General features: G+C 45.2%; 99 protein-coding genes, 1 tRNA gene and 1 other RNA gene (1 of these 101 running past the window's edge). 38 read left to right on the forward strand and 63 right to left on the reverse strand.

Annotated features, from left to right (window positions below; all coding sequences use genetic code 11):
* Window positions 1-68 precede the first annotated feature (68 nt).
* The 17 genes from secA to rsmI form a co-directional block, all read right to left on the reverse strand.
* Entirely contained in the window at window positions 69-2,798 is a 2,730-nt protein-coding gene (secA, locus tag VHA02S_RS03005) for a preprotein translocase subunit SecA (RefSeq protein WP_009697611.1), read from the reverse strand.
* A gap of 781 nt (window positions 2,799-3,579) precedes the next feature.
* On the reverse strand, window positions 3,580-4,497 hold the full coding sequence (gene lpxC / locus VHA02S_RS03010; protein WP_005447804.1) for a UDP-3-O-acyl-N-acetylglucosamine deacetylase: 918 nt from the start codon (window positions 4,495-4,497) through the stop codon (window positions 3,580-3,582).
* A gap of 101 nt (window positions 4,498-4,598) precedes the next feature.
* Window positions 4,599-5,843 carry a cell division protein FtsZ gene (gene ftsZ / locus VHA02S_RS03015; protein WP_009697610.1) on the reverse strand — a complete coding sequence of 415 codons (1,245 nt, stop codon included), beginning with the start codon at window positions 5,841-5,843 and terminating at the stop codon, window positions 4,599-4,601.
* 30 nt (window positions 5,844-5,873) lie between these two features.
* A complete protein-coding gene (gene ftsA / locus VHA02S_RS03020; protein WP_005447800.1) occupies window positions 5,874-7,136 on the reverse strand; it encodes a cell division protein FtsA in 1,263 nt (420 codons plus the stop codon).
* Window positions 7,129-7,914 (reverse strand): cell division protein FtsQ/DivIB, encoded by a 786-nt coding sequence (locus VHA02S_RS03025; protein ID WP_009697609.1) that lies wholly within the window; start codon window positions 7,912-7,914, stop codon window positions 7,129-7,131. The genes ftsA and VHA02S_RS03025 overlap by 8 nt, the downstream gene beginning before the upstream one ends.
* A gap of 191 nt (window positions 7,915-8,105) precedes the next feature.
* Window positions 8,106-9,563 (reverse strand): UDP-N-acetylmuramate--L-alanine ligase, encoded by a 1,458-nt coding sequence (gene murC / locus VHA02S_RS03030; protein ID WP_005447797.1) that lies wholly within the window; start codon window positions 9,561-9,563, stop codon window positions 8,106-8,108.
* A gap of 22 nt (window positions 9,564-9,585) precedes the next feature.
* Window positions 9,586-10,653: an undecaprenyldiphospho-muramoylpentapeptide beta-N-acetylglucosaminyltransferase gene (gene murG, locus VHA02S_RS03035; RefSeq protein ID WP_038897796.1), complete on the reverse strand. Its 1,068-nt coding sequence runs from the start codon at window positions 10,651-10,653 to the stop codon at window positions 9,586-9,588.
* Entirely contained in the window at window positions 10,640-11,836 is a 1,197-nt protein-coding gene (ftsW, locus tag VHA02S_RS03040) for a cell division protein FtsW (protein WP_009697607.1), read from the reverse strand. Before ftsW ends, murG begins: the two co-directional genes overlap by 14 nt.
* 18 nt (window positions 11,837-11,854) lie before the next feature.
* A complete protein-coding gene (gene murD, locus VHA02S_RS03045) occupies window positions 11,855-13,168 on the reverse strand; it encodes a UDP-N-acetylmuramoyl-L-alanine--D-glutamate ligase (protein WP_038897795.1) in 1,314 nt (437 codons plus the stop codon).
* 39 nt (window positions 13,169-13,207) lie between these two features.
* The gene (gene mraY / locus VHA02S_RS03050) at window positions 13,208-14,290 is read right to left on the reverse strand and encodes a phospho-N-acetylmuramoyl-pentapeptide-transferase (protein WP_005447790.1); all 1,083 of its coding nucleotides are present in this window, start codon (window positions 14,288-14,290) and stop codon (window positions 13,208-13,210) included.
* Window positions 14,290-15,654: a UDP-N-acetylmuramoyl-tripeptide--D-alanyl-D-alanine ligase gene (locus VHA02S_RS03055; protein WP_038897794.1), complete on the reverse strand. Its 1,365-nt coding sequence runs from the start codon at window positions 15,652-15,654 to the stop codon at window positions 14,290-14,292. The genes mraY and VHA02S_RS03055 overlap by 1 nt, the downstream gene beginning before the upstream one ends.
* A 2-nt stretch (window positions 15,655-15,656) precedes the next feature.
* Window positions 15,657-17,132, reverse strand: a complete 1,476-nt coding sequence (gene murE / locus VHA02S_RS03060) for a UDP-N-acetylmuramoyl-L-alanyl-D-glutamate--2,6-diaminopimelate ligase (protein WP_038897792.1) — start codon at window positions 17,130-17,132, stop codon at window positions 15,657-15,659.
* 62 nt (window positions 17,133-17,194) lie between these two features.
* On the reverse strand, window positions 17,195-19,000 hold the full coding sequence (locus VHA02S_RS03065) for a peptidoglycan glycosyltransferase FtsI (protein WP_005447785.1): 1,806 nt from the start codon (window positions 18,998-19,000) through the stop codon (window positions 17,195-17,197).
* Window positions 18,997-19,314, reverse strand: coding sequence for a cell division protein FtsL (gene ftsL / locus VHA02S_RS03070; protein ID WP_005428577.1), 318 nt, complete (start codon window positions 19,312-19,314; stop codon window positions 18,997-18,999). The genes VHA02S_RS03065 and ftsL overlap by 4 nt, the downstream gene beginning before the upstream one ends.
* 5 nt (window positions 19,315-19,319) lie before the next feature.
* Window positions 19,320-20,270, reverse strand: a complete 951-nt coding sequence (rsmH, locus tag VHA02S_RS03075) for a 16S rRNA (cytosine(1402)-N(4))-methyltransferase RsmH (protein ID WP_005447784.1) — start codon at window positions 20,268-20,270, stop codon at window positions 19,320-19,322.
* A 176-nt stretch (window positions 20,271-20,446) separates the two neighbouring features.
* Window positions 20,447-20,900: RNase P RNA component class A (rnpB, locus tag VHA02S_RS03080), an RNA gene on the reverse strand.
* 356 nt (window positions 20,901-21,256) lie between these two features.
* Entirely contained in the window at window positions 21,257-22,120 is an 864-nt protein-coding gene (rsmI, locus tag VHA02S_RS03085) for a 16S rRNA (cytidine(1402)-2'-O)-methyltransferase (protein WP_005447783.1), read from the reverse strand.
* Between the two features lie 68 nt (window positions 22,121-22,188).
* Between rsmI and VHA02S_RS03090 the strand changes: the two genes are divergently transcribed.
* Genes VHA02S_RS03090 through VHA02S_RS03105 form a run of 4 tightly spaced genes read left to right on the forward strand, consistent with a single transcriptional unit; the run spans window position 22,189 to window position 25,613 of the window.
* Entirely contained in the window at window positions 22,189-24,000 is a 1,812-nt protein-coding gene (locus tag VHA02S_RS03090; protein ID WP_009697603.1) for a penicillin-binding protein activator, read from the forward strand.
* Window positions 23,987-24,355 carry a YraN family protein gene (locus VHA02S_RS03095; protein WP_038897790.1) on the forward strand — a complete coding sequence of 123 codons (369 nt, stop codon included), beginning with the start codon at window positions 23,987-23,989 and terminating at the stop codon, window positions 24,353-24,355. Before VHA02S_RS03090 ends, VHA02S_RS03095 begins: the two co-directional genes overlap by 14 nt.
* Window positions 24,356-24,358: 3 nt before the next feature.
* Window positions 24,359-24,949, forward strand: a complete 591-nt coding sequence (locus VHA02S_RS03100) for a phosphoheptose isomerase (RefSeq protein ID WP_005447772.1) — start codon at window positions 24,359-24,361, stop codon at window positions 24,947-24,949.
* Between the two features lie 22 nt (window positions 24,950-24,971).
* A complete protein-coding gene (locus VHA02S_RS03105) occupies window positions 24,972-25,613 on the forward strand; it encodes a BON domain-containing protein (RefSeq protein ID WP_005447770.1) in 642 nt (213 codons plus the stop codon).
* 64 nt (window positions 25,614-25,677) lie between these two features.
* Here the strand turns inward: VHA02S_RS03105 and sspB are convergent, their stop codons facing one another.
* The 8 genes from sspB to zapE all read right to left on the reverse strand — a co-directional run bounded on the left by sspB (window position 25,678) and on the right by zapE (window position 32,240).
* Window positions 25,678-26,157 (reverse strand): ClpXP protease specificity-enhancing factor, encoded by a 480-nt coding sequence (gene sspB, locus VHA02S_RS03110; RefSeq protein ID WP_005447768.1) that lies wholly within the window; start codon window positions 26,155-26,157, stop codon window positions 25,678-25,680.
* 19 nt (window positions 26,158-26,176) lie between these two features.
* The gene (sspA, locus tag VHA02S_RS03115; protein ID WP_005436105.1) at window positions 26,177-26,812 is read right to left on the reverse strand and encodes a stringent starvation protein SspA; all 636 of its coding nucleotides are present in this window, start codon (window positions 26,810-26,812) and stop codon (window positions 26,177-26,179) included.
* Window positions 26,813-26,908: 96 nt separating this feature from the next.
* Window positions 26,909-27,646 carry a cytochrome c1 gene (locus VHA02S_RS03120; protein ID WP_038897789.1) on the reverse strand — a complete coding sequence of 246 codons (738 nt, stop codon included), beginning with the start codon at window positions 27,644-27,646 and terminating at the stop codon, window positions 26,909-26,911.
* Window positions 27,643-28,908 carry a cytochrome b gene (locus tag VHA02S_RS03125; RefSeq protein WP_005447764.1) on the reverse strand — a complete coding sequence of 422 codons (1,266 nt, stop codon included), beginning with the start codon at window positions 28,906-28,908 and terminating at the stop codon, window positions 27,643-27,645. The genes VHA02S_RS03120 and VHA02S_RS03125 overlap by 4 nt, the downstream gene beginning before the upstream one ends.
* Complete coding sequence (petA, locus tag VHA02S_RS03130) at window positions 28,908-29,498, reverse strand: ubiquinol-cytochrome c reductase iron-sulfur subunit (protein WP_005436095.1); 591 nt, start codon at window positions 29,496-29,498, stop codon at window positions 28,908-28,910. The genes VHA02S_RS03125 and petA overlap by 1 nt, the downstream gene beginning before the upstream one ends.
* 547 nt (window positions 29,499-30,045) lie before the next feature.
* Window positions 30,046-30,438, reverse strand: coding sequence for a 30S ribosomal protein S9 (rpsI, locus tag VHA02S_RS03135; protein WP_005436094.1), 393 nt, complete (start codon window positions 30,436-30,438; stop codon window positions 30,046-30,048).
* Between the two features lie 15 nt (window positions 30,439-30,453).
* On the reverse strand, window positions 30,454-30,882 hold the full coding sequence (gene rplM / locus VHA02S_RS03140; protein ID WP_005372872.1) for a 50S ribosomal protein L13: 429 nt from the start codon (window positions 30,880-30,882) through the stop codon (window positions 30,454-30,456).
* A 254-nt stretch (window positions 30,883-31,136) separates the two neighbouring features.
* The gene (gene zapE / locus VHA02S_RS03145; protein WP_005447762.1) at window positions 31,137-32,240 is read right to left on the reverse strand and encodes a cell division protein ZapE; all 1,104 of its coding nucleotides are present in this window, start codon (window positions 32,238-32,240) and stop codon (window positions 31,137-31,139) included.
* A 196-nt stretch (window positions 32,241-32,436) separates the two neighbouring features.
* Here zapE and zapG point away from each other — a divergent pair, with 196 nt between their 5' ends.
* The 3 genes from zapG (at window position 32,437) to degS (ending at window position 35,740) form a co-directional block, all read left to right on the forward strand.
* A complete protein-coding gene (zapG, locus tag VHA02S_RS03150) occupies window positions 32,437-32,880 on the forward strand; it encodes a Z-ring associated protein ZapG (RefSeq protein ID WP_005447760.1) in 444 nt (147 codons plus the stop codon).
* Window positions 32,881-33,098: 218 nt separating this feature from the next.
* On the forward strand, window positions 33,099-34,466 hold the full coding sequence (locus tag VHA02S_RS03160) for a Do family serine endopeptidase (protein ID WP_005447751.1): 1,368 nt from the start codon (window positions 33,099-33,101) through the stop codon (window positions 34,464-34,466).
* 206 nt (window positions 34,467-34,672) lie between these two features.
* Window positions 34,673-35,740, forward strand: a complete 1,068-nt coding sequence (degS, locus tag VHA02S_RS03165; RefSeq protein ID WP_038897787.1) for an outer membrane-stress sensor serine endopeptidase DegS — start codon at window positions 34,673-34,675, stop codon at window positions 35,738-35,740.
* Window positions 35,741-35,778: 38 nt separating this feature from the next.
* Here degS and parC read toward each other — a convergent pair whose 3' ends face one another.
* The 6 genes from parC to nudF form a co-directional block, all read right to left on the reverse strand.
* Window positions 35,779-38,067: a DNA topoisomerase IV subunit A gene (gene parC, locus VHA02S_RS03170; RefSeq protein ID WP_005447746.1), complete on the reverse strand. Its 2,289-nt coding sequence runs from the start codon at window positions 38,065-38,067 to the stop codon at window positions 35,779-35,781.
* Between the two features lie 3 nt (window positions 38,068-38,070).
* Complete coding sequence (gene parE / locus VHA02S_RS03175) at window positions 38,071-39,951, reverse strand: DNA topoisomerase IV subunit B (RefSeq protein WP_005447744.1); 1,881 nt, start codon at window positions 39,949-39,951, stop codon at window positions 38,071-38,073.
* A 254-nt stretch (window positions 39,952-40,205) separates the two neighbouring features.
* On the reverse strand, window positions 40,206-40,790 hold the full coding sequence (gene yqiA, locus VHA02S_RS03180; RefSeq protein ID WP_038897786.1) for an esterase YqiA: 585 nt from the start codon (window positions 40,788-40,790) through the stop codon (window positions 40,206-40,208).
* A 54-nt stretch (window positions 40,791-40,844) separates the two neighbouring features.
* Window positions 40,845-41,651 (reverse strand): 3',5'-cyclic-AMP phosphodiesterase, encoded by an 807-nt coding sequence (gene cpdA / locus VHA02S_RS03185; RefSeq protein ID WP_009697596.1) that lies wholly within the window; start codon window positions 41,649-41,651, stop codon window positions 40,845-40,847.
* A gap of 61 nt (window positions 41,652-41,712) precedes the next feature.
* Window positions 41,713-42,156 carry a DUF1249 family protein gene (locus tag VHA02S_RS03190; protein WP_005395930.1) on the reverse strand — a complete coding sequence of 148 codons (444 nt, stop codon included), beginning with the start codon at window positions 42,154-42,156 and terminating at the stop codon, window positions 41,713-41,715.
* Window positions 42,156-42,806, reverse strand: coding sequence for an ADP-ribose diphosphatase (nudF, locus tag VHA02S_RS03195; protein WP_005450390.1), 651 nt, complete (start codon window positions 42,804-42,806; stop codon window positions 42,156-42,158). The genes VHA02S_RS03190 and nudF overlap by 1 nt, the downstream gene beginning before the upstream one ends.
* Before the next feature lie 229 nt (window positions 42,807-43,035).
* Here nudF and tolC point away from each other — a divergent pair, with 229 nt between their 5' ends.
* Window positions 43,036-44,358, forward strand: coding sequence for an outer membrane channel protein TolC (gene tolC, locus VHA02S_RS03200; RefSeq protein WP_005450392.1), 1,323 nt, complete (start codon window positions 43,036-43,038; stop codon window positions 44,356-44,358).
* 206 nt (window positions 44,359-44,564) lie between these two features.
* Here the strand turns inward: tolC and hldE are convergent, their stop codons facing one another.
* From hldE to VHA02S_RS03215, 3 genes are all read right to left on the reverse strand, one after another.
* Window positions 44,565-45,995, reverse strand: a complete 1,431-nt coding sequence (hldE, locus tag VHA02S_RS03205; protein WP_005450394.1) for a bifunctional D-glycero-beta-D-manno-heptose-7-phosphate kinase/D-glycero-beta-D-manno-heptose 1-phosphate adenylyltransferase HldE — start codon at window positions 45,993-45,995, stop codon at window positions 44,565-44,567.
* Between the two features lie 77 nt (window positions 45,996-46,072).
* Window positions 46,073-48,916 (reverse strand): bifunctional [glutamate--ammonia ligase]-adenylyl-L-tyrosine phosphorylase/[glutamate--ammonia-ligase] adenylyltransferase, encoded by a 2,844-nt coding sequence (gene glnE / locus VHA02S_RS03210; RefSeq protein WP_038897785.1) that lies wholly within the window; start codon window positions 48,914-48,916, stop codon window positions 46,073-46,075.
* Between the two features lie 120 nt (window positions 48,917-49,036).
* Window positions 49,037-50,293, reverse strand: a complete 1,257-nt coding sequence (locus VHA02S_RS03215; RefSeq protein WP_038897784.1) for a methyl-accepting chemotaxis protein — start codon at window positions 50,291-50,293, stop codon at window positions 49,037-49,039.
* A 48-nt stretch (window positions 50,294-50,341) separates the two neighbouring features.
* Between VHA02S_RS03215 and VHA02S_RS03220 the strand changes: the two genes are divergently transcribed.
* On the forward strand, window positions 50,342-51,160 hold the full coding sequence (locus VHA02S_RS03220; protein WP_038897783.1) for an ion transporter: 819 nt from the start codon (window positions 50,342-50,344) through the stop codon (window positions 51,158-51,160).
* Between the two features lie 25 nt (window positions 51,161-51,185).
* On the opposite strand, the gene VHA02S_RS03225 is transcribed toward VHA02S_RS03220, so the two are convergent.
* Entirely contained in the window at window positions 51,186-52,718 is a 1,533-nt protein-coding gene (locus VHA02S_RS03225) for a CYTH and CHAD domain-containing protein (RefSeq protein ID WP_009697592.1), read from the reverse strand.
* Between the two features lie 205 nt (window positions 52,719-52,923).
* Between VHA02S_RS03225 and VHA02S_RS03230 the strand changes: the two genes are divergently transcribed.
* The 3 genes from VHA02S_RS03230 to VHA02S_RS03240 all read left to right on the forward strand — a co-directional run bounded on the left by VHA02S_RS03230 (window position 52,924) and on the right by VHA02S_RS03240 (window position 55,800).
* Complete coding sequence (locus VHA02S_RS03230) at window positions 52,924-53,604, forward strand: TIGR00153 family protein (RefSeq protein ID WP_005450406.1); 681 nt, start codon at window positions 52,924-52,926, stop codon at window positions 53,602-53,604.
* A 130-nt stretch (window positions 53,605-53,734) separates the two neighbouring features.
* The gene (locus tag VHA02S_RS03235; RefSeq protein ID WP_038897782.1) at window positions 53,735-54,994 is read left to right on the forward strand and encodes an inorganic phosphate transporter; all 1,260 of its coding nucleotides are present in this window, start codon (window positions 53,735-53,737) and stop codon (window positions 54,992-54,994) included.
* Between the two features lie 194 nt (window positions 54,995-55,188).
* A complete protein-coding gene (locus VHA02S_RS03240; RefSeq protein ID WP_005450408.1) occupies window positions 55,189-55,800 on the forward strand; it encodes a TIGR04211 family SH3 domain-containing protein in 612 nt (203 codons plus the stop codon).
* A gap of 107 nt (window positions 55,801-55,907) precedes the next feature.
* On the opposite strand, the gene VHA02S_RS03245 is transcribed toward VHA02S_RS03240, so the two are convergent.
* Together VHA02S_RS03245 and VHA02S_RS03250 are read right to left on the reverse strand one after the other, a co-directional pair.
* Window positions 55,908-56,633 carry a general secretion pathway protein GspB gene (locus VHA02S_RS03245; protein WP_009697591.1) on the reverse strand — a complete coding sequence of 242 codons (726 nt, stop codon included), beginning with the start codon at window positions 56,631-56,633 and terminating at the stop codon, window positions 55,908-55,910.
* Window positions 56,633-58,261, reverse strand: a complete 1,629-nt coding sequence (locus tag VHA02S_RS03250; protein ID WP_038897781.1) for an ExeA family protein — start codon at window positions 58,259-58,261, stop codon at window positions 56,633-56,635. The genes VHA02S_RS03245 and VHA02S_RS03250 overlap by 1 nt, the downstream gene beginning before the upstream one ends.
* A gap of 148 nt (window positions 58,262-58,409) precedes the next feature.
* Here VHA02S_RS03250 and VHA02S_RS03255 point away from each other — a divergent pair, with 148 nt between their 5' ends.
* Complete coding sequence (locus tag VHA02S_RS03255; RefSeq protein ID WP_009697589.1) at window positions 58,410-59,630, forward strand: multifunctional CCA addition/repair protein; 1,221 nt, start codon at window positions 58,410-58,412, stop codon at window positions 59,628-59,630.
* A gap of 78 nt (window positions 59,631-59,708) precedes the next feature.
* On the opposite strand, the gene VHA02S_RS03260 is transcribed toward VHA02S_RS03255, so the two are convergent.
* From VHA02S_RS03260 to folB, 3 genes are read right to left on the reverse strand one after another with little or no spacing between them, the layout of a single operon-like run.
* Window positions 59,709-60,512, reverse strand: a complete 804-nt coding sequence (locus VHA02S_RS03260) for an undecaprenyl-diphosphate phosphatase (RefSeq protein WP_009697588.1) — start codon at window positions 60,510-60,512, stop codon at window positions 59,709-59,711.
* Between the two features lie 15 nt (window positions 60,513-60,527).
* Window positions 60,528-61,010, reverse strand: a complete 483-nt coding sequence (folK, locus tag VHA02S_RS03265; RefSeq protein WP_005450416.1) for a 2-amino-4-hydroxy-6-hydroxymethyldihydropteridine diphosphokinase — start codon at window positions 61,008-61,010, stop codon at window positions 60,528-60,530.
* Window positions 61,007-61,366: a bifunctional dihydroneopterin aldolase/7,8-dihydroneopterin epimerase gene (gene folB, locus VHA02S_RS03270; RefSeq protein ID WP_005436044.1), complete on the reverse strand. Its 360-nt coding sequence runs from the start codon at window positions 61,364-61,366 to the stop codon at window positions 61,007-61,009. The genes folK and folB overlap by 4 nt, the downstream gene beginning before the upstream one ends.
* 265 nt (window positions 61,367-61,631) lie before the next feature.
* On the opposite strand from folB, the gene plsY reads away from it, so the two are divergent.
* A complete protein-coding gene (plsY, locus tag VHA02S_RS03275) occupies window positions 61,632-62,243 on the forward strand; it encodes a glycerol-3-phosphate 1-O-acyltransferase PlsY (protein WP_005450419.1) in 612 nt (203 codons plus the stop codon).
* Between the two features lie 39 nt (window positions 62,244-62,282).
* On the opposite strand, the gene VHA02S_RS03280 is transcribed toward plsY, so the two are convergent.
* Both VHA02S_RS03280 and tsaD read right to left on the reverse strand, forming a co-directional pair.
* The gene (locus VHA02S_RS03280; RefSeq protein ID WP_038897780.1) at window positions 62,283-63,101 is read right to left on the reverse strand and encodes an alpha/beta fold hydrolase; all 819 of its coding nucleotides are present in this window, start codon (window positions 63,099-63,101) and stop codon (window positions 62,283-62,285) included.
* 187 nt (window positions 63,102-63,288) lie between these two features.
* Window positions 63,289-64,305 (reverse strand): tRNA (adenosine(37)-N6)-threonylcarbamoyltransferase complex transferase subunit TsaD, encoded by a 1,017-nt coding sequence (tsaD, locus tag VHA02S_RS03285; RefSeq protein WP_005450422.1) that lies wholly within the window; start codon window positions 64,303-64,305, stop codon window positions 63,289-63,291.
* Between the two features lie 230 nt (window positions 64,306-64,535).
* Between tsaD and rpsU the strand changes: the two genes are divergently transcribed.
* From rpsU to VHA02S_RS03310, 5 genes are all read left to right on the forward strand, one after another.
* Complete coding sequence (gene rpsU / locus VHA02S_RS03290) at window positions 64,536-64,751, forward strand: 30S ribosomal protein S21 (RefSeq protein WP_001145625.1); 216 nt, start codon at window positions 64,536-64,538, stop codon at window positions 64,749-64,751.
* Between the two features lie 28 nt (window positions 64,752-64,779).
* Entirely contained in the window at window positions 64,780-65,223 is a 444-nt protein-coding gene (locus VHA02S_RS03295) for a GatB/YqeY domain-containing protein (RefSeq protein WP_005450424.1), read from the forward strand.
* A 148-nt stretch (window positions 65,224-65,371) separates the two neighbouring features.
* Complete coding sequence (gene dnaG / locus VHA02S_RS03300) at window positions 65,372-67,129, forward strand: DNA primase (RefSeq protein WP_009697586.1); 1,758 nt, start codon at window positions 65,372-65,374, stop codon at window positions 67,127-67,129.
* A gap of 99 nt (window positions 67,130-67,228) precedes the next feature.
* Entirely contained in the window at window positions 67,229-69,091 is a 1,863-nt protein-coding gene (gene rpoD / locus VHA02S_RS03305) for an RNA polymerase sigma factor RpoD (RefSeq protein ID WP_005450428.1), read from the forward strand.
* 145 nt (window positions 69,092-69,236) lie between these two features.
* Window positions 69,237-69,312 (forward strand) — tRNA-Ile (locus tag VHA02S_RS03310).
* 112 nt (window positions 69,313-69,424) lie between these two features.
* Here VHA02S_RS03310 and VHA02S_RS03315 read toward each other — a convergent pair.
* Window positions 69,425-69,697 (reverse strand): hypothetical protein, encoded by a 273-nt coding sequence (locus tag VHA02S_RS03315; protein WP_038897779.1) that lies wholly within the window; start codon window positions 69,695-69,697, stop codon window positions 69,425-69,427.
* A gap of 229 nt (window positions 69,698-69,926) precedes the next feature.
* Window positions 69,927-70,646: an SIMPL domain-containing protein gene (locus tag VHA02S_RS03320; protein WP_005450432.1), complete on the reverse strand. Its 720-nt coding sequence runs from the start codon at window positions 70,644-70,646 to the stop codon at window positions 69,927-69,929.
* Window positions 70,647-70,809: 163 nt separating this feature from the next.
* Here VHA02S_RS03320 and VHA02S_RS03325 point away from each other — a divergent pair, with 163 nt between their 5' ends.
* The 6 genes from VHA02S_RS03325 to VHA02S_RS03350 all read left to right on the forward strand — a co-directional run bounded on the left by VHA02S_RS03325 (window position 70,810) and on the right by VHA02S_RS03350 (window position 78,175).
* Window positions 70,810-71,103: a hypothetical protein gene (locus VHA02S_RS03325; protein ID WP_038897778.1), complete on the forward strand. Its 294-nt coding sequence runs from the start codon at window positions 70,810-70,812 to the stop codon at window positions 71,101-71,103.
* 143 nt (window positions 71,104-71,246) lie between these two features.
* A complete protein-coding gene (locus VHA02S_RS03330; protein ID WP_038897777.1) occupies window positions 71,247-72,995 on the forward strand; it encodes a bifunctional lysophospholipid acyltransferase family protein/GNAT family N-acetyltransferase in 1,749 nt (582 codons plus the stop codon).
* A 600-nt stretch (window positions 72,996-73,595) separates the two neighbouring features.
* Window positions 73,596-75,548, forward strand: coding sequence for a PTS mannitol transporter subunit IICBA (locus VHA02S_RS03335; protein WP_038897775.1), 1,953 nt, complete (start codon window positions 73,596-73,598; stop codon window positions 75,546-75,548).
* A gap of 114 nt (window positions 75,549-75,662) precedes the next feature.
* Window positions 75,663-76,811, forward strand: a complete 1,149-nt coding sequence (locus tag VHA02S_RS03340; RefSeq protein ID WP_005450436.1) for a mannitol-1-phosphate 5-dehydrogenase — start codon at window positions 75,663-75,665, stop codon at window positions 76,809-76,811.
* An 86-nt stretch (window positions 76,812-76,897) separates the two neighbouring features.
* Window positions 76,898-77,428, forward strand: coding sequence for an MltR family transcriptional regulator (locus tag VHA02S_RS03345; protein ID WP_005450437.1), 531 nt, complete (start codon window positions 76,898-76,900; stop codon window positions 77,426-77,428).
* A 102-nt stretch (window positions 77,429-77,530) separates the two neighbouring features.
* A complete protein-coding gene (locus VHA02S_RS03350) occupies window positions 77,531-78,175 on the forward strand; it encodes an HAD family hydrolase (protein ID WP_009698836.1) in 645 nt (214 codons plus the stop codon).
* Here VHA02S_RS03350 and VHA02S_RS03355 read toward each other — a convergent pair.
* The 6 genes from VHA02S_RS03355 to VHA02S_RS03380 all read right to left on the reverse strand — a co-directional run bounded on the left by VHA02S_RS03355 (window position 78,129) and on the right by VHA02S_RS03380 (window position 84,832).
* The gene (locus VHA02S_RS03355; RefSeq protein ID WP_038897774.1) at window positions 78,129-79,523 is read right to left on the reverse strand and encodes a heavy metal sensor histidine kinase; all 1,395 of its coding nucleotides are present in this window, start codon (window positions 79,521-79,523) and stop codon (window positions 78,129-78,131) included. The two genes, VHA02S_RS03350 and VHA02S_RS03355, sit on opposite strands and share 47 nt — an antisense overlap.
* Window positions 79,516-80,205, reverse strand: a complete 690-nt coding sequence (locus VHA02S_RS03360; RefSeq protein WP_038897773.1) for a heavy metal response regulator transcription factor — start codon at window positions 80,203-80,205, stop codon at window positions 79,516-79,518. Before VHA02S_RS03360 ends, VHA02S_RS03355 begins: the two co-directional genes overlap by 8 nt.
* 73 nt (window positions 80,206-80,278) lie before the next feature.
* Complete coding sequence (locus VHA02S_RS03365; protein WP_009698839.1) at window positions 80,279-80,656, reverse strand: DUF3316 domain-containing protein; 378 nt, start codon at window positions 80,654-80,656, stop codon at window positions 80,279-80,281.
* A 131-nt stretch (window positions 80,657-80,787) separates the two neighbouring features.
* Window positions 80,788-81,900, reverse strand: coding sequence for a DUF481 domain-containing protein (locus VHA02S_RS03370; protein WP_038897772.1), 1,113 nt, complete (start codon window positions 81,898-81,900; stop codon window positions 80,788-80,790).
* A 222-nt stretch (window positions 81,901-82,122) separates the two neighbouring features.
* The gene (glmS, locus tag VHA02S_RS03375) at window positions 82,123-83,955 is read right to left on the reverse strand and encodes a glutamine--fructose-6-phosphate transaminase (isomerizing) (RefSeq protein ID WP_005450449.1); all 1,833 of its coding nucleotides are present in this window, start codon (window positions 83,953-83,955) and stop codon (window positions 82,123-82,125) included.
* A 115-nt stretch (window positions 83,956-84,070) separates the two neighbouring features.
* On the reverse strand, window positions 84,071-84,832 hold the full coding sequence (locus VHA02S_RS03380; protein ID WP_005450450.1) for a DeoR/GlpR family DNA-binding transcription regulator: 762 nt from the start codon (window positions 84,830-84,832) through the stop codon (window positions 84,071-84,073).
* A 432-nt stretch (window positions 84,833-85,264) separates the two neighbouring features.
* Here VHA02S_RS03380 and pykF point away from each other — a divergent pair, with 432 nt between their 5' ends.
* Both pykF and VHA02S_RS03390 read left to right on the forward strand, forming a co-directional pair.
* The gene (gene pykF / locus VHA02S_RS03385; protein WP_005450451.1) at window positions 85,265-86,677 is read left to right on the forward strand and encodes a pyruvate kinase PykF; all 1,413 of its coding nucleotides are present in this window, start codon (window positions 85,265-85,267) and stop codon (window positions 86,675-86,677) included.
* Window positions 86,678-86,828: 151 nt separating this feature from the next.
* Window positions 86,829-87,506, forward strand: coding sequence for a GntR family transcriptional regulator (locus tag VHA02S_RS03390; RefSeq protein ID WP_017190055.1), 678 nt, complete (start codon window positions 86,829-86,831; stop codon window positions 87,504-87,506).
* Window positions 87,507-87,598: 92 nt separating this feature from the next.
* On the opposite strand, the gene VHA02S_RS03395 is transcribed toward VHA02S_RS03390, so the two are convergent.
* The 8 genes from VHA02S_RS03395 to VHA02S_RS03430 all read right to left on the reverse strand — a co-directional run bounded on the left by VHA02S_RS03395 (window position 87,599) and on the right by VHA02S_RS03430 (window position 98,465).
* On the reverse strand, window positions 87,599-89,479 hold the full coding sequence (locus VHA02S_RS03395; RefSeq protein ID WP_038897771.1) for a sensor domain-containing diguanylate cyclase: 1,881 nt from the start codon (window positions 89,477-89,479) through the stop codon (window positions 87,599-87,601).
* A gap of 112 nt (window positions 89,480-89,591) precedes the next feature.
* Window positions 89,592-90,086, reverse strand: coding sequence for an acetolactate synthase small subunit (ilvN, locus tag VHA02S_RS03400; RefSeq protein ID WP_005450454.1), 495 nt, complete (start codon window positions 90,084-90,086; stop codon window positions 89,592-89,594).
* Window position 90,087: 1 nt separating this feature from the next.
* Window positions 90,088-91,812, reverse strand: a complete 1,725-nt coding sequence (locus VHA02S_RS03405) for an acetolactate synthase 3 large subunit (protein WP_038897770.1) — start codon at window positions 91,810-91,812, stop codon at window positions 90,088-90,090.
* A gap of 449 nt (window positions 91,813-92,261) precedes the next feature.
* A complete protein-coding gene (locus VHA02S_RS03410; protein WP_038897768.1) occupies window positions 92,262-94,070 on the reverse strand; it encodes an AMP-dependent synthetase/ligase in 1,809 nt (602 codons plus the stop codon).
* A 299-nt stretch (window positions 94,071-94,369) separates the two neighbouring features.
* Complete coding sequence (gene calR, locus VHA02S_RS03415) at window positions 94,370-95,329, reverse strand: LysR family transcriptional regulator CalR (RefSeq protein WP_005430441.1); 960 nt, start codon at window positions 95,327-95,329, stop codon at window positions 94,370-94,372.
* 532 nt (window positions 95,330-95,861) lie between these two features.
* A complete protein-coding gene (locus VHA02S_RS03420) occupies window positions 95,862-96,908 on the reverse strand; it encodes an MJ1255/VC2487 family glycosyltransferase (RefSeq protein ID WP_009698845.1) in 1,047 nt (348 codons plus the stop codon).
* Between the two features lie 3 nt (window positions 96,909-96,911).
* On the reverse strand, window positions 96,912-97,460 hold the full coding sequence (locus VHA02S_RS03425) for a phosphatase PAP2 family protein (RefSeq protein WP_038897767.1): 549 nt from the start codon (window positions 97,458-97,460) through the stop codon (window positions 96,912-96,914).
* Window positions 97,461-97,676: 216 nt separating this feature from the next.
* Window positions 97,677-98,465 carry an SH3 domain-containing protein gene (locus VHA02S_RS03430; RefSeq protein WP_038897765.1) on the reverse strand — a complete coding sequence of 263 codons (789 nt, stop codon included), beginning with the start codon at window positions 98,463-98,465 and terminating at the stop codon, window positions 97,677-97,679.
* Between the two features lie 534 nt (window positions 98,466-98,999).
* On the opposite strand from VHA02S_RS03430, the gene leuA reads away from it, so the two are divergent.
* From leuA to VHA02S_RS03455, 5 genes are all read left to right on the forward strand, one after another.
* Window positions 99,000-100,547: a 2-isopropylmalate synthase gene (leuA, locus tag VHA02S_RS03435; RefSeq protein ID WP_005450461.1), complete on the forward strand. Its 1,548-nt coding sequence runs from the start codon at window positions 99,000-99,002 to the stop codon at window positions 100,545-100,547.
* An 89-nt stretch (window positions 100,548-100,636) separates the two neighbouring features.
* Window positions 100,637-101,728 (forward strand): 3-isopropylmalate dehydrogenase, encoded by a 1,092-nt coding sequence (gene leuB, locus VHA02S_RS03440; RefSeq protein ID WP_005450462.1) that lies wholly within the window; start codon window positions 100,637-100,639, stop codon window positions 101,726-101,728.
* Between the two features lie 111 nt (window positions 101,729-101,839).
* Window positions 101,840-103,258: a 3-isopropylmalate dehydratase large subunit gene (leuC, locus tag VHA02S_RS03445; protein ID WP_005450463.1), complete on the forward strand. Its 1,419-nt coding sequence runs from the start codon at window positions 101,840-101,842 to the stop codon at window positions 103,256-103,258.
* 10 nt (window positions 103,259-103,268) lie between these two features.
* A complete protein-coding gene (gene leuD / locus VHA02S_RS03450; RefSeq protein ID WP_005450464.1) occupies window positions 103,269-103,871 on the forward strand; it encodes a 3-isopropylmalate dehydratase small subunit in 603 nt (200 codons plus the stop codon).
* A gap of 133 nt (window positions 103,872-104,004) precedes the next feature.
* A complete protein-coding gene (locus VHA02S_RS03455; protein ID WP_009698849.1) occupies window positions 104,005-104,787 on the forward strand; it encodes a DUF547 domain-containing protein in 783 nt (260 codons plus the stop codon).
* 136 nt (window positions 104,788-104,923) lie between these two features.
* Here the strand turns inward: VHA02S_RS03455 and djlA are convergent, their stop codons facing one another.
* Entirely contained in the window at window positions 104,924-105,784 is an 861-nt protein-coding gene (gene djlA / locus VHA02S_RS03460) for a co-chaperone DjlA (RefSeq protein WP_009698850.1), read from the reverse strand.
* 269 nt (window positions 105,785-106,053) lie between these two features.
* Here djlA and lptD point away from each other — a divergent pair, with 269 nt between their 5' ends.
* From lptD to apaH, 6 genes are all read left to right on the forward strand, one after another.
* A complete protein-coding gene (lptD, locus tag VHA02S_RS03465) occupies window positions 106,054-108,399 on the forward strand; it encodes an LPS assembly protein LptD (protein WP_038897764.1) in 2,346 nt (781 codons plus the stop codon).
* Window positions 108,400-108,460: 61 nt separating this feature from the next.
* On the forward strand, window positions 108,461-109,744 hold the full coding sequence (surA, locus tag VHA02S_RS03470; RefSeq protein WP_005450468.1) for a peptidylprolyl isomerase SurA: 1,284 nt from the start codon (window positions 108,461-108,463) through the stop codon (window positions 109,742-109,744).
* Entirely contained in the window at window positions 109,734-110,732 is a 999-nt protein-coding gene (gene pdxA / locus VHA02S_RS03475) for a 4-hydroxythreonine-4-phosphate dehydrogenase PdxA (protein ID WP_005450469.1), read from the forward strand. The genes surA and pdxA overlap by 11 nt, the downstream gene beginning before the upstream one ends.
* Complete coding sequence (gene rsmA, locus VHA02S_RS03480; RefSeq protein WP_005450470.1) at window positions 110,729-111,538, forward strand: 16S rRNA (adenine(1518)-N(6)/adenine(1519)-N(6))-dimethyltransferase RsmA; 810 nt, start codon at window positions 110,729-110,731, stop codon at window positions 111,536-111,538. The genes pdxA and rsmA overlap by 4 nt, the downstream gene beginning before the upstream one ends.
* Window positions 111,539-111,613: 75 nt before the next feature.
* Window positions 111,614-111,994, forward strand: coding sequence for a Co2+/Mg2+ efflux facilitator ApaG/CorD (gene apaG / locus VHA02S_RS03485; protein ID WP_005450471.1), 381 nt, complete (start codon window positions 111,614-111,616; stop codon window positions 111,992-111,994).
* Between the two features lie 12 nt (window positions 111,995-112,006).
* Window positions 112,007-112,813, forward strand: a complete 807-nt coding sequence (gene apaH, locus VHA02S_RS03490) for a bis(5'-nucleosyl)-tetraphosphatase (symmetrical) ApaH (RefSeq protein WP_005450472.1) — start codon at window positions 112,007-112,009, stop codon at window positions 112,811-112,813.
* 67 nt (window positions 112,814-112,880) lie between these two features.
* Here apaH and folA read toward each other — a convergent pair whose 3' ends face one another.
* From folA to cgtA, 4 genes are all read right to left on the reverse strand, one after another.
* Entirely contained in the window at window positions 112,881-113,360 is a 480-nt protein-coding gene (gene folA / locus VHA02S_RS03495; protein ID WP_029788826.1) for a type 3 dihydrofolate reductase, read from the reverse strand.
* Between the two features lie 9 nt (window positions 113,361-113,369).
* Window positions 113,370-113,843: a threonine/serine exporter family protein gene (locus VHA02S_RS03500; protein ID WP_009698851.1), complete on the reverse strand. Its 474-nt coding sequence runs from the start codon at window positions 113,841-113,843 to the stop codon at window positions 113,370-113,372.
* Window positions 113,843-114,643 (reverse strand): threonine/serine exporter family protein, encoded by an 801-nt coding sequence (locus VHA02S_RS03505; protein ID WP_038897763.1) that lies wholly within the window; start codon window positions 114,641-114,643, stop codon window positions 113,843-113,845. Before VHA02S_RS03505 ends, VHA02S_RS03500 begins: the two co-directional genes overlap by 1 nt.
* 303 nt (window positions 114,644-114,946) lie before the next feature.
* A protein-coding gene (cgtA, locus tag VHA02S_RS03510; protein WP_005450476.1) for an Obg family GTPase CgtA crosses the window boundary here: on the reverse strand, window positions 114,947-115,343 show its final stretch. The gene runs 776 nt beyond the window's last position; 397 of the gene's 1,173 nt are visible here — the last part of the coding sequence; its start codon lies off the right edge, out of view; the stop codon is at window positions 114,947-114,949.

Genomic DNA, 115,343 nt, shown 5'->3' on the forward strand with positions numbered 1-115,343 from the left:
GGTTACTTGGGTATATCAATACAAAAAGAGCCGCCTAAGCGACTCTTTATCAATATTTTCGGACTGTATTAGTCAATTTTACCGTGGCACTGTTTGTACTTTTTACCGCTGCCACATGGACAAGGCTCATTACGACCCACTTTACGCTCTTCACGAACCATTGGTTGGTTAGACGTTTCTTCAGACTCTTCGCCTTCAGTTAGTGGGTTTTGTGCTGCTGCGTGTTGAGCTTGGGCACGACGAGCTGCTTCTTCAGCTTGCGCGCGACGTTGCTCTTCCATACGCTCAACTTCTTCTTGTTGTTGAACACGTACGCGAGATAGCACGGTAATCACATCCGTCTTAAGCGCTTCTAGTAAACCTTCAAACAGTTCAAACGACTCACGCTTGTACTCTTGTTTCGGGTTCTTCTGCGCATAACCACGTAGGTGAATACCTTGACGTAGGTGATCCATTGCCGCTAGATGCTCTTTCCAAAGCGTGTCTAGCGTTTGAAGCATAACTGACTTCTCGAAGTTGCGAAGTACTTGCGCACCGACTACTTCTTCTTTCGCTTTGTAGACTTCAACTGCTAGGTTGATGATCTTCTCACGCAACGCTTCTTCGTATAGCTTGTCGTCTTCTTCAAGCCATTGCTTAATAGGCGCATCTAGATCGAAGTCCGCTTTCAAACGCTCTTGAAGACCTTCCACATCCCACATATCTTCTAGAGATTGTGGTGGAATGTATTCATCGATGATCGCAGTAACAACATCTTCACGGTTTTGTTCGATCATATCGCTAATGTCGTCAACGCTCATTAGCTCATCACGTAATTCGTAAACTACTTTACGCTGATCATTTGCTACATCATCGTATTCAAGAAGCTGTTTACGGATGTCGAAGTTACGACCTTCCACTTTACGTTGTGCTTTTTCGATTGAACGAGACAACATCTTAGATTCAATCGCCTCACCTTCTTCCATACCGCTTTGGATAAGGCTAGCCATACGATCTGAAGTGAAGATACGTAGTAGTGAATCTTCCATCGATAGGTAGAAACGAGATGAACCTGCGTCACCTTGACGACCTGAACGACCACGTAACTGGTTATCGATACGACGAGATTCGTGACGCTCAGTACCAATGATGTGCAGACCACCTGATTCTAGTACTTGATCGTGAACTTGTTTCCACTCAGCTTTGATAGCATCGATCTGTTCTTTGGTTGGATCTTGAAGCGCTTCGACTTTCGCTTGCCAGCTACCACCCAACACGATATCCGTACCACGACCAGCCATGTTAGTCGCGATCGTTACCGCACCAGGTGTACCCGCTTCTGCAACGATCTCTGCTTCGCGTTCGTGGAACTTAGCGTTCAGTACATTGTGTTTAATCTTAGCTTTCTTAAGTGCGTTAGAGAGTAGCTCTGATTTCTCGATAGAAACCGTACCTACTAGAGATGGTTGACCTTTCTCTACGCGCTCTTTGATGTCTTCGATAATTGCAGCGAATTTCTCAGCTTCAGTACGGTAAACTACGTCTGGCATATCGTTACGGATCATAGGTTTGTTGGTTGGGATAACCACTGTCTCTAGACCGTAAATCGATTGGAATTCGAATGCTTCTGTATCCGCTGTACCTGTCATACCTGACAGTTTTTCGTATAGGCGGAAGTAGTTCTGGAAGGTGATCGATGCCAGCGTTTGGTTTTCGTTTTGAATCTTAACGCCTTCTTTCGCTTCAACCGCTTGATGAAGACCTTCAGACCAACGACGACCCGGCATTGTACGACCGGTATGTTCATCGACGATCACAACTTCGCCGTCATCATTGACGATGTAATCTACATTGCGTTCAAACAATACGTGTGCACGAAGCGCTGCATTAACGTGGTGTAGTAGGCTGATGTTAGTTGGAGAGTAAAGTGTATCGCCCTCTTCCATCAGACCATTTTTCACCATTAGTTCTTCAACGAATTCTTGACCCGTTTCCGTTAAGTGAACTTGTTTAGATTTCTCATCAACCGTGTAGTGACCGTCGCCGCGGTATTCTTCAGAGTCTTCTTTATCTTGCTTTTGAAGATTTGGAATAAGCAGGTTAATACGAGTGTATAGATCCGAGCTATCTTCTGCTGGACCAGAGATGATCAGAGGAGTACGAGCTTCATCGATAAGGATTGAGTCCACTTCATCGACAACTGCGAAAAAGCGTTCACGTTGAACACGGTCTTCATTGCGGAAAGCCATGTTGTCACGTAGGTAGTCAAAGCCAAACTCGTTGTTTGTACCGTAAAGGATATCAGCTTGGTAAGCTTCTTTTTTCGCTTGAGGAGGCATGTTTGGCACGTTCACGCCAACTGTCATACCTAAGAATTCAAATAGTGGACGGTTAGTCTCAGCATCACGTGTTGCTAGGTAGTCGTTCACTGTGACTACGTGTACACCTTTACCTGGAAGTGCGTTTAGGTAAGCAGGAAGGGTTGCAGTTAAAGTTTTACCTTCACCAGTGCGCATTTCCGCAATTTGACCGCCGTTCAGTACCATACCACCGATAAGCTGAACGTCGAAGTGACGCATACCGTAAACACGCTTAGATGCTTCACGAACCGTAGCAAAAGCTTCTGGAAGTAGCTTATCAAGAGTCTCACCTTGCTCTAGGCGCTCACGGAACTCAACAGTTTTCGCTTTTAGCTCTTCATCAGAAAGTGCTTCGAACGTTGGTTCGTAGTTATTAATCTCTTTTACAATTTTTCTAAGGCGGCGCAGTGTTCGGTCGTTGCGACTGCCAATTACTTTTGTCAGTAGCTTAGTTATCATTTTTCGTGAATCTCTCTTTAATCAGACCGTTCCCGATCTACTCGTAATGCCTTCAGTCTCTGCCAGTTTGGAACTAAGAATACTGAGATAAATCATTTATCAAAGATATTGAGTTCAAACATCCATATTTCAAGGCTAAATTTTGAATCAATGTGGCTTAGTGTAAGGATTTTTCGTCGATACAACCATAAATAGACGTATTTGTTTGAAGCACTCGTAAGTTTTTAGACAAACTGATGATGTATTAGCCACTATTACCCCCTCATCAAAGCGCAAAGTCAGTATTTTATAAGCCATTCTTTAGAAGAATCAGCCTCTAGTGGCTAAGTTCAAATCGTCGCTATGAGCTGAAGATAAAGGCAATAATGTAAACCATCGCCCAGTAGAAAGCTGCTTTTGAATACCCATATCTCAACAAAATTAGATTTTACCTATGTAAGATCATAATTTTATCGCCTTCACTTAAAAAGGATCCTAAGTTTGGTGTTCAACGTTAAAAGATCATAATGGTAAGAAAAGGATCGGCAACGCCTTGCCAAGCGGTAAAAAGTGGCAATGTTTCACTATTCGCCATTGCCATTTCTAATAGGCATTTACAGGACATCTGTATTCATTGAAAGTAATATCTTCACAGAAGATCGTTGAACGATCATTTGCAGAACGCTTCACATGCTGCCAAAAGCCTATGTCAAACAAAGCGTACGTCAGAAATATAGACTCAACATTCAGATACTAAAAAGCCAGGCATTGCCTGGCTTTTTTAATCTGTTTGCGCTGTTTATTACGCTAAAACCATGTTTGGTTCTGCAAAAGCAACTGGTGAACCCACTTCTTCTTCGAATGTTGTCCATTCCCATGCTTCTTGATCCGCAAGAACTGCACGTAGAAGTTGGTTGTTTAGACCGTGACCTGATTTGAAAGCACGGAACTCACCGATAATGGCATGACCACACATGTAAAGGTCACCAATAGCATCTAGTACTTTGTGAGTAACAAACTCATTATCAAAGCGTAGACCTTCTTCGTTAAGAATACGGTAATCATCCAGTACAATTGCATTATCGAAACTACCACCAAGAACTAAGTTCTGAGACTGTAAGTATTCAATATCACGCATGAAACCAAACGTACGTGCGCGAGAAATTTCACGAACGAAACCTTGAGATGAGAAATCAAACAGAAGACGTTGCTCGTCTGATTCAATCGCAGGGTGGTTAAAGTCGATTTCGAAGTCCATACGGAAGCCATTAAATGGAACAAACTCTGCCCACTTATCGCCATCTTCAAAACGAACTGGTTTCTTAATACGAATAAAACGCTTAGGTGCATTTTGCGTTTCAACACCAGCTTGCTGTAGCAGGTATACAAACGGGCTTGCACTGCCATCCATAATAGGAATTTCAGGAGCGTCTACTTCGACAATAATATTGTCGATACCCATACCAGCAAGTGCTGCATTCAAGTGTTCTACAGTTGAAATTCGCACGCCTTCATCGTTCACCAATGCTGTACATAGCATAGTGTCACGAACAGACGCTGGGTCAGCTGGAAAATCTACAGGTGGGTTTACATCTGTACGACGGTAAATGATACCTGTGTTTGCAGCAGCTGGGCGCAGAGTAAGTGTGACTTTACGACCAGAGTGGAGACCCACACCAGTTGTTTTCACTATTTCTTTCAGAGTACGTTGTCTGATCATCTGCTTGCCTCTCTAAAATATGCTACAAAACACGGTCGTCTGTAACGTCGACCGTGAATGCTACCATAATCTTGAGCTATGTCAAATTTATGGGTTAAAGATTAATCAGCCTGACGACGCAAAAATGCCGGGATATCTAAATAACCACTTTCCTTCTCTTGCTTAGGAGCGGCAGAACTCTGACCCGCAGAAGCTGGAGAAGAAGAAACTGTGTTTGTCGGCTGAGGAGTTACCTGTGGCTTCTCTTGCACTGGAGTAGTTTGCAAAGTCTGTGCCGGTTTCTCTTCAGCTTGTGGTGCCGCAGCTTGCTGTTGTGGTTGAGCTTGCGGAGTCGCAGTTGGTGCTACTTTCGCTTTGCCACCAGCAACTAGCGTAATGTCTGGTTTTTTCTCGTTGCCGATACCTGTCGCAACAACTGTTACGCGGATTTCATCAGTCATATCTGGGTCTAGAGAAGTACCGATAACTACGGTTGCATTGTCAGAAGCAAATGCTTTCACTGTGTTACCAACAGTCTCAAACTCATCAAGACGCATATCCAGACCAGCAGTGATGTTAACAAGAACACCACGAGCACCAGCTAGATCGATGTCTTCTAGAAGTGGGCTAGAAATTGCCATTTCCGCTGCCTCTTCTGCACGATCTTCGCCTTTCGCGATACCGCTACCCATCATTGCGTGACCCATTTCAGACATCACAGTACGTACGTCTGCAAAGTCGACGTTGATCATGCCAGGGCGAGTAATTAGCTCCGCAATACCTTGAACAGCGTTCTTAAGAACGTCGTTCGCACTTGCGAAAGCTTCTAATAGCGTTACACCACGACCAAGTACTTTAAGTAGCTTTTCGTTTGGAATTGTGATCAAAGAGTCAACATGCTTAGACAGCTCATCGATACCTTGCTCAGCAAATGCCAAACGCTTTTTGCCTTCAAAGCTGAACGGTTTTGTTACGACCGCAACAGTAAGAATGCCAAGCTCTTTAGCTACTTCAGCAATAACAGGTGCTGCACCAGTACCTGTACCGCCACCCATACCTGCTGCGATAAACACCATATCGGCACCAGTTAGGGAATCTTTAATTCTATCTCTGTCTTCGAGAGCTGCCTCACGGCCGACCTGTGGATTCGCACCTGCACCCAGACCTTTAGTGATATCACCACCAATCTGAATGACATTGCCAACGCTTGTCTTACGAAGTGCTTGCGCATCAGTGTTGACGCTGATGAATTCCACACCTTCGATGGATTCACGCACCATGTGTTCAACGGCGTTACCACCGCCGCCACCAACTCCAACGACCTTGATTACTGCATCGTCAGACATTTCCATCATCGGTTCAAACATGTGTTGTCTCCGTTTATCCTGCAACTCAGGTTAAAACTCTTTTTGTATCCAATTACGCAATTTACCGAAAAAGCCAGTAACAGATGAGCGCTTAGGTTCATTATAATCGCTATCGTCGCTAGACTGCATGTCTCTTGCGTAATGAAGTAATCCAACTGCCGTAGAATGGTACGGCTCTTTTACATAGTCAGTTAACCCGCTGACTTCAAGCGGTTTGCCAACCCTTACTTGGTTGCGGAATACGCGTTCCGCACATTCTACCACTCCTTCGATTTGCGCAGCACCGCCGGTAAGAACTACACCCGCAGCGAGATGGTGCTTAATGCCCTCTTCGCGCAATTTCGCTTGTACAGAGTCGATAGTTTGGTTAACCAGTCCCATAAGCTCAGAGTATCGTGGTTCAATCACTTCTGACAACGTCTGACGTTGCAGACTACGTGAAGGTCGACCACCTACGCTAGGAACGTTAACCGTGTCATCCTTACTGACTAGTTCGCTCAAGGCACAGCCATATTTGACTTTTATTTCTTCAGCATCGCTCACTGGCGTACCAAAAGCAAAAGCAATATCGCTAGTTACTGCATTTCCTGCGTAAGAAAATACTTCAGTGTGACGTAACGCACCACCGGTCCAGATAGAAATGTCCATCGTGCCGGCACCGATATCAACCACACAAACCCCAAGCTCTCTTTCATCCTCGGTGATCACTGCATTACTTGCAGCAAGCCCAGAAAACACAAGTTGCTCTACTTTAAGACCACAACGTTCTACAGCCTTAATAATATTGCGTGCCATATCATTATGGCATGAGATCAAATGGACACTGACTTCCATTCTCACTCCTGATAAACCAAGTGGGTTTTTAATGCCCTCTTGGTAGTCGATGGTGAACTCTTGTGGAATCACATGAAGGATTCGCTGTTCATCACCGATTTTAATCGATTTTGCAGTATGGATAGCGCGATCCATATCTTCCTGAGACACTTCCTCATCAGATATGGTGCCCATGCCTTTTTCAATTCGGCTTGCGATATGCTTACCAGACAACGAAATAAATACTCGGCTGATTTGGCATTCCGCCATCAACTCAGCTTGATCAATTGCGCGTTGTACTGATTTTACAACCGACTCCAAATCATTCACGCCGCCTTTATCCATGCCACGTGAAGGGCTGCTACCCGCACCAATAATATTTATTTGGCCATCCGGTAGAATCTCACCCACTAGAGCTGATACGGTTGCAGTGCCTATATCAAGACCAACAATAATGTTGTCATCAGCGGCCTTAGTCATTCGTACTCTCTTGTTCTAACTCATGTTCAGGGAACCAACCAACTGCGGCTCCCGTATCGTACCTAAGATCGATATAACTGATTCTTTGAGTGTCACTGCCGAGCTTGTTATAAAGCAAAAAGAAGCGCTCTATCCGCTCATCCAGAGACTCTTTACCGAGCTCTAGTCGAATACCGTTATCAAGGATGATCTGCCAAGCTCGTCGTTCGTTTAACACTAATGACGAAATAGCCAGCCCCAACGTTTGGAACTTAGGACGGAGATCGCGATAGGTTTGCAAAACTTCCGGTCCAGTCTCATTGGGACCATATAACTTAACTTTTTCTTCCTTTAGCAGGCCAACATCACCATTAAATACTAAGCCATTAGCATCTAACAGCTCATTGCCATTCCAGATGGCAACGGGTTGATGTTCTGTCAAAAATACTTTTACCGTGTCTGGCCATTGCTTACGAATCGCAGCATGCGCGACCCATGGAAGGGCTTCGACACTTTGCTGCAACACATCAATGTCTTGAGACATAAAGGTGCCAATATGATCAATTTGTCCAAACGCTGCTTGCACATCGTCTGCTGTGACATACTCCAGTTTTCCCTGAAGTACAATTTTGGAGAGAGGTAACCTTTGGTCATCCCACATCCAACTGATCGCTGAGTACAAAACAGAACTAATTAAGGTCACCACAACAAAGAAAAATAGCGCACCCAAGATTTTATCTTGACGACCACGGTTATTGTCCGTGTTAAGTCGCTCTTCATTCAGTGCAATATTCAACAACGTCTTCGTTTCCTGACTTTTGTCCTGTACTTTTCACCGTGTTAGTACACATTGGCAAAAGCATTGACTTTAACCTTGGGATTATACTGAGCTCTTGTAAACTATCAAACACTGATAGTGATAAATCACAACGTTCTTGACGCAAAATCGAGATCTAGGTCTTTCTCTGCACTTTGCGCCCGTCCCTATTGTTAGCCAAGCATCTTATTTATATTCAATTCAAGAGCAGCAAGCTGCTTGGCAACTTTACCAACATCACCTGCGCCTTGAGTCAAAATCAGGTCGCCATCTTGTATAACGTTAGCCAAAACTGAAGGTAATTGCTCGATTTCTGGGACAAAAATTGGATCGACCTTTCCGCGACTACGAATAGTGCGGCATAAAGCACGTCCATCCGCGCCGGCAATCGGTTTTTCGCCCGCTGCGTATACATCCAACATGATCAGAACATCCACTTGCTCCAGCACATTCGCAAAGTCATCGTATAAGTCACGGGTACGGCTATAACGATGAGGCTGGAAAATCATGACGAGACGTTTATCCTGCCAGCCACTGCGTGCTGCGTTAATCGTCACGTCCACTTCTGTTGGGTGATGACCATAGTCATCGACAAGCATTGCATGACCATTACCAGTATCGAACTCGCCTAAATGATCAAATCGACGACCTGTACCTTGTGTACCCGCCATTGCTTTTAAGATCGCTTCATCACTGATGTCGTCTTCTGTAGCAACCGCAATCGCTGCAGATGCGTTCAATGCGTTATGGCGACCAGGGATGTTCAGCGTGATATCCAGGTTTGCACGACCTTCGCGAACCACAGTGAACTTGCCCTGTTGACCTTCTTGATGGTAATTCTCTATGCGCACATCAGCGTCTTCAGAGAAGCCGTAAGTTATCACTTGGCGACTAATACGTGGAATAAGCTCACGAATGACTGGATCGTCAATACAGACAATAGCTTGACCATAAAAAGGCAAGTTGTGAAGAAAATCGATGAATGTCTGCTTCAACGTTTCGAAATCGCCACCGTAAGTATCCATGTGGTCAGCTTCGATGTTCGTCACGATGCTTACCATAGGTTGTAGGTGCAAAAATGAAGCATCACTTTCATCTGCTTCTGCAATCAGAATTCGGCTCGAACCTAAGCGTGCATTTGTACCTGCACTCTTAACTAAACCACCGTTAACAAACGTTGGGTCAAGACCTGCTTCAGAATAGATTTGCGTAACTAGAGCAGTCGTCGTCGTTTTACCGTGTGTACCCGCAACAGCAATCCCGTGACGGAAGCGCATTAATTCAGCAAGCATCTCTGCTCGACGCACGATAGGGATACGCAACTCACGTGCTGCCATCACTTCTGGGTTTTCTTCGTTGATCGCGGTTGAAACCACAACAACACTGGCTTTTTCAACATTACTTGCTTGGTGACCGATAAATACCGTCGCACCTTTTGATACTAAACGCTCTGTCACTGGGTTCTCTGATAAATCAGAGCCTGTGATTTGGTAGCCTTCGTTCAACAGCACTTCTGCAATGCCGCTCATGCCCGCACCACCAATACCGATGAAGTGGATGGATTTCACGCGGCGCATCTCTGGCACCATTGCGCGAATCTGAGCTAAGTCTTGTGTATGTTGGATAGTCATCAATTCTATTCTCAATAATTCGTTAACGCTTTTCGGTCAAAGCGACAATGGCTTGTGCGACAACTCGGTCCGCATTCAATTTTGCAGCGCCACGCGCTTGCTCTGCCATTGTAAGTAAAGCATGTCGATCCAATTGTTGGATCTGCTGAGTCAGTGACTCAACGGTTAAATCTGGTTGTTCAATCATTTTCGCTGCACCGCAATCCACTAAGTGATCTGCATTTAATGCTTGCTGACGGTCTTTATGCATAAACGGAACGAAGATAGCACCCACACCAGCAGCAGACACTTCAGATACCGTTAGCGCGCCTGAGCGACAAACCAGTAAGTCTGCCCACGCATAAGCTTGCGCCACATCATCGATAAACTCTGTTACCTCTGCATTCACCACGCCATTGCCTTGGTATGCTGCGTTGACTTCTTCCGCTGCGCCTTTGCCCGCTTGATGGCGAATAATGTAATCTTGACCCAATTTCGCCATCACTTCTGGCAGAGTTTGGTTAAGAATGCGTGCGCCTTGGCTGCCACCCATAACCAGAATGCGAATTGGACCTTGGCGTTCTTGCATGCGTTCGGTTGGCGCGACCAATTGAGTCACGTCTTCACGAACTGGGTTACCAACCACTTCGGCATTTGGAAAAGCGCCCGGGAAAGCTTGAAAAACCTTCTTAGCGATTTTTGATAACCATTGATTCGTTAAACCTGCTACTGCATTTTGCTCGTGCAATACGACAGGGATTCCGCTCACCCAAGCCGCAATACCTCCGGGACCACTGACATAGCCGCCCATGCCCAGCACTGCATCGGGTTGCCAGCGCTTCATATGAGTGCGAGCTTGCATGATGGCATTAATAATCTGAAATGGTGCCGCAAGAAGGCGCTTAACGCCTTGACCTCGTAGACCTTTTACTTTGATAAAGTCGATTTCGATACCGTGTTTTGGCACCAAATCAGCTTCCATTCTATCCGCGGTACCCAACCAGCGAATTTCCCAACCTTGCTCTTGTAGCTGCTTAGCTACCGCTAGACCAGGGAATACGTGACCGCCAGTACCACCAGCCATCACCATCAAACGTTTATTTTTCTTCATCGACTTGTTGTTCTGATTCTTTCTTGCCGTGCTTTAAGCGGCATTCATGATCGATACGCAGCAAGATAGACACCGCCACGGACATAATAATAAGACTCGAACCACCATAACTGATCAGTGGAAGAGTAAGACCTTTGGTTGGAACGATACCGGCAGCAGCGCCGACGTTAACCAACGTCTGGAAGGCAAACCAAATACCAATACCAAATGCGAGGTAACCACCAAACATTTCGCCTTCTTCGAACGCTCGTTTGCCAATGTAAACCGCTTTAAGCACCAAGCTGAAAATCAGCATTAGCACTAACACGACACCAACAAAACCCAGCTCTTCAGCCAGTACCGCAAACACGAAGTCAGTGTGCGCTTCAGGTAGGTATTCAAGTTTTTGGATTGAGTTACCAAGACCTTGACCAAACCACTCACCGCGACCAAATGCCATTAAAGATTGCGTTAGCTGATAACCACTACCGAATGGGTCTTCCCAAGGGTCTAAGAACGAAGTGACACGACGAATACGGTATGGCTCGACCAAAATCAAGCCAACAACAGCCGCAATACCGGCAATCATTAGAGCCAAGAATTGTGTCAGCTTCGCCCCTGCAATGAACAACATGCCAAACAAGGTCACCAACATTACAACCACAGTACCTAAATCGGGCTGCCCCAGGAGCAATACTGCGAAGAAGGCAAATACCATGATTGGCTTCATAAATCCGCCAAAGAAAGTCTGACGGACCTCGTCTTGCTTACGTACTAAATAACCAGACATGAAGACAAATAGCGAGAGCTTGGCGACTTCGGCAGGCTGCAAGTTAAACAGACCGAGAGGTATCCAACGCGATGCACCGTTCACCGACTTACCCGCGAGCAGTACAACAATCAGTAACCCAAAAGAGAGCCAAAGAAGATAATGACTTCTCTTAAACCACTGCTCTAATGGCACTTGCAGAATTACGGAAGAGACACCTATCGCGAGTACAAGAAAGGTTGCATGACGGAACATGAAATGAAATGGCTGATCCGTCAAACGAGAGCTGATTGGAAATGATGCTGATGTCACCATCACCAACCCCGTTAACATCAAACCCAACGCAATCCATACAAGCTGACGATCAAAAAGCGCCTCAGGTGCAGGATGCTTAAGCCAAATACCAATGCTGCGTTTAACGTTACCTAAACCCACGAAGTGTGTGACCTTTAATTATGCGTATTTCTCGGCAAGAGCTGCGAATGCGTCACCTCTTGCCATAAAGTTGTCGAATTGATCAAAGCTAGCACATGCCGGAGACAGCATCACCATATCACCCGTTTTTAACTGCGAAGATATCTGTTGAATCACATCTTCCATGGTGTCGAAACGAGTTGCTGATTCGTGCAGTGGCATAAATTCATCGCCATCAGCGCCAAAACAGCAAAGTTGCAGGTTCAGTGTCGCGAAGATCGGTTTTAGTGGAGTGAAATCCGCACCTTTACCAACACCACCAACGAGCAAGTACAGTTTGCCCGTCGACTCTAAACCAGAAAGCGCTGCCATAGTGCTCGCAATATTGGTCGCTTTTGAGTCATTCACCCATTTTACGCCACGATTATCCGCAACCACTTGGCATCGATGTGTCAAACCCGTGTAAGTTTTAAGTGCATTCAATGATTTGTGATAATCCACACCTGCCGCTTTAAGCAGTGCAAGTACGACTAGAGCATTGGCTAAATTGTGCTTACCAACCAGCTTTAGCTCATCACTAGCAATGACACGCTGACCATGATCGAGCAACCAAGTACGATTGCCATCCAATTCAAGACCGTAAGCTTGCTCATCGTTCCCGAATGTCACTAACGGCATATCAATATCAGGGAAGGTCTCTTGGTCATCTCGATTTACAACTGCCAGTTCTACATGGTTGAAAATACGCAATTTAGCTTGTCGATAATCCGCCATGCCGTCATAACGATCCATGTGATCTTCAGAAAGGTTTAGAAACGCAGCGGCTTTGAGTTTTAAGCTCGACGTAGTTTCTAATTGGAAGCTGGACAATTCAAGGACATACAAATCTGCATCTTGCTCTAGCAAATCAAGAGCAGGAACACCGATATTGCCACCGACACCTACTGTTAGACCTGCGGCTTTCGCCATGACACCAGTTAAGTCCGTTACTGTGCTTTTACCGTTAGAGCCAGTAATCGCAATAACAGGTTTATCGGCAGCCCAAGCGAAGAGTTCAATATCGCCAACAACTGGCGTCCCTTTTGCAAGAATGACTTGAATTTCTGGTGTCGCCAAAGCAATGCCGGGATTAGTCACAACTAAGTCAGCTTCTGCAAGCCACTCAGTATTCCACCCGCCACTGTGCAATTCGACTTGCTCAGGCAAGCGTTCAGCCCCAGGAGGGTTAGTACGCGTATCAATGACTTTGACCGCTAGTTGCGGTTGTGTTTTTGTTAGGTGTTTAACGACAGAGAGCCCGGTAATACCGAGCCCTACAACAACAACCTTATGTATGTTTTGCCAACGTTCCATATTTGCTCACGCAATTTGTCTTATTCTTGGAAAATGCGATTAACGCACTTTCAGTGTCGCTAGACCAATCAGAACAAGAACCATAGAAATAATCCAGAAACGCACGATTACGCGAGGCTCTGGCCAACCTTTCAATTCGTAGTGATGGTGAATCGGTGCCATACGGAAAATACGTTGACCACGTAGCTTGTACGAACCTACCTGTAGGATTACCGACAGTGTTTCCATTACAAACACACCACCCATGATCACCAATACCAACTCTTGACGAACAAGTACTGCGATCGTACCAAGCGCACCACCAAGAGCAAGTGAACCAACATCACCCATAAACACTTGCGCTGGGTATGTGTTGAACCACAAGAAACCAAGACCCGCACCAACAATTGCCGTACATACAACTACCAACTCAGATGCGTGTGGTAGATATGGAATGTGGAGGTATTCTGAGAAGTTAACGTTACCCGTCGCCCACGCAATCACGGCAAAGCCGGCTGCGACTAAAACGGTCGGCATAATTGCCAAGCCATCCAGACCATCGGTTAGGTTTACCGCATTACTGGTACCCACAATCACAAAGTAAGTGAGGATAATGTACATGAAACCAAGTTGCGGCATGATGTCTTTGAAAAATGGCACAACAAGTTGAGTAGCGGCTGTGTCTTTGCCATAAGCGTACAACGCAAACGCCACAACAAATGCAATCAACGACTGCCAGAAGTACTTCCAACGAGCAATCAAACCATCGGTGTTCTTACGAACGACCTTACGATAATCGTCGACAAAGCCAATCGCACCATAACCTAACAACACGGTTAGTACTGCCCATACGTAAGGGTTTGATAAGTCAGTCCACAAAAGAATGGTGATAGAAATAGCTGCCAAAATCATGATACCGCCCATCGTTGGGGTACCACGCTTGCTAAAGTGGGATTCTGGACCTTCGTTACGGACAACCTGACCAATTTGTAGCATCTGTAGACGCTTGATCATGATAGGTCCCATCCATAGGGATAAACCTAAAGCGGTTAATACGCTGAGGATTGCTCGAAAAGAGAGGTATTCAAACAATCGGAAAAAAGATAGGTATGGCTGTAGCAGCTCGGCAAGCCAAATAATCATTAATAATACTCCTTCAAAGCAGCAGCGACTTCAAACATACGTGCACCGTTCGCCCCTTTCACCAACATCGTGTGATGCTCAGGAGCCGCTTGGTCTAGATGCTGCTTGATGTAGTCAATCATCTCTTGATGTGTCTCAAAATGGATGCCGTCGCAGAGTTCGCTAATAACCCTTGCATCTGCACCATACGTGAGAACATGTTCAAATTTTTGTGGGGCAGCATGTTCCCCGACTTGACGATGAAGTGCAAGACTTTCCTCACCCAACTCCGCCATATTGCCTAAAATCAACCAACGTTGTCCTTGAAATGCCGCTAGCAAATCAACAGCAGCCTTCATTGCGGGAACACTTGCGTTGTAGCTGTCGTCAATCAGTTTGATCTTGTCGCTCAGCTCTTCCACTTCGACACGACCTTTAACTTTATTAAGATGCTTAAGACCAGCTCGAACCTCTTCTAAGGTCGCTCCCATTTGCAGTGCAATGATAGAAGCGGCAATTGCGTTAGACACGTTGTGTTGACCAATAATACCCAGAGACAGTTCAATTTCTTGTGAACCTGCGGCGATATGTAAGTCAAAGCTTGCTTCACCTGCGGCGTTCATCACGATATTTGTCGCATAAAAGTCAGCGTTTGTGTTGCTTTGTGAGAAAGTAATCACCTTCTTATCAGCGAGAACCCCCTCCCACTTAGCTTCACCATGACTGTCTAAGTTCACAATCGCGACGCCACCAGCGGAAAGCCCTTGGTAGATCTCTCCTTTTGCTTGCTTCACTCCATCAATCGAACCAAAGCCTTCAAGGTGTGCTGCAGCTACGTTGTTAACAAGGGCCATATCGGGTTTAACTAATTGAGTAGTATAAGCAATCTCACCAATGTGGTTTGCTCCAAGCTCAATCACAGCGTAGTCATCGTTTTTTTGCGAACGTAATAGTGTCAGCGGAACGCCGATGTCATTATTAAAGTTACCCGCAGTAAATAACACCTGACCTTTCAATTGTAAGATACTTGCGACCATCTCTTTTACTGTGGTTTTTCCACAACTTCCGGTGATCGCAACCGTTGGTGTTTGACATGATTGGTGAACCCACGCAGCAACTTCGCCCAATGCTACCTTACTATCAGCAACAACAACTTGAGGCACATTCACATTAAGTGTTTTTTGCACCAATAGTGCCCCAGCACCAGACTCTACGGCTTGTTCACAGAAATCATGAGCATCAAAACGCTCACCGACTAAAGCAACAAACAGTGCCCCTAGGTCGATTGTGCGAGTATCAGTAGAAACAGATTCGATGGCAACGTCATTGCCAACCAATTCACCACCTGTGATTTCAGCAATTTGAGAAAGCGTTACGGTGATCATGATCAAAGCCCCAATAATGTCATGGCTGACTCGCGGTCAGAGTAGTGAATGGTTCCAGAATTTAGAACTTGATAGTCTTCATGACCTTTACCAGCCAGAAGAATAATGTCTTGAGAAGAGGCATTTTCAAGTGCATAAGACAGTGCTTTGAAGCGGTCATGTTGCACAATAGCATCAGCTGGCTTAGTTAACCCTACCAGCATGTCTTTCATGATAAGAGCCGGATCTTCACTGCGTGGATTGTCATCCGTCAGAACCACTTTATCACCCAAACGTTCAGCAATTTCCGCCATCATTGGGCGTTTTCCAGCATCACGATCGCCCCCACAACCGAAGATCGCCCAAAGATTACCTTGGCAATGAACACGAAGCGCTTGCAGCGCTTTTTCCAAAGCATCAGGTGTATGAGCATAATCCACAACCACTTTCGCGCACTCTTCCGCTTGAAACAGTTCCATTCGACCAAGTACAGGCTGCAACTGTGCAGCCGTTGCAAGCAAGCTCTGTTTATCGAAACCTAGGCTAAGCAACGTTGTAAATGCCAACATTAGGTTCGCTGCATTAAACTCTCCGATCAGCGGAGCATGTAATGTGCCCTCACCAAACTTGCCGTTAAACTCAATCGTAATGCCTGATTCTGCATAAGCAATATGATTAGCAAACACTGTATGCGCAAAATCTGTCGTTGGTTTGAGTGATACGGCTAGAGCATTAGGAAGCTGTTTCGCCCAAGTTGCACCGACTACATCGTCTACATTGATGATTGCGTGTTCGCATTGATGGGCTGTAAATAGGGTAAGTTTAGCTTTAGCGTACTCTTCCATAGTGCCGTGGTAGTCTAGATGATCTCGGCTTAGGTTAGTAAATACGCCCGCAGCGAAAGACAGAGCCTTAACACGACCTTGAATCAGACCGTGGGAAGAAACCTCAAGCGCAGTGTATTGCGCTTTTTGCTCAGCGAGGGAAGCAAGTGTCTTTTGGATTTCAACGGCGTTGCCCGTTGTATTTGCAGCTTCTTGCAGGTTATCAAGGAAACCATTACCCGTTGTACCCATAACCGCTGCTTTTGCACCGACTAAATCAATCCACTGAGCAATCAGTTGAGTGATGGTGGTTTTTCCGTTCGTACCTGTGACACCAATCAGCTCCATATTTGGATAGTGGTACAACTGACCCGCAATTTGAGATAAGCATTTGTCTAATGCATCAAGATAAACAACTGGTACGTCGTTAATGATCTCAATCGAGCCATGCGCTTTTACATCACAGGCTTGAGCGATAACCGCGTTCGCTCCTTGTTCAATTGCTGTTGGGATAAACTGACGTCCATCGACAACATGACCGATAATGGCAACAAACGTGGTACCAGATTGAACTCTTCGGCTATCGAGTTCCAATTCAGAGACAAGGATAGAGGACAAGCTAGGGCAATCTACCCAAGCGGAAAGCAGCGTGTCCATACTGATGGCTTTAGTCATATATGTTCTCCGAGCATGCGCTCAGCTTTCTTCATTTTGTTTCTTAGCAGACTTATATAAGCCTACTGTTGGAATTTATTTTCGTCAGGGGCAACATTCAAGATTTGCAGCGCACCTTTCATGATTTCAGAAAAGACAGGAGACGCTACTGAACCACCGTAGTAATCATCACCTTGTGGCTCATTCACAATCACTACCAACGCAATTCGCGGGTCGCTCACAGGCGCAAGACCAGCGGTATACGTAATGTATTCATCACTATAGCCACCTGCTGTCGCTTTACGTGACGTACCGGTTTTTGCCCCGACTCGGTAACCTGGAACAGCCGCTCTTCGAGCTGAACCACCTTTTTGTGTTACCGTCTCTAGCATATCTAACACTTGACGAGCATGCTCTTTGCTCACCACTTGGCGTGACATATCGTTATCGTTACTTTCGATAATATGAATTGGTTCGTATTTTCCTAAGTTGCCTAGCGTCGCGTACGCATGAGCAAGCTGAATTGGCGTGATGGATAAGCCGTAACCAAAAGAAATCGTTGCTCGCTCAATAGGAGACCAACGAGAGCGGCTTGGGAAAATACCGGTCACCTCACCAACCAAGTTCAAGCCGGACAATTCGCCCAAACCAACAGAGCTATACAAACCCAATAACGCTTCCACTGGCATTCGCATCGCAAGCTTGGTCACACCGATGTTACTCGATTTTTTCAAAATCTTGGTCAGGCTTGCTTTACCTACTTTGGACACGTCACGAACACGGCTACCACCGAGTTGAAGAATGCCATTTCCGGTGTCGACGATCGTATCTTTGTCCGCCACACCATTTTCTAAAGCGGCTAAGATCACGAATGGCTTAATCGTCGAACCAGGCTCCATTGAGTCGGTAATAACTCGGTTACGCATCTTGTAGCTTTGCCAGTCGCTGCGGTTATTTGGGTTATAAGATGGCGCATTCACCATCGCCAACACGGCACCTGTTTTTACATCAAGCATTACTGCAGAGCCGGAAGTTGCACGGTGATCGGCTACAGCTTGCTTAATTGCGCGATACGCGATGGCTTGCAGTCTTTGGTCAATGGTCAGTTGCAGCGGCTTACCTTCTTGCTTCTCTTCCAAAGCAATGTTCTCGACGACACGACCATAACGGTCTTTACGAATGGTTTTCTTACCCGCAGCGCCAGTCAGCCATTCATCGTAGCTACGTTCAACACCTTCTAAACCATGTCCATCAATGCCTGTTACACCGACTAAGTGGGCACTAACTTCACCTGCGGGATAGTAACGACGAGATTCGGATTTCAACCCCACACCCGGCAGCTTTAACTCTCGAATGTAGTTCGCCATCGCTGGACTTACTTGACGTTGAAGGTAAATAAAACGGCGGGATTCGTTCTTCTTAATTTTGTTAATCAGACCTTGGCGATCTAAGCCAAGCACGTCGGCAAGTGCGTACCAACTCTTAGTTTGCTGCAGTGCGCCTTCTTTAAAGATGGTTTTCGGGTCTGCCCAAACGGCTTCTACCGGTACGCTCACTGCCAGCGGTTCACCGTTACGGTCAGAGATGATCCCACGCGCGGAAGGAATGGCTTTTACACGGATAGAACGAAGATCACCTTGCTTGATAAGGTTGTCTGGCTCGATGATTTGAATGTAAGCCACGCGCCCAACGAGAAGAGCGAAGGCACAGAAGACAAAAAACAGCAGCAAGTGAAAACGCCAGCGAATCAAAAATGACTCTGGTTCTGCCGTTACTTCTGTTTCTTTTGTTTCTTTGGTGGGTTGCGGTTTTGCTGCAGAAACTTTCTTTTCTTTTGCAGCAGACTTGCGCGTATTTCCTTGTTTAGATTTGGCTTTCTTTCCAATCATTTTAGCGTGATAACCACTTCTTTATCGCCATCTGGTCGTTTCATTTCAAGATCCTTCTTTGCCAAGTCTTGAACGCGACTGTGTTCTGCGAGAGCTGTTTCTTCCAACATTAGGTTGCGCCATTCGCTGTCCAATCGCTCCCGCTCAACCAATGTATGATCTTTTTCAGTGATCGCTTGACGCGCATGGTGGGTTGCAAACACCACTCCCATTGCGGTTGCGAAGATCAAAATCATCAACAACAACGACCAGCGACCGACGGTAATCAAATCCGTCGCTATCAACTTAGCAAGGTTAGGAGTGGTTTTCGTCATAATAATTAAAGCTTTTCTGCAATTCTTAGCACTGAGCTTCGAGAACGCGGGTTCATGTCAATTTCTTGCTTAGTTGGTTTGATTGCTTTACCAACAGGCTTCATGTTTGCACTACCCAGAGCACGAATTTGCTCTTCTGTCATTGGAATACCGTGTGGCACTTCTGGACCTTTACTCTCTTTACGAATAAAGCGTTTTACCATACGGTCCTCTAAAGAGTGGAAACTGATCACTGATAAACGTCCCTCTGGAGCCAAGATGCTCGCAGCGCCTTTTAGTGCTGTATCAATTTCTTCTAATTCACTGTTGATGTAAATACGAAACGCCTGAAAAGCACGAGTCGCTGGGTGTTTTTTCTCTTTGAAACTCTTTGGAGCGGCATCCGAGATCAATTTAGCTAATTGACCAGTACGAACCATAGGCTCGTTTTCTTCATCTTCGCGGTATGCCACGATCGCTTTCGCTATGCGACGTGCGTGTTTGTCTTCACCGAACTCGCGAATGACCCAAGTAATGTCATCCAAATCCGCTTCCATCAACCATTGAGAAACAGGGATACCTGATGTTGGGTCCATACGCATATCTAGTGGACCATCTTTCATAAAGCTAAAGCCACGCTCAGCATCATCTAACTGTGGAGAAGACACGCCAAGATCAAGCAGGACACCGTCAACTTTACCAACTAAACCGTATTCTTCTGCATACTTCGCCATACCAGAAAATGGACCATGAATGATGGTAAAACGAGGGTCGTCGATTTTGCTCGCTTCTGCGATAGCCTGTGGATCACGGTCGATACTGTATAGACGACCATTCTCCCCGAGCTTCGACAAGATAGTTCGGCTGTGACCGCCACGGCCAAATGTTCCATCGATATAGATACCATCGGGTTTGATAGCCAAGCCATCAATGGATTCATTTAATAACACTGAGATATGTTGAAATGTTTCGGTCATAGCTTTCTCGTTGAATGATCTTGAAGCGATTCTTTAGTGTACTGATTTCCCACATCATCGCCACCTCAAGTCTAAAGTTAGACGTGATTCAGCGCCAAGTTTATTGGTAATGACATAGTTTGCGTCAATAAAATGCAAAAAACCCATCACTACCGAAGTAGGGATGGGTCTCGAATAGGTGGAGCCGACACATAAGCCGGGTTCTGTTCCGCTTGCGCGGCGGTAGCCATTCGTCTAGGCCAGCAATCACTCACTGGCTCGAGCAACCTACCCGCCTCCTTACGCGAGCAACGCAATGTGGAGGCCTATTTGGTCTTGCTTCAGGTGGAGTTTACCCTGCTACGAACTATTACTAGTCGTCCGGTGCGCTCTTACCGCACCCTTTCACCCTTACCTGTGCCCTAAGGCCATCGGCGGTCTTCTCTCTGCTGCACTTGTCGTAGGCTTGCGCCCCCCAGGCGTTACCTGGCACCTTGCTCTATGAAGCCCGGACTTTCCTCCCCTTTGTCAGTCTCCCGAAGGACGTCAACGTCAGTCTCCCAAAGGGACTTCGACGTCAGTCTCCCGAAGGGACTTCGACGTCAGTCTCCCGAAGGACATCAACAAAGCAGCGACTACCCAGTCAGCTCCGATGGCGGATTGTATAGAGTTATCCCTTCTGAGTCTAGTGAGATCACAGATATGATGAAATGAGGATGTTAATTGCTCAGAAAACAAACAAGAATACTTAAATTTGGGGAACATTGCGTTGCCGGATTCGAGAACCGGGAGCGCGATACTCCGAAGAGAGAACGTTGTAGGTAAGCTTAGAAAATAAAAAGGAGAACCGAGTTGATGGTTCTCCTTTCAGACAGAAATTCACTTAAGATAAATGAACGTCTTGGGATATATTGATAGCTGAGCGCAGGATTAAGACCGCTATATTCTCGAGTCTCACCTCCAGAAGCGAAGCGTTTCCAAAGTGCCGGCGTTCGTTCTAGAAGCTTTTAACCCAGATTCTCCAAGCCCCACTTATATAAAGCATTCTTCTTCAAACTGTAGATTTCAGCGGCAAGCGCAGCGGCTTTCTTCAATGGTAACTCTTTAGTCAAGATGCCCAATGTACGCGTCGCTTCATCAGGTAGGCTCTCTTCCGTTGAATCTCGGTGACCATGAATCAGCAATACCATCTCACCACGTTGTTGGTTATCGTCACTCTTCACCCACTCAATCAACTCACCAAGAGGCATTCCTTGAATAGTTTCAAAGGTTTTGGTTAGTTCACGAGCCAATACCACTTCACGTTCTGGACCAAGAACGTCTAACATATCTTGTAGAGAGTCTAAAATACGATGCGGAGATTCGTAGAAGATACAAGTACGTTCAACAGAAGCAATCTCCAAGAACTTGTCTTTACGACCTTTACTTTTCGGTGGTAAGAAGCCTTCGAAACTGAATCGGTCAGATGGTAGACCTGAAGCACTTAACGCAGTGATGACCGCACACGCACCAGGAAGAGGCACAACTCTTACGCCCGCTTGACGACATTTTGTCACCAAATGGTATCCTGGATCGCTTATTAGCGGCGTACCAGCGTCAGAAACCAATGCGATAGACTGACCTGACAGTAGCTTTTCAACTAGAACTTGTGCTTTTTGTTGCTCGTTGTGATCATGCAGCGCAAAAGTTTTGGTTTGGATATTGAAGTGAGACAGTAATTTGCCTGTATGTCGAGTATCCTCAGCGGCAATGATGTCCACATTCGACAGAACTTCGATAGCACGTTGAGTGATATCCGCTAAATTTCCGATTGGAGTCGGTACGATGTATAGAGTTGGCCCCTCATTCGGCAACTTATTTTTATCTGTCATTTGTTTACCATCACTTCAACGATTAATATAGAGACAATTTTGTACAAAATTATAGAGAACTCACGGCAATGATGAACCATAAGAGACTCAGTGTACCACGCTTACTCACTCCTGTTGCACTGGCAATTACGCTCGCCGCCTGTTCTTCAGGTCCGCGACAACCAGATAGCGTAGATATTACACTTGAGCCGACACAGTCTGTTCAGAACTACATGATTCAAGCTGATAGCACCGAAGGTAGCCTACAAAACGACTGGTTGATCATGGCAACCAAAGCGGCAATCCAAGCAAATGAGTTAGACCAAGCTGAGCTGTTAATCAAACGTCTTTCTCGTCAGCAACTGAGCGAAGTTCAACAGGCTGAGTGGCAATTGGCTCGTGCGACCTTACAGCAAAAGCAAGGTAAATACTCACAATTGCTGCAAGGGCTGAACTTTAAACCTTGGTGGAAACTGCCAAGCGAACAGTGGAAAGACTACTACGAGTTGCGCGCGGACGCTTACCAAAGCTTAAACCAACCGTTTGAAGCAAACCGCCAATTGGTAGCCGAAGGCCAATACGCGTCATCAGCAGAGCAACGTGAGATCTCTAGCCGTATTTGGATGAACTTCGGCAGTTACTCTGAAAATGAACTGACGGCATTGCAAACTGAACCAAGCGAAGACGTACTAGATGGTTGGCTACAATTAGCGATCTATGCAAAAACGTTATCGAGCAATATTCCTCAGCTTAAAAACACGCTTGAGCACTGGTTAAGTGAAAACCCTTCACATCCAGCAGCGGTTTATACTCCTGCAGAAATTCAAAACATCCTCTCGTTAGAGATTGTGAAACCAAACAACACAGCGCTTCTGTTACCGCTAACGGGTAAATTTGCTCCGCAAGCACAACTGATCCGCGATGGTTTCATCTTTGCGATGATGAACGACCAAGCACGAGATCCAAGTGCGACGCTGACGGTAATTGATACACACGCTTACAGCGCCGATCAAATCAAACAGCGCTTAATCAATGAGAACATCGATTTTGTCGTTGGTCCTCTACAAAAAGAAAACGTAGAGAAGCTACAAGCGACATTAGACGGTTCCGAAACTGGCGTAAAAATTCCAACGTTGGCACTCAACATTCCAGAAGAAGTGCAAGCTGGCACAGACATGTGTTACCTAGCACTTTCTCCAGAGCAAGAAGTTGCACAGGCAGCCAAGTACCTATTCAGTCAAGGCTACCAATTCCCAATGATCTTAGCGCCAAACGGAGCTTATGGTCAGCGTGTTGTTGAAGCGTTTAATGAAGAGTGGAGCAAATACAGCTCAAACAAAGTTGCGACTAGTTACTTTGGTGATAAACGCCAACTGCAAAAGAACATTAATGGTGTATTTGGCTTACAAGAGAGTCAGCAACGCATCGCACAAATGCAGTCTCTGATGCGCATCTCTTTAGAGAGCCAACCTCGTAGTCGCCGTGATGTGGATGCGGTATATATTGTCGCACGCAGTTCCGAACTGACGTTGATCAAGCCATTTATCGAAGTCGCGATTAACCCAGATGCAAAACCACCTAAGTTGTTCTCTAACTCTCGCAGTAACAGTGGTGGCGCAACTTACGAAGATCTATCAGGTGTGGCGTACAGCGACATTCCGATGTTAATCAATCCAGATCCAACCATCGCGACACAAATGAATGAGCTATGGCCAGATCAATCCAATATGGAAAAACGCTTAGAAGCATTAGGTATGGACGCATACAAACTGCTTGGTGAGTTACCGCAAATGAAGTTACTACCGGGCTACTCAGTTGATGGTCAAACAGGTGTATTAAGTATCAACAACAACTGTGTAGTACAACGTGAGTTAGACTGGGCCGAGCGTGGGGCTCTTTAGTAAGCGACAAATCGGCAATCAATACGAAACCCTGGCGAAGCGATATTTGCAGCGTCAGGGTTTGCGCTTTTTAGATCAAAACTTCCTAACGAAAGTCGGCGAAATTGATTTAATTTTCCAACAAGGTGAAACTATCATCTTTGTTGAGGTCAAATATCGTAAGAATGATGCTTTTGGCTCTGCAGCAGAAATGGTCACCTACGCAAAAATGCGTAAACTAGTCAAAACAGCTCAAATTTGGCTAAGCCAGCAAAAATGCTCGGCACACACTATCGATTATCGGTTTGATGTTATTGCCATTCACGACAGTGGTCGAGACATCAACTGGATACAAAATGCAATCTCTGAAGGATAAACGATGCTAGACAGCATTAAAGACAGTTTTACAGAAAGTATTCAAATTCAAATCGCTGCAGCAGAAGCACTACCAGATGCAATTACTCACGCTGCTCAGGCAATGGTTTCAAGCTTGCTCAACGGCAATAAAATCCTATGCTGTGGCAACGGGGGCAGTGCGTCGAATTCACAACAATTTGTCTCTTGTCTTTTGAACCGATTCGAAACAGAGCGCCCTAGCCTACCAGCAATGACGTTGACGGCGGATAACACAACGCTCACTGCCGTTGCCAATGACTACCACTACCAAGAGATCTTCTCCAAGCAAGTACGCGCTTTTGGTCAGCCGGGCGACATCTTGCTCGCAATCTCTACCAGTGGTAACAGCAAAAACATCATCAAAGCAATGGAAGCCGCGGTAACTCGCGATATGACGATCATTGCTCTTACTGGTAAAGATGGCGGTGAAATGGCTGGCTTGCTTGGTGAAAATGATGTGGAGATTCGCATTCCATCACATCGAACAGCACGCATCCATGAAGTACATATGGTCACCCTTCATTGCTTGTGTGACCTCATCGACCAAGTTCTTTTCCCTGCTCACGAAGAATAATTGAAATTGAGAGTTTAGAAATATGATACGTAGTCTTGTCATTTTATTTGCAGCACTCAGCATGAGTGGCTGTGCGGGTTTGTTTATTGCAGGGGCAGCAACTACTGCCAATATCGTTACAGATACACGTACAACCAAAGAAATTTGGCAAGACAACAACATCGAATTTGAAGTTGCAGCGATTGGCAATAAAGCACCATTCAAAGGAAAAGCTCGCGTCGTTGCGAGTTCATACAATGGGACTGTTGTATTAATGGGGCAAGCCCCAACTCGCGAACTGATTAATGAGTTTGAACGTCGAGCTCGTGCTGTAAGTGGTGTGAAAAATATCCATAACCAGATCAAACAAAAAGAACCATTGAGCGTAACTCAAATCAGCAACGATAGCTGGATCACCACCAAGGTTAAATCAGCATTACTGACTGATAGCGAGTTAAATGGCATCAAAGTAAAAGTGATTACTGAAGACAGCGATGTATTCTTGTTTGGTTACGTCACGCCACAACAAAGCGATCGAGCAACAGAGATTGCACGTAATATCTCAGGCGTAAAACAAGTGATTAAAGGCTTCCAATATGGTGATGAAAAGCCATTAAAAGTGGAAGAACCAGAAACAACACAGCCTGAAGCAACAGTCACTGAATTAGGCTCTCAAGTGAACTAGCTAGACAGTTGTTTAATACAACTTAGCAGATAATAAAAAAGCAGCGTGGGCACGCTGCTTTTTTTTATTTGATAACTCGTAAGCTTGGTCTGCCTTTCGGACGAGGAGCTTCTTCCTCTTCAGACTCCGAGTCCATGACTTCTGAATCATCACTCACGGTAGTAAAAGTTGGTGACTGTTCTTCTTCAACAATCCCTTCTTCTTCGATATGAGTGTACGCTTCTTCAGGTTCAAACATGGTGCCAGCACCATTCTCTCGAGCGTAAATCGCTTGTACCGCATAAACCGGTACGATCACTGAATGAGGTCGACCACTAAAACGAGCATGGAAGGTAATCGCATCATTACCCAACTCAAGTTGACCAACAGCACGTGGAGCAATATTCAAGATGATTTGACCATCTTGAATAAACTCAACTGGTACACGCACACCCGGCATCGTTGCATCAACCACCAAGTGAGGAGTTAAGTCGTTGTCTACCAACCAATCGTAAAATGCACGAAGCATATACGGACGGCGAGCAGTCATTTTTGCAATATCCATAACGTGTTATCTAAATCGCTTAGCGAACTAGGCGCATTTCACGTTCAGCTTCAGTTAGAGAAGCAAGGAATGAATCACGCTCAAATACGCGGTTCATGTAAACTTTGATCTCTTTTGAACCAGGACCTACAAGGTCGATACCTAGTTGAGGCAGACGCCACAATAGTGGAGCTAGGTAGCAGTCGATTAGGCTGAACTCTTCGCTCATGAAGTATTCGTATTCAGCAAAGATTGGCGCTAGAGTCAGAAGATCGTTACGTAGTTTAGTACGTGCTTTTTCTGATTCTTCCGCGTTACCCTTAACAACTTTTTCAGCTAGTGAGTACCAGTTGCGTTCAATACGGTACATCATCAAACGGCTGTTACCACGAGCAACTGGGTAAACAGGCATTAGAGGTGGATGAGGGAAACGCTCGTCCAAGTACTCCATGATGATTTTTGAATCGTAAAGAGCTAGCTCACGGTCCACAAGAGTTGGTACTGATTTGTATGGGTTCAGTTCCACAAGCTCAGCAGGAAGGTTAGCTTCATCAACAAGCTCAACTTCAACACTTACGCCTTTTTCAGCTAATACGATGCGAACCTGATGGCTATACAAATCTGATGCACTTGAGAAAAGAGTCATCACAGAACGTTTATTGGCAGCTACAGCCATGGAGCCCTCCAGCACACTTACAAATAAAAATAATGGAGGCTAAGCCTCCATTATTCGTCAATTAAAATTGGGAATTAGCACGGTATGATAGCACAATTAATGCACATCACGCCAATACTCTTTCTTGAGCATCACGACAACAATTGTTAGTAGAACGAGGAAGCCCATCACCCACCAACCAAGCGCATGACGCTCTAGTTGAACTGGGTCGCCTGAGTAAACTAGGAAGTTAACTAGGTCACCAACCGCTTTGTCATATTCGCCAGAGCTTAGCTCACCAGTACCGTCTGTTTCAGTACCTACAACGACCTGAACTTCCTCACCATCAACCACTTTCGTGCCGTAGACTGGAGTAGGAATGCCTTGAAGCTCTTCAAGTACATGTGGCATACCAACGCTTGGGAATACAATGTTGTTCACACCAAACGGACGTGATGGGTCAACATAGAAAGAGCGTAGGTAAGTGTACAGCCAATCTGCACCACGAACTCGAGCAACAAGAGTTAGATCCGGTGGCGGAGCACCAAACCAATCACCAGCTTGCTTTGCAGGCATTGCGTTCACCATAAGGTCACCAATTTTCGCTTCAGGGTCGAAAATCAGGTTTTCCTTCATTAGGTCAACAGGAATATCCAAGTCTGTTGCCACTCGCTCGTAACGCTGGTATTGCGTTGAGTGACAAGCAAAACAGTAGTTCATGAATAGCTTCGCGCCGTTTTGTAGCGAAGCTTTATCCGATAGATCCACGCTCGCTTTGTCTAGCGGTACGTTGGCACCCGCTGCCATCGCAAGAGATGGCAACATAGCAAATAGAATTACAATCCACTTCTTCATTTGAATGTCACCCTCTCTGGTAATGGTTTGGTCGCTTCATTTTTGCTGTAGAAGAACAGCAGGACAAAGAACATGAAGTAACACAAGCTAAAGATCTGAGACAAAAGCGTGTACAGCGGCGTTGCCGGTAGTGCACCCAAAATACCCAGAGCGATAAAGGCGATAGTGAACTGAACAATATTCAATAGGTGAATTTTGCTGCGGTAACGGTAAGAACGAACTTTACAACGATCCAACCAAGGTAGAACAAACAGTACTGCAATTGACGCACCCATTAGGATTACACCCAATAGCTTGTCTGGAACCGCACGTAAGATTGCGTAGAATGGTGTGAAGTACCAAACAGGAGCGATATGCTCAGGTGTCTTCAGTGGGTTTGCAGCTTCAAAGTTAGGTGGCTCAAGGAAGTATCCACCCATTTCTGGGTTGAAGAACAGCACATAACAGAAGAAGAACAAGAAACCAGCCACACCAACTAGGTCCTTAACCGTACCGTATGGATGGAAAGGAATCGAATCGATGATGTCGTATTTCTTCGTGTAGTAATCGTGGAACTTGAACTGTGTTTCGTAATCGTCGCCCATTGAGCCTTTTGGTAGCTTAGTCTCGATACCATCCGGGTTGTTAGAGCCAACTTCGTGTAGTGCCAATACGTGCAGAACAACAAGAAGAAGTAGAACGATAGGCAGCGCAATAACGTGTAGTGCGAAGAAACGGTTTAGCGTTGCACCTGAGATGATGTAGTCACCACGGATCCAAAGCGTTAAGTCATCGCCAATAACAGGAATCGCACCAAATAGAGAAATGATTACCTGAGCACCCCAGTATGACATCTGACCCCATGGTAATAGGTAACCCATGAAAGCTTCAGCCATTAGAACCAAGAAGATCAACATACCGAAGATCCAAAGTAGCTCACGAGGTTTTTGGTATGAACCGTAAATCAGACCACGGAACATGTGCAAGTAAACAACAACGAAAAACGCTGACGCGCCAGTTGAGTGCATGTAACGCAGCAACCAGCCGTAATCAACGTCACGCATGATGTATTCGATAGAAGCAAACGCACCATCACCAGAAGGAACGTAGTTCATTGTTAACCAAATACCGGTTAGGATTTGGTTAACCAGTACCAACATTGCCAGAGAACCGAAAAGGTACCAAAAGTTGAAGTTCTTAGGCATTGGGTATTCAGACAAATGCTTTTTATAAGCATTCATCGCGGGAATTCGTTTTTCAACCCAGTCTAGTAGTGCTTGCATTATGCGTCTCCCTCATCAACACCGATCATGAGCTTCGTATCACTCAAGTACATGTGCTTAGGAACCACAAGGTTCAGAGGTGCAGGAACACCTTGGAACACTCGACCAGCCATATCGAATTTAGAACCGTGACATGGACAGAAGAAGCCAGACTTAACGCCTTGAACTTGCTCAGAGAACGTGTCAGGTAGATAGGTCGGTGAACAACCTAAGTGAGTACAGAAGCCAACTGCCACGAAATACTCAGGCTTGATCGAACGATGCGCGTTCTGAGCATAAACTGGCTGTTGTTCCATTTCTGATTGTGGGTCACGAAGCTGTCCGTCGATGTTCTTTAGGTTATCCACCACTTCTTGAGTGCGACGTACAACCCATACAGGCTTACCTTGCCACTCAACACGAACCATCTGACCAGCTTCGATTTTACTGATATCCACTTCCACCGGTGCACCCGCAGCTTTTGCTTTGGCGCTCGGATTCCATGATTTGATAAAAGGCACGGCGACGGCAGCTGCCCCTAATCCACCAACAACTGCCGTTGTAGCGGTTAGAAAACGCCTGCGACCGTTATTTAAAGGCGCGTTGCTCATCCAAACATTCTCCCATTTGCTCCCTTTGGATCGTTATTATTCCGCTTATAAGAGCATGGCTAACAAATAATGAATTTAGTTCTATTTATTGGGGGGAAATGATAAAGAAAACCCTACTTTTTGACAAGATAAAGCTACCTTTTTGTAACAATTGTGAGGCAAATCGCTCACGCCGTCACAAAAGCGGCAAAATTATAAAAAATAGATGTGATTTGTAACAAGAAAGCGAAACGAAGAATGGCTAAGAATGGGATAAAAAGCCTTGTATTCCGGCTGTTTTCAGTCGATTACATAGAAAGATATGTCAAGAATGTGAAGGGACTCCCCACTTTTGTTATCTCCGTCTTGTAGCACGAATAAATCCAGAAAAAGTGCAGATAAAACATTCAAATGTTGCGAGGATATTAAGTGGCGATGTGAAGTTCGATATGAAATGAAAAAACGCTTTTCCACGCGTTAGAAAAACAAAAAGCTCGGCATATAGCCGAGCTTTGGTACACAGTATCCAGAGAAACTCTGGAACAGCATAATTTCCGATAAAAGGAAATTAACGCTTAGAGAACTGTGGACGACGACGTGCTTTACGTAGACCAACTTTCTTACGTTCAACGCAACGAGCGTCACGAGTAACGTAACCAGCTGCACGTAGAGTAGGACGTAGAGACTCATCGTACTCCATAAGAGCGCGAGTGATACCGTGACGGATAGCACCAGCTTGACCAGAAATACCGCCACCTTTAACAGTAACGTATAGGTCTAGCTTCTCAGTTAGTTCAACTAGCTCAAGAGGTTGTTTAACAACCATGCGAGAAGTTGGACGACCGAAGTACTCATCAAGGCTACGCTTGTTGATTACGATGTTGCCGCTGCCTGGTTTGATGAAAACACGCGCAGCTGAGCTTTTGCGACGGCCAGTGCCGTAGTATTGATTCTCTGCCATTTTCGAAATCCCCAATTAGATGTCTAGTACTTGTGGTTGTTGAGCAACATGGTTGTGCTCAGCGCCCGCGTAAACTTTAAGCTTACGGTACATAGCACGGCCTAGAGGACCACGTGGAAGCATGCCTTTAACTGCAAGCTCAAGAGCCATCTCAGGTTTACGATCGATCAACTTTTCAAAAGTGATAGATTTTAGACCACCTGGGAATTCAGAGTGACGGTAGTACACTTTGTTCTTAGCTTTGTTACCAGTTACAGCAACTTTCTCAGCGTTGATAACGATGATGTAATCACCAGTGTCAACGTGAGGAGTGTATTCAGCTTTGTGTTTGCCACGTAGGCGAGATGCAATTTCACTTGCTAGACGGCCAAGAGTTTTACCCTCTGCGTCTACAACGTACCAGTCGCGTTTTACAGTTTCTGGTTTAGCAACGAAAGTTTTCATGCTAATAATAACCCGTTAATTAAAATTTAAACTTTAAAGGAACACCCAATAGTGCTCCCACACTGTCTAAGAGCCCAGTCATCACCCCTTCGAGTCGTTGGTACTCTCGACCTTCTATGTCGAAATAACTTCGATAATCAGGTCTGCAGTAACGGTGGGTCGCAGGATTATAGAGAAGAGCGAAGAAAAAATCACCTTTTTTTGCGTTAAATCACGAATTTTTTCTTCACTTTTTTAAGATGAGTTGTCGATTTTTACGCCAGATGCTCTCTAGCGAGGTATTCATGGCTTTGCATCTCAGTCAATCGAGACAAACAACGTTTAAATTCGAACTCTAACTGCCCTTGCGTATACAGAGACTCCATCGAGACTTCTGCAGAAATAATCAGTTTCACGTTACGTTCGTAAAATTCATCGACTAAAGCGATAAAACGTCTTGCTGCATCATCAATCTTACGATCCATCTGCTTCACCTCTGCCAACAATACCGTATGGTAAATACGCGACAGTTCAATATAGTCATTCTGACTGCGTGGTGTCTGGCAAAGTTGCTCAAAAGACGCATGTAGCACGCCATCACTTGCTTCAATTACTTTAACTTCACGATGATTTACTTCAATGCTGTGTGCTGCGACCTTTCTTTCGCCAATCAACTGGTGGTAGTACTTATTGAGATTGACGGACGCTTGTTCATCTAGCGGATAATGGTAGATTTCAGCTTGTTGCAGCGTTCTTAGACGGTAATCCACTCCACTGTCGACATTAAGCACGTCACAGCGCTGAATGATCATGTCTATCGCTGGTAAGAAGCGCGCCCGTTGTAAGCCATTACGGTACAAGTTTTCAGGTTCAATGTTGGATGTTGCAACCAAAATCATCTGGCGTTTAAACATCTCTTGCAGCAATGTCGCTAAAATCATCGCATCGGTAATGTCAGAAACAAAAAACTCATCGAAGCAGACCACATCCGCTTCTTTTTTGAATAAGTCAGCGACTTTTGACAGTGGATTTTCAACTTCCCCTAACCGCTTGAGCTCATCATGGACTCGATACATAAAGCGGTGAAAATGCACTCGCATCTTTCGTTCTGTAGGCAACGCGTCAAAAAACGCATCCATAAGATAAGTTTTACCACGCCCAACACCACCCCAAAAGTAGAGCCCTTTCGGCGGTTCTGGTAATTCTGGCTTTTTACCAAGTAATTTCTGCCAAGTGCTAAGCTGAGGAATAGGCGCAGACTGAAACTCTGCAATCGCATGGTAAAGATTGTCTAAAGCAACGACAGCGTTATATTGGGCTTCATCACGCTGGAATCCATGCTCTGCTATGTCTTGTTGGTATCGTTTTAATGGTGTCATGGTATAGAGTCGTATCAGAGGTACAGAAAAAATTGTCACCTCGGGGTCAGCGTTGAGCATAGAGAGAGGTAGATATCAGTCCCCGAAGACTTACCGCTATTTTTCTTTATCGGCTGTTCAAGCCATAGTAACATGGACAAGCACCGCGTGTAACTAAGTAGTAAAAGACTTGTTAAAACAACTATAAGGAGCAGTTATGCCTTGGATTTATGCCATTGTGGGTTTGCTGGTCGGTACAATCGTAGGCGTAGTCATTAGTAGACTAACCACCCCCGAATACAAAAAACAAAAGTCTGTGCAAAAAGAGCTGGAAGCAGCCAAATTTGAACTAGAGCAACAACGTCAAGAGCTCGTCGATCACTTTGCACAAACTGCAGAAATGCTGGACACCTTAGGTAAAGATTATACCAAGCTATACCAGCACATGGCGAAGACGTCTTCTGAACTTCTGCCAAACTTGCCTGAGCAAGACAATCCATTCGATAAGAAGACTGCAATGTCATCTGATAAAGTCGAAGAGGATCAATCAGACGTCAATGAACAACCAAAAGACTATGCCAACGGCGCAACTGGTCTTTTAAAAGATCAGGAAAAAGAAATCATCGACGCACCTGAAGCAGTCACAGCGAAAGCGTCTTAATCCCCTTATCCTGCCTAATTGGGTCAATACATTCACATTTCTTATCAATTTGTATTGACCCTTGTTGAACTTTTCTTAAGCAACTCATCTCTAACAACTTGTGTGCTGCCGCCACGTTTTGATTGTCCGAATTCGTCCCTATATTAATTACTATCAATAAGAGACAAAGCATTCGGATATTTCTTTTTTGGCAGACCCGTTTCAAGAGGAGTTATTGGATGAAAAAACCATTGCTTGCGTTAACCGTTCTATCTTTAAGCTTGGGTTCAATCATCACCCCAGTCACCGCAACAGCGGCGCTTCCACTCAGTGTGGATGGGGAGCAGTTACCTAGTCTTGCCCCAATGCTCGAAAAAGTAACCCCTGCGGTTGTGAGTATTGCGGTCGAAGGCAAACAAGTTCAAACCAGTCGTATTCCAGAGCAGTTTCAGTTCTTCTTTGGTCCTGATTTCCCGACAGAACAAACTCGTGAGCGTCCGTTCCGAGGTTTAGGTTCTGGTGTCATTATTGACGCTAAGAAAGGTCAAATCGTAACGAACTATCACGTTATCAAAGGCGCTGATGACATTCGTGTCCGTCTATATGATGGTAGAGAGTACGATGCAGAACTCGTCGGCGGAGACGAGATGTCAGACATTGCCTTGCTTAAGCTCGAAAAAGCAAAAGACCTGACACAAATTAAAGTCGCGGATTCAGATAAACTACGCGTAGGTGATTTTACCGTAGCCATTGGTAACCCGTTTGGTCTAGGTCAGACAGTGACATCCGGCATCGTTTCTGCACTGGGTCGAAGCGGCTTAAATGTCGAAAACTTTGAAAACTTCATTCAAACCGATGCAGCAATTAACAGTGGTAACTCCGGTGGCGCTTTGGTTAATCTCAATGGTGAACTGATCGGCATCAATACCGCAATTCTTGGTCCAAACGGAGGCAACGTCGGTATTGGCTTTGCGATTCCGTCCAACATGATGAAAAACCTAACTGATCAAATCTTGGAGTTTGGTGAAGTAAAACGCGGCATGCTTGGTGTTCAAGGTGGTGAAGTCACTTCTGAGTTGGCAGAAGCTCTGGGCTATGAATCAAGTAAAGGTGCCTTTGTTAGTCAAGTGGTTCCGGACAGTGCCGCTGACAAGGCTGGTCTAAAAGCTGGTGATGTCATCGTTTCGATTAATGGCAAAGCGATTGATACGTTCGCCGAGCTTCGCGCGAAAGTCGCAACCTTAGGGGCTGGTAAAAAAGTCACGCTTGGCGTTGTCCGAGACGGTAAGAAGAAGAGCTTTGATGTGACCTTGGGAGAATCAACCAATGTCAAAGCGAAGGCTGAGACTCTACATGAAGGGCTCAAAGGCGCTGAACTTAGCAATACGACACCAAGTGATTCTATCCAAGGTGTGAAGGTAACAAGCGTTGCTGAGAACTCGCCAGCAGCACAATATCAGTTGGCAGAAGGCGACATTATTATTGGTGTAAACCGTAAACGCGTGAAGAACTTAGCGGAGTTACGTGCGATTGTAGAGAAGCATCAAGGTGTACTGGCGATCAACGTTCAACGCGGCGATCGAACGGTTTACCTCGTTATCCGCTAATCGTGTTGAGTTAACAGCAATCACGTAGGCTGAAGTAAACGTGCGTTAACCACATCGATATTCGTGATAACGCTCGAACACTTTACCTCGTATGTCATGGTTTTATAAAAGGGTAAGACGATTACGTCTTGCCCTTTTGTTATTTTTCAATGTAATGCTATCCTTCAGTTTTCTATGCCAATTGGGCGCTCAATCATGGAGAGGTTATGCTTAGCTTTTTGTTACGTTCTGTCTTTTTAGGCTTAGCAACTGCCATCATCGTATTACTCGCCGTTCCATCTTTGCGCAGCAATGTTATTCCTACAGCACTCAGCGATCCGCAGCCGAGCAATATCGCCTCGCTCGAAGTCTCTTTTAACCAAGCGGTAAGAAAGGCAGCGCCAGCGGTTGTGAATATCTATAGTCGCAAGTATGTTGAAAACGACCGAAGCAAGCTTTCAACTCAGGGCTTGGGATCTGGTGTGATTGTTAGCGAGAAAGGCTACATCATTACTAACTACCATGTCGTCGCTCAAGCAGACCAAATAGTAGTCGCACTGCAAGATGGTCGTGTTGCTGCAGCTCAGTTGGTCGGTACGGATAAGCGTACAGATATCGCGATTTTACGCGTTGAAGGCTCTAATTTACCTGTCATCCCACTGAATCCTGATTACAAGCCTCAGGTTGGTGACGTGGTACTGGCTATCGGAAACCCATACAACTTAGGTCAAACCACGACGTTTGGCATCATCTCAGCAACAGGACGCTCATCGATCAGCGATGGTCGTCAAGCCTTCATTCAAACCGATGCGGCAATCAACGAAGGTAACTCTGGCGGCGCTTTGGTCAACACTCAAGGTGAACTGGTAGGCATTAATACGGCTTCATTCCAACAGGCTACAGACCTTGAGACCTACGGCATCTCTTTTGCGATTCCGGCTCCTCTGGCGAATAAGATCATGCAAAAGATCATTGCTGATGGTCGCGTGATCCGTGGCTACATTGGTATTGACGGACAGGATATCAATGCGGTTACTGCCCGCTTACTAGGTAACCAGCACATTGGCGGTATTGTCGTCCTAGGCATTGATCCAAATGGACCTGCAAGTGCGGCTGGCTTTGAAAAGCAGGACATCATTATCAGCATTAACGGAACCAAGGTGCAAGGTCGTCAAAGTGTGATGGATATTGTTACTGACTTGCGTCCAGGCACCAACGTTGATGTTGGTATTATCCGCAAGGGTAAAGAAATGAATTTGAAAGTAACCATCGCCGAAGACAAACAAGAAGCATAAAAAAATCCCAGCCATTGGCTGGGATTTTTGTTTGTGCGTTATTCGCTATCGCTCGGCTCTTCTGAAACCTCTGAGCTTCCACCCATTTCAATTTCAATTCGAGTTACGCGCTGCAAACCTCGCGGTAGCAAGCTGCCTCGACGTCCGCGTTCACCACGGAAGTTCTCAAGATCAGCAGGTTTCAAACCTAACTTTCGCTTACCCGCATAAAGTGTAAGAGACGCACCTTGTGGCAGAGCCATCAAGTGAGAAAGCACCTCTTCACGTTCTTTCGCCTTCGCTGCTGGGATGTTGATGATCTTGTTACCCTTACCTTTCGCTAATTGCGGTAGGTCTTTGATTGGGAACAACAGCATACGACCTTGATTCGTAATGGCTAGAATTTCATCTGAATCCAAGTCTGCAATCGTCTTTGGTGTCATCACCTCAGAGTTTGCAGGTAGAGTCACCAATGCTTTACCGCTGCGGTTCTTAGATAGCAAATCTGAGCCTTTACATACAAAGCCGTAACCAGCATCAGAACCCACCAACCATAGCTGATCTTCTTCACCCATGATCACTTGGCGAATATTGCTGCCTGCGGTGATATTCAAACGACCTGTAATTGGCTCGCCTTGACTTCTTGCAGACGGTAATGAATGCGACTCAAGTGAGTAGCTTCGACCATCACTGCCAAAGAACACCGCTTGCTGGTTACTCTTACCACGCGCATGTGCTAAGTATTGGTCACCAGACTTGTAGCTCAAGCCTTCAGCATCCACATCATGACCTTTCGCGTGACGAATCCAACCTTTCTCAGAAAGCACAACCGTGATTGGCTCACTTGGTACTAGGTCACGCTCAGTCAGTGCTTTTGCTTCTGCACGTTCAACCATTGGAGAACGGCGGTCATCACCATATTTCTCTGCGTCTGCTTTGATTTCTTTCTTCAGTAGAGTGTTCAGACGACGCTCAGAGCCTAGTAGCTGTTCTAGCTTCTCACGTTCTTTCTCTAGCTCGTCTTGCTCACCACGGATCTTCATCTCTTCTAGTTTTGCTAGATGACGAAGTTTGGTATCTAGAATTGCATCCGCTTGGATATCGGTAATGCCAAAGCGTTCCATCAGCACTGCTTTTGGATCGTCTTCAGTACGAATGATCTCAATCACTTCATCTAGGTTTAGGTAAGCAACCAACAAACCTTCCAAGATGTGTAGACGAGCCATTACTTTGTCTAGGCGATGTTGTAGACGGCGACGTACAGTCGTACGACGGAACTCGATCCACTCAGACAGAATTTGTACCAGACCTTTAACTTGAGGACGGTTATCCAAACCAATCATGTTCAAGTTAACGCGGTAGCTGCGCTCAAGATCCGTAGAAGCGAACAAGTGGTTCATCAACAGATCGCAATCAACGCGGTTTGACTTCGGAACCACAACGATACGCGTCGGGTTCTCGTGATCCGATTCATCACGAAGATCGTCAACCATTGGCAGCTTCTTAGCACGCATTTGGTTAGCGATTTGCTCAAGCAGTTTCGCACCTGATACTTGGTGTGGCAGAGAAGTGATCACGATATCTGAACCTTCTTTGTGCCATACCGCGCGCATCTTGATGCTGCCACGACCGTTGCGGTAAATCTTCTCAATATCTGCTTGTGGCGAGATGATTTCCGCTTCTGTTGGGTAATCCGGACCTTTAACGAACTGCATCACATCAGGCAGTTCCGCCTTCGGGTTGTCGATCAAATGAATGGTCGCATCCGCCACTTCACGAACGTTGTGAGGTGGAATATCCGTCGCCATACCAACCGCGATACCGGTTACACCGTTTAGCAGAATATGAGGCAGACGTGCTGGCAACATTTGTGGCTCTTTCATCGTGCCATCAAAGTTAGGTTGCCATTCAACTGTACCCTGACCTAATTCGCCTAACAGTACTTCGGCAAACTTAGACAGTTTTGCTTCGGTATAACGCATTGCTGCGAATGATTTCGGGTCATCTGGCGCACCCCAGTTACCTTGACCGTCAACCAATGGGTAACGGTAAGAGAATGGCTGCGCCATCAATACCATCGCTTCGTAACATGCAGAGTCACCGTGCGGGTGGTATTTACCCAACACGTCACCAACGGTACGTGCGGATTTTTTGTATTTTGCTGATGCCGAAAGACCAAGCTCCGACATTGCGTAAATGATGCGTCGTTGAACCGGTTTCAGACCATCGCCAATGTATGGCAATGCGCGGTCCATGATCACGTACATCGAGTAGTTCAGATAAGCGTCTTCGGTGAACTTGCGCATTGGCAACTGTTCAACGCCATCGTAAGTAATTTCTGTAGACATCCGTTAAACCTCTGCCATATCGCCGTTGTTTTGCAGCCAAGAACGACGATCATCTGCTCGTTTCTTACCAAGCAGCATGTCCATCATTTCCATGGTCGCCGCCGAGTCATCGATGGTTAGCTGAACCAAGCGACGCGTATTTGGATCCATGGTCGTTTCGCGCAACTGAAGTGGGTTCATCTCACCCAAACCTTTGAATCGTTGCACGTTGATTTTGGCTTTCTTCTTAGACAAGCGCTCTAATACACCATCTTTTTCGTCATCGTCTAAGGCATAGAATACTTCTTTGCCACAGTCGATACGGTATAGAGGCGGCATCGCGACGTAGATATGACCAGCTTCAACCAGCGCACGGAAGTGACGAGTGAACAGCGCGCATAACAGCGTTGCGATGTGCAAACCGTCCGAGTCCGCATCGGCAAGGATACAGATTTTACCGTAACGAAGGCTGTCTAGGTTGTCGCTGTCTGGGTCAATGCCCAGAGCAACTGAGATATCGTGCACTTCTTGAGATGCAAGCACTTGGTCTGCAGAGACTTCCCACGTGTTTAGGATCTTACCGCGCAGTGGCATTACCGCTTGGAACTCACGATCACGTGCTTGTTTAGCAGAACCGCCCGCCGAGTCACCCTCCACGAAGAAGATTTCGGTGCGGTTGAGGTCTTGCACAGAACAGTCTGTCAGTTTGCCTGGTAGAGCAGGACCTGATGCAACCTTCTTACGCACAACCTTTTTACTAGCACGCATACGGCGGTGGGCATTCGCGATACACACTTCCGCTAACTGCTCAGCCAGTTGTGGCTTTTCGTTCAACCATAGGCTGAATGCATCTTTTACTACACCAGAGACAAAGGCAGCCGTTTGACGAGAAGACAAACGCTCTTTGGTTTGACCGGCAAATTGCGGGTCTTGGATCTTGACTGACAGGACGTAAGAACAGCGGTCGAAAACGTCATCACCAGTTAGCTTCACACCACGAGGTAACAAATTGCGGAATTCACAGAACTCACGCATCGCATCAAGCAAACCTTGGCGTAGACCGTTAACGTGTGTACCACCTTGAGCGGTAGGGATAAGGTTCACGTAACTTTCCGTGATCATCTCGCCGCCTTCCGGCTGCCAGATTACCGCCCAGTTTGCCGCTTCAGTTTCTGCTGAGAACTCACCAGTAAATGGTTCTTCAGGTAGAACTGGATAACCTTTCACACCTTCCGCTAGATAGTCTTTAAGACCATCTTCGTAGTGCCATTTGTAGTCTTTGTTGTTTACTTTATCGGTAAACGTAATCTCTAGACCCGGGCAAAGTACTGCTTTCGCACGTAGGTTGTTCACCAGACGCGTAACAGAGAAGTTTGCGGAATCAAAGTACTTTGCATCTGGCCAGAAATGCACGCTGGTACCACGGTTACGACGACCGCATGTCCCTGTGACAGTTAGGTCAGAAACCTTGTCACCATGCTCGAAAGCAATCTCATAAATTTGACCGTCACGACGAACCGTCACTTCAACACGCTTTGATAGCGCGTTTACTACAGAGATACCTACACCATGCAAACCACCAGAGAATTGATAGTTCTTGTTGGAGAATTTACCACCCGCATGAAGCTTACATAGGATCAGCTCAACGCCTGATACCTTTTCTTCTGGGTGTATATCAACAGGCATGCCTCGACCATCATCGATCACTTCTAGTGATTGGTCAGCATGTAGGATGACTTGTACTTTTGAGGCATGTCCGGCAAGCGCTTCATCGACACTGTTATCGATAACTTCTTGGCCCAAGTGGTTTGGGCGCGCTGTATCCGTATACATCCCTGGTCGGCGACGTACTGGCTCTAAGCCATTCAGTACTTCAATGGCACCAGCATTATATTGTTCAGTCATAATACGGAATTGTTCTCAAAGTTTACTTGTAACCCGAGCCTCGCATTCACGCGAGCTGTACTCGAGAAACGAAAAAGCTACCCCGTCTGCACATTTATCTAAAGATAAAGAAGATGCATAACAAAGTAGTCAGGGCTTAAATACCCTTAAGATCTTTTTGGCAAAACATAGTCGGAAAGCATATCGACTATGTCAAGAAACAGTTGGATATATCAATAAAAACTATGAGCCTATTCCAATCCGTCTCTTTAGTATTACAGTTTTAAGAATTCAATGATTTGAGCAGGATAACGCTCAAAGCCTACAAAACTGTGATCACCGCCCTCTTCTACCGTTTGCGTCGCTTGTGCGAACTTTTCTACGGCTTGGCGATAGTCTAAAACCTCATCTTCGGTTTGTTGTAAAAGCCAAAAGGATTGAGGCGACGCGATGCTTTGTACATCAAGAGCTTTTAGCTCGTCAATATGACAAGCTTCAAGTGTATAGGTTTCATGCGTGTAGGGGTTAGTTTGCTCCCCTAAATAGCCCACCAGCAACTCATACGGCTTCACCGCGGGGTTAACAACCACTGCTCTAAAACCAAACTTATCATTGAGCCAAGTAGACATGTATCCACCCAATGAGCTACCCACCAAGCCGATGTTGTAGTCACCTTTGTATTGCTCAATAATATCGAGCAAGCATTGTGCAGCAAGTTGAGGGAAGCATGGTAACTGAGGCACGATGACTTTTATATCTGGACGCTGCTGCTCACAATACTCTTTCATTAAGTTCGCTTTCATCGAAAGCGGTGAGCTGTTAAAACCGTGAATATAAAGCAGCAAAGAAGGTTGGCTCATGGTTGCCTCATGTAAAAAAGTAAGCCCGAACATAAAGTTCGGGCATGGTAATGATTAGTATCCGCTTGAGGTAAAGTCTGGCTGGAATTGACCATCTGGTAAACGGTTAACTTGTGTCGAGATGTCACCGTTACTATGTAGTTCTAATTCCCGCCAGCCTGGAGACTGTGTATCTAATGCAAAGTCATCAGAGTTCGGCTTGAACTGTACACACGTTGAAGGCGTTGCCATCACACGAATACCTTTGTGAATAATGTTCATATCCTGATGAACATGACCACAGAGAATACCCTTCACATTGTCAAATCGGTCTACGACCTGCCAAAACGCCTCTGCGTCTTTCAGCGTATGCTGATCTAGCCAAGCACTGCCCACTAAAAGTGGATGATGATGCAAAAGCACCAACGTATGTCGCTGCGGATTTTCTGCGAGCTTTTCTTCAAGCAAAGTCAGTTGTTGATCGCTTAATCGCCCATGAGGAACGCCAACCACTTGTGAATCCAGCAGAATTACCTGCCAATGGTCACCCAGCTTTAGGTGTTCAACAGCTTGAATTTGAGGGGATGGTAGCACACTACCCATGTTTGGCTTGTAGTCATGGTTGCCCGGAAGCCAAAAACAATCTTTTTTCAGCGGCGAGATACCCTCAGCAAAACGCTGATATGACTCTGCACTATGATCTTGTGAAATATCGCCTGTAGCCAAGATGTATTCAAATGGCACTTGACGATGAAGAATCTCTTTTACCACGGCTGCAAAGCTATCGGCGGTTCTTACGCTCAGCAAACTGCCCTCATCTGCCTCAAACAGATGAGTATCCGTGATTTGTAATAGCTTTATGCTGTCACTAGATGGTTGCAAAATGAAAACCTGATTCGTCCACTATATAGTTTTTTGTTATTTTTCCTTAGTGACGTGACAATCAATTGAAGGCAAGCGGCGTTCTACTAATGCCACTTCGTAAACAGAATGTCAGCCATTCACCAAGAAACGTATTAAGCTGATGCTTTTCATCTTTCTGCATCAACTGGTCGTTGGGATAATCATATTTAGCTTTAATGCGAGAAAACTCTCCGCTTGAGCATACTTCAGCTACTCTCGCATCGTGATAAAGCCTGACAGACATCGTCGGTAAAGGAAACACTGGTGTTTCATCACTCTGACATATCTCAACAACTGTGGTGTATTTTGTGATTTCATTCACGGTCAGTTGATAAACCATATTCGCCGCCTGATAACAGCGTACGTCACCAACTTCGGCAGAGGCAGGCAGCAAAGCGTTCAACTTCGCATAGTTGGTCTCATAAGTTCTCATAAGACCTGCTAAGTCGACATGGTATCTTTGCTTTTCAGCTACTTGCGCCATTACTTACTCTCCACCATAGGGGATTTACCCCATTGTGATGTCAATTCTTGATGATTTAACTGCAACCATTGAAGCGCAATGATTGAAGCACCATTTTCAAATTTGCCATCTTTCACCCACTGATACGCAGTTTCACGGCTCATTACATGGACTCGAATATCTTCATTCTCATAGTCTAAACCATGAATGCCATGCGCTTTAGATGCATCGACTTCACCAATGAACACATCAAGCTTCTCTGAGCAGCCGCCCGAAGAGGGATAATAAGAGGTAACCGAAGCAACACGTCCTACCTGAATGCCTGCTTCCTCTTCTGCTTCTCGACGAATCACAGCTTCTGCTGATTCATCTCGATCAATCATGCCAGCAACAATTTCGAACTGCCATGGGTGCGAATGCTCTAATGCTCCAACGCGGATCTGTTCGATGATCACGACTTGGTCAGTCACGGGGTCATACGGGAGCATGGCTGCAGCATGACCACGTTCGAACATTTCTCGTTCGACAATCCCACTCCAGCCACCGGCGAATAATCTATGCTTAAAACGGTATTTCACCATTTTAAAGAAGCCTTTAAATACGGTTTCTTTTGAGATTATTTCCACATCTTGGGGAGTAAAATCATTCTGTTGCTTGTCACACTGTTGCATTCAACACCTCTCTGAGTGAATCTTGTAGTTTACTCATTGTTATTCGCTTGCTCAAAGGACTTGGCTCAACTTTTTGTACAATAGTTATAAATTATTTTAAGCAATCCTCATTTATTTATTGCACAACTGGATAATTACGTGTAAAAAAGTGCAAAGTTTCGAGTAAATATCGTCCAAATTGAGTTAAACTACTGAGAATTAACCAATCTATAGACCGCGGGAATAGAAAATGAAAAAACTGCTTCCACTATTTATCAGTGCAGCGCTAGGCAGTATGAGTACATCTGCATGGGCAGACTCTCTTGCTGAAATCTATGACTTAGCAAAACAAAATGATCCTCAATTGCTCAGTGTAGCAGCGCAGCGTGATCAAGCTTTTGAAGCAATCAACTCTAGCCGCAGTGCCCTACTACCACAGATCAACTTGACAGCAGGCTACGACATCACTCGTGGCGACAGAGATCTAGATGCAGGCGGAAAAACGTCTACTGACGAAAATGTACTGTCAGCAGGTGTTGGTTTTACACAAGAGCTATACAACCGTGCATCTTGGATCACGCTTGATACCGCAGAGAAAACAGCTCGTCGTGCCGACGCAAACTATGCAGCAACACAACAAGGTTTGATCCTTCGAGTTTCTCAAGCGTACTTCGAAGTGCTACGCGCACAAGACAACCTAGTGTTCGTTCGTGCAGAAAAAGCAGCGGTTGGTCGCCAACTAGAGCAAACTAAACAACGTTTTGAAGTTGGTTTGTCAGCAATCACTGACGTACACGATGCGCAAGCACAATACGATGCAGTACTGGCAGACGAAGTCTTGGCGGAAAACTCGCTAATCAACAGCTACGAATCGCTACGTGAGATTACAGGTCAAGAGCACAAGAACCTAAACGTTCTAGATACAGCTCGCTTCTCTGCAAGCCGCTCTTCTGAAGCTGCTGAAACATTGATTGAAGAAGCGAAGACAACCAACCTAAGTCTATTATCTGCACGTATCGGACAAGACATCGCGCGCGATAACATCTCACTAGCAAGCTCTGGTCACCTGCCAACGCTTTCGCTAGACGGTGGCTACAACTACGCAGATACATCTGAAAGTGTTACAGATAACACGACTGACGGTTTCAAAGTCGGTGTTAACTTAGCAGTTCCTCTATACACTGGTGGTCGTACAACGTCTGAAGTGAAACAAGCAGAATACGGCTATGTATCAGCAAGCGAAGAACTGGAAAAAGAATACCGTAGTGTTGTGAAAGAAGTGCGTGCACAAAACAACAACATCAACGCTTCTATCGGCGCACTAAAAGCGTACGAACAGTCTGTAGTGTCAGCGCAATCTGCACTAGAAGCGACAGAAGCCGGTTTCGATGTAGGTACTCGTACTATCGTTGACGTATTAGACGCAACTCGCCGTCTATACGATGCAAACAAGAACTTGTCAGACGCACGTTACAACTACATTCTTGCTGGTCTTCAGCTACGCCAAGCGGTAGGTACACTGAGCGAGCAAGATATCCTAGATGTTGATGCAGGTCTTAAGCCAGCAAAATAAATGTCTCATGTATACCCAAGTAACCTCGAGACGCTTAGTTCAGCGAGAATGACTTGGGTATAATGCATAAAACGCCAGTTGAGCTTTCAACTGGCGTTTTTTATTGCGAGCTATTTTGCTAAGCATTACATTCCAAAAAACAATTACGATCAAAAAAGGTCGCCCATAGAGCGACCTTTTCTTTAAGAATCGAAAGCAAGGAAGGCTTAGCCTTTACCGCCTTTGATGGCATTGATGATTTCGCTAGTTGAGCAACCATCTTCAAAGTTCAGCACGCGGACCTCACCGCCTGCGGCAATCACTTCTTTACCACCTGCGATCTCTTCCGGCTTGTAATCACCACCTTTCACTAACAAGCTTGGTAGTACTTCCGAAATAAGGCGTTGAGGCGTGTCTTCGCTGAAAGGTACAACCCAATCGACAGCACCTAAACCAGCTAACACAGCCATACGACGATCGGTTGGGTTTACTGGACGACCAGGACCTTTTAGACGTTTTACCGAATCATCCGTGTTTACCGCAACAATCAAGCGATCACCGAGTTCTGCGGCGTGGTTTAAGTAAGACACGTGACCAGCGTGTAAGATATCGAAACAACCATTAGTCATCACAACCTTCTCACCTTTCGCTCGTGCTTTCTTCACGGCTTCAATCAAAGCTTGCTCTGAAATCACACCGTAATCTGTATCTTGGCTACCGTGAATGGCTTCTGCCAGCTCAATTTCAGAAAGCGTTGAGGTACCCAATTTACCAACCACAACACCTGCCGCTGCATTGGCTAGAGCACAAGCTTCTTCAAATGATTTGCCTGCGGCAACAGAAGCCGCCAATACAGAGATCACCGTATCGCCCGCACCAGTTACGTCATAGACTTCTTTTGCTTGAGTCGGTAGATGGAATGGTTCCTGACCACGGCGGATCAGCGTCATACCATTTTCACTGCGCGTTACCAATAGAGCTTCAAACTCGAACTCTTCTACTAGTGCTAGCGCTTTTTCTACCAGCTCTTGCTCTGACTTCACCTTACCAACAACATCTTCAAACTCTTTCATGTTTGGTGTCAGTAGCGTTGCACCACGGTAGCGTTCGAAGTCTGCGCCTTTCGGATCGATGAAGACTGGGATATTCGCAGCTCGTGCTTTCTGGATGTAAGCCTGTACATGCTCTAACGAACCTTTCGCGTAATCAGACATGATCACAGCTTTCACGCTTGGCAAAGCAGTTTCCATACGAGATAACACAGGTTCAGCATCGGTGTTTTCGAACTTGTCTTCAAAATCCAGACGAATCAATTGCTGACCACGGCTCATCACACGTAGCTTAGTGATGGTTGGATAATCAGGCAGCGCGACGAAATCGCATTTTACTTTTAGCGAGTTCAGCGTTTCAGTCAGAACTTTCGCTGGCTCATCCATCCCCGTTAGACCAACAATGTGAGCGTGACCGCCAAGTGAAGCAATATTCATTGCCACGTTCGCAGCACCACCCGGACGCTCTTCATTATTTTCTACTTTCACAACAGGTACTGGCGCTTCAGGAGAGATACGTCCAGTCGGGCCATACCAGTAACGATCTAGCATGACATCGCCGATGATAAGCACACCAGCGCTGTTGTAATCAGGTAGAATTGGTTTCATTATTGGTCTCCAAAAATTAAATCGTGGTGAGTTTAACACAGCCTTTTTCTAGGCTGAACCTTGTGCACTACTTCTGCTTAGGCAAACCATTGATTCCATGCTTGCTTCACCCACTCTCGCTCCGCAATAAATTTCTCTTCTGCCACATCGGCATCTAAGTTAAGCAAGTTTCGACGATGAATTTCATCGCGCATTGATGTGTATGCGCGTGTCAGTTGCATCGCTTGATCTTCTTCCATGACACCTTGTGCGATTAGAGTTTCAAAAATACGTACATTATCGCACCAGCGAATGAGCTTAGGCTTACTGTGACTGTAGTTGAGCACAAGGTATTGAGCGAGAAATTCAATATCGGTAATGCCGCCGTTATCTTGCTTAAGCATAAAACGACCGGACTTTTTCCCGCCAAGATGGTCACGCATTTTCTCACGCATATCGACCACTTCTTTCTTTAACGTGTCTTGGTTACGCAGTTTACACAACACATCGTGGCGAGTGTTATGGAAGGCGATCGCCAAAGGCTCATCACCATAAATCATACGAGCACGCACAAGAGCTTGATGCTCCCACGTCCAGGCATCTTTATGTTGATAATCATCAAATGCATCTGTTGGGCTGACTAATAAGCCTGAAGCGCCAGATGGGCGTAAGCGAGTATCCACTTCATAAAGAATGCCAGATGCTGTACGAGTTGAGAAAATATGGATGATGCGCTGCGCTAAACGAAGATAGAACTGGCGACCATCGATTTCTTTTTTACCATCGGTATAAACGTTAACTGGGCAATCGTGCATGAACACAATATCAAGGTCTGAGTTATAACCCAGTTCCCAGCCGCCGACTTTCCCGTAACCAATCACGGCGAAGCCTTTGCCTTCACGATCTTTCACATGCGTTGGCTCGCCATACTTTTCCGACACTTGCAGCCACGCTTGGTTCACTACCGCTTCAACGATCGCTTCCGCTAAATACGTTAAGTGGTCACTCACTTTCATGACGGGCAATACACCTGCAATGTCTGCCGCTGCAATACGTAAGATACAGATTTGCTTAAACTGACGCAGCGCTTCCATTTGCTGCTCCATATCATCCTCTGGGATGCGGGCAAGGAAATCACGTAGCTCTGTTCGGTAGCTATCAAGTGGAATTGGGTAGTACAGATGCTGAGGGTCGATCAACTCATCAAGCAGAATCGGATAACGCGATAGCTGCTCTGAAATCATAGGACTGGCGGTACATAAACGAACCAGTTGTACCAAGGCTGCCGGATGTTCATCCAACAATTCAAGATACGTTGTACGAGTACAGATGTTGTGCAGCAAGTGCAAAACACGTGGCAAGCCGAATTGCGCATCTGGGTGGGAAAATACCGCATCAAAGACTTTAGGCATCAACTTAGTCAGCACTTCACGACCACGCGGTCCAAGTGTTTTCTTTGCCAAGTCCGCTTTGAACTGCATGATGGTTTTTGCTAACTCTTGTGAGTTTTCAGCTTTAATGTCCTCTTGTAGAACGTGTTCAAGCACATCTTGCTTGGTCGCCATGTCCCACAATTCGTGAAAATGACGAGCCACCGCTTCTGTTTCATCTTCTTCGTCATCACCGATTAAGCTTTCAAACACCTTGTGGACATTTGCCATGTGTTGTTGGGTTTGAGCAATGAGCGTATCCCAAGATTCAAAACGCATCGCCGTAGCAAGTTTCAATTGCTCATCTTCACAATCCGGCAAGGTTTGCGTTTGCTTGTCTGCCATGGCTTGCAACAGGTTTTCTAGCTGGCGCAGATATTTATAGGCAGCTTCAAGATTATCAACCTCTGATTGAGTCAGCTGACCTAGCTCACCAATGGCATTCAAAGTTTCTAGTAAACCACGACCACGTAAAGAAGGTTCACGACCACCACGAATTAACTGGAACACTTGAGCGATAAACTCAATCTCGCGAATGCCGCCAGCACCCAGTTTAATGTTGTTACTCAAACCGCGACGGCGCACTTCACTGCTGATCATTGATTTCATGCGGCGCAGGGATTGAATCGCACTGAAGTCGATATAACGGCGGAAAACAAACGGACGCAGCATCTGGCGCAACTCTTGATATTGCGGATACATTTCACTGCCCATCACACGCGCTTTGATCATCGCGTAACGTTCCCAATCTCTTCCTTGTTCTTGGTAGTAATCCTCTAGTGCCGCATAGCTCATTACCAACGGACCACTCTCACCAAACGGACGCAAACGCATATCTACACGGTAACAGAAGCCGTCAAAGGTTTGTTGGTCGAGCGCTTTAATGATGCGCTGCCCTAAACGGGTAAAGAATTGCGCATTAGCAATGCTGCGGCGCGCGCCTTGTGTCTCACCGTTTTCTGGATAAGTAAAAATCAGATCGATATCAGAAGAGAAGTTCAGCTCGCCGCCACCAAGTTTACCCATGCCGATGATCAGCATAGGCTGCGCTTCACCTTCGGCATTGGTTGGCGTGCCCCACTCATTACAGCAAATCTTGTATTGCCATTGATAAGTTTCGAAGATCATCGCTTCAGCCAGTTGAGACAAATGACAAAGCGATTCTTCTAACGTCCAAGTATGGGTGAAGTCTTTCCACGCAATGTAAACCATTTCGCGGTTACGGAACTGACGCAGCACACGATGCCCAGCCATCTCATCTTGGCATCCAGCCAATAGCTCTGCTAGACGAGCACGATACGCTTGTTGTCGACTGCTTTCTGCCAGCATGTTTGGCAAGTCTTGCGCGAGTTTCTCATCACGGTGAATCGCTTCGGTAATGAACTTACTTAGACCAGACACAAAACGAAACTGTTCGGCAATCTCGGTAGGCCATTGTTGAAAGTATCCCGCTTGCTCAGCATTTTGAACCGCGGAATCCGCGACAGAAATCAGTGACGAAGGCAGCTGCATTTTTCTTCCTTGTTTGAAAAGCACTGTGGTTTGAGAGGTATACACTCTTTTATACCAGAGTTGACATAAATAAAAACGCCCACAAAAGGTTTGTGGGCGTTTTATCAAAGCTTACAGAAACTAGACTTCGAAAGATTTAATCTTCTTATCTAGCTCTTCGGCGTTGCTTTGCATCATCTCAGAGGTTTCCAATAGCTCAGTCACGACCACAACTGAAGCTTCAACAAGCTCACGAACATTGGTTAAGTTTTGACTCATTTCCTCTGCAACGCTGCTTTGTTGACCTGACGCCGTTGCGATTTGGAAATTCATGCCGTTAATCTGCGTCACCTGCCCAACAATGCCATCCAACTCGCTACCAGCATTTGATACCAGCTCTACCCCTTCTGCTGCTTCAACAACACTTTTCTCCATCAACTCCACTGCTGAGGTGGCACTTGATTGAAGCTGAGTAATCATCTCTTGGATTTCAACGGTTGCTTGCTGAGTGCGTTGTGCAAGGTTACGAACTTCATCTGCAACGACAGCAAAGCCGCGACCAGCTTCACCAGCTCGCGCCGCTTCAATTGCCGCATTCAGTGCAAGCAAGTTAGTTTGCTCAGAAATACCTTGAATGGTGCCAACGACACTACCAATTGCGTCAACACGCTCTTCTACTTGGTTAACGGCACTTGCCGAAGACGCGATATCGGAAGACAGTTCACTCATCTTAGAGACCGTTTTCTGCAAGAACTGCTGACCAGTCACGGCTTGCGTTGATGCCTGCTCGGTCAATGAAGATGCCGTCTGCGCATGATCCGCAACCGTTTGAACTGTCGATGACATCTCACTCATTGCGGTAGCAAGTTGATCGATCTCATTAAACTCTTCTTGTGCCGACTCTTTCGTTTCCGACATACTCAATGTCATCACTTCGGTCAACGTTGCAAGCTCATCAGATGCGTTGATCTGCATTTGGATGACATCATGCAACTGACGACGGGTTTTCTCTAGCTCACGCGCTACGTCACCGTATTCGTCTTTACAATCCATACCAAATGGCACAGAAAGGTTTTTGCTTGCCATTAACTTGATTGCATCGTTCAAGTATTGTGTTTGTCGTAGCATGACACGAGCTGCTGCAAGCAGTAACACCACGAACACCACAATCAACAATGCAGTTTGCCAAGCCACTTGTGTTAAGTAGGCTTCATAGTGCTGTTGGGCAACTTGTTCATTTTGCGTTGCTGCAAGTAATGAGTTATAGAAGGTACTTGCGTCCCACAATTGCTTTGCCACAATCAAGATGGTGCTGAATACCATCAACATGACCATTTTCGGAACGAGCTTGATGTCGGATATCACCCTTTCCCACGGCTTAAATGCCAGCTTTTCCATTGTCAGTTCTCCACCGAGTCTTATATAGTCTTTGTATTACTTATAGTTATGCGCGCGATTGGCTCTGGTTGCGCGATTTATTTCGAGCTTCGTATGAAAAACTATGATATCAAAGACAGCACCAAACCGATGGGGTTGCTATCACTAATATTGTCCTTTATGGCGCTATTTGTGATCTCAGGCCTGTTGTTTTTCCCACTTGATCACGAAACCCGTCAAGTTCTTATCGGTCTGGATTTTATAATCTGTAGTATTTTTCTACTGCAGCTCATCGTAGATTTGATCCGAGCCACAGATCGTTGGTCATTTCTCAAGCATCACTGGATTGATTTTGTGGCGAGTATCCCAATGATTGAGCCTTTGCGCTTCGCTCGCTTATTTCACATCCTGCGTGTCATTCTGGTCTTACGCTCTTCAAAGTTCATTCTTTTCCAGCTCAAGCAAAACCGCCGTGAAACTACATTAGCGTCTATTCTGCTGTTAATGGTGGTTCTCATCACTCTTGGTTCTAGCGCCATGTTGTTTATTGAAGGGCAAAACCCTGAAGCCAATATTCAAACAGGAACAGACGCTTTGTGGTGGGCATTTGTCACTATTTCGACCGTTGGCTACGGCGACCACTATCCAGTCACGACAGGAGGCAAGCTGCTTGCCGTACTGATCATCATTTGTGGTGTCGGCATTTTCGGTATGATTTCAGGTTTGATCACGTCGATCCTAACCGCACCGACCAGACAACAGGACAATCGTTCTAAGAATAAAGAGAAGCTCTTGGAGCAAGTATTAGAAAGGCAGGAGCAGATCTTAAATCGACTGCAGTCCATCGAAGATGAACTGCAAGAGCAAAAAAAACAGACAAAAAAATAGGACCAGAGGGTCCTATTTTTTGCTCTTATTCTTGCCAGTATGGCTCGACTTCAACACTGATTGCACGAGTCTGATCCATGGCATGCAGGATGGAACGTTCTTGGCGGTGCAGCCAGCGCTCTAACTGCTCTTGTTCTTCCCCTTCTAACATGCCAATTAATGGCAGAAGGTGATTAAGCATAAGCAGGTCGTCGATACCATGCACTAGGTCTGCCCATGGTAAACGGAAGGTATTGCGCTCTTCTGCATCGTACAAGCTCGCAAAACCGATACCGGTGTACAAGTTACGTAAAAGACGGTATCGCTGATCCACATACTCTTGAGCCGAGAGTTCTCGCTCTGCGGGGAAAGCTTCCATCAGCTCAGCCCAAGTGCGATCCAACTGCTTCACTGAGAAAGGTTGAATGTTGCTCGACATCTTTTCGCGCGCTTTATCATCCAAAAATGGCTGCCAACCACGCGTCAGAATCCAACGGCTCAAATCCAATAACAAACCGGTGTAACGTGCAGAGCTTAATAGCTCTAACACCGCTTCGCGGCTTGGCAACTCGCCCAGTTGTTGTGTCAACTCAGAAACAAGGAACTTACGCGCATCAAGTTTGCGCAGCACGTTGCCTTTATCATCTAGCAGCTCTTCTAAGTGAGCGTGTTCATCTAACCATTCAAGCTCTTCTTCTAGCCACTTCATTTCTTGGCGAAGAATTGCACTTGCTCGACGCGGCACCATGCTGCCAAAGATAGTAAATGTCTGGCGGATAAAGCGAATCGCATTAACGATTTCACGTAATGCTTCAACGCAATCACGCTCAGTGTAGATTTGCTCATGGTAATGCCAGTGCGATAGCGCATGCTCTAGCGAATTAATCAGGCAGTACTCGACTGTGTCGTTTTTCGTGCTGTCCACTAATGCTAGTGGTTTGACTTCATCACCAGCGTAACCACTGGCTAAGCGATAGCCTTTCGCAGCTTTACTCAGGTTACCAAGGCGCATACCACCTGCTTCACACAAACTGCGAGCAAGGGTAAACAAAGCGTCTGTCTGACCCGATTTCAGCTCTAATTCAACTTCACAGATAGGATCTTGCTTCTCTTCTCCATCCGTACCTTGAGCAATCACAGCTCCTTGGTCGAACGCAACTTCGATTTGGCTACCATCAGGCATCCCAATCAACCATTGTTCACGAGTAAAGTTGGTAGAAAAGAGCGGCGTCAGTTCCGCTTGTAGCGTAGCGACATCTTTGCCAGAAGGCCAGATATCAGAAGGATGAAGCGTGAGGTCCGGCTCATTACTGGTGTGCTCAGCATTGTATTCTGGTCTTTGATGAAGGCCTGCAACAACGCGTCCTGCTGTTTTTACAGTCTGGACAAAAACATCATCAAAACGGCGAATTCTTAAACCAATGTCGTGCTTTCTTAACCATTTATCAGCGGTATCAAAGTAGGTGTTACCCAAATCACGACTACTGTGCTGAAGTACTTTTGTTTCGGAAATTTTAGCTCTTAAAGTCTCTGAAAATTCAGGAGAAACAAAAAACTTCAGTTCTATCTCGGTTTCCATAGCTATACCTTTCAAAGCAGATAGAAACAGGATATTGCCTAATTTCTCACACGGCAAGAAAGAAATATCACCCGAATGATGATCTAAAACAGTTTTAATGAGCGATTTAATGCGTTAACATGCGCGCCTTTATAGCCATCGTTCAACATTTCGCCAAGAAATGGTGTATGTTTTTTTAAGGTTATAGTTATTAGGTTGAATGACCATGCCAGTAAATACAATTATGGGGTTATTTGCAAAGTCCCCAATTAAGCCTTTGCAGCGCCACGTTGTGTGTGTCAACGAATGTTGTTCACACCTGGTTAAGTTCTTTGAAGTATCTTCAAAGGGTGACTGGGAAAAAGCAGCTGAAATCCGTGCTCAAATTTCTCACCTAGAGAAAGAAGCGGACGTGCTAAAACGTGAAATCCGTCTAAAACTGCCTCGCGGTTTGTTTATGCCAGTCGATCGTACTGACATGCTTGAGCTTCTAACTCAACAAGACAAACTTGCTAACCTGGCAAAAGACATTGCTGGCCGTGTATATGGTCGTCAACTTGTCATTCCTGAGGCTCTCCAACCAAACTTCCTCGCATACGTTCAACGTTGTCTTGATGCGGCTGATCAGGCGCAAAAAGTAATTAACGAACTTGATGAACTTCTAGAGACCGGCTTCAAAGGCCGTGAAGTAACGCTCGTTGCTGAAATGATTCATCAATTGGACGTGATTGAAGATGATACCGATGCAATGCAGATTGAACTTCGCCAACAACTGATGGTGATTGAATCTGACATGAACCCTATCGATGTCATGTTCTTGTACAAGATTCTTGAATGGGTAGGTGGTATTGCCGACCAAGCGCAGCGCGTAGGTGCTCGTTTGGAAGTCATGCTATCTCGATCTTAAAACATAAGTTAACGACATAACGAAGAGCATTATTCACGCGTGTCAGATAGACGATGACAAAATTCACCGTCTTATGGGCTGACGCGCGCAAAATTTTGCTCCGCTTGTTATAAAACAACTAGGTATTACGATGGATATCCTTGCGAACTACGGCACTGTCCTGATTATTGTTGCAGCGATTTTTGGTTTCATGATGGCGATTGGTATTGGCGCGAACGACGTTGCTAATGCTATGGGTACATCTGTTGGCTCAAAAGCGCTAACCGTAAAACAAGCAATCATCATTGCGATGATCTTTGAATTTGCGGGTGCATACCTTGCAGGCGGTGAAGTAACCGACACTATCCGTAAAGGTGTTATCGAAACATCTCTATTTGCTAGCCAACCTGATATTCTTGTCTACGGCATGATGTCAGCGCTTCTTGCGGCTGGTACTTGGCTTCTACTTGCTTCTTACATGGGCTGGTCAGTATCGACTACTCACTCTATCATCGGTGCAATCATCGGTTTTGCGTGTGTGTCTGTAGGTACTGAAGCAGTTGATTGGAGCAGTGTACAAGGGATTGTCGGTAGCTGGATTATTACTCCGGTTATCTCAGGCTTCTTTGCTTACGTCATTTTTGTCAGCGCACAGCGTCTGATCTTTGATACTGAGAACCCACTATTCAACGCAAAACGTTTCGTTCCAGTTTACATGTTCATCACGACGATGGTGATTGCACTTGTAACTATCAAGAAAGGTCTGAAACACGTAGGTCTACACCTTAGCAACGGTGAAGCATGGATGTGGGCAGCAGTCGTATCTGCAGCAGTAATGGCTGGCGGTTACTTCTACATTCAGAAGAAATTTGCTAACCGTGAAGAAGACCGCAGCTTTGCTGGCGTAGAAGGTATCTTCAGCGTACTAATGGTTATCACAGCGTGTGCTATGGCATTCGCTCACGGTTCAAACGACGTAGCTAACGCGATCGGTCCACTGTCTGCAGTTGTATCAACTGTTGAGCACATGGGTGAAATCACAACGAAGAGCTCAATCGCATGGTGGATTCTTCCTCTAGGTGGTTTTGGTATCGTTGTTGGTCTAGCAACACTAGGTCACAAAGTAATGGCAACAGTTGGTACTGGTATCACTGAACTAACACCAAGCCGTGGCTTTGCTGCTCAGCTAGCAACAGCATGTACAGTAGTTCTAGCGTCAGGTACAGGTCTACCTATCTCTACAACGCAAACACTGGTTGGTGCGGTTCTAGGTGTAGGTTTCGCTCGTGGTATTGCAGCCCTTAACTTGGGCGTAGTTCGTAACATCGTTGCATCTTGGATCGTTACGCTACCTGCTGGTGCACTACTAGCAGTCGTATTCTTCTACGGCATCCAAGCGATGTTCTCGTAACACTGCTTTAGCGCGAAGCGCTGGGTCAATACAATGTAAACGCTTTGTCATTATTGACTCAAACGCACAGAAAGGGAGGCTTTGCCTCCCTTCTTTGTTGCACCTAAGTTTGAAACTGCATAATATTCGTCTATTTCCGGCTCCAATAATTCGGTGCCAAAGCTGTATCCAAGAAAATCGTTAAGGGATTTACTGTGAAAAAACTAATCATCACGGTTTTGTTTACTTTGCTAGCAGCGCCAGCGGCACTAGCGGCAGACCGTTATATTTCTGATGACCTATTCACTTTCATGCACTCTGGTCCAAACAACACTTACCGTATCATGGGTAGTGTTAACGCAGGCTCTAAAGTACAACTTCTTCAAACAAACAAAGACACGGGTTACACCCAAATCCGTGATGCACGCGGTCGTACTGGCTGGGTTCAAAGCAAGTTTGTAACTAACCAAGAGAGCATGGCAATCCGCCTTCCTCGCGTTGAGAAAGAACTGAAAGAAGTGAAAGAGCAACTGGCAAACGCACGCCAGAACTCAGACACAGAAAAAGCGGGGCTAGTAACGTCACTAGAAACACGCAACCAACAAATTTCTGATCTAGAGAAGAAATACTCTGAAATCAGCGACCAGCTTACTTCTGTTGAAACAGAAAACCGCGAACTTCGCGCCAAACTAGACACACAAAAAGACGACATGTTACTGAAGTACTTTACTTACGGTGGTGGTGTTGCAGGTCTAGGTCTACTGTTTGGTTTGATTCTTCCTCATATCATCCCACGTAGAAAGAAATCACCAGCAGGTTGGGCGTAATCACCTTACTCTGAATCGGTAAAAGAAAAGCCAGTCGAACTCGACTGGCTTTTTTGTTTTGTCTGTTTAGTCCTGAATGACACAGAGAAAGAAACAATGGGATGCCTCTAGCCTTTCCATTCATATAAAGCAGGGATACGGATCTGCTCGCCTTGGAATTCGACAATGACCGCTTGAGGTTGGATCTCTTTTAAGGTCACTTGCCCATCGACAACATCGCCTTGGTGGTACTCAACATTGTTAATTTTCACCCAACGTCGCTTTACATCACTTGAGTACATGTGAGTTTGTAAGTTAAGAGCAGGCAAACGACCATGCCATTGTTGAGCTTCTCGCTCTAAATCGTCAACAGACGAGCTATCGTTTGTCGATGGCTGGTCATCGTTCGCAAGCGCGTTCTCTACTTTCAAAGCAAGGTCAGGCGACAATGAGGACAAATCAAGATCATCTAAAGACAAACCAAGGTCATCACCACTTCGCATTGTAGGGCTTGTTTTTACTGTTTTCTGAGGCTCGTTGAGTAGCTCTTGCTCACCAGGAACGGCGTCATTACTCGCATACTCTTCACCAATAAAGGTACCAATGTCCTGTGAGAGCTCTGCTGTTGGCCATTCACGCTGAAGCTGCGCCAATTGGGGCTCTTCAGGATAACTCAAGCTTTCAAAGTTAGTCGTAGATTTAAGCTCGACCAATGCATTGGTTGCTTGTGCTTGTATCTCTGTTGCCGCTGGAGCTATGCCCTCTTGAGCAAATAAGTCCAAATACCAAGCAGCACCGACTGCCGTAATACTTACCGGCAATAAAAAGAGCCCCACATGCTTCATGACTGACATTATGCGCCCTCCTCTTTAATCTGTTTCAAGGCAGGAGCATCAGTCTGCACGCTCTGCTGTAAGCGCTCTAAAGTTCTTTGACCGGCAATACCATCAACGCCAATGCCCTGCCAACGCTGGAACAATTCCACTCGCTCTTTTAATGCAGCATCAAAGATGTCCGTGCCTAATGGTTGTTCATTCACCGCTTGAGCGAGAAGGGTATCCAATACTTCAATTGCTGGACCTTCCATATCTAAACGTAGGGTCTCTCTCAGAGGAGCTTGCCACAATTCAATGATATTGCCCTGCCACAATGGTTTAAGCCATGAAACAGGCAATCGCAAACGTTGGCTACCATTAAGGACTTCCACCTTGTCATTTCCAATCGCGTACAACAGGACGTAACCCACTTGCCCTTGGTAATTCAGCTCTAAGATGACAGGGCGATTTTGTTGCACTAACAACGGCCACGTTGCCATTTTACGCTCACAACGCATGGTTGATTGCGGTTCGGACAAACACAAGTTGTCACGAACAGAGGCACGATAGCCCCACAACTTGTACAGTTCATTAACTGCCAAGTTCGATTGCGTCTGCTCTAAGAGCATATTGCGTTGTTCACTGGTGAGTTGCTCGTTCATCTCTGCGATTACAGGTTGCGATGTCGTCTGAGCAACTTGAATGGGATTAGGTTGGATGCTGGTACTAACTTGAGATGGCATTTTCTGCATCACTGCCCAACCAATACCTACCGCGGCAAACACGCCAATCGCAGCAGAGCCCCAAGTAGGCCATTCAAAGCTACGACGGACAGGCTGGTCTTGCTGGTAAATTTCGGCTTGGAACTGCATCACCTCTTCACAAGCCTGATGTACTGTTTGCTTATCAACCACAACATTACCTTTGTGGTAACTCAGGTTTAACGACTTATCACAAATCAGGTTAATCAAGCGTGGGATGCCGTGACTGTACTTAGCAATCAATTTGGTCGAGCTACGGTCAAACAACTGTTTATCACCACCAGCAGTATGCAGGCGGAAAGTAATATAGTCCGCAGTCTCTTTCTCATCGAGTGGTAGCAGGTGATATCGACCAGTAATCCGTTGAGCAAGTTGACGCAATTGAGTGGTTTGCAGCAAGCGTTGCAGCTCTGGCTGACCAACTAACAGCACTTTGAGGAGCTTTCTGGTGTCCGTCTCTAAGTTGGTTAATAAGCGAAGCTGTTCAAGCACATCAGCGGCTAAGTGCTGAGCCTCATCAATCACCAATAAGGTCGTCCAGCCCATTTTATGATTGCGCAATAAGTAATCATGAATCGCTTGGTTAAGCTGCTTGAGGCTCGCTTCTTCGGGGTAAGTGACTTTGAACTCGTCACAAATGGCTTCAAGTAAATCGCGGCTTGAGAAGGTCGGATTAAGGATCAAGCCCGCTTTCGTATTCTCATCCAAGTTTGCCAGCATGGCTTTAGCAACCGTGGTTTTACCTGTCCCTACTTCACCGGTTAGCATGGCAAAACCACCACCATCGCCTAACCCCGCCTGCAGATGCGTAATCGCCTCTTTATGACGTTGACTCAGATACAGATAACGCGAGTTTGGAACTATGGAAAATGGCAGTTCAACAAACCCGAAAAAGTCCTTATACATTAGGATCTCCAGCTAAAACCCACCCTCAATCAAATCGGGTATTTCCTTATTAGACTTAAACAAAGCGCTAAGTTCTTTTAGAAGTAAAGAAAAGTACCATTGCTTGCTACAATGTCCAACGTCAGATCGATAAATTAAGAGGTAATCCGTGCAAGTTTATTTAGTTGGTGGAGCAGTTCGAGATCATTTGCTTGGAATAGACAGCTACGACAAAGACTGGGTTGTAGTTGGAGCAACGCCGGAAATCATGCTTAGCCAAGGTTATACTGCAGTTGGAAAGGATTTCCCTGTGTTCTTACACCCTAAGAGCAAAGAAGAACATGCCCTTGCACGAACCGAAAGAAAATCTGGCGCAGGCTACACTGGCTTTGATTGCTTTTTCGATCAAAGTGTCACATTAGAAGACGATCTGATCCGTCGTGACCTCACTATCAATGCGATGGCAATGGATAATGACGGCAAGTTGTACGACCCCCATGGTGGCCAGCAAGACCTGCAAGCTAAAGTGCTGCGCCATGTTTCGAATGCCTTTATCGAAGATCCACTGCGTGTTTTGCGTGTCGCACGCTTTGCTGCAAAGTTAGCCCACTTAGGCTTTAGTGTCGCAGAAGAAACCATGCTGCTGATGCGCAATATGGCAGAATCAGGAGAACTGAGCACGCTGACACCAGAACGCGTTTGGCAAGAATGGCACAAATCATTGTCCACTGCTCGACCTGACGTATTCTTATCAGTGCTTAGAGATTGCGGTGCATTAGCGGTTGTCTTGCCTGAAATTGATGCATTGTTTGGGGTCCCTCAACCAGAGAAGTGGCACCCGGAGATTGATACTGGTATCCACACCTTAATGGTGGCTGAGCAAGCAGCAAAACTCAGTGATTCACTGCCAGTTCGATTTGCTGCACAAGTGCATGATTTGGGTAAAGGCATCACGCCTGAAAAGGAATGGCCGAGCCATAAGATGCATTGCCATACCGGTTTGAAGCTAATCAAAAAGCTGTGCGATCGTGTACGTGTACCTAATGAGTTCCGCGACTTAGCATTAATGGTGTGCGAGCAGCACTCCAATATTCATCGAGCGGCTGAGCTTAAACCTCAAACCGTCATCAAAATTCTCAATAAGTTTGATGTTTGGCGTAAATCCGAACGCTTGCAAGATATCTTAATTTGCTGCCAAGCCGATCACGCAGGTCGTAAAGGATTAGAACTGCAACCCTACCCGCAAGCAGAATTGTTTATGCAAGCCTATAAAGCGGCGGCATCAGTCGATGTGCAAGCCATTATTAAAGACGGTTTTCAAGGACCCGCTATTCGTGATGAACAAGAGAAGCGCCGTGTAGAAGCGGTTAGAATTGCATTAGGCAAATAAGTCCGGCAAAGCAGGTAGACAGACAAAAACGCCCGCAATTAAAAGCGGGCGTTTTTATTTCAGTTTTAGCTGCTCAACTTAAGCCGTTAGCAAGAAGGCGAATAAACCGAAACCTAGAATCAGACGGTAAATCACAAATGGCGTCATACCCATACGTGAAATCATCTTCAAGAAGAAGTGGATACAAATGTACGCACTGATAAAGGATGTCACAATACCAGTTAGCAGGAAGCCAACGTGTACAGGCTCGCCACTTGTTACCAGTTTCAAGCCTAGGTAACCACCAGCCAAGGTGATGATTGGAATCGACATCAGAAACGAGAAACGCGCCGCAGCTTCACGAGTAAAGCCAAGGTACAAAGCCGCAGTAATCGTGGCACCAGAACGAGAAGTGCCAGGGATCATAGCAAGCGCCTGAGCGATACCAATAAATAGCGCTTTCTTCCAACCCGTTTGGTATTCATCGGCAACCAGTTTTGCATTCTTGTCTACCCACCAAAGTAGCAGACCAAAAATGATGGTCGTCGTTGCAATTACATAGGCACTGCGCAAATAGATCTCAATGATATCTTTCATCAACAAACCAAATACACATGCAGGAATCGTAGCCAGCACGATCATCCATGCTAATTTGGCTTCTTTACTGCGATCACCCTTAAAGATAGAAGCAAATAGCGCTTGGAATAGCGTGATGACCTCTTGTCGGAAGTAAATCACAACGGCCATTAACGTACCAACGTGAACAGCAACATCAAATGCCAGACCTTGGTCTTCCCAACCAAGAATGGCAGAAGGCAGGATCAAATGGGCAGAGCTGGAAATTGGCAAAAACTCTGTCAGACCCTGAATCAGAGCCAAAATAAAGGCTTCAAAGTAACTCATGTAAACAACTCAAAATTAAAGTGAAAAAGAAACTGGTTTGAGTGAATCGACTGGCTGCATCGCCTGCCAAATATCTGCGATTGTTCTTCCATCGCCGGGGATCACCAATTGAGGTTCGAGATCATACAGGGGCTTTGTTACAAAAGGATATTTGTAGATATCACTGCGAGGTAGCTCAGGTTTTTGTGGCGAAATGCATTCACCGAACAAGACTATATCGAGATCTAAGGTTCGATCCTGATACTTTTGCGCGTTTTCTTCGCGCCCCCACTGAAATTCAATCTCGCGTAAGTGGTGACTCAACTCTTCGAGTGATAGCTTCGTGGAGAAACTAATCACGAAGTTGTAGAAGTTTTGACTACTAAAGCCGATTGGCTCGCATTCATATATCGGAGAAACACACAGATCGCAGCCTAGCTTTTGCAACTCTTGATAAGCTACTCGCGCGTGCTGCTCTCTTTCTATATTGGTGCCTACTCCGATATACGTTTTGATCATGCCTGACCTCGCTCAATCACAACACCAACTGCGCGTGCTTGAGGAACCGCACCAGGCTTCGCTAAACGAATTTTCACCCAAGGTACAGAGAAACGTTGCATGATAAGTTCTGCAACTTCTTCTGCGACACGCTCAACCAACAAGAAACGACCATTTTCGATGTGATTCAACACCGCTTCACTCACTTGTGAGTAATCCAACGCATCTTGAACATCATCACTCTTACCCGCAGGTTTGTTGTCGTGTGCCATTTCGATATCCAGAACCAGCTTTTGCTTGATTTGCTGTTCCCAATCGTAAACGCCGATGGTGGTGATTACTTCTAACTGTTCAATAAAAACTTTATCCAGAGCCATCTTATGTCCTTCTTTTACAGAGGTCGGATACCCGATTTGGGCAAATTGATCGTACTATTCTATACCCAAGCAACCTACTATGACCTTTCACTCTGTAAATTGGCTGAAAAAGTCGCTTGGGTATAAACTGCGAAGACTCTTTATATACAAGAAATCCCATAATGCAAGCTCTATCGCAGAGAGTATTTTTGCTCAAAGCCGAATCGCGGTATGATAGCAATTACTCAGGAACTGAGCATTAAATTCCAATCCATCAAGGACTTCTATGGACGCACTGGCACTAATAATGACAATGGCAGCCTATTTGCTGGGTTCTATCTCCAGCGCGGTGCTAATTTGTCGTTTATTAAGACTGCCGGATCCGCGTAAAGTGGGCTCTAACAATCCTGGAGCCACCAATGTCCTGCGTATCGGAGGCAAAGGTGCAGCGGCGGCAGTGTTGCTGTTCGACATGCTCAAAGGAACAATTCCGGTTTGGAGCGGCTACTTTCTTGGTATCGACCCAATCATCCTTGGCGTTATTGCCATTGCAGCGTGCCTTGGTCACATGTACCCAATATTTTTCCACTTTAAGGGGGGTAAAGGTGTCGCAACAGCACTTGGTGCAATAGCCCCTATTGGATTGGATCTGACTGGGCTGGTCATGCTGACTTGGTTATCGGTCGCTTTGTTGTTTCGCTACTCTTCTCTAGCTGCGCTTGTTACGGTACTCGTTACGCCCTTCTATGCTTGGATGTTCAAACCGCAGTACACCTTACCTGTCGCGATGCTTTGTTGTTTGATCGTGTTTAAACATCATCAGAATATTCGCCGCTTATTGTCAGGGGAAGAACCCAAGATTGGTGAAAAGAAATTGGTAGAAAAAAACTCGGCGTAATGCCGAGTTTTTTGTTTATTCAATCGTTACTTGAAAAAATTACGACGCATGCACTTTATTCAAGAAATCCAACAACATCTGGTTGACGATTTCTGGCTGTTCCAATGAACTGATATGACCCGCTTCAGGGATCTCAACCAACTCACTGCCAGTGATGCAATCGTTCATTAAGTAAGATTCAAATACTGGACGAGGCTTATCCTCGCGACCAACCGCAATCAAGGTTGGCAATGCAAACATCTCTGCATCTTCGATAACGTCACGACGCCCAAACACCATACGTCCAATACGAGCTACTTCGACCGCGCGCTCACCTTGCAATGCTTCAAGACTTTGCTTGAATGATGCCACAAGTTCAGGATTGGCTTGCTCTGCGTTGTTGGCAAAGAACAGCGGTGTGACAGCCTCAACGATCGGTGCTGGTACAGCTTGAACTTGGCTTATCGCATCCAGCATCGCAAAGTATTTCTTATGTGTAACTTCAGGTTCCAAACCGATGAATGTATCCATAAGAACCAGAGATTTAACACGTTGAGGAGCTTGTGACGTCAGCTCTGCTCCCCACATCCCACCAACCGATAAACCAACAATAGAGAATTGTTCGATCTCCAAATGATCCATGAGTGCCAGCATATGTTGAGCGTAATCGACTAAAGATCGCGTCGAAGTAGGCGCGGCGTCCGACTCACCATGCGCCCATAGATCAGGCACGATACAACGATATGATTGGCTCAACACTTCAATCTGTGGAGCCCACATTTGGTTATCCCACAAGTAGCTGTGACCAAACAGCAATACAGGACCTTCGCCCTTATCTAGGTAAGCAAGCTGCTGACCTTCAATTTCAAACTTATTCATTGTTATATCCATTTATTATTCTTCGGCACAATCCTATCACTGAAACGAAACAAAACTGCTCGCATCAGTTAGGCTCTTACAATCAATTACACAAGGTCTTTCAATTAGCTAGCTAAAAATAAAGGCCTCTGATGAGCAGAGACCTTTATCGTGTTAAATATATTTCAAACCTTCAGTAGAAGTTTGATTACGCGATTGGCGTAAGCTGGTCGATAGGCCAACGCGGACGCGCTTCTACCGACATATCTGCCACTTCACCGTTTTTCAGGCGTTGCATACCTGCGTATGCGATCATCGCGCCATTGTCCGTACAGAACTCAGTGCGTGGGTAGTAAACTTCACCACCAACTTTCTTCGCCAGTTTTTCAAGCTCAGCACGCAGACGACGGTTAGCACTTACACCGCCAGCAATAACAATGCGCTTCATACCTGTTTGCTCAAGTGCGCGCTTACATTTAATTGCCAGCGTAGCACATACCGCTTCTTCGAATGCGTAAGCGATATCAGCGCGAGTTTGTTCATCATCACCGTTTGCAGCAATCGTGTTTGCCGTGAAAGTTTTTAAACCTGAGAAGCTCATGTCCAAACCTGGCACATTCGTCATTGGACGTGGGAATTTAAAGCGACCCGGAGTACCTTTTTCAGCCAACTTAGATAACAGTGGACCACCAGGGTAATCCAAGCCCATTAGCTTCGCAGTCTTATCGAATGCTTCACCCGCCGCATCATCAATAGATTCGCCTAGGATTTTGTACTCGCCGATGCCTTTAACTTCAACCATCATTGAGTGACCACCCGATACCAATACCGCCACAAATGGGAACGGTGGTGGGTTATCTTCTAGCATAGGCGCCAGTAGGTGACCTTCCATATGGTGAACAGGCACCGCAGGCACACCCCAAGCATAAGCAATACTGCGACCGATAGTGGCACCGACAAGCAATGCACCTACCAAACCCGGACCTGCCGTGTATGCAACACCGTCGATGTCTTTGGAAGTCAGATTCGCTTCTTTCAATGCCTCTTTAATAAGAGGAATGGTTTTCTTAACATGGTCACGTGAAGCCAACTCAGGCACCACGCCGCCGTAATCTGCGTGAAGTTTTACTTGGCTGTAAAGCTTGTGTGATAAAAGACCTTTCTCATCGTCATAAATCGCGATGCCAGTCTCGTCACAAGAGGTTTCAATACCAATAATGCGCATGGTTTTCTCAGTGTGCTTTCTATATAGAGGAAATTTGGGCGTCATATTACCCTGCCTTGGTGCTTCAAACAAATTTTGTACAGACAATAGGCGATAAAACGCTTTACAAAGCTGTGTTGATCGGATTAAAATTCCGCACCATTTTTGATCAAGCTGGTAACTGACCAAACAATTGTGATTTGGTTCATTAAATTCCAGCGTTAACGAATAACCCCTGAGGTGAAAGGCATATGCCAGTAGTTAAAGTACGTGAAAACGAACCGTTCGACGTTGCTCTACGTCGTTTCAAGCGCTCTTGCGAAAAAGCAGGTATCCTTTCTGAAGTGCGTCGTCGTGAGCACTACGAAAAACCAACTACAGTTCGCAAACGCGCTAAAGCAGCAGCTCAAAAGCGTCACGCTAAGAAGCTAGCTCGCGAAAACGCTCGTCGCGTTCGCCTGTACTAATAACTGAGCTCCGGAAAGGAATTTAGTTATGGCTCTGATTGATAAACTCAAAGAAGAGCAAAAATTAGCGATGAAAGCCAAGGACAAATTGCGCCTTGGTACTATTCGTTTAGCTCTATCTGCAATTAAGCAACGTGAAGTTGACGAACAGATTACTCTGGGCGACGACGACATTCTTGCTGTGTTGACCAAGATGGTTAAACAACGTCGCGACTCTGTAACGCAATTTGAAGCAGCAGGTCGTCAAGATCTTGCTGATGCGGAACAAGCTGAAATTACCGTTCTTGAGGACTTTATGCCTCAACCACTGACAGACGAAGAAGTTGCAGCTCTTATTGAGAGCGCAGTTGCTGAATCTGGCGCAGCTGGCATGCAAGACATGGGCAAAGTAATGGGCGTTCTGAAACCGCAAATTCAAGGGCGTGCAGATATGGGTAAAGTAAGCGGTTTAGTTCGCGCTAAATTGGCTTAATACCCCACCCAATTGCAGCAAGCCGTGCTATCCTTTGGAACGCACGGCTTGTTTGTATCTGGCAGAATGGAATAACAAAAAGCCGCACACATGCTTTTCTCTGTAACCCATTCACACCAATCATGATTTTCTTTTTTTGTTAGGTTTTATGGCTGGACACATCCCTCGCAGTTTTATTGATGACCTCCTAGCTCGACTCGATATTGTCGATATCATCGACGCGCGCGTGAAACTTAAGAAAAAAGGCAAAAACTACGGCGCTTGCTGCCCTTTCCATAACGAAAAGACACCGTCATTCAGCGTTAGCCAAGAAAAGCAGTTTTATCACTGTTTTGGTTGTGGCGTGCATGGCAATGCCATCGACTTCATTATGGAGTTCGAACGCCTAGACTTTGTCGAAGCCATTGAAGAACTGGCATCTTATCTTGGATTAGATGTACCACGCGAACAACGCAGTGGTGGTGGTCAATTTAACTCAGGACCACAAGCCAGCAGCAGCGAAAAACGTAGTCTCTACGATATCATGGGCAGCATTGCTCAGTTCTATCGTAACCAACTCAAGCAGCCAACAAGTAAAGTGGCGATTGAGTACCTAAAAGACCGCGGTTTGTCGGGTGAAATCGTACAGAAGTTTGGCATCGGCTATGTGGCGGATGAATGGGACTTGGTCCGTAAAAACTTTGGTCAGAACAAAGACAATCAAGACATGCTTGTGACTGGCGGCATGTTGATCGAGAACGACAAAGGTAACCGCTATGACCGCTTCCGTGGTCGTATCATGTTCCCCATTCGTGATCGCCGTGGTCGAGTGATTGGATTTGGCGGTCGCGTACTTGGCGACGGCACACCAAAATATCTGAACTCACCAGAAACGCCCATCTTCCATAAAGGTAAAGAGCTTTATGGTCTTTACGAAGTGCTACAAGCATATCGTGAACCACCACGAATTTTGGTGGTTGAAGGTTATATGGATGTTGTCGCGTTGGCGCAATATGGCGTAGATTACTCTGTCGCCTCTTTGGGCACGTCAACCACTGGCGACCACATTCAAATGCTGTTTAGGCAAACGAATACCGTCGTATGTTGTTACGATGGTGACCGAGCAGGTAAAGAAGCCGCATGGCGCGCGCTAGAAAATGCACTTCAGTACCTTAAAACGGGTAATACATTGAAGTTCCTGTTCTTACCTGACGGTGAAGACCCTGACAGCTACGTTCGAAAATATGGCAAGCAAGCCTTCGAACAGCAAATAGAACAAGCCACACCGCTTTCGAGCTATCTCTTTGATAACCTGATTGAATTACACCAAATCAACTTGGGCAATAATGAAGGTAAATCAGCACTACGAGCCTATGCGAGTGCATTGATTGACAAGATTCCTGATCCCTATTTTCAGGAGTTACTCGAAAAGCTGCTTGATGAACGCACGGGTTTTGATAACCGCTTACGTCAACCACGTAAAAAGACGGGTGAAAGTCGACCTCAGCCGCACAAAGAGATCAAACGAACTCCGATGCGCGAGGTAATCGCTCTACTTATTCAGAATCCGAGCTATGCTCAAATGGTACCAGATCTTTCCTCAGTGAGAGATTTATCCATACCAGGCCTAAGTTTATTTGTTGATGTACTTGATAAATGTCAGGCGCATCCCCATATCAACACTGGCCAATTATTAGAGCATTGGCGAAACAGCCAAAATGAGACCCTTCTGTCTCGTCTCGCGAGCTGGGATATTCCCCTCGATGAAGACAACCAAGAAGAAATATTTTTAGACTCACTGGATAAAATTATTGCCCAGTGCGTAGAAAAACAAATTGAAAACCTGCAGGCCAAAGCAAGAAGTGTCGGTTTATCAGCCGAAGAGAAAAGGGAGCTGCTAGCTTTGATGCTAGATTTAAAAGCGTAACCCTGTTTAATTAGTCAGCAACAATTTAATTTGTTATAGTAAGTGGTTTGCATTTCGCATACTGATTCCTTCACCAGATTACGAAGTTGGATACCGTCTATGGATCAAAATCCGCAGTCACAGCTAAAGTTACTTGTTATTAAAGGCAAGGAACAAGGCTATCTGACCTACGCCGAAGTAAACGACCACCTACCTGCTGAAATCGTAGATTCAGAACAGGTAGAAGACATCATTCAGATGATCAACGACATGGGCATCAAGGTAGTAGAAACTGCTCCTGATGCTGATGATCTTGCACTGAACGATGACACAAACATCACCGATGAAGATGCAGCTGAAGCTGCAGCAGCAGCACTTTCTAGCGTAGAAAGTGAAATTGGTCGTACAACAGACCCAGTGCGCATGTACATGCGTGAAATGGGTACTGTAGAGCTGCTGACTCGCGAAGGCGAAATCGACATCGCAAAACGTATTGAAGAAGGTATTAACCAAGTTCAATCGTCTGTTGCTGAATACCCTGGCACTATCCCATACATTCTTGAGCAGTTTGACAAAGTTCAAGCAGAAGAACTTCGTCTAACTGACCTAATCTCTGGATTTGTTGACCCTGATGCAGACGACACAGCTGCACCAACAGCGACGCACATCGGTTCTGAACTAACTGAATCTCAGCTAGAAGAAGAAGACGAAGAAGACGTTGATGAAGACGAAGAAAGTGATGACGATTCAGATGACTCTGAAGAAGATGTAGGTATCGACCCAGAGCTGGCGCTTGAGAAATTCAACCAGCTACGCAGCACATACCAAAACCTTCAGCTTGCAATCAACGAGCACGGTTACGAAAGCCCGAAAGCAACAGTAGCTAACGAGTTGATGCTAGACGTATTTAAAGAATTCCGTCTAACACCAAAACAGTTCGACCACTTAGTGAATGAACTGCGCACAGCAATGGATCGCGTTCGTACTCAAGAACGTCTGATCATGAAGTCTGCAGTTGAATACGGCAAAATGCCGAAGAAATCGTTCATCGCGCTGTTCACAGGTAACGAATCAAGCGAAGCATGGTTAGATGAAATCCTATCATCTGACAAGCCATACGCTGAGAAGATCAAACGTAACGAAGAAGAAATCCGTCGTTCAATCGCTAAACTAAAAATGATTGAAGAAGAGACTTCTCTGAACGTTCAAAACATTAAAGACATCAGCCGTCGTATGTCTATCGGTGAAGCGAAAGCTCGCCGTGCGAAGAAAGAGATGGTTGAGGCGAACTTACGTCTAGTAATTTCTATCGCTAAAAAGTACACCAACCGTGGTCTACAGTTCTTGGACCTAATCCAAGAAGGTAACATCGGTCTGATGAAAGCGGTAGATAAGTTCGAATACCGTCGTGGTTACAAGTTCTCGACTTACGCAACGTGGTGGATCCGTCAGGCAATCACTCGTTCAATCGCGGACCAAGCACGTACGATTCGTATTCCGGTACACATGATCGAAACGATCAACAAACTAAACCGTATCTCTCGTCAAATGCTACAAGAGATGGGTCGTGAGCCGTTACCGGAAGAACTGGCAGAACGTATGCAAATGCCAGAAGACAAGATTCGTAAAGTACTGAAGATCGCTAAAGAGCCAATCTCTATGGAGACACCAATCGGTGACGACGAAGATTCGCATCTAGGTGATTTCATCGAAGATACTACGCTAGAGCTACCACTAGATTCTGCTACGGCAACGAGCCTGAAAATGGCAACGAAAGACGTACTTGCAGGTCTAACACCACGTGAAGCAAAAGTACTTCGTATGCGCTTTGGTATCGACATGAACACTGACCATACTCTAGAAGAAGTAGGTAAGCAGTTCGACGTTACTCGTGAACGTATCCGTCAGATCGAAGCGAAAGCACTACGTAAACTACGTCACCCAAGCCGTTCAGAAACACTGCGCAGCTTCCTAGACGAGTAATCGAAGCGATTAAAATCAAAAAAGGTGACCAATGGGTCGCCTTTTTTATTATCTGTGAAGCTAAGTGAATAAAAACTAAGCGCAATTGCCCCACCTAGTGGCTAGACACCTCGCAACGCTTCCCCTATAATCGTTGACCTATTAAGGCCCCTTAGCTCAGTGGTTAGAGCAGTCGACTCATAATCGATTGGTCCCCAGTTCAAGTCTGGGAGGGGCCACCATATTCAGAAGGCTCGTGGAGAAATCTACGGGCCTTTGTTGTATCTGGAAGATAGAGATTCCATCCAATATCCTCATCGCAAGCCAAGCACTTACGTTTAGGTTTATTTCCAGCTAAGGGCGCTCTAACTCAAGCTTGCTGACCTGATACTCTTCTGTTGCTGAAACTAAGCCGGGACGGTTAATCACTTTCCATAAGAAATAAGGCGGGATCAGGAATGCGATAAAGTAGAACGATTCATGGAAAAAAATATGGGCAATATTCTCTTGATGTTCGCACAGCGCTACAAGAGCACAGAAGTCCAGTAAGATACTCAATACTCCGAATACCACAGAGACAACAATGGTTAAGCCTAACAACTCTCTGAGGTAATGTTTAAAGGTCATTCTAGTAATTCCTTCTAGCTAATAAGTGCGGTCAAAATTACGCCTCTAACTCCTTCTGTGAATTGACTTTTATCAACTTCATTGCCAAACAAATAAGAACTTAGTTTTATAAAAGATCACTTGCATAAACGAGAAAACCTACAGCACTTATAATGCAATCGATTGAACATAAAAAAGCCAGTCAAATGACTGGCTTGTGAGATTAGGTTGAAACTTGAGATAATCTTACTTAGTCCGATAGGTAATACTGAACAGTTGAAACAACGCGTACCTTCTTGATGTAAGGCGTATTGCTATCTCGGTCATAAATTGAGAACTGACCTTGTGTCGCTCGCTTAATTTTACCGAGTGAGCTCTGTGAGTCTTTAGCAAATTTTTCTGCTACTTCTCGTGCATTCTTCGTCGCTTCCTCAATCATATCGGGCTTAATCTCGTTAAGCTTAGTAAAGCTATACTCCACACGATTCGAATAAGGATCTTGGTTTAATAAAACGCCCTGTTTGCCTAGTTCGCCAATTTCATTGATTGCCGCTCTCACCAAATCAATGTTCTGGCTGTAAACCGTCACAGTTCGGTTTGCGAGGTAGCGATATTCGATATCTTGCTCACTACCATATTGCTGAGCTTTACGGTCAATGACAGCTGGTGATGACAGAGAGAAGTTTGATTCATTCAGTCCTTTTGCCACAAGAAAATCGATGACCAGCTTAGTCTGCTGATCAATGTCATCAAACATTGCGGTCATATCATTACTCGCCACAGTAAATTGAATAGGCCAAATTACTGTATCCGCTGGGTACTCTCGCTCAGACAAGCCTTTCACCGTAACCACACGTTCATACGCTTTGTATTTCACCGCTGTCTGCTGGATAAAGAAACCCAACACTCCCAAACCAATAATTAGACACAGCCCTAACCATATTGACGCTTTGTTGGAAACGTTCTCCATTCATCCTCCTGATTTCGTTAAACCAATCAATTTGTTATGCAGATAAGATAGCCTACGAATGGCAACAAAATAGCGACCAAAAGCTAAATTTCTGTCATATCACTCGAAATGATGAAGACAATAACATAAAATCGAACAGTGTTTTATTATTGGGTTTATCATCATGTTGAAAACAAAGTTAATGCTTATTATTAGTGGTGTCTTCATCTCAACTTCTTGTTTTAGTGCCAACAATATGACCTCTGAAGACCCAACGATTGATAAGCAAATCACCGAAGAAAATACGCATGAAGAGCGAACATTGGATTGCGAAGAAGAGCCTTGTGGAACCAAGGGGTTTGATGGTCGTCTACTATTGGAAAATGAACCAACCAAACAGGTATTAAGCTCTATAGAGTCAATCAGTAAAACGCTTAACGCCATGAGCGTCCTGATGTTTGCCGGTGATAAATCATAAACAAACTCCCCTCATAAATCTGGGTGAATAGCCTTTGTTCAATAAAGCTTCACGGCTTTGTCATCAAAGGCTCATGCTTTTGCCTCTGAACTGTCATCTGTAATTTCTACCATCCAATCAGCAACTTGTACGCTGAGGTAAATATGGATAGTTCGACCCCCTTTCGTCTCCCTCGTAAAACGCCATTTGGCATTGGTGAAAATGTTACTGAATGGGCAACGGGTTTAAACCAACTTGATAAGTTCTACGCCCGACGACCTATCAATGCCGACACCAAAACCTTTCTCCGCTTTACCCTGGATATCTTGGGCATCGATTATCGTATCACTCATGGTTCACTCGACTCTGTTCCTAAGCAAGGTGCAACCGTCATTGTGGCGAACCACCCTCTAGGGTGTGTGGAAGGCGTGATCTTGGCGGAGCTGCTGTTGATGGTCAGGGGTGATATTCAAATCTTAGCCAATCAATACCTTAAGACCGTTCCTGAGCTGGATCAGCTCTTCATTGGCGTCGATGTATTTGAAGGCAAAGACGCTGTCAAATCCAACATGAAAGCGCTTAGAGCAGCCAACAAGCATCTGGCTAATGGTGGCTTATTACTCGTCTTTCCTGCCGGTGAAGTATCGCAATTAATCGATGCGAAACCACAACGTTTAGAAGACAAAGAGTGGAGCCGTAGTGTCAGTAGCCTTATCCGCAAAAACAAAGCGACCACGGTACCAGTCTTTATCAGTGGTCAAAATTCCAAACGCTTTTACATGGCGGGGAAAATCCACCCACTTTTGCGTACCCTAATGCTTGGTCGAGAGCTATTGAACAAACACGCACAAACCATCAAGCTTTCGTTTGGGCAAGCCATAAAATTTAAAGAGCTCAACACACTTAACAATGATCAGGTCGTGAACTATTTGCGCCTCAATACTTATTTACTTAATCGTGACACCCAACCAATCAAGCCCTCGTCCTCTTCGGAAATGCTCTCTCCAATTGCGGCAGGGTTACCCATAGGCGAATTGCTTGAAGAACTGAACAACCTACCAGAAGAAGCAAAGCTACTCGAAAGTGGAGAGTTCGATGTCTATTGTGCTGAGGCGAAGAGCATTCCTTCTCTACTGCATGAAATTGGTCGTCTACGTGAATTCAATTTTCGTCAAGTTGGTGAAGGCACTGGATTAGCGATAGATATTGATCACTTCGATCATGACTATCTGCACCTATTTGTGTGGGACAGAGAAAACCAATGCTTGGTCGGCGCTTATCGCTTAGGTTTGGTTGATCAACTGATTGAGAAGCGTGGTGTAGAAGGTCTGTATTCACGTACGCTGTTTAACTATGACCAGTGCTTTTTAGATCAGATGGGAAAATCGATCGAGATGGGGCGTTCGGTGATCGCTCAGCAATATCAAAAGAGCATGAGTGCATTATTGCTACTGTGGAAAGGCATTGCGACCTTCGTACATCAAAACCCAGATTACACACACCTATTTGGTCCAGTCAGTATCAGTAATGACTACAGCGATACAGCACGCCAGTTGTTGGCTCAATCAATGACACTGCACCACTATGACAATGACTGTGCAGAATACGTCACGCCATCTAACCCTCTACCAGAGAACCATCGTGGTTGGAATACCAGCATGCTTACGGCATTAGGCGATTTACAACTGCTGTCTCGAGTGATTGCCAGAATTGACGAAGGGAAAGGCGTGCCAGTGTTGCTACGTCAGTATTTAAGTCTCAACGGCAAGCTGGTTTGCTTCAATGTAGATCCAGCATTCAACAACGCTTTGGATGGATTGATCATGGTTGACTTGCGTAATGTCCAAGAAAAAACATTAGCACGGTACATGGGGGGCGAGCAGGCTCACCGTTACTTAGGTCAACACCGCTGAGTATTGAAATATCAATGAAAAGTGCGTTGTCATGGATAGAATGAAGCCCTAGAGCAATGCACTTCTAATCTTTCTATCACTAATGACATATCACTGCGTGAAGTGGCTCGAAAAGACATTCATCAACGCAATTTATCAAAACCTTAGCGATGACATTGGTCACGCTAATTACGTCAAAAACTTTCACAAATTACCAAACCAGACATAGATCACACTTACAAGACCAAGCAATACAACACAAAGTGTGACATTGATCGATTGAGGTATTTAATTCGGATTTCAAAAGAAATCAAAAGTGATCTAAATCACAAAGTATTTTGGATTTAAATTTGTCAGAAGATCGAATTGATCACTAGTATTTTTATTGACAGATTTGAAAGTGGCTTTTTGTTATTTATTTACAGGTCAATAAGTCGATCCAAGTCACTTAAAAACCGTTTCTCAGCCTAGGAAATGCGGGCGTAGATCACGAAAAACCCGTTGTCAGTTCCAATTGGAAAATGTGTGGTAAATTGATTGGGTACTAAGCAATCAAACAAGCGGTTTTGGCGAACCGTTTACTACAACAATATTCATCAGAACATCGAACGGGGAATTGTTATGATATCACCAGATGCCAAGATCAAGATACAAAATTTTGGTCGTTTTCTGTCAAACATGGTAATGCCAAACATCGGCGCGTTTATCGCGTGGGGCTTTATCACTGCTCTATTCATCCCAACTGGATGGCTACCTAACGAAACGTTAGCCTCTATGGTTGGTCCTATGATTACCTACTTGCTACCACTGCTTATCGGTTATACCGGTGGTAAATTAGTCGGTGGCGATCGCGGTGCGGTAGTCGGCGCAATCACAACAATGGGTGTGATTGTCGGTACAGACATCCCAATGTTTATGGGTGCAATGATGGTCGGTCCGATGGGTGGCTGGGCGATCAAAAAATTCGATAACTACATCGACGGTAAAGTAAAAAGTGGCTTTGAGATGTTGGTTAACAACTTCTCTGCAGGCATCATCGGCATGCTATGTGCGATTCTTGCTTTTATCTTTATCGGTCCATTCGTAAAAATTCTATCTGGTGGCTTAGCAGCTGGCGTTAACTTCCTAGTATCTGCTCACCTGTTACCACTGACTTCAATCTTCGTTGAACCTGCGAAGATCCTGTTCCTAAACAACGCGATCAACCACGGTATCTTCTCTCCACTAGGTATCCAACAAGCGTCTGAGACAGGTCAATCTATCTTCTTCCTAATCGAAGCGAACCCAGGTCCTGGTCTAGGTATCTTGCTGGCTTACATGGTGTTTGGTAAAGGAACGGCTCGTCAAACTGCCGGTGGTGCATCAATCATCCACTTCTTCGGCGGTATCCACGAAATTTACTTCCCATACATTTTAATGAACCCTCGCCTAATCCTAGCAGCTATTGCAGGTGGTATGACTGGCGTATTCGTTCTAACAATGTTTAACGCAGGTATCGTTTCTCCAGCATCACCAGGTTCAATCTTTGCTATCTTGTTGATGACTCAGAAAGGTTCAATCGTAGGTGTACTCGCATCTATCGCAGCAGCAACAGGTGTGTCATTCGCAGTAGCGGCACTACTGATGAAGACGCAAACGTCAACAGAAGAAGACGGTGATGAAGCTGCACTAGAGAAAGCAACATCACAAATGAAAGACATGAAATCTGCATCTAAAAACGATGCGGTGGTAAACAGCCAAAGCAAAGGTGACGTAGACCTAGCGACAGTACAAAGCATCATTGTCGCTTGCGATGCGGGCATGGGTTCAAGCGCAATGGGTGCAAGCATGCTGCGCAAAAAGGTTCAAGACGCCGGTCTGAACATCCATGTAACCAACCTTGCTATTAACAGCTTACCAGAGAGTGCAGATATCGTGATTACTCATAAAGACTTAACGGATCGTGCACGTAAGCATGCTCCGAACGCCCACCACATTTCATTGACGAACTTCCTAGACAGCGAAATGTACAACCAGCTAGTCACCAAACTACTAGCAGCACAAAACCAATCCGCAGCCAATGACGACCAAATGGTAAAAGTGTCGGTAATGGCGGCGAACGACGACAGCTTTGAGCCACAGCAACCATCTGTATTTCAAATTCAACGTGAGAACATTCACCTAGGTTTGAAAGCAGCTAACAAAGAAGAAGCCATTCGCTTTGCAGGCAACAAATTGGTTGAACTTGGCTACGCAGAACCAGAATACGTAGACGCGATGTTTGAACGTGAAGCGTTGGTTCCAACTTACCTAGGCGAATCTATCGCAGTACCTCACGGTACCATAGAAGCGAAAGACCGCGTGAAGAAAACAGGCATTGTAATCTGCCAATACCCTGCGGGTATCCAATTTACTGAAGACGACGATGATGTAGCAAAACTGGTTATCGGCATTGCCGCTAAGAACGATGAGCACATCCAGGTGATTACCACCATTACAAACGCGCTCGATGAGCCGGAGGCAATTGAGAAGCTAACTAGCACCAACGATGTAGAAGAGATTCTGAACATCCTTGGTGGTCAGCAAGCGGCTTAATCACTCCTTTTAATTTGCTCCTGAGCAAACCGAGGTCAGCTGTCACCCCCTATGCGGTTGGCCTCACCCTAGATTCGTTTTAGTCAACATTTCAGACATTGGTAGGTAAGAATTATGAAAAACGCAGTTCATTTTGGCGCAGGTAACATTGGTCGTGGCTTCATCGGAAAACTATTGGCAGATGCAGAAGTCGAGGTCACATTTGCAGACGTTGATGCTCCACTGGTTGATCAACTTAGCCACAAACAAGAATACAAAGTAAAAGTGGTCGGTACGGAATGCCAGATTGACACCGTAACCCACGTCACCGCTGTTAACTCCGCCAGCGAAGATGTCATCGATCGCATTGTAAAAACTGACTTGGTAACCACTGCCGTAGGTCCCAACGTACTGGACATCATTGCAAAAACCATCGCGACCGGCATTGCAAAGCGCTTTGCGGCAGGCAACGAAAAACCGTTGAACATCATCGCGTGCGAAAACATGGTTCGTGGCACGACTCACCTAAAAGGTGAAGTGTACAAACATTTGGATGAATCATTACACGCGAAAGCAGACGAGCTAGTTGGCTTCGTCGACTCCGCAGTGGACCGCATCGTACCACCAGCAGAAGCCGCGAACGATGACCCACTAGAAGTCACGGTAGAGAGTTTTAGTGAATGGATTGTGGATGAACAGCAATTCAAAGGTGAAATCCCTGATATCGCTGGCATGGAAAGAACCAATAATCTAATGGCGTTTGTCGAGCGTAAGCTGTTCACCCTAAATACGGGTCATTGCATTACCGCTTACTTAGGTTGCTTGAAAGGACATCGCACTATTCGCGAAGCAATTGAAGACCCAAGCATTCACGCAGAAGTAAAACAAGCAATGCAAGAAAGCGGAGAAGTACTGATCAAACGCTACGGTTTTGACCGCGACATGCACAACGCTTACATCGAAAAGATCCTAGGTCGCTTTGCCAACCCTTATTTAGTTGATGAAGTTGATCGTGTTGGTCGCCAACCAATTCGTAAATTGGGGGCGAACGATAGATTAGTGAAGCCTTTACTCGGTACAATTGAGTATGGCACTGAAAATAAAACTCTTTTGAAAGGCATTGCTGCTGCGTTGAAGTACACTAACGACACCGACCCACAAGCAGTAGAACTGCAAACCTCATTAAAAGAAGTGGGTGTGAAGAAGACGCTAGCGACATACACAGGTCTTGCAGAAGACAGTGCTGAAGTGGCTCAAATCGAGACACTTTACAACCAACTTTGATTTACCTAGGGGAGCTTGGCTCCCCTTCTATATCCTTATCCACTTAAAGAGATGGGGATACTAATAATTAGAAATGTATTCAGTATATGGCAGATAACATCAACGAAACCGAGATCATTGAGCGATTAAACAGCGCACCTTCGGTACGAGGCTTTTTTATTGCAACCGTCGACGTATTTAACGATTCGATCGATGGGTTAGTGCAAAGAATTTTTCGTAAAGATAACTTCGCTGTCCAATCTGTGGTCGGTCCGCTGCTACAAGACTCAGGACCGCTGGGCGATCTATCTGTTCGTTTGAAGTTATTGTTTGGCTTAGGTGTGCTTCCCGATGACATTTATCACGACATCGAAGACATCATCAAACTCAAAAACCAACTCAATAGTGACGCTTCTGATTACGAGTTCACAGACCCCAATATTCTAGAGCCAATCAAAAAACTGCACTTGGTGAAGAAGATGGGTATGGTACAACTCGAAGTCAGCGAACCAGATGACGATATCGACCTTGAGTTTTATCAGCTTCAACTGCAACGTCAACAACAAATCATTAAGTCAGGGCTCTCGCTTGCTATTGTCGAAATCTGTAATGAACTCGGCAAAGAGAGCCCATTCTAACGCTATTTATACCCAAGTTACCTTCAAAAGGATTCGAGGTTGCTTGGGTATAACAACATAATCAATGTCAGCCGCTCTACACCCTACGTAGGAGCTCTACCAATGTTAAAAGCTGTACTTTTTGATATGGATGGACTGATTTTCGACACCGAGTCTATCTACAAACAGAGTTGGCAGTACGCCGCTAACGAGCAAGGCTTAGCCATCACTGATGATTTCTATCAACAATTCATCGGCGTCCAAGACCCTGAATGTGAAAGAATACTCGCCGAGCATTTTCAACAAGCCATCGATATGCCGCGCTACAAGGCTGTGCGAGATGAGCATTTCCATCACCTCAGAGACCAAGGTATTGCGCTCAAACCTGGTTTCGATTCGTTGTTACGAGCCATTAAACAACGTGGTTTGCTCACTGCTATTGTGACCTCTTCTCATCTCCCAGAAGTAAAACATAACTTCAATAATACTGAGTACCTTACCCAGTTCGATTTAGTGATTACCGCTGAAGATGTAGAACGTGGTAAGCCCAACCCCGACTGCTATCAAATGGCTTATCACCACCTCGGCATCGATGCAAAAGAGAGTCTTGTATTGGAAGATTCGAACAATGGCATTAAAGCTGCTCTCGCTGCTGAATGCCACGCCGTGATGATTCCAGATTTACTGCCACCACTGCAGGAATTTAAAGATAAAGTGATAATTAAAGCATCTCTTGAGGAAGTGATTCCGCTTCTGGATACGCTTTAGCTGCGGGCAATATTAAACAGAACTGGGTTTGGTGTTCTTCTGAAGTCACGGTGATCTTGCCATCATAAGCGTGAACGATCGACTGTGTGATCGACAACCCTAGCCCAGCTCCAACGCTGCCAGAATGTTGGCGTGACTTGTCGACTCGATAAAAGCGATCAAATAGATACGGTAGATTTTGCTTAGGTATCGTCTCACCGACGTTGTGAACGGTAATGGTGACAAACTCATCACTCTGCTCGACATCAACACGAATCGTTGTTTCATCATAAGCATGGCGAATGGCATTAGAGAGCAAATTCCCTACCGCTCTCTCAAACATATTTCGATCCATGTACAACATCGCTTGCCCCGAAGTGATGATGCTCAAAGCAGAATCTTCCGCCAGTATGCCAAAGTACTCGATTAAGTGAGCAAGCTGTTCATGAACAGCGAAGTGCTCATTGTGTCGATGGATAAGCTTATTCTCCGCTTTTGCGATATACAGCAAATCATTGATGGTCTTGGTAATTCGGTTTAACTCTTCAAGCGTAGAAGCAATCGCTTCTTGGTATTCCTCCGATGTACGGCACGCGCCTAATATCACTTGGTTTTGGGTCGTAATATTGGTCAAAGGCGTTTTGAGCTCATGAGCAATATCAGAAGAAAACTCACTCAAACGATGAAAACCAGTTTGTAACCGATCCAGCATGGCATTGTGCTTAGTAGCGAGTTCACGTAGCTCTACTGGTAAGGTTTCTGGGGCAATGCGGATATCCAACTGTTCTGGTGTGATGTGTTGAATGTGCTTATTTAAGGTCAAAATGGGCTTTAAACCGCGATTAACGATCACCCGGCTAAATAGCGTCGATGCAATAAATGCGAAGCCTAAAGACCAAAATAAGATCCAACCAAGCTTATTTAAGAATAATCGATGATGGTTGATACTCACGCCAATAACAACAGTGACATCTTTGGTTTTAAAAGCGAACGCTCGAATATCTAACGAGTTTTCACGCCACTCTATCGCATTGTTTTGATTTAAGATCTGTGGAGAGCTCAGCGTCAACGACAAATCCTTAGGGATAGAGAGCGTCGAGTTTTTGTAAGTCAGTGCTTCCTCTTTAAATGCCCACATATAGACAGAGCTATTGTCGATAAGTAGATAAGCCGACTCCGGCGAGACCAGCATCGTCTTTTTTATCGAGTTATATTTGGTCACTGTGTCGTTGTAATCTTGAGTAAAGAAATGACGTTCGATGGTGTAATACAGAATGAATGCTAAAGCGAGATATACCACCAATGTCGTGCCAACAAACATCAAAACGAGCTTGTTTTGCATAGAGAGGTTGGCTGGTAACTTACGCATCAAGAGCTTCCAACTTGTAGCCCATCCCTCTAACGGTGTGGATCAAAGGTACCTCAAACGGCTTGTCGACCTTTTGGCGCAATCGCTTAACGGCAACATCGATAACATTGGTGTCGCTATCAAAGTTCATGTCCCACACCAGTGAAGCAATGGTCGTTCGTGATAGGACTTGTCCCTCTTTTCGCATCAAAAGCTCAAGTAGCGCGTATTCTTTGGCAGTTAAAGTGATGGTTTGCCCGTTCCGCGTCGCAACTCGCTTCATCATGTCCAGCTTTAGGTCGGCTATTTGCAGCGTCTGCGAAGAAGTTAAAACTCGAGAGGAAGTATGATGGCGAAACACATTTTGAATTCTCGCCAGAAGCTCGGCAAAGGCATAAGGTTTGACGACGTAATCATTGGCTCCTAATTCAAAACCACGAACACGATCCTCAGTTTGTTCTTTAGCCGTAAGCATAATGACCGGGGTATGGATATCACTGCTACGCAGGGTGTTAAGGACTTGCCAACCGTCGAGCTTTGGTAACATGATATCGAGAAGAATAAGATCATAAGACTCACTTGTTGCATGATACAGCCCGTCTACACCATCGCGCACCCAGTCAACAACATAACCCGATTCTACCAACCCTTTTTGCAAGTATTCTCCGGCTTTCAATTCATCTTCTACAATCAGTAATTTCAACTTCTATCCTCTACCTCAGCCATCAAAAAAAGAGTACGACGCAACAACATCATACTCTTTTCACGCTTCACTTTTATCGATTACTGTCGCGCTCTGCATAGTGCACTTTGACATTCACTGTACCGACATATTCCAGCTGCCCATCTGCGTTCATGCGTTCTTGAACCGTGATGAACCCACTGTCTTTCAGATGAGTGCTCTTAGATGCAATATTGAAGTTAGAGATATTCAGCTCTTTATTAAGCTCACGAGCCGACATGCTTTTCAAAGCATTCAGTTCAGCGAAAGCTTGTTGGTATGCGGCATCTGACGTTGCGGTAGGTTCCACAGAGAGAGTCTTCATCTCTTCTCTGCTCACATAATTACCGCTAGTGAAGATAGGGTTGGCAAACGCGGATGCGCTAGTGATTGCCATAGCTGCGACAAGGAGAGCGGTTTTCATTGCTTTCATGTTGATGACCTTTTCAGTGTGTTTGTTTTCAATGACTTCATTATTCAACAAGACACCTGACACCAACCTATCCCAAAGATGACATTTTTGTCATAAATCCAACAATCATCTTCGCCTCACAAGGAGCATAATCAAATCTCGTAAGTTAAACCAAAGTGGAATTTGTAGTCGTCTTTCTCTGGTACTACCCCCTCCGAATCGGCTTTGGTGTCAGAGACATGATCCCAAACAGCTTTAATGCTAAGTTCAAGATCATCAACAAGATCGATATCGAAACCTAGCTCATTGGTATGACGGGCGCCGCCCGCGTCGTTACTTGCCCAATTCAGGTTATAGGTATGGCTTAAATCGATGTCATCGGTCAGTTCATACTCAAAGTTAGATTCAAACGCCAGCGTGTTACTGGTCGCGTCACCCGATTCCCCCTCTTCTACCGTCTTAAAATCGGTGTACTGATAACCGGGACCAATAGAGACATCCCACTCTGTTTGTGAATTGGCAATGATAAAGTAACCCATCTGCATTGAAGCATTAACCTGGTATTCAATGTTTTGAAACTCATCACTGAGTACAGAGAGTTTGAGCGGTCGAAAGAACAGACGATTGCTCAAATAGATATCGTAGGAGCCATCAAACGAACTATTGTTTGCCGTCGTTTTATCATTCGTCTTGGAGTTTTCGTGCTTCGCTTTTAACTTAGTGCGCGAGCCAACGGTATTTCTTTCCGCTTCCACTTCACCGAGCAGTGAAAACTCATCGGTGTTGCCTTTGCTAATGTCTAAACCAAAGAAAATCTCGGTCGTCCAATGATCAGAATCTTTCTCTGCCCCGCGATAAATCGATACAACATCCGTAATAGGAAACGCCATCTCTTCACCGTCATTAGTCAAGTACAGCTGCTCATCACGAATCGACAAGTAACCGTCGAAAACATCACCGCTTGCGGTTCGAATGGTAAAAAAGCTCGCTGTTTCTAATATCGCGATATCTTCCAGTTCAATCTCTTGATCACCAAGATCATCACTATCAAATTCAATCTCTTGATCGAACGAGTTCGTTTCTTCTTTGATTGTCCCCGTTAACTCGCCTTTGATCACCTCGCCAGATTTAAGTTGTAGCCAATCATCGTTTTCATCAATAAATACTGTTTGGCTTTTGCGTTGCTGCGTTTTTTCTTCATCTGCTAAGGCGTAGTGATGGTAGAACGAAGAAACAATACATACTGCCAAGAGTTTGATTTTCATAGTGACCTTTTCAGTTCAATAGAAACCACATCCGTTGGGCTTACGATAGTAATGCTCGCCGTCCGACGTGTCAGAAAGTAAACAAGTGAATGTCAACGTATTGCGCATCATAACCATGTCAACAAGCATAAAAAAAGCGAAGTCATGTGACTTCGCTTTAGGTTCTCGCTACTTACATAGCGCAACATAAACAAGTGTAATCTTAATCACACCATGTGTTGATTATTCTACGGTTACCGCTTTCGCTAGGTTACGTGGTTGATCTACATCCGTACCTTTGATCAGCGCCACGTAGTAAGAAAGTAGCTGCATTGGAATGGTGTAGTAGATAGCCGCCGTGATTTCACTAACGTGTGGCATTGTGATGATCTTCATTGTCTCATCACCTTCAAAGCCTGCGTCAGCATCGGCAAATACGTAAAGCAGACCACCACGAGCACGTACTTCTTCAACGTTTGATTTCAGCTTCTCTAGAAGATCGTTGCTTGGTGCAACAACCACAACTGGCATATCTGCATCGATCAATGCTAAAGGACCGTGTTTCAATTCACCTGCCGCGTAGGCTTCTGCGTGAATGTAAGAGATCTCTTTTAGTTTTAGAGACGCTTCCATCGCGATTGGGTAGAACTCACCACGACCTAGGAATAGAGTGTGGTGTTTATCGGCAAAGTCTGGTGCTAGTGCTTCAATTTCTTTTTCGAAAGACAGCGCTGCATTGATTTGTTTCGGTAGAGCGTGAAGCGCTTCTACGATCTCTTTTTCTTTCTCTTTGCTAATGCGGTTTTGTTGCTTACCAAGTGCCGTCACTAGCATGAGTAGCGCAGAAAGCTGAGTCGTGAACGCTTTAGTTGATGCCACACCGATTTCCACGCCTGCACGTGTCATGAATGCGAAGTCAGACTCACGAACCAAAGAAGAACCCGCTACGTTACAGATGGTCATTGCCGCCATGTAACCCTTCTCTTTTGCTAGGCGAAGTGCTGCTAGCGTATCGGCGGTTTCACCAGATTGAGAAAGCGTGATCAATAGGCTGTTTGGACGCGTCACAAACTTGCGGTAACGGAATTCAGACGCGATTTCTACATCACAGCTCACGCCCGCAATGTCTTCAAACCAGTAACGTGCTGTCATACCAGCGTTGTAAGATGTACCACATGCAACGATTTGTACGTGTTCCACTTTGCTTAGGATTTCTGCCGCGTTAACACCGATTGCTTCAGTGACAACAGAGTCTGCCGTGATACGACCTTCCATTGTGTTGATCAACGCTGTTGGTTGTTCGTAGATCTCTTTCTGCATGAAGTGACGGTATTGACCTTTGTCACCTGCGTCGTGTTCCGCGTTTGATTCTGTGATTTCGCGTTCTACACGCTCACCTGTTGCATCAAATACCGTTACGTCACGACGAGTGATCTCAGCAACATCACCTTCTTCTAGGTACATGAAACGGCGTGTTACGTTAAGTAGCGCAAGTTGGTCAGACGCGAGGAAGTTTTCACCCACACCAAAACCAATAACGATTGGGCTACCTGAGCGCGCCACAACAATACGTGAAGGATCTTTACGATCCAGTGCCACTGTACCGTATGCACCTTCAAGTTGTTTTGCTGTTTTTTGTACTGCTTCAAGCAATGTTTCTGAAGTGCGAAGCTCCCACTCAACCATGTGAGCGATAACTTCAGTATCCGTTTGAGATTCAAATACGTAACCGCGAGATTGAAGTAGCTCACGTAGCTCTTCGTGGTTTTCGATGATGCCGTTGTGTACCACTGCGATGTCACCAGACATGTGTGGGTGTGCGTTCACTTCTGAAGGCTCACCGTGTGTTGCCCAACGAGTGTGTGCGATACCGGTACCGCCGATCACTTTTGCTTGATCAACTGCGTCTGCCAGCTCTTGTACCTTACCTAGACGACGAATACGCGTTAGGTTGGTTTCGCCATCAACGATCGCGACGCCCGCTGAGTCATAACCGCGGTATTCCAAGCGACGTAGACCTTCAACCAAAATTTCTGCAACATCTCGTTGTGCTACTGCACCTACGATTCCACACATGTGTTTATCTCCGTTTGTAGTTTTGTTCTTCCCTAGCCATGGTTTCAAATAGAGGCAGCAAGCAAAGGCCTTTATCCAGAGGGAAGTGAAATATGAAACTGTTTACTTAGTTAGATTAGGCGCAAATGACTTTTACGCCATGTTGTTCAATCTGTGCTTTGTGTTCTGGCTGTAACTCTGCGTCGGTAACCAATACATCAATTTGGTCCCAAGCCAACTCTAAGTTCGGAATTTTGCGTCCGACTTTTTCAGACTCGATCATGACAATGACTTCACGAGAGACTTCTGCCATGACTTTGCTTAAGCCAACCAATTCATTGAACGTTGTGGTTCCGCGCTCTAAATCGATACCATCAGCACCGATAAACAGCTGGTCAAAGTCGTAAGCTCTTAGTACAGATTCGGCTACTTTGCCTTGGAAGGATTCTGAGTGCGTATCCCAAGTTCCACCTGTCATTAACAGGGTTGGTTCGCTCTCTAATTCGTTAAGTGCATTTGCGACATGCAACGAGTTGGTCATTACAACCAAACCACGTTTGTCGTTTAATTGCTGAATCAATGCCGCTGTTGTGCTGCCACTGTCGATCACAATTCGGTTATGGTCACGAATCAGTGATGCCGCCGCTTTTGCTAGACTTAACTTTCGACTCGAAACAATTGGACTCAATTCTTCATGAATAACTTCGGTTGGAATCGAAATCGCACCACCGTAACGGCGCAAAAGTTGTCCATTTTTCTCTAAAGAAGCTAAGTCCTTTCTAATCGTGACTTCTGAGGTTTCAAATTTCTGCGCCAGTTCATCAACGCTGACTTCCCCAAGCTCATTTACTAGGTTAGAAATGGCGTGTCTTCTTAGTTGAGTGTTTCGTTTCGACATTTATGTTTTGATTTTAAGTTTCGGTTTGAAATTTATTATAGTCAAAACGAAACTTTTAAGTCCATTTATTTCGATCCAAAAAATTAATATTTCTCGATAAAACCTTGTCCTAAGACAATTCTTAAACAGTGATATTGGATTCATTCGGTGGTAGAATTCGCCACCGAAAAGAAAAAAAATTACAGAATTGAAGGTTATTTTTTTGCAACTTTCTGCATATAAAGTGGGATTAGTCACAAAAAGGTAACCAAAATCGCCGATCTTTTAGTCATAAAATGACTAAACTTGGTGAAAGACTTACAGAATCTGAAGTTCCAATAATGCGGCGGAAAATCGGTGGGTGACAGGCACTAAATGTCATCAAAACGCCCTAACTTCAGAGTAAACAACCGACTTTCAAATTGTAACTATACTTACCGGAGAGTATCTTCCATGAAAAAGACCAAAATCGTTTGTACGATTGGCCCTAAAACTGAATCTGTAGAGAAGCTAACTGAACTAGTAAACGCTGGCATGAACGTTATGCGTCTTAACTTCTCTCACGGTGACTACGCAGAGCACGGCACTCGTATCGCGAACTTCCGCCAAGTAATGGAAGCTACAGGCAAACAACTTGCAATCCTTCTAGACACTAAAGGTCCAGAAATCCGCACTATCAAACTAGAAGACGGCAACGACGTTGATCTAGTAGCTGGTCAAGAATTCACTTTCACAACTGACATCTCAGTTGTAGGTAACAAAGACAAAGTTGCAGTAACTTACGCTGGTTTTGCTAACGACCTAAACGTTGGTAACACTATCCTAGTAGACGACGGTCTAATCGAAATGGAAGTGCTTGCAACTTCTGAAACTGAAGTTAAGTGTAAAGTTCTTAACAACGGTGCTCTAGGCGAAAACAAAGGTGTTAACCTTCCAGGCGTTTCTGTAAACCTACCTGCACTATCTGAAAAAGATAAGAACGACCTTAAATTCGGTTGTGAGCAAGGCGTTGATTTCGTAGCTGCTTCTTTCATCCGTAAAGCTTCTGACGTTCAAGAAATCCGTGAAGTACTTGCTGCAAACGGCGGCGAGAACATCCACATCATCTCTAAGATCGAAAACCAAGAAGGTGTTGATAACTTCGACGAGATCCTAGAGCTTTCTGACGGCATCATGGTTGCTCGTGGTGACCTAGGTGTTGAAATCCCAGCTGAAGAAGTAATCTTCGCTCAGAAGATGATGATCGAGAAGTGTAACCGTGCACGTAAGATGGTTATCACTGCAACTCAAATGCTTGATTCTATGATCAACAACCCACGTCCTACTCGTGCGGAAGCTGGCGACGTTGCTAACGCGGTAATGGACGGTACTGACGCAGTTATGCTTTCTGGTGAAACTGCTAAAGGTAAGTACCCAGTTGAAGCGGTAACTATCATGGCTCAAATCGCGAACCGTACTGATTCAGCTCTAAAAGCTGAGCTAGGTTCTCGTCTAGACAGCCCACGTCTTCGCATCACTGAAGCAGTATGTAAAGGCGCGGTAGACACAGCTGAAAAACTAGCTGCTCCACTTATCGTTGTTGCAACTGAAGGTGGTAAGTCTGCACGTTCAGTACGTAAGTACTTCCCAACTGCAAACATCCTAGCACTAACTACTAACACTAAGACTGCTGCACAGCTAGTTCTAACTAAAGGTGTTACTCCAGTAGTTGTTGAGTCTATCCAAAGCACTGACGCGTTCTACGTAGCAGGTAAAGAACTTGCTCTAGAATCAGGTCTAGGCAACAAAGGCGATATCGTTGTTATGGTTTCTGGTGCTCTAGTAGCTTCAGGCACAACGAACACAGCTTCTGTACACGTTCTATAAGACTGAAGAATTCAATCATCAGTTCAATAAAAAAGAGGGCTTCGGCCCTCTTTTTTTATATATTTAATCTTGCCCTCATAATCAGTACGCTGTATTATCAATCACAACCGAACTACGTACTGTTTAGTTGTCGTCACGATAATAAAATTTCATGAGGTTGCTTGTGTCCAGTCCTACTCTTACCGACAAAGTTTCGAAAATGATCTGTCAGGACATCCTGACGGGTGAATTAAAGCCAGGTCAAAAGCTTGTGGTTGCTGACCTGAAAGAGAAATACAACGTTGGTGCATCACCTATCCGCGAAGCACTTGTGCAACTGTCTTGGAGCAAGTATGTAAAGCTTGAGCCACAAAAAGGCTGTTGGGTTGCGCCTGTGTGCAAAAAAGAATTGAACGACCTATACGAAAGCCTTCGTGTGGTTTCTTCTGTACTGCTTAAGAAAGCAATCTTGGCGGGTGATGAAAGCTGGGAATTGGACGTACTAACGTCATACCATAAGCTATCTCGTCTGAACTTTGACGAAACATTCTGTTGGAAAGAGTGGGAAGAGCGCCACCATCAGTTCCACGTCTCTTTGTTGGAAGGTGCTGATTCAAAGAACATGTTTGAGTTCTTCAGTGATCTGATAAACCAAATCAAACGCTACCGCTACTTTGCGATGCAAACATTGAACTCTGAGCAAGATGCTCTGTTCAACATTGATGAACATGAGATGATCATGAAGCTTGTTCTTGCGAAGAACAGCGAAGAAGCAATGACACTGCTTGATAAGCATTTATTGAGCTCAATGCAGCGTATTGAAACCGTACTAGAGCTAGAAACGGCTTAATCATATCGTCGCCCAATAGATAGCAAAAAATCGGGGTTATCCCGATTTTTTTATTTGCTAGAGAAGCCAATTACTGCTTTTTCTCATCGCCTCTAAGCAATGTCATCAAAACTGTGACAAATCGACACTCGGTTCCGCCCTGCACTTTTTGACTCGTACAGGGCAATATCGGCACATTTGTAACTGCGAGTTCTATCCGCAGTCACATCGCTGTAACCCACACTTACGGTCACTGAACGGTCACTACTTAGCTCTACTGCAACACGCAAGCGATTCAAAACCACTTCTGCCTCTTGCGTAGTAGTGTGCGGCATGATCACCGCGAACTCCTCTCCACCAACTCGAGCCACGAAGTCGGTGCTTCTCACCCCACGAAGTAAAGTTTCAGCCACCGTACAAATGACTTTGTCGCCTTCATCATGCCCCAGTTCATCGTTGATACGCTTGAAATGGTCGATATCAAACAAGGCTAAACAAGTCGTGGGTGTATTCGGATAGCGTTCAACCAAGTTGGTATATTGTGCAAGCTGCTCTTCAAATTTACGACGATTCCAAAGGCTAGTTAAACCATCTTTCTCACTTAAGTTGCGCAGCTTTTCTTCTAGCTCTTTACGCTCCGAAATGTCCACCAGTGAAGTGATGTAATAACTGACCTTACCAGACTTTGCCATAATAGCTTGAATACGCATAATGGCAGTAAACACATGATTAAGTTTAGTACGACAACGCACCTCACCTTCCCATACTTGCTCAACACCCAGTTGATTCCAAATCGCCAGAATATTTTCAATGTCTTCGGGGATAAAAATCAGATTCTGGGCATTCCAGCCTCGTAAGCGAGAATTCGAATAACCCATCATGTTTTCGAACTCTTGGTTAACCATCATAATTCGGTGTGAAGTATCCGAAATCATCACTGCGGTCATGCCATCCAGTGCCGCTCGAGCCAGCTTGGACTCAATGCTATGGCGACGATAGTGCAGTGCTAAAGTTGTTATCGGGAGCGCGAAAACCAGCATCAAGCTTAAAACAAAGAGAGCTTCTTGCAATAAGTCATCAATGTCTCGATCAGCTCGCTCTAAGAGCTGTTCTTGCGAAAGATCGATAATTAAATGAAGAGACTCCCCCGGCACAAAGTTAATCGTATTAAAGATCACCAGATGGTTACCATCGTATTCGTAACCCATCTTTTCTGCCCCCATGTTCTGCCAAACTTTGGGGTGAAGCAAACCAAAGTTGAATCGAGAGCGAGCAGGAATAATATCGCCATACAACTTGTCATTATGAGAGCTCGCAACGTAGTAGCCCACTTGGTTGATAAGCTCGATGTTAAAATCTCTTACAGGTGAGTAATTTAAACGTGACGACAAATATTGAACGTTGATGTTCAGTACCAGATAGCCTTCGCGCGTGCCATCCATCGCAACAGGCATCATGATACGAATCGATGGACTGTACGGATAAACGAGCTCACTATTTTCTCGTTCTAACTCTATCCCCCAAGAGCCGATCTGGTCATTGCTAAGATTCTGAGCGAATTGGAAATAAGCTCGCTCGGACTTATCTTGCAAAACCTGAGCTGGCGCAGCAATGCCCGTTTTGAAGTCGTAATTAATCCGTACGTTCTCTTGCCCTTCAAGGTTTAGGAAACGTATCTGTCGATACCATTTTTGGTTAACGGCGACTGAGCTCCACACCTCTTGTAAAATGGCGAGATTTTTGTCGCTAGGATCACGCAAATAATCGTAAAGGCTTTGGCTATGACCGAGTAGATCACTGATGGAAGAGATTTGATCTTGAACGTTGTTATATTCTCGCTCGGAATACGCGAGTTGATGAAGAGCTTCTTTAGCGGTGCTCTTGACGTTATCCGCTAACAGCGTTTGATATTTCTGATAGTAGTAGATTGAGATGAGCGCGCTAAAAAATAGCGTCGTCGCCAACAAAGCGCTGACTAACTTCCTGACTTTCACGCGTTCTACTACTCACATTGATTACGAAAGCAGCAATTATATCACTGTTTGTTATTTTCTAAACAAAAAGCCATCGAACAACGATGGCTTTTCTTAAATGCATCAGATTTCATTAAGGCTTGAGGCAACGTTCCCCGCGAGCAATGCCTACGACACCGCTTCGAGCCACTTCGACCACTTCCGTAACTTCCGAAATCGCTTGGATGAAAGCGTCCAGTTTCTCACTGGTACCCGCAAGTTGCACCGTGTATTGAGAAGCCGTGACATCAACAATCTGACCACGGAAAATATCCGCGGTACGCTTCACTTCAGCACGAGCAAAACCACTCGCTTTCACCTTGACCATCATCAGTTCGCGCTCGATGTGGTCAAATTCCGTGACTTCTTGCACTTTGAGCACATCGATCAGCTTATGCAATTGCTTCTGAATCTGCTCCAACTGCATTTCATCAGAGTTAGTCGTGATATTTAGACGCGACAGTGTTTCGTCATCAGTTGGTGATACGTTCAATGATTCAATGTTGTAACCACGCTGAGAAAACAAACCGACAACGCGAGACAAAGCACCAGGCTGGTTTTCCATTAACAAAGAAATAATGTGTCTCATATTAAGTACGCTCCGTTTTGCTTAGCCACATCTTGTCCATACCCTCGCCTTTGATCTGCATTGGGTAAACGTGTTCGGTTTCATCTACGTTGATGTCGACAAACACCAAACGATCTTTCATGTCGAGCGCCTTTTGGAGACCCGCTTCTAGCTGATCTGGCGTTTCGATACGAATACCGACGTGACCATAAGCTTCTGCAATCGCTGCAAAATCAGGAACAGAACTCATGTACGAGTTAGAGTGACGACCTTGATAAATAATGTCTTGCCATTGTTTTACCATGCCTAGGAAACGGTTATTCAAGTTAATGATTTTTACAGGGATGTCGTATTGCATGGCCGTCGACAACTCCTGAATATTCATTTGGATACTGCCATCACCAGTCACAACCACCACTTCTTCTTCTGGCATTGCGAATTTCACACCCATACCAGCAGGTAGACCGAAGCCCATTGTGCCGAGACCACCCGAGTTAATCCAACGGCGTGGTTTATTAAATGGATAGTACAGTGCCGCAAACATCTGGTGCTGTCCCACATCAGACGCAACGTAAGCGTCTCCCTTGGTTAGCTTGTGCAGTGTTTCGATAACTTGTTGCGGCTTAATGCGCTCAGGAGATGTCTCATACGCCAAGCAGTTGCGATCTCGCCATACTTGAATGTCTTCCCACCACTGAGCTATCGCTTCTTGATCGTTGTTATTGCCCTGCTCGTTGAGCAGACCAACCATGGTCGCTAGTACTTTTTCAGCAGAACCTACGATAGGCAAATCAACTTTCACATTTTTCGAGATAGAAGATGGGTCAATATCAATGTGCATCACTTTAGCATTCGGACAATACTTCTCTAGATTATTAGTCGTACGGTCATCAAAACGTACCCCAATACCAAAGATAAGATCCGCTTCATGCATCGCCATGTTAGCTTCGTAAGTACCGTGCATACCTAGCATACCAAGCGAGTTTTTATGTGTACCCGGGAAGGCACCTAACCCCATTAGTGTGCTTACAACAGGAAGGTTTAACTGCTCCGATAGCGTTTGAATATGCTCATGCGCACCGGAAATTACCGCCCCACCACCGATGTACAATACTGGTTTCTTCGCTTCAACAAGCGACTTCAACGCTTTTTTGATCTGACCTTTGTGACCAGACGTCGTTGGCTTATATGAACGCATCGAAATGCTTTCTGGGTACTCGTAAGGAAGCTTGATTTGCGGGTTCAAAATATCTTTCGGCAAATCAATCACAACCGGTCCCGGTCGACCTGTTGTCGAGATGTAGAACGCTTTTTTGATCGTTTCAGGAATGTCTTCCGCTTTCTTAACGAGGAAGCTGTGTTTCACAACAGGGCGTGAAACACCCACAATGTCACACTCTTGGAAGGCATCATTACCAATCAGGTTGTTTGGTACGTTACCTGAGATAACAATCATTGGAATTGAATCCATGTATGCAGTCGCAATACCTGTGATGGTATTGGTTGCACCAGGACCAGAACATACCAGTACGACTCCGGGCTTGCCCGTCGCTCGCGCATAGCCATCTGCCATATGGGTAGCGGCTTGTTCGTGTCTTACTAGTACGTGTTTGATTTGATCGGTTTTGGCGTGCAGTGCGTCGTAGATATCTAAAACGGACCCGCCAGGGTAACCAAAGATTTGCTCTACGCTCTCTTCAATCAGAGATTGCACAACCATCTCTGCGCCTGACAACATTGCTGTCATAATTTGCTCTCCTTACCAGTTTTCCTCACCGTAAGGCCAACGGTTTGGTCTGGTTTTACATAGTCTAGGTCTTATTCGTAGCCTAATAGAAATACTTCCACTTTTTCAGCTATGTCTTACGTCTGTCATAACAAAACGCAAGGTAACACAACAAATGTAACGTTTTATTATCAACGGGTCTAATGAGAGTTGAATCAAATTTTAAACAAGATGCTATAAATCAGAACAAAGGCAGGGTTTGACGCTAACTAAGTAGCGCAAAATAGAATCAAGATAAGAAACCAAAAGAAAATAAAGTGAATAATTTCACTAGAAATGGCAACTTTCAGCGAAACTTCCTTCATAAGTCACAACTAAAAGTGTGAAAGACGGTCATAAAAAATCCCCAGCAGCACAATATCAGGCAACTGGGGACATTTTCATCAATCTGAAATCTAAGTTAGCTTAAGTTACTTTTTATCAGACTTTTCAGTGTACATTTCTTCGATTTCATCTTGGTATTTGTCGTTAATGACTTTACGACGAAGTTTTTGTGTTGGGGTCAACTCACCATCATCCATCGAGAATGCTTTAGGTAAAAGTTTGAATTTCTTAACTTGTTCAAACTTAGCCAGTTCTTTCTGCAGGTCATTAACACGCTTCTCAAGCATCTCAACAATCTGATGATGTTTGATCAATTCAACACGATCGTGGTACTTGATATTTAGTTCTTTCGCATACTCTTCAAGTGAGTCGTAACACGGAACAATCAGAGCCGATACAAATTTACGTGTATCTGCGATGACAGCAATCTGCTCAATGAAGTGGTCTTTACCGATTGCACCTTCTACGACTTGAGGTGCAATGTACTTACCGTTTGAAGTCTTCATCAGTTCTTTGATGCGGTCAGTAATGAACAAGTTGCCATTTTCATCAATGTAGCCTGCATCGCCAGTCTTCAAGAAGCCATGTTCGTCAAACGTCTTCTCAGTTTCCTCTGGCATTTTGTAGTAGCCACGCATCACCATTGGACCGCGCACTAAAATTTCGTTGTTTTCACCAATCTTAACTTGAGCGCCTGGCATTGCCATACCGATAGAGCTCGGATCAAAGCATTGATCATCCCAACAAGATACGGTTGCCGTGGTTTCTGTCATACCGTAGCCAAGCTTAACATTGATGCCAATTGCGTGGAAAAAACGCCCAATGGTTTCATCTAGCTTCGCGCCACCACATGGCATGAAATTAATGCGTCCACCCAATAATGCACGTAGCTTGCTCAACACTAGTTTGTCTGCCAAAGCATAAGATTTACGTAGCATCAGTGATGGCTTGCGGTTTTCTTGATGACAAGCAGCCATCTTCGCACCCATGTTGACCGCCCAAGTAAACATAATTTTGCGATGGAATGGTGCACGTGACACTTTCTCGTGGATCGCAGAGAAGATCTTCTCATAAAAACGAGGAACCGCACTCATCACGGTTGGGCGTACTTCACTCAGGGCATCACGTACTTGCATGGTGTCTTGCAGGTAGCAGTTGGTACCACCTTTATAAAGCACATAGAATGTCCATGCACGCTCAAACACGTGTGATAATGGCAAGAAACACAGCGATACGTCGTCTTCAGTTAAACTCAAGCGCTCATCATGACCTTCAAGTTGGGCAGAGATGTTCGCGTAATCTAGCATTACACCTTTCGGTTGACCTGTGGTACCAGAGGTGTAAATCAGGGTCAGTAGATCTTCTTCTTGCGCATGTTCTAAACGAGTTTCTAGCTCAGCTTGGTGACTAACGTCGCCCTGAGCAACGAAGTCTTTCCATGTCATGGCAAATGCATGATCGCCTAGGTCAATATCATCTGACATCGCAACGATCAGTTCTAGCTGCTTACATTCATCGAAAATGCTAACCGCGGCATCAAACTGTGGCTGCTCACCAACGAACAACACTTTGACGTCTGCGTTATCAATGATGTAAGCCGATTGAGCTGCGGTGTTAGTTGGATAGATAGGTACGGTAACGCCACGCAATTGCAGTGCTGCAAAATCAGCAATGGTCCATTGCGGCATGTTATTTGAAAAAATACCGATCTTATCTTGAACGCCCAATCCCTGAGCCAAAAGCGCAAGTGACAAAGCATCTACTTGCTGACCAAACTGCTCCCAAGTAATACCTTGCCATGTGTCGCCGACTTTATGTTTAAGCGCAACACGAGTACTACCCTTCGCAATTTGTTCACGAATACGTTTTACGATATGAAAATCTAACTTGGCCATTCTTTACATTACCTTTTGGCTTACAGGCGTAAGCTATTTGAGCGCACAAGTGTAACCTCGACGCTTAAAAACGCAACTGACCATTATCAAACTTATCATTATTAAGAGACGACTATCACTAATGAGAGCATGGCAGGTCTTTAACTGCTGAAGGTTTAATCAACTTAAGTCGCTGTTTCGACTATTAAATAGCGGACATAAAAAGCCCCTGAGAGACGGCGTTCTCTCAGGGGCAAGGAATTGTAAAAATTGATGATTACAAGTCCAGTCTGACCAGTTGATCAGGCTAAAAATTCAGCTTATTTAAGCGCAACAACTTCACCACAAGTGATCATAAGTTGGTCACGTAACCAGATGTGGCCTTTGTCCTTCTCACTTGATTCGTGCCAGCTTAGGTAACCACTGATTTCCTTGTTTTCAAATGGGAAATCTAGGATTTGCAACTGGTCGCTGTTCACTGCATTCTCAGCCATCCAGCGAGGAGCGATAGTCACAAGCTCAGATTGGCTTACTACGTATAGCAGGTTGCTTAGGCTTGAACCTTCATAAGCGGCTTGGCAATCAAGTTCGCGGTACGCTTGCTCAGAGAAGCTACGTTGACCATGTACACGTGATAGCTTCGCGTGTTTCTCGTTGATCAGTTGCTCAGCAGATACACCACCTTGGATGCGAGGGTGCGTCTTAGAAGCAATAACCACTAGCTCATCTTTAAAGATTTCAGTGCTTGAGAAGCCTTGATCATCAAAACGTGCGTAGTCAATTACGAAGTCGATTTCTTGGTAGCGCATACGCTCAGATAGAAGGCGATCAAATTCCGCATCTAGGTGTAGCTGTACGCTTGGTGCTTGCTCGTTAATGTTAGCCATGATTCTCGGTGCGAAACGCATATCACATGGGCTACAAATCGCCAGTTTAAATAGACGAGTTGAAGACTCAGGTTGGAAAACTGAGCTTGGAAGTTCGTTACGAATAAGCTGTAGTGCTTGGCGGATAGGACCAAACAGTTGACGAGCACGCTGAGTTGGCTGAATACCACGACCCTGACGCATGAATAGCTCATCATTAAACATTACTTTTAGGCGAGCAACCGCATTACTTACTGCTGGTTGTGACATGCCAAGGTTATGTGCTGCACGAGTAATATTTTGCTCTTGCATCACTGCATCAAATACGGTCAATAGGTTTAAATCTACACCACGCAATGTGCTTTCCATACGGTAGCTAGCAATTGCGCTCATCGCGTCTTTTTTATCTAACATGGAGTGCGCCTCTTATGTAATCGTCAACTTGGTTCAATGAATTCTTAACGAATAGAATCTCTTTGCACACAAACGACCGTGGCTGGATTCAAATCATTTTTTAAGGAATAGAAAACCGAATTTGTATTATATTTATCGTCCAGATATTTCCGGCTCGAACCGTACTATCAACTAATCAATCAAGGTTTCGCAACTAGATTGATATTTAATCATTAAATTTTAGCCAATTAGTTATTTATTCCATATTTATCATATCGTTAAGAAAAACATAAAAAAGTATAAAACGCCTAAATCAGAGGTTTCTTACAACCTATTTAGCACGTTAATGACAATCTACAGGGATCATACAACCCATTTGCCCTGCTTATTGTTTGCATTTGCGTTCAAAAACCAGCATCAATAGTTAAGTTCACAAAACATGCAAATCAGTTAAAGAGTCAGCAAAATGACCGTGAATAGAAATGATATAGAAGGCATAAAAATGCAGCCAATCAGCGCGTGAATGGCTGCAACTTAGAAGATAAATCAGACGTTAAATATTCGATACGTAACTCGGAAAATCGACTTGTTCCCATAGTTGTTCAGAGAGTTTTTCAGGTGCATCCCAAGCACCTTGTAATACCCAGTTGGCGATCGCTTTTGCAACATCAGGATACTTCACGCTTTCTGCTTGTTGTTCTTTCAACCACTGACGTACCGTCGAAATATCAAGATTTTCCATCGAAGATGCTAGCCCTAAATCTTCCAATGTTGCGACGTTACTTTGCTGTTCAAATTGCCCAGAAAGCGGTTTAAGTAATAGCTTCTTGCCAAGAGAAAGGGCTTCCGATGGCAGTTCAAAACCACCATTGGCAATCACTCCACTACAACGTTGCAAATGAGATTGAAAGTTAGTGTGACACAGAGGTCTTAGTTCAATATTTTCCACTTGCTCACACTCAATCACGTTCGGGTGATAACAGACAAAAGACTGTTGATTAAAATGGAACAACAAATCGCTGATGTCTTCTATTGATTCAAACGGAAGATAGACGAGAACAAAGTCATCATTACCACTCGTTTGCTCAAGCGTATGAACGATAGGTGGTAAGATCGGCTGATCAAAGTGATACCAATGCAAGCCTAGGTGGTGTTGCGAAGGAGCAAAATGCTCTATGACGGATTTATCCAACCAACTCGCCCCCTTAAGAGGTACTGGGTAGCGGAATGCATTTTGATGACTGATACCAATACAAGGTTTGTTCTGCTTACGAGCAGCCCAAGCCGAGACGGGTTCGAAATCATTGATCACCAGATCATAAGAAGACAAATCCAGCTGATTTACTTCTTGGATAAACTGAACCAAGTTATTGCGTAATGCCGTTTTAGCATAGCTCACGGCACCTTTCTCTGTCACAAAGGTAAAGCCACGCCGAGTTTGATAGTTTCCAAAAGACTCCATTGAAAAGTACTTTTCTGGTTCGCGTCCAGAGAAAAGAAAATCAACCTGCACGTCGTGAGTTTGAAAAGCTTTACTCATGGCTCTTGCGCGGGCGATGTGACCATTTCCTGTGCCTTGAACACCATACAGAATTTTCATCCATTAACCTCCAATGAGCCCAATTGCCAAAGAACCACATAGGCTCCCCAACAAAGCACCAATGATAACGTCAGTAAAAAAGTGCACGCCAAGCAGAATACGTGATGTCCCAATCAAGGCTGCCCAAGTGAAAGCAAATATGCCTAAGTCTGGATAAAAATGATGAATGAGCGTCGCCATCAAAAAGCCCGCCGCAGTATGACCTGACGGTAAGCTGTAGCGGTCAGAAGGAGTAATAAAGGCAGGAAGCAACGCGCTCAATTCCTCAGGACGACGGCGCTTAAAGCTGTTTTTCAACACCCAGTAAATGGGTAATTCGATGGCAAATGCGGTTAACCCGGTAATCAAGAACCAATGACCATGTTGCTTATCAAGTAGCCAAGCTAACAAACCTAACACCACATAGAGGTGTCCATCCCCACTATGAGAAACTCCTTTACTGATATTCGCGACTTGCTGATTAAATCGATGTTGTAAACACACACTGGAGAACGCCAAATCAAATTTAGCAATGCTTGCCATTGGCTGGCTAATTGTCTCTAAAGCTCGCATGTAACATTCCTTTACTTTGACCTTTATATGAAAACTAGGCGTGTAAGGTGACAACTACATGACGAGAATTTGGATAATTAATGACACGTTATCATTTGCAGCAGAGCAGAAAAAACGGCGGGAGTTAAGAGTAGCAATAAGCTCGGTAATCGTTACGTTGATCAACCGAGCTCATAAGTACGAAGATATTCACCCAGAAGATCTGAGCATAAAAGATCAAGACTGATTGGAAGCAGAGACTGGTGCATCGATGTACCAGATCTTTCTTTGTTTACGACATGCTCTAAGCGAGCCGGTGGTCATGTGACCATCTTTCGTGAGCTCATAGCTCAAATCACGGCAAGTATAGCTACCGAACAATTCGTTTTTCCCTTGTTCGCTTGGCTCAACATTATGCTTTAATAGTGGATTAGGCTTGATCGACAAAATGTCTCGGTTGACGACATTACTACGAGCGTAGTCTTTGTGTACGTAACCTCTAATCACACCTTTTTGTTCGACCAGCAACCATGGTTCGCCTTCCACTTTAGCAAGAGCATTAAAGACCTCACCTTTGGTTAGCTCTCCCAGCTTCTCTCCTTTTAAGCTCGGTTTTGCTCGCAAATTAAGAGTGGTCTTTGAGCGATATGAAACATCCATAAATTCAAGTGTATTTGACGTATCCACTCCCTCTACAATAGGACGACTTACTTCTGCTTCCTTCCATTGATTTGGCTGGACACGGATCTTCCACCAAGAGTAAGTGTCTGGATCTTTACCTTTAAACTTGTCACGGTTATCCGACTCTAACGCCACCAGCATTTGATTTAGAAAGGATTCACGTCCATCTTCACTCAAGTATTCATCCATTTGGTGGTTGATCATCAAGACACTATGAGCATGATCGCTCGCCACCACTGAAGAGGTGACCTCTGTCGGTTGCCCAAATTGAAGTAACTGACACCCAGATAAAGAAACCAGAGCTAGAGCCAGCGCAGAACGTCCAAGTTGTTTCGCTAAATCCATTAATCCCTAACCTATTTGCCTCAAAAATTCGGTAGATACAACCGTTCTACTATAAATCGCTCTGCTGAATTTATGCCAACCAATTGCCTCCTTTGTGTGATAGCTCGCAAAGCATGCAGTATCAAAACAATGAGAAGAAGATGGTGAGCGTGATCTTAGTCGCGGCAATAATTGTTGTAGCACAAACATCTCCCCTTTCTTCACATTGAAGACGTCCATCATTGATAGAAGATTAATTCACCTACTGATCCGATATGAATAAAAAATCAACTTTAGGGTTGACGTGCTCCATTGAGTGCGGTACTAATTTGTTAACTTAATTTTGTGGAATGCTTAACAACTATGTCAGCACGTTTTTCTATCCTGCTTAGCCTCCTCCTGATCGTGACCAGTTCGCGCGGGTAGGCTGTGGAAGAAAAATAACCACACCAATTTCTTAGAAACCCGCATGCAAATGCGGGTTTTTTTATATCTAAATACCGGAAGTAAACGATTAACTTGCGCGAAAGTGCAAAAATCATGAAGGAAGCAAACATGAACGATCAGGTCATTATATTCGACACCACATTGCGTGATGGCGAACAAGCGTTGTCAGCAAGCTTGACGGTTAAAGAAAAACTGCAGATTGCCTATGCGCTTGAAAGGCTGGGCGTTGATGTTATCGAAGCGGGTTTTCCTGTCTCTTCACCAGGTGATTTCGAGTCCGTACAAACCATCGCAAAACACATAAAAAATAGCCGAGTTTGTGCCCTTTCGCGTGCCGTTGCGAAAGACATCGATGCCGCCGCTGAAGCACTAAAAGTCGCTGATGCTTTCCGAATTCACACCTTCATCTCCACTTCGACTGTTCACGTTCAGGACAAACTTCGCCGCAGCTACGACGATGTGGTTGAAATGGGTGTTAAAGCAGTAAAACACGCACGCAATTACACCGATGACGTCGAGTTTTCTTGTGAAGACGCAGGACGCACTCCAATCGACAACCTATGCCGCATGGTTGAAGCCGCTATCGATGCGGGCGCAAGCACCATCAACATTCCAGACACCGTTGGCTACACAGTACCAAGTGAGTTTGGCGGCATCATTGAAACCCTATTCAACCGCGTACCCAACATCGACAAAGCCATCATCTCTGTGCACTGCCACGATGACTTAGGTATGTCAGTAGCAAACTCTATCGCAGCCGTCCAAGCAGGGGCGCGACAAGTAGAAGGCACCATTAACGGTATCGGTGAGCGTGCAGGTAACTGTTCTTTAGAAGAAATCGCGATGATCCTAAAAACACGCCAAGAATTCATGGGTGTGCATACCGGTCTAAAACACGACGAAATCCACCGCACCAGCAAGTTGGTTAGTCAGCTATGTAACATGCCAATTCAGAGCAATAAAGCGATCGTTGGTGCCAACGCATTCAGCCACTCTTCAGGCATTCACCAAGATGGGATGCTAAAGAACAAAAACACTTACGAGATCATGACGCCTGAATCGATCGGTCTTAAAAACCAAGCTCTGAACCTAACCAGCCGCAGTGGTCGTGCAGCCGTGAAAAGCCACATGGATTCAATGGGCTACAAAGAAGAAGAATACAACTTAGATGCGTTGTACGAGGACTTCTTGAAGCTTGCCGACCGTAAGGGTCAAGTATTTGATTACGATCTAGAAGCCCTAATGCACTTCTCAAACTTGCGTGAAGAAGATGATTTCTACAAGTTGAACTACCTAAGTGTGCAATCAGGCAGCGTAATGGCGACCACCAGCATCAAGATGCAATGTGGTGATGAGGAAACGTGTGAGGCTGCAGTCGGCAATGGTCCGGTTGATGCGCTATACCAATGTATCTACCGCGTGACAGGTTACGACATCGTTCTAGACAAGTTCGACCTCACGGCAAAAGGTGAAGGTGAAGATGGTCTTGGTCAAGCAGACATTATCGCCAACTACAAAGGTCGTAAGTACCACGGTACCGGCGTTTCTACCGATATCGTAGAAGCATCTGGTCAAGCGCTATTACACGTCATCAATAGCATTCATCGTGCCGATAAGATTGAAGAGATGAAGCAAAAGAAGATCGCGACAGTTTAATGTGATTCATTGGGGTCTGATTCACATCTCAGACTCCAACCAAATTCGTTTAGATAAGCTCAAAAATTTAGAAATATTAAAGGATTAACATGACAGACAAATCATACAAAATTGCCGTTTTACCTGGCGACGGTATCGGCCCAGAAGTGATGGCGCAAGCGCATAAAGTATTGGATGCAATCGAAAAGAAACACGGTATTGCATTTGAGCGTGACGAGCATGATGTTGGTGGTATTGCGATCGACAATCACGGCTGCCCACTTCCAGAAAGTACAGTCAAAGCGTGTGAAGAGTCTGATGCAGTCCTATTCGGTTCAGTAGGCGGACCAAAGTGGGAGCACTTACCACCAAATGACCAACCTGAACGTGGTGCCCTACTTCCGCTACGTAAACACTTCCAATTATTCTGTAATCTTCGTCCAGCACAGATCCATTCTGGTCTAGAAGCCTTCTCACCACTTCGTGCAGACATCTCAGGTCGTGGTTTTGACATCGTGGTAGTACGTGAATTAACTGGTGGTATCTACTTCGGTCAACCGAAAGGTCGTGAAGGTGAAGGCGCAACAGAAAAAGCATTTGATACCGAGGTTTACCACCGCTTTGAGATCGAACGTATCGCAAAAATTGCGTTTGAATCTGCACGTCTACGCCGTAAGAAGGTGTGTTCAATCGATAAAGCGAACGTTCTGCAAAGCTCAATCCTATGGCGTGAAGTGGTAGAAGAAATCGCAAAAGATTACCCAGATGTCGAGCTGTCACACATGTACATTGATAACGCAACAATGCAGTTGATTAAAGACCCAGCTCAGTTTGACGTAATGCTTTGTTCAAACATCTTCGGCGACATCATTTCTGATGAGTGCGCAATGATCACTGGCTCAATGGGTATGCTGCCTTCAGCAAGCCTAAACGAAAGTAAATTTGGTCTGTACGAGCCAGCAGGTGGCAGTGCACCCGATATCGCAGGTAAGAATATTGCTAACCCTGTGGCGCAAATCCTATCAGCAGCACTGATGCTGCGTTACAGCCTAGGTGAAGAAACTGCGGCGCAAGACATTGAAGCCGCAGTATCAAAAGCACTTTCAGCTGGGGAGCTAACGGGCGATCTTGCTGGTGACAACCCTGCACTTACAACATCTGAGATGGGCGATAAGATCGCTGAGTACATCTTAAACTCATAATACAGAACAGATTCATAATAAATACTAAATCCTCTATCCACCAATGGCTTACCTCTCAGTCATTGGTGCTAAAACAAAGCGACAAGGATAACGAGGAAAGGAAGCAAACCAATGGGCAAAACACTATACGAAAAAGTCTACGACGCACACGTTGCCGTCGCAGCAGAAGGGGAAAACCCAATCTTGTACATCGACCGTCATTTGGTACACGAAGTGACGTCTCCGCAGGCATTTGACGGCTTGCGTGAAAAAGGTCGTAAAGTGCGTCAGGTCAGCAAAACTTTTGCGACTATGGACCACAACGTTTCCACGACGACAAAAGACATCAATGCTTCCGGCGAGATGGCCCGTATCCAGATGGAAACGCTATCGAAAAACTGTGAAGAATTTGGCGTTACGCTTTACGACATTAACCACAAATACCAAGGCATTGTGCATGTAATGGGACCAGAACTTGGCATTACGTTACCGGGTATGACCATTGTTTGTGGTGACTCACATACCGCAACTCACGGTGCATTTGGTTCACTTGCATTTGGTATCGGTACTTCAGAAGTGGAGCACGTGCTAGCAACTCAAACGCTAAAACAAGCACGTGCAAAAACGATGAAAATCGAAGTGAAAGGCAAAGTAGCTCCGGGCATCACTGCTAAAGACATCGTACTTGCCATTATTGGTGAGACCACAGCTGCTGGCGGTACAGGTTATGTCGTCGAGTTCTGTGGAGAAGCCATCACTGATCTTTCCATGGAAGGTCGTATGACGGTATGTAACATGGCGATTGAGCTAGGCGCAAAAGCAGGCTTGATTGCACCAGATGAAACCACATTCGATTACATTAAAGGTCGTAAGTTCTCGCCACAGGGTGCTGAATTTGATGCGGCAGTGGAATACTGGAAAACCTTAAAAACGGATGATGATGCTCAGTTTGATGCCGTAGTAACGCTGAACGGTGCAGACATCAAGCCACAAGTCACCTGGGGCACAAACCCAGGTCAAGTAATCGCTGTAGACCAGCCAATCCCAACACCAGAGAGCTTTGCAGATCCAGTAGAAAAAGCCTCTGCTGAAAAAGCGTTGGCTTACATGGGACTTGAAGCTGGTAAGTCGTTATCAGATTACAACGTCGATAAAGTCTTTGTTGGTTCTTGTACTAACTCACGAATCGAAGACATGCGTGCAGCAGCAGAAGTAGCGAAAGGTCGTAAAGTCGCAGAGCATGTTCAAGCTCTTATCGTTCCGGGCTCAGAACAAGTAAAAGCCCAAGCTGAAGCGGAAGGCTTGGACGTTATCTTTAAAGAGGCAGGATTTGAATGGCGTCTACCGGGTTGCTCAATGTGTCTGGCCATGAACAACGACCGCTTGGGTCCCCATGAGCGTTGTGCGTCAACATCAAACCGTAACTTTGAAGGTCGCCAAGGTCGTGATGGTCGCACCCACTTAGTTAGCCCTGCTATGGCAGCGGCAGCGGCAATCGCTGGTCACTTTGTTGATATTCGCGAATTGACTTCTTTTGAGAACCAGGACTAGGAGAGAACAGATGTCAGGTTTTAAACAACACACAGGCTTAGTTGTTCCTCTAGATGCAGCGAACGTAGATACCGATGCCATTATTCCTAAGCAGTTCCTACAAAAGGTATCTCGTCTAGGTTTTGGTAAACACTTGTTCCATGACTGGCGTTTCTTAGATGATGCTGGCGAACAGCCAAATCCAGAGTTCGTGATGAACGCTCCGCGCTACCAAGGCGCTTCTATCTTGCTAGCACGAGAAAACTTCGGTTGTGGATCTTCTCGTGAGCACGCCCCTTGGGCATTAGCCGATTACGGCATCAAAGCGATGATTGCACCTAGCTTTGCCGATATTTTTTACGGCAACTCCATCAACAACCAGATGGTACCTGTTCGCCTTACAGAACAAGAAGTGGATGAAATATTCCAATTTGTTGAGGCTAACGAAGGCGCTGAAGTGGAAGTGGACTTAGAAGCTAATGTCGTTCGTGCTAACGGCAAAGAATATGGTTTTGAAATCGACACCTTCCGTCGTCATTGCTTACTGAACGGTTTAGACAATATCGGTCTGACCCTTCAACACGAAGATAAGATTGCTGAATACGAAGCGAAAATTCCAAGCTTCTTAAGCTAATTCAAATCGAGATTGAAACAAATACAAGGTTGGCTTATGCCAGCCTTTTTTCTTTTATTTTCATTACCTCAGAAAGAAACTACTTCTTCTACAGGTCTACACTATCAACAAGGTTTAACCCAAAGGTTCAATTATGAAGCGTCTATTATTGATATTGTGTGCCCTCGTCTCTTTCTCCGCTTTTTCTGCGCCGAAATCCGATTTGTGGCCGTATTGGAAGCAATCGAATCAAGCCAGCAAAACACAAATTTCTCATCAAGAATGGCAACAACTATTAGACCGCTATTTGGTTGAGCAGGATGAAAACACGTTATTTCGCTATAACCAAGTTTCAGCAACGGATAAAGCGAAGTTAAAACAGTACATCCAACGCTTAGCCAAACTCGATCCCCTACAATACAATCAAGCAGAGCAATACGCGTATTGGGTTAACCTTTATAACGCCATCACCGTTGACCTAATTTTGGATAACTACCCTGTTAAATCCATTACGAAACTAGGCGGGCTATTTAGCTTTGGACCTTGGGGAGACGAAGTTGTGGTGGTGAATGGTAAAGATTTGACTTTAAACGATATTGAACATCGTATTTTGCGTCCAATTTGGCAAGATCCGAGAACACACTATGCAGTGAATTGTGCAAGCTTGGGATGTCCAAATTTACAAACTCAAGCATTCACCGCTGAAAACACGCAAGCGCTACTCGACTCTGCAGCCAAAACATTTATTAACAGTAGTAAAGGTGTATCAATTAAAGGTAATTCAGCGCAGCTTTCTTCCATTTATGACTGGTTTGCTGAAGATTTTGGTGGTGAGGAACAAGTATTTAATCACATTGCTCAATATGCTCCGCAATACCAAGGCTTTTCTGGAAAAGTAAAATACGAATACGATTGGAATCTAAATCAAGCCAATTGATGGGGACTGGTAGGTCTATGCGCTTTTGGATCATGCTAACCCGAAAGCTCGAAACCATCACCAAACCAAAGACCAGACAGAAACTAAAAAAGGGCACTAGGTGCCCTTTTTATTGAGATTTGATAAGAATACGCGCTTATTTAAAGCCCTTCACCTTTTTGATCAGATCGTACGCGTTTTGAATTTCCTGCGACTTTTCTTTCGCAACGTTCATCATCTCTGGTGGTAGACCTTTTGCCATCAATTTATCTGGGTGATGCTCGTTCATCAATTTACGGTAAGCGCGCTTAACGGTTTTACCGTCTGCATCTGAAGACACATCCAGAATTTTATAGGCATCGGCCAACTGGTCTGCTTGTGACGCTTGCTGCCACCCTGCACCTGAAGATTGATACTGACCTTGCTGCTGACCATGGAAGCCACCTTGGCTTTGGAAACGGAAAGCCGCTTCTTGCATATTGAGACGTCGCTCTAGCTGTTCGGAAGAGAAACCAAGACCACGAGCAATTTTATGTAGAACACTGCGCTCACTCGGGTGAATAGAACCATCGGCAAATGCGGCAGAAATTTGTAACTCTAAAAAGAATTGCAGCAAATCAAAGCGACCGGCTGAAGAGATCTTCACTCGGACCAATACTTCTTCCAGCGGAAAGTCGCTCTCTTTACCTTCTCTGAATGCATCTTGGGCAGCACGGCGTTGCTCACCATGAAGGCTCATGCGGTCCATCATCGTTGAAGCAAGTTGAATCTCTTCTTTCGTTACCTGCCCTTTGGCTTTAGCCACATGTCCCATTACTGCGAATGCTGCTTTAAAAAATTCTTCCTGACGTTGAGCTTGGCTTGGACCTTTACCAAAACCGCCAGTAGAAAACCCCGCTTGACTCAAACGACGTGCTTTATCGAATTGGTGACCGATAAATAGACCAAACAATAAACCGAATGGACCTCCGAGTAACAAGCCAAAAAAGGCACCCAATATTTTGCCAAAAATATGCATTATGTGTTCTCTATCAATGAATTTTTATCGACGACGGCGGTCTTATAGTGCCGGACGCAACGATTTCCTTTATGATAATGGAATTAGTTTTTTTACGGTCAGGCTATTTCGCCTGCTTATCTTTGCAGCTATTTTATATCGGCATTATGCCACAGCGAGTCCATGCTCTGGGATAATTGCAAACTATAGTTGATTCATTTGGCTATAAAGCTAGGGTACAACAAGCCCTATAGCCATCGAGTAGTAGTGACACAGGAAAGTTCAATTCAATGCAACATTTCTCCCGCACATTTTTAGCGGCCTCTATCAGCACCGCCTTGTTTGTACCCACCACTCAAGCTGAAGCGAATATCAATGATAGTGTGCAGGAAATGCCCATCACAGATCAATGTTTGGTCGAGACAAGTGGTGAGGAGGACGCGCTAAATTCCCCAGTCGTAGTACAAGCTGATAGTCTTCAGGCGATCAATGGCGACAAAGCCCAATACTCCGGCAACGTAGAAGTGACGCAAGGACCAAAGAAGATTACTGCGGATAGCGTGACACTTCATCAGCAAGACAATGTAGTGGTAGCGGAAGGTAACGTAACCTTCAATGACGGTAAGGTGAAGGCGCGCTCTGATCGTGTCACCAACGACATCAACCGAGATACCTTCTCGCTAGAAAATACCGACTACCAATTCCTTTGCCAGCAAGGTCGAGGTACCGCAGCGTATATCGCACGTACGGGTCAATCCGTTTATGAGCTGGAAGACGGCTCTATCACATCATGCCCTCAAGGCGATAACTCTTGGCGATTAGTCGCATCAGGTATTGATGTCGACCAAGATGAAGAAACCGCTACACTGCACCACCCTCGTTTTGAAGTATTGGACGTTCCCGTTTTTTACGTACCGTACTTAACAATGCCAATTGGTGATACGCGTAAGACAGGTTTCCTATTCCCTTCTCTGTCGTATGGCTCCAACGATGGTATGGAAGTTGAGATTCCATTCTATTGGAACATCGCGCCTGAGTACGACATGACGATTACCCCGTTATACATGCAGAAGCGTGGTAACAAGCTCGACGCTGATTTTCGTTACCTAACCGATGGTTGGGGACAAGGTGAAATCAAAGGCGAGTACATGAACAGCGACAAGAAGTACAACGACGAGTCGCGTTGGGGTTACCAGTTCAAACATGAAGGCATCATCAACAAGCAATGGTTAGTCAACTTAGACTACTCCAAAGTCAGCGATATTGATTACTTCCGAGATCTCAGCTCTGATATTGGTAACCGAGAAGATGGTCAGTTGCTTCAAGAAGGTGAAGTACAATACCGTTCGAATTTCTGGGATGCATCACTGCGAGTTCGTGATTTCCAAATCCTACTTCAAGACGAGAACCAACCATACCGTCTGCTGCCTCAGTTGGATTTGAACTACTACACACCACTCATGGGCAATTACGTTAACTTTGACGTGAAGAGCCAAATCAGCCGCTTTGATACTGATGATACAGCTAAGCCCGATGCAACTCGTGTTCACGTAGAGCCAGGTCTTACTATCCCGCTTTCGAACTCATGGGCGACATGGACTACAGAAGCTCGTGTCCTATCGACATACTACTCTCAAGACTTAACAGGGCTAACAGATACTAATTTACGCAACCAGCTTGATGAAAACGTATCACGCGTCATTCCAGAGTTCCGTACGCATGCACGTATGTATCTAGAGCGTGACACTAGCTGGATTGAAGGCTACACACAAACGCTAGAGCCTCAGTTGCAGTACTTGTATGTCCCTGAAGAAGATCAGACGAACATCTACAACTACGATACCACCTTGCTGCAAACTGACTACTATGGTCTATTCCGCAGCCGTAAATACAGTGGCATTGATAAGATCGCATCAGCAAACCAGTTGAGTTACGGTGCAAGTACTCGATTCTTTGATGATGACTATAAAGAACGCCTCAATATCTCGTTTGGTCAGATCTACTACTTCGATAAGAAAACCAAGATCAGTAACAGTTCTGGCGTGCCAGATGAGACCTCAAACTACTCATCTTGGGCTATTGAAACAGACTTCAACTACAACGATTACCTGTTCTACCACGGCGGTATTCAATACGACATTGATTTGAGCGCAATGCAGCTTGCTAACAGCACGCTGGAATACCAATTCGATGGCGGTTTTGTTCAAGGTAACTACCGTTACGTCACTCGAGAATACATCGAAGATACGATCATTCTCAAAAACCTAGATACGATCACTCGTAAGGGTATTTCACAAGCTGGCCTTGTAGCGGCTTACGAGTTCAACCCAAGCTGGTCTGCAAGTGGTCAGTACTACTACGACCTGAATGAAAACATTGATATGGAATGGTTGGCGAGCGTGCGCTACCAATCTGACTGTTGGTACTTTGGTTTGACATATTCCAACCAACTGCTTGGCTGGGATGAAAAAGCCATCGGCAGTGCTGGCGCATCACCAAAATACGAAAACAACATCAGCGTGAACTTTGGTATTCAAGGTTTTGCAACCAACCAACGAGCTGATACTGCGGCGAAAGAGCTTGATGGCTCAGACAACGCAATCAAATACGGTCGTCCATTCTATTTGAACAATTAATCAAATTAGGCGTCTTAAACAATAGCAAGACGCTTAATCTATATTACTGACGGAATTTTTAATGAAAATTTGGAAATCACTCTTATTCACCGCGCTACTTTCTTGTGGTGTAACCGCTGCGCCAGTAGAGCTTGATAAGGTTGCGGTTATCGTTAACGACGGCGTAATTCTTCAAAGTGACATCGATACTGCGATGAAGACGCTTCAGGCAAATGCTCGTCAAAATGGCAAGAGCCTACCTTCAGCAAGTGTGCTGAAAGACCAAGTGGTAGAAAAACTGATCATCGACACACTACAAGGACAGGAAGCTGATCGTATTGGCGTCCGTATCGATGACAACCGTCTAAACCAAGCAATTGCGGAAATTGCTCGTAATAACAAGCAGACCGTAGAGCAACTTGCAGCATCTGTTCAAGCTGAAGGTCTAAGCTACCCAGAGTTTCGTGAACAGATCCGTAAAGAAATTGCGGCTTCTGAAGCTCGCAATGCGCTAGTGCGTCGTCGTATCAATATTCTTCCTGCTGAAGTAGATAGCCTTGCCGACCAACTGGCAAAAGAAACCAATGCAACCGTTCAGTACAAAATTGGTCATATTCAACTTCGCTTTTCTGATGATAAAGACAAGTCAGAAGTAGAAGCCGAAGCAAAAGCCTTGGTTAAGAAACTAAAAGACGGTGCTGACTTCTCGGAAATGGCATACACCTATTCAAAAGGTCCAAAAGCCCTACAGGGTGGTGATTGGGGTTGGATGCGTAAAGAAGAAATGCCGACCATCTTTGCAGACCAGATCAAAATGCAAAACAAAGGTAGCATCATTGGTCCATTCCGCAGCGGCGTAGGCTTCCACATCCTAAAAATTGAAGATGTAAAAGGTCTTGAAACCGTGGCAGTAACAGAAGTAAATGCTCGCCATATCCTAATCAAACCGACTGTAATCCTAAGTGATGATGGTGCGAAGAAAGAGCTAAATGACTTTATTCGTCGTATCAAGGCAGGTGAAGCGACCTTTGCTCAGTTAGCGACACAATACAGCCAAGACCCTGGTTCAGCAGCGCAAAATGGTGAGCTAGGTTACCAAACTCCTGACCTATACGTGCCAGAATTTAAACACCAAGTAGAAACACTGCCAATCGGCTCAATCAGTGAACCATTTAAAACGGTACACGGTTGGCACATTGTTGAAGTTCTAGACCGTCGCCAGGTAGACCGCACGGATTCAGCGATGAAGAACAAAGCATACCGAATTCTATTTAACCGTAAGTTTAATGAAGAAGCTGGCGCATGGATGCAAGAGCTACGCGCAAGCGCATTCGTTGAAATCGTGGATGATAATGATGGCAACTAATTCGATTCGCAGAATCGTCGTAACCGCAGGGGAACCTGCGGGTATCGGTCCCGATTTGGTGCTCGCCTTGTCTAAGGAAGACTGGGCACACCAAATCGTCGTCTGCGCAGACAAAAACATGCTGTTGGAACGTGCCGCACTACTCGGCATTGATGTTCAACTGACTGATTACAATCCAGAAGAAGCACCCAAAGCCCAAAAAGCGGGTACCTTGATCGTTGACCATATCGAAATGGCAGAGAATGTCATCGCTGGTCAACTCAATGAAGCTAACGGTCACTACGTATTAAAAACACTAGAAAGAGCCGCTTTGGGCTGTATGAATGATGAATTTGATGCTATTGTCACCGGCCCTGTACATAAGGGGGTGATCAATCGCTCAGGCGTTGCTTTCAGTGGTCATACTGAATTCTTCGCCGAGAAGTCCAACACACCGTTGGTCGTGATGATGCTGGCAACTGAAGGACTGAGAGTAGCACTTGTCACTACGCACATTCCTTTGGCTTACGTATCAAAAGCCGTCACGGAAGAGCGATTAGAAAAAATCATCGATATTCTTCATAAAGATCTTGTAGAAAAATTTGCCATCTCGCAGCCAAACATCTATGTTTGCGGGTTAAATCCACATGCGGGAGAAGATGGCTGTTTGGGTCGCGAAGAGATCGAGACCATCACTCCGACATTGGAAAAGATTCGACAAGAAAAAGGAATCAATCTGATCGGTCCATTACCGGCAGATACCATTTTCAATGAAAAGTATTTAAACGATGCTGATGCTGTTTTAGGCATGTACCACGACCAAGTGTTGCCAGTATTAAAGTACAAAGGCTTTGGTCGTTCAGTAAACATTACTCTTGGTCTACCTTTTATTAGAACCTCGGTGGATCACGGTACTGCATTAGAACTGGCAGGGACAGGTCAAGCGGATACAGGGAGCTTCCGAACAGCGCTCACGCATGCGATAGAATTGGTAGAGAAGAAACAATGAGAAATGATGTCCATTTAGGACACAAAGCGCGTAAACGTTTTGGTCAAAACTTCCTGAACGATCCGTACATTATTGACGGTATCGTATCAGCAATTAACCCAAGACCAGGTCAAAACCTGGTTGAGATCGGCCCGGGTCTAGGTGCAATCACCGAACCTGTTGGTCGCGAAGTCGACAAGTTCACGGTGATCGAATTGGACCGTGACCTAGCAGAACGTCTACGCAACCATCCTGAATTGGCAGATAAGCTTACTATCCATGAAGGCGACGCGATGCGTTTCGACTTCACTCAACTGGTGAAGCCAAACAACAAGCTGCGTATCTTTGGTAACTTGCCATACAACATCTCTACACCATTGATGTTCCACCTATTTGAATTCCATAAAGACATTCAAGATATGCACTTTATGCTTCAAAAAGAAGTAGTAAACCGCTTGGCAGCAGGTCCGGGTAGCAAGGCTTATGGTCGTCTAACGGTCATGGCGCAGTACTACTGTAAAGTAGTACCAGTGCTAGAAGTGCCACCAACCGCTTTTGTTCCGCCACCGAAAGTAGACTCAGCTGTTGTTCGTCTAGTACCTTACGAAGAACTTCCATGCCCAGCTAAAGATCTACGTTTGCTGGAGCGAGTATGTCGTGAAGGCTTTAACCAACGCCGTAAAACAGTACGTAACTGTTATAAATCTCTGCTCAGTACAGAGGTGTTGGAAGAGCTTGGTATCAACCCAGGCATGCGTCCAGAAAACTTGACGCTACAACAATTCGTCGCCATGGCGAACTGGCTCGCGGATAACCCGCAGCACTAAGAACTCAAACGATAAGCCAAACCCTTGCCGGTTTGGCTTATTATTATTGGGATATTACGTTTCTGAGGAGTGCACATGGACGTCATTCAACCTTGCATTAAGATTCAAGTTCATACCAAATACATCGAAGAACAGTCCAATCCAGAGCTACAACGCTATGTGTTCGCTTACGTCATCACAATAAAAAACCTCAGCCAACAAACGGTACAATTAGTCAGTCGTCGCTGGTTGATTACCGACTCCAACGGTAAGCAAATGACGGTAGAGGGAGAAGGTGTCGTTGGTCAACAACCCTTTATCGCAGGTAATGACGAGTATACTTACAGCAGTGGCACTGCGTTAGAAACACCAGTTGGTGTCATGCAGGGACACTACATGTTACTGGATGAAAAAGGACAGGAATTCATCACTGAGATTGATCCATTCCGCTTGGCTGTTCCTAACGTCTTAAATTAATCAGGAGACTCTGTGGCTAACTACATTGTTGGAGACATCCAAGGCTGTTTTGACGAGCTTCAACAGCTATTAGAGCAAGTTAATTTTTCTGTAGAACATGACCAACTTTGGTTAGCTGGCGACCTTGTCGCTCGAGGTCCTAAATCATTAGAAACACTGCGCTTTGTTCGTTCTCTTGGTGACAGTGCTAAAGTCGTGCTCGGTAATCATGACCTGCACCTTATGGCGGTCTCGCAAGGACTCAAAAAGGTCAAAGATAAAGACAAAACCGCACCCATATTCTCTGCCCCAGACAAAGACGAATTACTGACTTGGCTCGCTCAACAACCACTACTTGCAGAACACGATGAGTTTGTAATGTGCCATGCCGGTATCTCTCCGCTATGGGATCTTGAAACCGCCAGAGCCTGTGCCCGTGAAGTGGAAGCGATCATTCGAAGTGAACAATTACCTTGGCTGCTAGAAAACATGTACAGCAACCAACCTGATCTTTGGGATGAATCCCTATCGGGACTTGATCGCTATCGCTATACCATCAATGCCTTTACCCGTATGCGTTTCTGCTTTCCTGACGGGCGACTGGATATGGATTGTAAATTGCCACCGCAAGAAGTATCAGAGGATGAACTGGTGCCGTGGTTTAAGTTACCGCAAAGAATCCCTCTAGAAAAAGCGGTACTTTTTGGGCATTGGGCGGCACTGCAAGGTCATATCGATGAAAGCATTATTGGACTTGATACGGGCTGCGTTTGGGGTGGCTCACTAACTATGATTCGTTGGGAAGACAAACAAGTCTTCATTCAAGAAGCTCTCAGTTAACGGCTCTGATTGCCGGACTAGAAAACAAAAAGCACCGCGTTTGCGGTGCTTTTCTCATTCTATCCGATTACTTTTCAAGGACAGTAAAGCGCATATTGTAAGCGTTTTTCTCATCTGCTTGGTATGCCTCAGAGTACGTTTCTTTAAACTCACTACTCCATTGTGGGAACTGAGTATCGCCCTCAATTTCAGCTTCGATATGAGTCACATACAACTTGGTTGCCATTGGCAGACAAGCTGCGTAAATCGCACCACCACCAATGATCATCACCTCTTCCACCTCACCCGCAACGTCTAACGCTTGCTCAATCGATGTGACAGTTGTGACACCTTCAATACAAAGTGACTCATCACGACTGATGACAATGTTCAAACGACCAGGTAGAGGACGCCCGATCGATTCATAGGTCTTACGTCCCATCACAACAGGCTTGCCCATAGTGCAGCGCTTAAACCATGCAAAATCTGCAGGAAGATGCCAAGGCATCTGGTTGTCTTTACCGATGATTCGATTGTCTGCCATCGCGGCAATCATGCTGATGATCATATTGGGTCCTTATACTATGGGTCTGCGGCGATAGAATAACAGCCCCGGAACCGCCAAGCCAACCGCTAAGCCTGCAATAATAAACATCGCCTTAAGAAAGTTTTCCATGCACGTCGCAATGAGTTCAGGCGAATAACCTAAGTGGTTTATCTCAACCATGGCTATCATGGCTTTATAAGCGAATACCCCTGGAACCATAGGGATTAAAGCAGCCACAGTGAATACTTTTGGATGAGCCAGAAAGCGATGGGACCAGTGAACACCTATCAAGCCCACTAAAGTCGCCGCGAAAAAGGTCGCCCATTCAATTGGCAAGCCAAAGTGCATCATTAGATAACGGCTACCATGACCGATCGCACCACCTGCCGCACAGTACTTAAGTGCCTTTTGTGGCACGTTAAAGACCATAGCAAAACCAACCGCAGGAATAGCGGCAAAGAACATGTCGTTTAAAAGCCCTAAAATAAGCTCAAATACACTCATTAGCTCATCCATCCCCAAATACCGGTTACTTCCATTGCAGCAACAATACCAAGACAAGTAGCTAGAGTGAGCAAACTCGCCATAGTGAAACGTGCAATGCCCATATTGATATGACCTTTCAACATATCGGCAACCGAGTTAATCAATGGAAAGCCTGGAACCAACATTAATACGGAAGATGCCATGGCAACAGTCGGCAAGTTACCAATTTCGAAGATAACCGCTTGAGCTGAAATCAACGTCGTAACAAAGGCCGTAACAGCAAAATTGAGAAGGGGATTAAAGTGTCGATGACCAATTTCTTGTCGCACGATCATACCGCCAGCAGAAGCAAGAAAAGTCATGACAAACACCCCTAAATCACCTCCAGCCAAATGACTGAATGCCGCACAGGAAAGCCCTATCATAAATACAACTAACCAACGGTTATAGCGCTCAGGACTGATACTATTGAGCTTCTTCTGCGCCATTTTCACATCAAGTAAGCCACGCTCCATCATGATACAAATGCGTTGGATCTGAGTTATCACGCGCATATTAATGCCACGATCCGCACAGCTTCTTGTGGTGGTGATGCAGTGATCGTCCTTTACAGTCGTCACCACTAAAGCATTGGCTGATAATGCCACCGCAACGTCATTCACACCGCATGCAATGCCAATGCGCTGCATAATGTCACTAACCAGCGTACTTTCTGCCCCATGGGCTAATAACATTTGCCCTGCTTGGGCAACAAGCCGAGAGATGGCTCTTTGATTGGATGCCGTCGTAGTACAAGACGGTATAGCTTCCAGTGTCATAAATACTTCCTAAGTCCATTTATACCCAAGTAACCTCAAGACCTTTGGTTCAGCAAGAATGTCTTGGGTTGTAGACGCGCAGCGATTTAAGGATTTAGTGAACCTAAATTAAAAATCGACAACAAAGTGCACAAGCCAAGACAACTCGCCCTTTGTAAGCGTGTCATCGACTCGCTCTGACTCCTTCGCCTTGAAGTCACTTGGGTATAATTTATTATTGTGCCGTAAATCACATCTACTAAACATGATTTAGATACAAAAAAAGCCGCAATACACATTGCGGCTTAGTGAATTAGCTAGCGATTAGTCGCGGACGTAAACAACGTGACCGTCGTCTTCTTCATCGTCCCAGTCATCCCAATCGTCGTCGTCTTCAGTAACAACGTCTTTACCAGCGATCGCGTCTTTATGGTAGTCATCCCACATGAAGTTAACTTTATCTTCTTCAGCAACTTCTTCCTCTTCGCGAGGTAGGTTTTCCATAAAGTCAGCTAACTTGTAGCAAAGCTCTTTTGTGCCGTTACGGTTGATCGCCGAGATCTTAAAGTACTCGTCTTCCCAACCTAGCGCATCCAAGATCTCTTGGATCTTTTCATTCGCTTCTTCTTCAGGCATCAGATCCGTTTTGTTGAAAACTAACCAACGAGGTTTGCCTGCTAGTTTTTCACTGTACTGCTCTAACTCATCAATGATAGTTAGG

Source organism: Vibrio harveyi NBRC 15634 = ATCC 14126 = KCTC 12724 (assembly GCF_001591145.1).
In the GTDB taxonomy this organism is placed as follows: Bacteria; Pseudomonadota; Gammaproteobacteria; order Enterobacterales; family Vibrionaceae; genus Vibrio; species Vibrio harveyi.

What these genes read in the sequence shown, in the direction of transcription:
- VHA02S_RS03230 (WP_005450406.1), top strand. Translation starts at nt 52,924, where the DNA reads ATGCCAGTAAATACAATTATGGGGTTATTTGCAAAGTCCCCAATTAAG.
- VHA02S_RS03320 (WP_005450432.1), bottom strand. Translation starts at nt 70,646, where the DNA reads ATGGAGAACGTTTCCAACAAAGCGTCAATATGGTTAGGGCTGTGTCTA.
- murE (WP_038897792.1), bottom strand. Translation starts at nt 17,132, where the DNA reads ATGACTAAAGCCATCAGTATGGACACGCTGCTTTCCGCTTGGGTAGAT.
- VHA02S_RS03370 (WP_038897772.1), bottom strand. Translation starts at nt 81,900, where the DNA reads ATGAAAATCAAACTCTTGGCAGTATGTATTGTTTCTTCGTTCTACCAT.
- yqiA (WP_038897786.1), bottom strand. Translation starts at nt 40,790, where the DNA reads ATGAGCCAACCTTCTTTGCTGCTTTATATTCACGGTTTTAACAGCTCA.
- mraY (WP_005447790.1), bottom strand. Translation starts at nt 14,290, where the DNA reads ATGATTATTTGGCTTGCCGAGCTGCTACAGCCATACCTATCTTTTTTC.
- glmS (WP_005450449.1), bottom strand. Translation starts at nt 83,955, where the DNA reads ATGTGTGGAATCGTAGGTGCAGTAGCACAACGAGATGTTGCAGAAATT.
- VHA02S_RS03390 (WP_017190055.1), top strand. Translation starts at nt 86,829, where the DNA reads ATGAGGTTGCTTGTGTCCAGTCCTACTCTTACCGACAAAGTTTCGAAA.
- dnaG (WP_009697586.1), top strand. Translation starts at nt 65,372, where the DNA reads ATGGCTGGACACATCCCTCGCAGTTTTATTGATGACCTCCTAGCTCGA.
- VHA02S_RS03455 (WP_009698849.1), top strand. Translation starts at nt 104,005, where the DNA reads ATGAAGCGTCTATTATTGATATTGTGTGCCCTCGTCTCTTTCTCCGCT.
- VHA02S_RS03055 (WP_038897794.1), bottom strand. Translation starts at nt 15,654, where the DNA reads ATGATCACCGTAACGCTTTCTCAAATTGCTGAAATCACAGGTGGTGAA.
- leuA (WP_005450461.1), top strand. Translation starts at nt 99,000, where the DNA reads ATGAACGATCAGGTCATTATATTCGACACCACATTGCGTGATGGCGAA.
- zapE (WP_005447762.1), bottom strand. Translation starts at nt 32,240, where the DNA reads ATGACACCATTAAAACGATACCAACAAGACATAGCAGAGCATGGATTC.
- surA (WP_005450468.1), top strand. Translation starts at nt 108,461, where the DNA reads ATGAAAATTTGGAAATCACTCTTATTCACCGCGCTACTTTCTTGTGGT.
- VHA02S_RS03330 (WP_038897777.1), top strand. Translation starts at nt 71,247, where the DNA reads ATGGATAGTTCGACCCCCTTTCGTCTCCCTCGTAAAACGCCATTTGGC.
- glnE (WP_038897785.1), bottom strand. Translation starts at nt 48,916, where the DNA reads ATGCAGCTGCCTTCGTCACTGATTTCTGTCGCGGATTCCGCGGTTCAA.
- leuD (WP_005450464.1), top strand. Translation starts at nt 103,269, where the DNA reads ATGTCAGGTTTTAAACAACACACAGGCTTAGTTGTTCCTCTAGATGCA.
- VHA02S_RS03350 (WP_009698836.1), top strand. Translation starts at nt 77,531, where the DNA reads ATGTTAAAAGCTGTACTTTTTGATATGGATGGACTGATTTTCGACACC.
- lptD (WP_038897764.1), top strand. Translation starts at nt 106,054, where the DNA reads ATGCAACATTTCTCCCGCACATTTTTAGCGGCCTCTATCAGCACCGCC.
- rpsI (WP_005436094.1), bottom strand. Translation starts at nt 30,438, where the DNA reads ATGGCAGAGAATCAATACTACGGCACTGGCCGTCGCAAAAGCTCAGCT.
- VHA02S_RS03100 (WP_005447772.1), top strand. Translation starts at nt 24,359, where the DNA reads ATGCTAGACAGCATTAAAGACAGTTTTACAGAAAGTATTCAAATTCAA.
- sspA (WP_005436105.1), bottom strand. Translation starts at nt 26,812, where the DNA reads ATGGCTGTAGCTGCCAATAAACGTTCTGTGATGACTCTTTTCTCAAGT.
- VHA02S_RS03120 (WP_038897789.1), bottom strand. Translation starts at nt 27,646, where the DNA reads ATGAAGAAGTGGATTGTAATTCTATTTGCTATGTTGCCATCTCTTGCG.
- sspB (WP_005447768.1), bottom strand. Translation starts at nt 26,157, where the DNA reads ATGGATATTGCAAAAATGACTGCTCGCCGTCCGTATATGCTTCGTGCA.
- apaG (WP_005450471.1), top strand. Translation starts at nt 111,614, where the DNA reads ATGGACGTCATTCAACCTTGCATTAAGATTCAAGTTCATACCAAATAC.
- secA (WP_009697611.1), bottom strand. Translation starts at nt 2,798, where the DNA reads ATGATAACTAAGCTACTGACAAAAGTAATTGGCAGTCGCAACGACCGA.
- lpxC (WP_005447804.1), bottom strand. Translation starts at nt 4,497, where the DNA reads ATGATCAGACAACGTACTCTGAAAGAAATAGTGAAAACAACTGGTGTG.
- murD (WP_038897795.1), bottom strand. Translation starts at nt 13,168, where the DNA reads ATGGAACGTTGGCAAAACATACATAAGGTTGTTGTTGTAGGGCTCGGT.
- VHA02S_RS03065 (WP_005447785.1), bottom strand. Translation starts at nt 19,000, where the DNA reads ATGATTGGAAAGAAAGCCAAATCTAAACAAGGAAATACGCGCAAGTCT.
- ftsL (WP_005428577.1), bottom strand. Translation starts at nt 19,314, where the DNA reads ATGACGAAAACCACTCCTAACCTTGCTAAGTTGATAGCGACGGATTTG.
- folB (WP_005436044.1), bottom strand. Translation starts at nt 61,366, where the DNA reads ATGGCTCTGGATAAAGTTTTTATTGAACAGTTAGAAGTAATCACCACC.
- VHA02S_RS03235 (WP_038897782.1), top strand. Translation starts at nt 53,735, where the DNA reads ATGGATATCCTTGCGAACTACGGCACTGTCCTGATTATTGTTGCAGCG.
- pykF (WP_005450451.1), top strand. Translation starts at nt 85,265, where the DNA reads ATGAAAAAGACCAAAATCGTTTGTACGATTGGCCCTAAAACTGAATCT.
- rpsU (WP_001145625.1), top strand. Translation starts at nt 64,536, where the DNA reads ATGCCAGTAGTTAAAGTACGTGAAAACGAACCGTTCGACGTTGCTCTA.
- VHA02S_RS03500 (WP_009698851.1), bottom strand. Translation starts at nt 113,843, where the DNA reads ATGAGTGTATTTGAGCTTATTTTAGGGCTTTTAAACGACATGTTCTTT.
- VHA02S_RS03105 (WP_005447770.1), top strand. Translation starts at nt 24,972, where the DNA reads ATGATACGTAGTCTTGTCATTTTATTTGCAGCACTCAGCATGAGTGGC.
- VHA02S_RS03215 (WP_038897784.1), bottom strand. Translation starts at nt 50,293, where the DNA reads ATGGAAAAGCTGGCATTTAAGCCGTGGGAAAGGGTGATATCCGACATC.
- plsY (WP_005450419.1), top strand. Translation starts at nt 61,632, where the DNA reads ATGGACGCACTGGCACTAATAATGACAATGGCAGCCTATTTGCTGGGT.
- folA (WP_029788826.1), bottom strand. Translation starts at nt 113,360, where the DNA reads ATGATCATCAGCATGATTGCCGCGATGGCAGACAATCGAATCATCGGT.
- VHA02S_RS03410 (WP_038897768.1), bottom strand. Translation starts at nt 94,070, where the DNA reads ATGGCCAAGTTAGATTTTCATATCGTAAAACGTATTCGTGAACAAATT.
- djlA (WP_009698850.1), bottom strand. Translation starts at nt 105,784, where the DNA reads ATGCATATTTTTGGCAAAATATTGGGTGCCTTTTTTGGCTTGTTACTC.
- VHA02S_RS03190 (WP_005395930.1), bottom strand. Translation starts at nt 42,156, where the DNA reads ATGGCGCAAGTAGCTGAAAAGCAAAGATACCATGTCGACTTAGCAGGT.
- VHA02S_RS03340 (WP_005450436.1), top strand. Translation starts at nt 75,663, where the DNA reads ATGAAAAACGCAGTTCATTTTGGCGCAGGTAACATTGGTCGTGGCTTC.
- VHA02S_RS03280 (WP_038897780.1), bottom strand. Translation starts at nt 63,101, where the DNA reads ATGAATAAGTTTGAAATTGAAGGTCAGCAGCTTGCTTACCTAGATAAG.
- VHA02S_RS03425 (WP_038897767.1), bottom strand. Translation starts at nt 97,460, where the DNA reads ATGCGAGCTTTAGAGACAATTAGCCAGCCAATGGCAAGCATTGCTAAA.
- leuC (WP_005450463.1), top strand. Translation starts at nt 101,840, where the DNA reads ATGGGCAAAACACTATACGAAAAAGTCTACGACGCACACGTTGCCGTC.
- tsaD (WP_005450422.1), bottom strand. Translation starts at nt 64,305, where the DNA reads ATGCGCATTATTGGTATTGAAACCTCTTGTGACGAGACTGGCATCGCG.
- VHA02S_RS03125 (WP_005447764.1), bottom strand. Translation starts at nt 28,908, where the DNA reads ATGCAAGCACTACTAGACTGGGTTGAAAAACGAATTCCCGCGATGAAT.
- VHA02S_RS03365 (WP_009698839.1), bottom strand. Translation starts at nt 80,656, where the DNA reads ATGAAAGCAATGAAAACCGCTCTCCTTGTCGCAGCTATGGCAATCACT.
- VHA02S_RS03250 (WP_038897781.1), bottom strand. Translation starts at nt 58,261, where the DNA reads ATGTATAAGGACTTTTTCGGGTTTGTTGAACTGCCATTTTCCATAGTT.
- rsmA (WP_005450470.1), top strand. Translation starts at nt 110,729, where the DNA reads ATGAGAAATGATGTCCATTTAGGACACAAAGCGCGTAAACGTTTTGGT.
- ilvN (WP_005450454.1), bottom strand. Translation starts at nt 90,086, where the DNA reads ATGAGACACATTATTTCTTTGTTAATGGAAAACCAGCCTGGTGCTTTG.
- VHA02S_RS03225 (WP_009697592.1), bottom strand. Translation starts at nt 52,718, where the DNA reads ATGGAAACCGAGATAGAACTGAAGTTTTTTGTTTCTCCTGAATTTTCA.
- VHA02S_RS03345 (WP_005450437.1), top strand. Translation starts at nt 76,898, where the DNA reads ATGGCAGATAACATCAACGAAACCGAGATCATTGAGCGATTAAACAGC.
- VHA02S_RS03420 (WP_009698845.1), bottom strand. Translation starts at nt 96,908, where the DNA reads ATGAAAATTCTGTATGGTGTTCAAGGCACAGGAAATGGTCACATCGCC.
- degS (WP_038897787.1), top strand. Translation starts at nt 34,673, where the DNA reads ATGCTTAGCTTTTTGTTACGTTCTGTCTTTTTAGGCTTAGCAACTGCC.
- murG (WP_038897796.1), bottom strand. Translation starts at nt 10,653, where the DNA reads ATGAAGAAAAATAAACGTTTGATGGTGATGGCTGGTGGTACTGGCGGT.
- VHA02S_RS03405 (WP_038897770.1), bottom strand. Translation starts at nt 91,812, where the DNA reads ATGACAGCAATGTTGTCAGGCGCAGAGATGGTTGTGCAATCTCTGATT.
- pdxA (WP_005450469.1), top strand. Translation starts at nt 109,734, where the DNA reads ATGGCAACTAATTCGATTCGCAGAATCGTCGTAACCGCAGGGGAACCT.
- VHA02S_RS03355 (WP_038897774.1), bottom strand. Translation starts at nt 79,523, where the DNA reads ATGCGTAAGTTACCAGCCAACCTCTCTATGCAAAACAAGCTCGTTTTG.
- VHA02S_RS03090 (WP_009697603.1), top strand. Translation starts at nt 22,189, where the DNA reads ATGATGAACCATAAGAGACTCAGTGTACCACGCTTACTCACTCCTGTT.
- folK (WP_005450416.1), bottom strand. Translation starts at nt 61,010, where the DNA reads ATGATCAAAACGTATATCGGAGTAGGCACCAATATAGAAAGAGAGCAG.
- parC (WP_005447746.1), bottom strand. Translation starts at nt 38,067, where the DNA reads ATGTCTACAGAAATTACTTACGATGGCGTTGAACAGTTGCCAATGCGC.
- leuB (WP_005450462.1), top strand. Translation starts at nt 100,637, where the DNA reads ATGACAGACAAATCATACAAAATTGCCGTTTTACCTGGCGACGGTATC.
- ftsZ (WP_009697610.1), bottom strand. Translation starts at nt 5,843, where the DNA reads ATGTTTGAACCGATGATGGAAATGTCTGACGATGCAGTAATCAAGGTC.
- murC (WP_005447797.1), bottom strand. Translation starts at nt 9,563, where the DNA reads ATGACTATCCAACATACACAAGACTTAGCTCAGATTCGCGCAATGGTG.
- VHA02S_RS03505 (WP_038897763.1), bottom strand. Translation starts at nt 114,643, where the DNA reads ATGACACTGGAAGCTATACCGTCTTGTACTACGACGGCATCCAATCAA.
- zapG (WP_005447760.1), top strand. Translation starts at nt 32,437, where the DNA reads ATGCCTTGGATTTATGCCATTGTGGGTTTGCTGGTCGGTACAATCGTA.
- VHA02S_RS03315 (WP_038897779.1), bottom strand. Translation starts at nt 69,697, where the DNA reads ATGACCTTTAAACATTACCTCAGAGAGTTGTTAGGCTTAACCATTGTT.
- parE (WP_005447744.1), bottom strand. Translation starts at nt 39,951, where the DNA reads ATGACTGAACAATATAATGCTGGTGCCATTGAAGTACTGAATGGCTTA.
- VHA02S_RS03295 (WP_005450424.1), top strand. Translation starts at nt 64,780, where the DNA reads ATGGCTCTGATTGATAAACTCAAAGAAGAGCAAAAATTAGCGATGAAA.
- VHA02S_RS03380 (WP_005450450.1), bottom strand. Translation starts at nt 84,832, where the DNA reads ATGTCGAAACGAAACACTCAACTAAGAAGACACGCCATTTCTAACCTA.
- VHA02S_RS03335 (WP_038897775.1), top strand. Translation starts at nt 73,596, where the DNA reads ATGATATCACCAGATGCCAAGATCAAGATACAAAATTTTGGTCGTTTT.
- tolC (WP_005450392.1), top strand. Translation starts at nt 43,036, where the DNA reads ATGAAAAAACTGCTTCCACTATTTATCAGTGCAGCGCTAGGCAGTATG.
- rplM (WP_005372872.1), bottom strand. Translation starts at nt 30,882, where the DNA reads ATGAAAACTTTCGTTGCTAAACCAGAAACTGTAAAACGCGACTGGTAC.
- VHA02S_RS03160 (WP_005447751.1), top strand. Translation starts at nt 33,099, where the DNA reads ATGAAAAAACCATTGCTTGCGTTAACCGTTCTATCTTTAAGCTTGGGT.
- VHA02S_RS03325 (WP_038897778.1), top strand. Translation starts at nt 70,810, where the DNA reads ATGTTGAAAACAAAGTTAATGCTTATTATTAGTGGTGTCTTCATCTCA.
- petA (WP_005436095.1), bottom strand. Translation starts at nt 29,498, where the DNA reads ATGAGCAACGCGCCTTTAAATAACGGTCGCAGGCGTTTTCTAACCGCT.
- nudF (WP_005450390.1), bottom strand. Translation starts at nt 42,806, where the DNA reads ATGCAACAGTGTGACAAGCAACAGAATGATTTTACTCCCCAAGATGTG.
- ftsA (WP_005447800.1), bottom strand. Translation starts at nt 7,136, where the DNA reads ATGACTAAGGCCGCTGATGACAACATTATTGTTGGTCTTGATATAGGC.
- VHA02S_RS03245 (WP_009697591.1), bottom strand. Translation starts at nt 56,633, where the DNA reads ATGTCAGTCATGAAGCATGTGGGGCTCTTTTTATTGCCGGTAAGTATT.
- rpoD (WP_005450428.1), top strand. Translation starts at nt 67,229, where the DNA reads ATGGATCAAAATCCGCAGTCACAGCTAAAGTTACTTGTTATTAAAGGC.
- hldE (WP_005450394.1), bottom strand. Translation starts at nt 45,995, where the DNA reads ATGAAACCAATTCTACCTGATTACAACAGCGCTGGTGTGCTTATCATC.
- VHA02S_RS03260 (WP_009697588.1), bottom strand. Translation starts at nt 60,512, where the DNA reads ATGAGTTACTTTGAAGCCTTTATTTTGGCTCTGATTCAGGGTCTGACA.
- calR (WP_005430441.1), bottom strand. Translation starts at nt 95,329, where the DNA reads ATGTTAGATAAAAAAGACGCGATGAGCGCAATTGCTAGCTACCGTATG.
- VHA02S_RS03220 (WP_038897783.1), top strand. Translation starts at nt 50,342, where the DNA reads ATGCGCGCGATTGGCTCTGGTTGCGCGATTTATTTCGAGCTTCGTATG.
- VHA02S_RS03430 (WP_038897765.1), bottom strand. Translation starts at nt 98,465, where the DNA reads ATGGATTTAGCGAAACAACTTGGACGTTCTGCGCTGGCTCTAGCTCTG.
- rsmI (WP_005447783.1), bottom strand. Translation starts at nt 22,120, where the DNA reads ATGACAGATAAAAATAAGTTGCCGAATGAGGGGCCAACTCTATACATC.
- rsmH (WP_005447784.1), bottom strand. Translation starts at nt 20,270, where the DNA reads ATGACCGAAACATTTCAACATATCTCAGTGTTATTAAATGAATCCATT.